The sequence below is a fragment of the Arthrobacter sp. K5 genome, from assembly GCF_040448525.1.
Classification (GTDB): Bacteria; Actinomycetota; Actinomycetes; order Actinomycetales; family Micrococcaceae; genus Arthrobacter; species Arthrobacter globiformis.
In genome coordinates this window covers 2744747-2860089 of record NZ_CP159279.1, presented here as the reverse complement: position 1 = coordinate 2860089, position 115343 = coordinate 2744747, and the positions used below count along the sequence as shown (strand labels likewise).

85 protein-coding genes and 9 rRNA genes (2 of these 94 running past the window's edge) are annotated in these 115343 nt (G+C 65.5%); 55 read left to right on the top strand and 39 right to left on the bottom strand.

Annotation, left to right across the window (positions count from 1 at the left end; genetic code table 11):
- From ABRP34_RS12900 to ABRP34_RS12880, 5 genes are all read left to right on the top strand, one after another.
- Nucleotides 1-396, top strand: partial view of a TetR/AcrR family transcriptional regulator gene (locus ABRP34_RS12900; RefSeq protein ID WP_353710478.1) — the 3' portion only. 186 nt of this gene lie to the left of the window's left edge; the window shows 396 of its 582 coding nt (coding positions 187-582); the start codon falls outside the window, past its left edge; its stop codon occupies nt 394-396.
- A gap of 291 nt (nt 397-687) precedes the next feature.
- Entirely contained in the window at nt 688-1893 is a 1206-nt protein-coding gene (locus ABRP34_RS12895; protein ID WP_353710477.1) for an NADP-dependent malic enzyme, read from the top strand.
- A 189-nt stretch (nt 1894-2082) separates the two neighbouring features.
- Nucleotides 2083-2586: a DUF456 domain-containing protein gene (locus tag ABRP34_RS12890; protein ID WP_353710476.1), complete on the top strand. Its 504-nt coding sequence runs from the start codon at nt 2083-2085 to the stop codon at nt 2584-2586.
- 26 nt (nt 2587-2612) lie between these two features.
- Nucleotides 2613-3575, top strand: a complete 963-nt coding sequence (locus ABRP34_RS12885) for a hypothetical protein (RefSeq protein ID WP_353710475.1) — start codon at nt 2613-2615, stop codon at nt 3573-3575.
- Between the two features lie 60 nt (nt 3576-3635).
- Nucleotides 3636-3995: a nuclear transport factor 2 family protein gene (locus ABRP34_RS12880; protein ID WP_003805714.1), complete on the top strand. Its 360-nt coding sequence runs from the start codon at nt 3636-3638 to the stop codon at nt 3993-3995.
- A gap of 28 nt (nt 3996-4023) precedes the next feature.
- On the opposite strand, the gene ABRP34_RS12875 is transcribed toward ABRP34_RS12880, so the two are convergent.
- The gene (locus ABRP34_RS12875; RefSeq protein WP_353710474.1) at nt 4024-4671 is read right to left on the bottom strand and encodes a LysE family translocator; all 648 of its coding nucleotides are present in this window, start codon (nt 4669-4671) and stop codon (nt 4024-4026) included.
- Nucleotides 4672-4775: 104 nt separating this feature from the next.
- Here ABRP34_RS12875 and ABRP34_RS12870 point away from each other — a divergent pair, with 104 nt between their 5' ends.
- Nucleotides 4776-5231: an Lrp/AsnC family transcriptional regulator gene (locus ABRP34_RS12870; protein WP_307098179.1), complete on the top strand. Its 456-nt coding sequence runs from the start codon at nt 4776-4778 to the stop codon at nt 5229-5231.
- Between the two features lie 112 nt (nt 5232-5343).
- Here ABRP34_RS12870 and ABRP34_RS12865 read toward each other — a convergent pair whose 3' ends face one another.
- Together ABRP34_RS12865 and ABRP34_RS12860 are read right to left on the bottom strand one after the other, a co-directional pair.
- Complete coding sequence (locus ABRP34_RS12865) at nt 5344-8058, bottom strand: FG-GAP-like repeat-containing protein (RefSeq protein ID WP_353710473.1); 2715 nt, start codon at nt 8056-8058, stop codon at nt 5344-5346.
- 185 nt (nt 8059-8243) lie between these two features.
- Nucleotides 8244-8711 (bottom strand): Lrp/AsnC family transcriptional regulator, encoded by a 468-nt coding sequence (locus ABRP34_RS12860; RefSeq protein WP_043419840.1) that lies wholly within the window; start codon nt 8709-8711, stop codon nt 8244-8246.
- A 362-nt stretch (nt 8712-9073) separates the two neighbouring features.
- On the opposite strand from ABRP34_RS12860, the gene gluQRS reads away from it, so the two are divergent.
- Nucleotides 9074-9955 carry a tRNA glutamyl-Q(34) synthetase GluQRS gene (gene gluQRS, locus ABRP34_RS12855; RefSeq protein ID WP_353710472.1) on the top strand — a complete coding sequence of 294 codons (882 nt, stop codon included), beginning with the start codon at nt 9074-9076 and terminating at the stop codon, nt 9953-9955.
- 9 nt (nt 9956-9964) lie between these two features.
- Here the strand turns inward: gluQRS and ABRP34_RS12850 are convergent, their stop codons facing one another.
- From ABRP34_RS12850 to ABRP34_RS12810, 9 genes are all read right to left on the bottom strand, one after another.
- Nucleotides 9965-11215, bottom strand: coding sequence for a low temperature requirement protein A (locus ABRP34_RS12850; RefSeq protein ID WP_353710471.1), 1251 nt, complete (start codon nt 11213-11215; stop codon nt 9965-9967).
- 309 nt (nt 11216-11524) lie between these two features.
- Entirely contained in the window at nt 11525-12841 is a 1317-nt protein-coding gene (locus ABRP34_RS12845) for a GNAT family N-acetyltransferase (protein ID WP_003805722.1), read from the bottom strand.
- Between the two features lie 109 nt (nt 12842-12950).
- Nucleotides 12951-13439 (bottom strand): universal stress protein, encoded by a 489-nt coding sequence (locus tag ABRP34_RS12840; RefSeq protein ID WP_003805725.1) that lies wholly within the window; start codon nt 13437-13439, stop codon nt 12951-12953.
- Nucleotides 13440-13504: 65 nt separating this feature from the next.
- A complete protein-coding gene (locus tag ABRP34_RS12835; RefSeq protein WP_353710470.1) occupies nt 13505-14875 on the bottom strand; it encodes an MBL fold metallo-hydrolase in 1371 nt (456 codons plus the stop codon).
- 243 nt (nt 14876-15118) lie between these two features.
- Nucleotides 15119-15367, bottom strand: coding sequence for an SCO4226 family nickel-binding protein (locus tag ABRP34_RS12830; protein ID WP_353710469.1), 249 nt, complete (start codon nt 15365-15367; stop codon nt 15119-15121).
- 193 nt (nt 15368-15560) lie between these two features.
- Complete coding sequence (locus ABRP34_RS12825; protein ID WP_353710468.1) at nt 15561-17102, bottom strand: amino acid permease; 1542 nt, start codon at nt 17100-17102, stop codon at nt 15561-15563.
- Between the two features lie 46 nt (nt 17103-17148).
- Entirely contained in the window at nt 17149-18600 is a 1452-nt protein-coding gene (locus ABRP34_RS12820) for an aspartate ammonia-lyase (RefSeq protein WP_003798650.1), read from the bottom strand.
- Between the two features lie 12 nt (nt 18601-18612).
- Nucleotides 18613-19677, bottom strand: a complete 1065-nt coding sequence (locus ABRP34_RS12815) for an asparaginase (RefSeq protein WP_353710467.1) — start codon at nt 19675-19677, stop codon at nt 18613-18615.
- 92 nt (nt 19678-19769) lie between these two features.
- Nucleotides 19770-20498, bottom strand: a complete 729-nt coding sequence (locus ABRP34_RS12810) for an FCD domain-containing protein (RefSeq protein WP_353710466.1) — start codon at nt 20496-20498, stop codon at nt 19770-19772.
- A gap of 225 nt (nt 20499-20723) precedes the next feature.
- Here ABRP34_RS12810 and ABRP34_RS12805 point away from each other — a divergent pair, with 225 nt between their 5' ends.
- The 7 genes from ABRP34_RS12805 to ABRP34_RS12775 all read left to right on the top strand — a co-directional run bounded on the left by ABRP34_RS12805 (nt 20724) and on the right by ABRP34_RS12775 (nt 29071).
- Nucleotides 20724-22583: a DNRLRE domain-containing protein gene (locus ABRP34_RS12805; protein ID WP_353710465.1), complete on the top strand. Its 1860-nt coding sequence runs from the start codon at nt 20724-20726 to the stop codon at nt 22581-22583.
- Nucleotides 22584-22697: 114 nt separating this feature from the next.
- Nucleotides 22698-23786 (top strand): hypothetical protein, encoded by a 1089-nt coding sequence (locus ABRP34_RS12800; RefSeq protein ID WP_353710464.1) that lies wholly within the window; start codon nt 22698-22700, stop codon nt 23784-23786.
- Nucleotides 23787-23798: 12 nt separating this feature from the next.
- Nucleotides 23799-24611, top strand: a complete 813-nt coding sequence (locus ABRP34_RS12795) for a glycosyltransferase (protein ID WP_353710463.1) — start codon at nt 23799-23801, stop codon at nt 24609-24611.
- An 11-nt stretch (nt 24612-24622) separates the two neighbouring features.
- A complete protein-coding gene (locus ABRP34_RS12790; protein ID WP_245531460.1) occupies nt 24623-25906 on the top strand; it encodes a polysaccharide biosynthesis protein in 1284 nt (427 codons plus the stop codon).
- Nucleotides 25903-27306 carry a hypothetical protein gene (locus tag ABRP34_RS12785; protein WP_003798634.1) on the top strand — a complete coding sequence of 468 codons (1404 nt, stop codon included), beginning with the start codon at nt 25903-25905 and terminating at the stop codon, nt 27304-27306. The genes ABRP34_RS12790 and ABRP34_RS12785 overlap by 4 nt, the downstream gene beginning before the upstream one ends.
- A gap of 119 nt (nt 27307-27425) precedes the next feature.
- The gene (locus ABRP34_RS12780) at nt 27426-27785 is read left to right on the top strand and encodes a type II toxin-antitoxin system Y4mF family antitoxin (protein WP_353710462.1); all 360 of its coding nucleotides are present in this window, start codon (nt 27426-27428) and stop codon (nt 27783-27785) included.
- On the top strand, nt 27782-29071 hold the full coding sequence (locus tag ABRP34_RS12775) for a HipA domain-containing protein (protein ID WP_353710461.1): 1290 nt from the start codon (nt 27782-27784) through the stop codon (nt 29069-29071). Before ABRP34_RS12780 ends, ABRP34_RS12775 begins: the two co-directional genes overlap by 4 nt.
- Before the next feature lie 11 nt (nt 29072-29082).
- On the opposite strand, the gene ABRP34_RS12770 is transcribed toward ABRP34_RS12775, so the two are convergent.
- The 3 genes from ABRP34_RS12770 to ABRP34_RS12760 form a co-directional block, all read right to left on the bottom strand.
- Nucleotides 29083-30051, bottom strand: coding sequence for a hypothetical protein (locus ABRP34_RS12770; protein WP_353710460.1), 969 nt, complete (start codon nt 30049-30051; stop codon nt 29083-29085).
- A gap of 27 nt (nt 30052-30078) precedes the next feature.
- On the bottom strand, nt 30079-30696 hold the full coding sequence (locus ABRP34_RS12765; RefSeq protein WP_003798625.1) for a uracil-DNA glycosylase: 618 nt from the start codon (nt 30694-30696) through the stop codon (nt 30079-30081).
- Nucleotides 30697-30803: 107 nt separating this feature from the next.
- On the bottom strand, nt 30804-32336 hold the full coding sequence (locus ABRP34_RS12760) for an amidohydrolase (RefSeq protein WP_353710459.1): 1533 nt from the start codon (nt 32334-32336) through the stop codon (nt 30804-30806).
- 216 nt (nt 32337-32552) lie between these two features.
- Here ABRP34_RS12760 and ABRP34_RS12755 point away from each other — a divergent pair, with 216 nt between their 5' ends.
- The 3 genes from ABRP34_RS12755 to ABRP34_RS12745 are packed head-to-tail and all read left to right on the top strand — an operon-like array spanning nt 32553 to nt 35370.
- On the top strand, nt 32553-32978 hold the full coding sequence (locus ABRP34_RS12755) for a hypothetical protein (protein ID WP_353710458.1): 426 nt from the start codon (nt 32553-32555) through the stop codon (nt 32976-32978).
- Nucleotides 32975-34723: a DUF4389 domain-containing protein gene (locus tag ABRP34_RS12750; RefSeq protein WP_353710457.1), complete on the top strand. Its 1749-nt coding sequence runs from the start codon at nt 32975-32977 to the stop codon at nt 34721-34723. Before ABRP34_RS12755 ends, ABRP34_RS12750 begins: the two co-directional genes overlap by 4 nt.
- Entirely contained in the window at nt 34720-35370 is a 651-nt protein-coding gene (locus ABRP34_RS12745; RefSeq protein ID WP_003798616.1) for a dihydrofolate reductase family protein, read from the top strand. The genes ABRP34_RS12750 and ABRP34_RS12745 overlap by 4 nt, the downstream gene beginning before the upstream one ends.
- Nucleotides 35371-35383: 13 nt before the next feature.
- Here ABRP34_RS12745 and ABRP34_RS12740 read toward each other — a convergent pair whose 3' ends face one another.
- From ABRP34_RS12740 to ABRP34_RS12720, 5 genes are all read right to left on the bottom strand, one after another.
- Entirely contained in the window at nt 35384-35767 is a 384-nt protein-coding gene (locus ABRP34_RS12740; RefSeq protein WP_003798614.1) for an RNA-binding S4 domain-containing protein, read from the bottom strand.
- Nucleotides 35768-35807: 40 nt separating this feature from the next.
- Nucleotides 35808-36464: a GntR family transcriptional regulator gene (locus ABRP34_RS12735; protein WP_003798612.1), complete on the bottom strand. Its 657-nt coding sequence runs from the start codon at nt 36462-36464 to the stop codon at nt 35808-35810.
- 134 nt (nt 36465-36598) lie between these two features.
- Nucleotides 36599-37618, bottom strand: coding sequence for a transketolase C-terminal domain-containing protein (locus tag ABRP34_RS12730; protein ID WP_353710456.1), 1020 nt, complete (start codon nt 37616-37618; stop codon nt 36599-36601).
- Nucleotides 37615-38481: a transketolase gene (locus ABRP34_RS12725; RefSeq protein WP_043417766.1), complete on the bottom strand. Its 867-nt coding sequence runs from the start codon at nt 38479-38481 to the stop codon at nt 37615-37617. Before ABRP34_RS12725 ends, ABRP34_RS12730 begins: the two co-directional genes overlap by 4 nt.
- A gap of 65 nt (nt 38482-38546) precedes the next feature.
- On the bottom strand, nt 38547-39884 hold the full coding sequence (locus tag ABRP34_RS12720; RefSeq protein WP_353710455.1) for an MFS transporter: 1338 nt from the start codon (nt 39882-39884) through the stop codon (nt 38547-38549).
- Between the two features lie 190 nt (nt 39885-40074).
- Between ABRP34_RS12720 and ABRP34_RS12715 the strand changes: the two genes are divergently transcribed.
- The 4 genes from ABRP34_RS12715 (at nt 40075) to ABRP34_RS12700 (ending at nt 44027) form a co-directional block, all read left to right on the top strand.
- Nucleotides 40075-40899, top strand: a complete 825-nt coding sequence (locus tag ABRP34_RS12715; protein WP_353710454.1) for a sugar phosphate isomerase/epimerase — start codon at nt 40075-40077, stop codon at nt 40897-40899.
- 30 nt (nt 40900-40929) lie between these two features.
- Complete coding sequence (locus ABRP34_RS12710; protein WP_353710453.1) at nt 40930-41703, top strand: SDR family NAD(P)-dependent oxidoreductase; 774 nt, start codon at nt 40930-40932, stop codon at nt 41701-41703.
- Between the two features lie 66 nt (nt 41704-41769).
- A complete protein-coding gene (locus ABRP34_RS12705) occupies nt 41770-43539 on the top strand; it encodes a dihydroxyacetone kinase family protein (protein WP_353710452.1) in 1770 nt (589 codons plus the stop codon).
- Nucleotides 43536-44027 (top strand): ribose-5-phosphate isomerase, encoded by a 492-nt coding sequence (locus ABRP34_RS12700; protein ID WP_353710451.1) that lies wholly within the window; start codon nt 43536-43538, stop codon nt 44025-44027. The genes ABRP34_RS12705 and ABRP34_RS12700 overlap by 4 nt, the downstream gene beginning before the upstream one ends.
- A 19-nt stretch (nt 44028-44046) precedes the next feature.
- Here the strand turns inward: ABRP34_RS12700 and ABRP34_RS12695 are convergent, their stop codons facing one another.
- From ABRP34_RS12695 to ABRP34_RS12680, 4 genes are all read right to left on the bottom strand, one after another.
- Entirely contained in the window at nt 44047-45171 is a 1125-nt protein-coding gene (locus ABRP34_RS12695; protein ID WP_353710450.1) for a sulfite oxidase, read from the bottom strand.
- Between the two features lie 127 nt (nt 45172-45298).
- Nucleotides 45299-46150, bottom strand: coding sequence for an SDR family oxidoreductase (locus ABRP34_RS12690; protein ID WP_353710449.1), 852 nt, complete (start codon nt 46148-46150; stop codon nt 45299-45301).
- 8 nt (nt 46151-46158) lie between these two features.
- Entirely contained in the window at nt 46159-47163 is a 1005-nt protein-coding gene (locus ABRP34_RS12685; protein ID WP_353710448.1) for an aldo/keto reductase family protein, read from the bottom strand.
- Nucleotides 47164-47277: 114 nt separating this feature from the next.
- Nucleotides 47278-48078 (bottom strand): hypothetical protein, encoded by an 801-nt coding sequence (locus ABRP34_RS12680; RefSeq protein WP_353710447.1) that lies wholly within the window; start codon nt 48076-48078, stop codon nt 47278-47280.
- Between the two features lie 220 nt (nt 48079-48298).
- Here ABRP34_RS12680 and ABRP34_RS12675 point away from each other — a divergent pair, with 220 nt between their 5' ends.
- On the top strand, nt 48299-48703 hold the full coding sequence (locus ABRP34_RS12675; protein ID WP_003798589.1) for a YchJ family protein: 405 nt from the start codon (nt 48299-48301) through the stop codon (nt 48701-48703).
- 33 nt (nt 48704-48736) lie between these two features.
- Here ABRP34_RS12675 and ABRP34_RS12670 read toward each other — a convergent pair whose 3' ends face one another.
- The 3 genes from ABRP34_RS12670 to ABRP34_RS12660 all read right to left on the bottom strand — a co-directional run bounded on the left by ABRP34_RS12670 (nt 48737) and on the right by ABRP34_RS12660 (nt 52262).
- Nucleotides 48737-49639, bottom strand: coding sequence for a hypothetical protein (locus tag ABRP34_RS12670; RefSeq protein WP_353710446.1), 903 nt, complete (start codon nt 49637-49639; stop codon nt 48737-48739).
- Between the two features lie 199 nt (nt 49640-49838).
- The gene (locus ABRP34_RS12665; protein ID WP_353713357.1) at nt 49839-51812 is read right to left on the bottom strand and encodes an acyl-CoA dehydrogenase family protein; all 1974 of its coding nucleotides are present in this window, start codon (nt 51810-51812) and stop codon (nt 49839-49841) included.
- 147 nt (nt 51813-51959) lie between these two features.
- Nucleotides 51960-52262, bottom strand: coding sequence for a hypothetical protein (locus tag ABRP34_RS12660; protein WP_003798583.1), 303 nt, complete (start codon nt 52260-52262; stop codon nt 51960-51962).
- A 315-nt stretch (nt 52263-52577) separates the two neighbouring features.
- Here ABRP34_RS12660 and ABRP34_RS12655 point away from each other — a divergent pair, with 315 nt between their 5' ends.
- The 4 genes from ABRP34_RS12655 (at nt 52578) to ABRP34_RS12640 (ending at nt 59220) form a co-directional block, all read left to right on the top strand.
- Entirely contained in the window at nt 52578-54026 is a 1449-nt protein-coding gene (locus ABRP34_RS12655; RefSeq protein WP_353710445.1) for a DUF3375 family protein, read from the top strand.
- 2 nt (nt 54027-54028) lie between these two features.
- Nucleotides 54029-54853, top strand: coding sequence for a DUF4194 domain-containing protein (locus ABRP34_RS12650; protein WP_003798580.1), 825 nt, complete (start codon nt 54029-54031; stop codon nt 54851-54853).
- On the top strand, nt 54850-58302 hold the full coding sequence (locus ABRP34_RS12645; RefSeq protein WP_353710444.1) for an ATP-binding protein: 3453 nt from the start codon (nt 54850-54852) through the stop codon (nt 58300-58302). Before ABRP34_RS12650 ends, ABRP34_RS12645 begins: the two co-directional genes overlap by 4 nt.
- Before the next feature lie 180 nt (nt 58303-58482).
- Nucleotides 58483-59220: a hypothetical protein gene (locus tag ABRP34_RS12640; RefSeq protein WP_353710443.1), complete on the top strand. Its 738-nt coding sequence runs from the start codon at nt 58483-58485 to the stop codon at nt 59218-59220.
- Between the two features lie 96 nt (nt 59221-59316).
- Here ABRP34_RS12640 and ABRP34_RS12635 read toward each other — a convergent pair whose 3' ends face one another.
- The gene (locus tag ABRP34_RS12635; protein WP_353710442.1) at nt 59317-59865 is read right to left on the bottom strand and encodes a TetR family transcriptional regulator; all 549 of its coding nucleotides are present in this window, start codon (nt 59863-59865) and stop codon (nt 59317-59319) included.
- A complete protein-coding gene (locus ABRP34_RS12630; RefSeq protein WP_353710441.1) occupies nt 59862-61853 on the bottom strand; it encodes an MFS transporter in 1992 nt (663 codons plus the stop codon). Before ABRP34_RS12630 ends, ABRP34_RS12635 begins: the two co-directional genes overlap by 4 nt.
- 207 nt (nt 61854-62060) lie before the next feature.
- On the opposite strand from ABRP34_RS12630, the gene ABRP34_RS12625 reads away from it, so the two are divergent.
- The 6 genes from ABRP34_RS12625 (at nt 62061) to ABRP34_RS12600 (ending at nt 68411) form a co-directional block, all read left to right on the top strand.
- Nucleotides 62061-63182: an iron-siderophore ABC transporter substrate-binding protein gene (locus tag ABRP34_RS12625; RefSeq protein ID WP_353710440.1), complete on the top strand. Its 1122-nt coding sequence runs from the start codon at nt 62061-62063 to the stop codon at nt 63180-63182.
- Between the two features lie 96 nt (nt 63183-63278).
- Entirely contained in the window at nt 63279-64316 is a 1038-nt protein-coding gene (locus ABRP34_RS12620) for an iron chelate uptake ABC transporter family permease subunit (RefSeq protein WP_353713356.1), read from the top strand.
- Entirely contained in the window at nt 64313-65461 is a 1149-nt protein-coding gene (locus ABRP34_RS12615) for an iron chelate uptake ABC transporter family permease subunit (protein WP_353710439.1), read from the top strand. Before ABRP34_RS12620 ends, ABRP34_RS12615 begins: the two co-directional genes overlap by 4 nt.
- Nucleotides 65461-66288: an ABC transporter ATP-binding protein gene (locus ABRP34_RS12610; RefSeq protein WP_353710438.1), complete on the top strand. Its 828-nt coding sequence runs from the start codon at nt 65461-65463 to the stop codon at nt 66286-66288. The genes ABRP34_RS12615 and ABRP34_RS12610 overlap by 1 nt, the downstream gene beginning before the upstream one ends.
- Nucleotides 66289-66353: 65 nt before the next feature.
- Nucleotides 66354-67358 carry a siderophore-interacting protein gene (locus ABRP34_RS12605; RefSeq protein WP_353713355.1) on the top strand — a complete coding sequence of 335 codons (1005 nt, stop codon included), beginning with the start codon at nt 66354-66356 and terminating at the stop codon, nt 67356-67358.
- A gap of 225 nt (nt 67359-67583) precedes the next feature.
- On the top strand, nt 67584-68411 hold the full coding sequence (locus tag ABRP34_RS12600; protein WP_353710437.1) for an SGNH/GDSL hydrolase family protein: 828 nt from the start codon (nt 67584-67586) through the stop codon (nt 68409-68411).
- Here ABRP34_RS12600 and ABRP34_RS12595 read toward each other — a convergent pair.
- Entirely contained in the window at nt 68408-68692 is a 285-nt protein-coding gene (locus tag ABRP34_RS12595) for a YciI family protein (RefSeq protein WP_003798565.1), read from the bottom strand. The two genes, ABRP34_RS12600 and ABRP34_RS12595, sit on opposite strands and share 4 nt — an antisense overlap.
- Before the next feature lie 98 nt (nt 68693-68790).
- Here ABRP34_RS12595 and ABRP34_RS12590 point away from each other — a divergent pair, with 98 nt between their 5' ends.
- Nucleotides 68791-69276 (top strand): MarR family transcriptional regulator, encoded by a 486-nt coding sequence (locus tag ABRP34_RS12590; RefSeq protein ID WP_003798564.1) that lies wholly within the window; start codon nt 68791-68793, stop codon nt 69274-69276.
- Between the two features lie 76 nt (nt 69277-69352).
- Entirely contained in the window at nt 69353-70129 is a 777-nt protein-coding gene (locus ABRP34_RS12585) for an SGNH/GDSL hydrolase family protein (protein ID WP_353710436.1), read from the top strand.
- A 44-nt stretch (nt 70130-70173) separates the two neighbouring features.
- Here ABRP34_RS12585 and ABRP34_RS12580 read toward each other — a convergent pair whose 3' ends face one another.
- From ABRP34_RS12580 to ABRP34_RS12570, 3 genes are read right to left on the bottom strand one after another with little or no spacing between them, the layout of a single operon-like run.
- A complete protein-coding gene (locus ABRP34_RS12580) occupies nt 70174-71007 on the bottom strand; it encodes an FAD:protein FMN transferase (protein WP_353710435.1) in 834 nt (277 codons plus the stop codon).
- Complete coding sequence (locus ABRP34_RS12575) at nt 70991-71527, bottom strand: FMN-binding protein (RefSeq protein ID WP_353710434.1); 537 nt, start codon at nt 71525-71527, stop codon at nt 70991-70993. The genes ABRP34_RS12580 and ABRP34_RS12575 overlap by 17 nt, the downstream gene beginning before the upstream one ends.
- A complete protein-coding gene (locus ABRP34_RS12570) occupies nt 71524-72990 on the bottom strand; it encodes a ferredoxin reductase family protein (RefSeq protein ID WP_353710433.1) in 1467 nt (488 codons plus the stop codon). The genes ABRP34_RS12575 and ABRP34_RS12570 overlap by 4 nt, the downstream gene beginning before the upstream one ends.
- Before the next feature lie 542 nt (nt 72991-73532).
- On the opposite strand from ABRP34_RS12570, the gene rpmB reads away from it, so the two are divergent.
- From rpmB to ABRP34_RS12490, 16 genes are all read left to right on the top strand, one after another.
- Nucleotides 73533-73769 carry a 50S ribosomal protein L28 gene (gene rpmB / locus ABRP34_RS12565; protein ID WP_003798559.1) on the top strand — a complete coding sequence of 79 codons (237 nt, stop codon included), beginning with the start codon at nt 73533-73535 and terminating at the stop codon, nt 73767-73769.
- A complete protein-coding gene (gene rpmG, locus ABRP34_RS12560) occupies nt 73769-73936 on the top strand; it encodes a 50S ribosomal protein L33 (protein WP_003798558.1) in 168 nt (55 codons plus the stop codon). The genes rpmB and rpmG overlap by 1 nt, the downstream gene beginning before the upstream one ends.
- A 4-nt stretch (nt 73937-73940) precedes the next feature.
- Nucleotides 73941-74246, top strand: coding sequence for a 30S ribosomal protein S14 (rpsN, locus tag ABRP34_RS12555; protein WP_003798555.1), 306 nt, complete (start codon nt 73941-73943; stop codon nt 74244-74246).
- Between the two features lie 636 nt (nt 74247-74882).
- Nucleotides 74883-76408 (top strand): 16S ribosomal RNA (locus tag ABRP34_RS12550).
- A gap of 541 nt (nt 76409-76949) precedes the next feature.
- Nucleotides 76950-80075 (top strand): 23S ribosomal RNA (locus ABRP34_RS12545).
- A 154-nt stretch (nt 80076-80229) separates the two neighbouring features.
- A 5S ribosomal RNA gene (gene rrf, locus ABRP34_RS12540) occupies nt 80230-80346 on the top strand.
- A 1120-nt stretch (nt 80347-81466) separates the two neighbouring features.
- A 16S ribosomal RNA gene (locus tag ABRP34_RS12535) occupies nt 81467-82994 on the top strand.
- Nucleotides 82995-83535: 541 nt separating this feature from the next.
- Nucleotides 83536-86663 (top strand): 23S ribosomal RNA (locus ABRP34_RS12530).
- 154 nt (nt 86664-86817) lie between these two features.
- Nucleotides 86818-86934, top strand: a 5S ribosomal RNA gene (rrf, locus tag ABRP34_RS12525).
- A 1122-nt stretch (nt 86935-88056) separates the two neighbouring features.
- Nucleotides 88057-89580 (top strand): 16S ribosomal RNA (locus tag ABRP34_RS12520).
- Between the two features lie 540 nt (nt 89581-90120).
- Nucleotides 90121-93248 (top strand): 23S ribosomal RNA (locus ABRP34_RS12515).
- A 154-nt stretch (nt 93249-93402) separates the two neighbouring features.
- Nucleotides 93403-93519 (top strand): 5S ribosomal RNA (gene rrf / locus ABRP34_RS12510).
- The 16S, 23S and 5S rRNA genes sit together here, the layout of an rRNA operon.
- A 515-nt stretch (nt 93520-94034) precedes the next feature.
- Complete coding sequence (locus ABRP34_RS12505; protein ID WP_003803320.1) at nt 94035-94319, top strand: HU family DNA-binding protein; 285 nt, start codon at nt 94035-94037, stop codon at nt 94317-94319.
- 115 nt (nt 94320-94434) lie between these two features.
- A complete protein-coding gene (locus ABRP34_RS12500) occupies nt 94435-96597 on the top strand; it encodes a cytochrome c oxidase assembly protein (RefSeq protein ID WP_353710432.1) in 2163 nt (720 codons plus the stop codon).
- A complete protein-coding gene (locus ABRP34_RS12495) occupies nt 96597-98594 on the top strand; it encodes an NHL domain-containing thioredoxin family protein (RefSeq protein WP_353710431.1) in 1998 nt (665 codons plus the stop codon). The genes ABRP34_RS12500 and ABRP34_RS12495 overlap by 1 nt, the downstream gene beginning before the upstream one ends.
- Before the next feature lie 210 nt (nt 98595-98804).
- A complete protein-coding gene (locus tag ABRP34_RS12490) occupies nt 98805-99641 on the top strand; it encodes a DUF559 domain-containing protein (protein WP_353710430.1) in 837 nt (278 codons plus the stop codon).
- Nucleotides 99642-99816: 175 nt separating this feature from the next.
- Here ABRP34_RS12490 and ABRP34_RS12485 read toward each other — a convergent pair whose 3' ends face one another.
- Together ABRP34_RS12485 and ABRP34_RS12480 are read right to left on the bottom strand one after the other, a co-directional pair.
- Nucleotides 99817-100809, bottom strand: a complete 993-nt coding sequence (locus ABRP34_RS12485) for a hypothetical protein (protein WP_175304992.1) — start codon at nt 100807-100809, stop codon at nt 99817-99819.
- Nucleotides 100810-100938: 129 nt separating this feature from the next.
- Nucleotides 100939-102651, bottom strand: a complete 1713-nt coding sequence (locus ABRP34_RS12480; protein ID WP_353710429.1) for a helicase HerA-like domain-containing protein — start codon at nt 102649-102651, stop codon at nt 100939-100941.
- Nucleotides 102652-102913: 262 nt separating this feature from the next.
- Here ABRP34_RS12480 and ABRP34_RS12475 point away from each other — a divergent pair, with 262 nt between their 5' ends.
- From ABRP34_RS12475 to ABRP34_RS12460, 4 genes are all read left to right on the top strand, one after another.
- Nucleotides 102914-105199, top strand: coding sequence for a PxKF domain-containing protein (locus ABRP34_RS12475; protein ID WP_353710428.1), 2286 nt, complete (start codon nt 102914-102916; stop codon nt 105197-105199).
- Nucleotides 105200-105401: 202 nt separating this feature from the next.
- Nucleotides 105402-106391 (top strand): LLM class flavin-dependent oxidoreductase, encoded by a 990-nt coding sequence (locus ABRP34_RS12470; RefSeq protein ID WP_353710427.1) that lies wholly within the window; start codon nt 105402-105404, stop codon nt 106389-106391.
- Between the two features lie 377 nt (nt 106392-106768).
- Nucleotides 106769-108091: a hypothetical protein gene (locus ABRP34_RS12465; RefSeq protein WP_353710426.1), complete on the top strand. Its 1323-nt coding sequence runs from the start codon at nt 106769-106771 to the stop codon at nt 108089-108091.
- A 128-nt stretch (nt 108092-108219) separates the two neighbouring features.
- Nucleotides 108220-110847 carry a trehalase-like domain-containing protein gene (locus tag ABRP34_RS12460; RefSeq protein WP_353710425.1) on the top strand — a complete coding sequence of 876 codons (2628 nt, stop codon included), beginning with the start codon at nt 108220-108222 and terminating at the stop codon, nt 110845-110847.
- A 21-nt stretch (nt 110848-110868) separates the two neighbouring features.
- On the opposite strand, the gene ABRP34_RS12455 is transcribed toward ABRP34_RS12460, so the two are convergent.
- The 4 genes from ABRP34_RS12455 to ABRP34_RS12440 form a co-directional block, all read right to left on the bottom strand.
- Nucleotides 110869-111990 (bottom strand): FAD-dependent oxidoreductase, encoded by a 1122-nt coding sequence (locus tag ABRP34_RS12455; protein WP_353710424.1) that lies wholly within the window; start codon nt 111988-111990, stop codon nt 110869-110871.
- Between the two features lie 53 nt (nt 111991-112043).
- Nucleotides 112044-112970 carry an AEC family transporter gene (locus ABRP34_RS12450; RefSeq protein ID WP_353710423.1) on the bottom strand — a complete coding sequence of 309 codons (927 nt, stop codon included), beginning with the start codon at nt 112968-112970 and terminating at the stop codon, nt 112044-112046.
- Between the two features lie 161 nt (nt 112971-113131).
- Complete coding sequence (gene panD, locus ABRP34_RS12445) at nt 113132-113560, bottom strand: aspartate 1-decarboxylase (RefSeq protein WP_003803297.1); 429 nt, start codon at nt 113558-113560, stop codon at nt 113132-113134.
- 58 nt (nt 113561-113618) lie between these two features.
- Nucleotides 113619-114647, bottom strand: coding sequence for a LysR substrate-binding domain-containing protein (locus ABRP34_RS12440; protein ID WP_353710422.1), 1029 nt, complete (start codon nt 114645-114647; stop codon nt 113619-113621).
- 157 nt (nt 114648-114804) lie between these two features.
- Between ABRP34_RS12440 and ABRP34_RS12435 the strand changes: the two genes are divergently transcribed.
- Nucleotides 114805-115343, top strand: the 5' end (the start) of a protein-coding gene (locus ABRP34_RS12435) for an amino acid permease (RefSeq protein ID WP_003803293.1). It continues 922 nt past the right edge of the window; 539 of the gene's 1461 nt are visible here — the first part of the coding sequence; its start codon is at nt 114805-114807; its stop codon lies beyond the right edge, outside the window.

Sequence of the window (115343 nt, the reverse complement as noted above, 5' to 3'; positions counted from 1 at the left end):
CATCTGATGCTTGCCCTTTACCGGCACCAGCTCGGCGAGCTCAAGACAGGGACCGGGCCGGGCACCGTCCGCATCCACGCACTCTCCGGCGTGGCCATGGAAATCTTCCACATGCGCGTCATGCAGCCTGCCGTGGAGCAGTGCCTCAGCCAGGGCGTGTACCTCAAGGACCGGGACACCACCGGCCTGCTGCGGGAGATCGACTCCTTGGCGGAACGGGCCGTGAGCGCCGTGTGCGGGGACGCGGCCGTCGCCCGCGTTCTCTTGCCAACGGTCAGCGGTCTAGTCCAGTCGGTGCGCTGTCGCCGGCTTTCCCTGTTTGAGGCGGAGGAAGACCTGAAGAAGGCATGTACGTTGTTGATGCCGGCACCCCGGCTGGCGCGGAATAGCGCGTAACTGGTCTAGACCGGCAGGTCATAAAAGGCCCAAAAAACTATGAAACAGGCCACAACTTGGCCCAAAATATGCTTTATTCCGTCAAACCGCCCCGATCTGGCACCGGCTGGGCTTTTGTCCTGTCTAACATGGCAGTAGCGGAGTGGCCAGCACCCAGCACCTCCACGGGCTTTCTGACGGAACCCGCCACCCTTGGGCCGTCAGCGGAAGCGCGTTTCTGACCATCTTGAGCCTCGAATGCTTGAGCCATACTGTGCCGTGCGCCCACGGCTAGCAACAGGAGACAACGACGTGTCCACTGAAACTATCGCTCCGAATGACACCAGCGCAGCCGCAGAGCTGACTGACCAGGAAATTTTCGCTGCCCACGAGGGCGGCAAGCTTTCCATCGCCAGCACCGTTCCCCTCAGCAACAAGCGCGACCTCTCCATCGCCTACACGCCGGGCGTTGCCCAGGTCAGCCGGGCCATCCACGCTGACCCGGAACTCTCCAAGAGCCACACCTGGGCCCAGCGCCTCGTGGCCGTCGTCAGCGACGGCACCGCCGTCCTAGGCCTCGGAAACATCGGCCCCAGCGCCTCGCTGCCCGTCATGGAGGGCAAGTCCGCCCTCTTCAAGGCCTTCGGCGAGCTGGACTCCATCCCGCTGGTCCTCAACACCACCGACGTCGATGAGATCGTGGAAACCCTTGTCCGGCTGCGCCCCAGCTTCGGTGCCGTCAACCTCGAGGACATCGCCGCCCCGCGCTGCTTCGAACTGGAAGAAAAGCTCATCGAAGCCCTCGACTGCCCCGTCATGCACGATGACCAGCACGGCACCGCCGTCGTGGTCCTCGCCGCGCTCACCGGCGCCGCCAAGGTCACCGGCCGGGGGCTCGAGGAACTCCGTGTGGTGATCTCCGGCGCCGGCGCCGCAGGCATTGCCATCGCGGAAATCCTCCTCACCGCGGGCATCGATGACGTGGTGCTGCTGGATTCGCGCGGCGTGATCAACTCCGAGCGGGCCGACATCGCCGCCGACCCGGCCAGCAAGAAGGCCCAGATGGCGCAGCGCAGCAACCCGCGCGGCATCTCGGGCGGCCCCGGGGAAGCCCTGCTGGGCGCGGACGTCTTCGTCGGCGTTTCCTCCTCCAAGCTGGATGAGGAGCACTTGAAGCTGATGAACCACAGCTCCATCGTGTTCGCACTGTCCAACCCGGACCCCGAAGTCCTGCCCGAGGTCGCGTCCAAGTACGCCGCGGTTGTGGCCACCGGCCGCAGCGACTTCCCCAACCAGATCAACAACGTCCTGGCGTTCCCCGGCATCTTCCGCGGTGCACTGGACGCCGGTGCGCGCCGCATCACCCCTGCCATGAAGGTTGCCGCGGCCCGCGCCATTGCCGAACTGGCCGAGGACAAGCTGTCCGCGTCCTACATTGTGCCCAGCCCGCTGGACCCGCGCGTTGCCCCGGCGGTCACGGCCGCGGTTGCCGCGGCAGTCGAAGCCGAAGCCAACTAAGGCCGACGCCGGCTTGGGCCGGCTGAAGCGTCGGCTTGAACGCTGGCCGGGAACGGCTGACTGAAGGCGCAGGGCTGACTGGAGCCCGACGGCGGTGCCTCCCCTGCTGGGGAGGCACCGCCGTCGTCGTTCCCGGCAAGGTCCGCGCTCCGCGGACCCCCCGCCCCGCCCGGACCCTAGACTGGGGGCATGAACGCCCAAACCCTCGTGACCGTCCTCTGCGGCCTGGCCATCCTGGTAGGCGTTGCCGGAACCGTCATTCCCGTCCTGCCCGGCAGCTTCCTGATCGGCCTGAGCCTGCTGGCGTGGGCAATCTGGGGCGGTGAGGGCGCCACCGGCTGGGTGGTTTTCGCCGTGGGCATGGTGTTTGTGCTGGCAGGCATGGCGGCCAGCGCCGTCCTCGCCGGCCGCAAACTGAAGGAACACCGTATTCCCAACCGGAGCGTCGCCGTAGGGGTTGTACTGGGCATTGCCGGCATGTTCGTCATTCCTGTGGTGGGCCTGTTCGTGGGTTTCGCCGCCGGGCTGCTGCTCAGCGAAGTCCAGCGCACGCGAAACTTCCGGGCGGCGCTCACTTCGAGCTGGGCGGCCCTGAAGGCCACCGGGCTGGGAATGCTCGTGGAGTTCGGCCTGGCCTGCCTGGCGGCCAGCACCTGGGTGGTGGGCGTCTGGGTGGGCGCCGCTTCGGCTTAGTTCCGGCCCGCCATTAGCATGGAGGAATGAGCGCGGGGCAGTTTCCAGGACCGATCTACCGCGACACGCGCGACCTCACCCCCTTCGGCGGCGGCAAGGTCCGCACCCCGGTGCACGAAATAGCCGAGGGCATGGGCGGGCTGATCCACGGCGTGCTCGGGGGAGGGGACTCCCGGATCAGCGTGGACGGAAGCCTTCCGCGGCTCAAGCTGCTGCCCGGCAAGGCTGCCAGGACCGTGTACGACGCCATCTTCTCCAGCACCGATCCCAACCGGCTCATCGCCGCCGGCCGCGCCTATCCCGGCTGGGCCGGGCTCTGCTGCGTGATGGCCGGGCTCCTCGCCTACAAGCAGGGCGGTTACCTGCGGGCCGCGGAGCTGCTGCAGCGCGGGCTCTCCATCAGGAACGACGACGAGGCTAACCAGTTCGCCGCCAGTTACCTGACGCGGGTGGTCACCCGGGTCGAGGTGGCCGAACGCATCGTGGTGCCGGTGCTGTTCAGCGAGGAGTCGGTCTTCCTTGCGCTCTCCCATTGCCTCCGGGAAACGGGCCAAACCGAGGCGGCTTTTGAAACTCTGGTCAGGCTGCCGCCGTCGCTGCCCACCGCACTGGCGAGGTGTGCACTGGCTGCCGCCCTGGGCAGGGACCAGGAGGTGGTGGTCTGGACGGAGGGCCTGCTGAACGCGGACGACCTCTCCGCGGCGCTGCTCCTGGTGCGGGCGCGCTCCCTCCGCCGGCTCGGCGCGTACGGGCAGGCCCAGCAGGCACTCAAGGAAGTCCTGCGGCGGCAGAAGACCAGCATGTCCCTGCGCAACGACGCCCTGACCGACCGTGCCCTGATGCTCCTGGACAACGGCCGGAAGTCCCTCAACCCGCGGGACTGGCAGCGCGGCAAGCAGGGGGAGGTCGAAACGTTCGAGGTCATCCGCAAGGACATCGAGGCCCGCCGGGCGTGGGAACAGAAATGGAAGCAGTTCGGCGGCGACTGAGGCGCTGCTTGTGGGCGGCAGGCTCTTGTGGCTGGTACAGGGCCGCGATACAACGGACCCATGACTGACGCAATCAGGCAGTGGATGGACAAGTACATCGCGGCGTGGACCACGAACGACCCCGAGGATATCGGGGCGCTCTTCACGGAGGAGGCCGTGTACGCCACGCGGCCTTACGATCCCGACCCCTGGCGCGGCCGCGAACAGATCGTGGAGCGGTGGATCGGCTCCGCGGACCAGCCCGGCGACTGGAGATTCGAATGGTCCCCGCTCGGGTCCGACGGGGACCTCGCGTTCGTGCAGGGCCGCACCACGTACCTGGATGACCGACCGAGCTACGAGAACCTGTGGGTGATCCGGCTCGATTCCGACGGGCGCGCGTCGAGCTTCACCGAGTGGTTCATGGAGCGCGAAGTCTGAGCCCGCTAGGCCGGTTCCTAGGCGGCTCCTATACGAACCGGGCCAGGGCTGGAAGCAGCTGCTCCGAGAGCAAAGCGGCGCCAAGGACCACCATGATGATGCCGCTGGTCAGCGTGACCCTGCGGGCTGCGTTCGGCCGGGACTGCAGCAGTTTCCGCGACAGCAGTGCCACGCACGTGTAGACGAGGGCCGCGAGCAGCACGAAGGTCAAGCCTAGCAGTCCCGACTGCACCGGCACGGGCAGCGGGGCGTCGGCGCTGACGAACTGCGGCACGAGGGCCAGGAAGAACAGCAGCCCCTTGGGATTGATGCCGCTGGTCCCCATGCCCTGAAGGAAGGACCGGAGCTGGTTCTGCCCCGGATGTCCGACGGCGGTCGCTGCGGAAAAGGTCGCGCCCCGCCACGACCTGATGGTGACGGTGCCGAGCCACAGCAGATAGACGGCCCCGGCCACCGTGATCCAGCCCAGCAGGCCCGGCATGCTTGCCAGGACGGCGGCGAGCCCGGCCACCATGAGGAGGGTGTGCAGGACGTATCCGCTGCACAGCCCCGCGACGGCGGGGACAAAGCTGCGGCGGCCGAGGCCGGCCGTGATGGAGTAGGCCCAGTCCACTCCCGGGGTGCAGGCGAGGGCGGCCGCGACCACGATAAAAGCGAGGAAAAGCTGGGGATTCATGGCGGGCTCCTGCGTGTTTGACTGTAAGAAAAGCCTAGGCAAAACAGCCCCAGATGTGCTCTCAAACTTCGCGCGGATCGCGGTCCTCAGAGTAAGATTCTTGCGTGATTGACCATATCGACAGAAGTATTTTGCGCCATCTCAAAGAGGACGGCAGAATGACTGCCACGGCCCTCGCCGCCAAGGTGGGGCTGACCGTGGCGCCCTGCCACCGCCGGCTCCGGGACCTCGAGCAGTCCGGCGTGATCCGCGGCTACAAAGCGGACATTGACCCGGCCGCCGTCGGGCTTGGCTTTGAGGCGATTGTGTTTGTCACCCTCCGGCAGGTGGACCGCCCGACCATGGAGATCTTCGAGAACCGGGTGGCGGAGAACCCGAACATCGTGGAGGCGCAGCGGCTGTTCGGTTCCCCGGACTACCTGCTCAAGGTGATCGCGGCGGACCTGCCGTCCTACCAGCGGTTCTACGACAGCGAGCTGACAGTGCTGCCAGGGGTGGAACGGCTGACCTCAACGCTGGTGATGAAGAACCTGAAATCCAACGCCGGTCCGCCCGTCTGACGTTCCTTCCAACCGCGCAGGCCTGCGAAAAAGCGCGAACGCACACTTGGGGCCCCCGATCCGGGTGGATCAGGGGCCCCAAGTGTTCGCTCGCGCTGGACTGTCTCCCTGCTCAGCGGGGGTTCAGCACGACGTTCTGGAAGATGCCCTTCCCGGTGCCGGTGTGGAGCCAGAGTGACCCATCGGCCGACACGGAAACGACGTTCGGATTGCCCGTGCCCGCAAAGCGGCCCACGCTGGCGAGGGTGGTGAAGGCGTTCCAGCCGGTGCCGAGCTGCGTGCGGGCCAGGAAGCCGGAGGCGCCGCTGCCGGGATAGAGCCAGAGCGTGCCGTCCGACGCGCGGGCCATCAGGTCAGCCTTTCCGTCACCGTTGAAGTCGTTGCCCGCAACAACCTGGCTGAAGCCCGCCCAGCCGGAGCCGATCTGCTTCCGGGCAAGGAAGGCGCCCGCCCCGTTGCCGGGGTAGAGCCACAGCTTGCCGTCCGGCTCCTGCGCGATGATGTCCGTCCTTCCGTCGCCGGAGAAGTCGCCGGGGGCGATGATCCTCGCGAAGGCATGCCAGCCGGTGCCGATCTTCTTCGCTGTCTGGAAGAGTCCCGTTCCGTTCGTGGGGTAGAGCCAGAGCGAGCCGTCGGGCTTCCGGGCCAGGAGATCAGGGCCGCCGGCGCCGTTGAAGTTCCCGGCGGACACCACCTGGTCGAAGGCCTGCCAGCCGGTACCGAGCTGCCGGGACGTGCGGAAGCCGCCCGAGCCGTTGCCGGAGTAGAGCCGCAGGACGCCCTGGGCCGTCCGGGCCAGGATGTCGGGCTTGCCGTCGCCGTCGTAATCGCCGGCTTCCCAGACCTGGCTGAAGCCGGCCCAGCCGGTGCCGATCTTCAGCTTGGTTGCGAAACCGCCGACGCCGTTGCCCGCGTACGCGGTGATGGCCCCGCTGGTGCTGGCCGAGAGGATGTCCGTGTGCCCGTCGGAGGTGAAGTCCTGGCCGGCGATCAGTTCCGTGCTGGCCCATCCGGTGGCCAGCGTGCGGCGGGCCAGGAAGCCTCCGGTTCCGCTGCCCGGGTACAGGTAAACGGTCCCGGTGCTGGAGCGGGCGAGCAGGCCGGGGCCCGTGGCGAGCCCTCCCGCTGCGGTGACGGCGGTGAAGCCCTGCCAGCCGGAGCCCACCTGTTTGGCCGCCAGGAAGCCTCCGGTTCCGTTGCCGGGGTACAGCCACAGGGTTCCGTCGGCGCGCATGGCCAGCAGGTCGGCCCGCTTGTCGCCGTTGAAATCGCCGGGTGCGATGATGCGTTTGAAGCCCTCCCAGCCGGAGCCGATCTGCTTGCGTGCCAGGAAGCCGCCGGTTCCGCTGCCGGGGTACAGCCACAGGGCTCCGTTGGACGTCCGGGCAATGAGGTCCGTCTTCCCGTCCCCGTTGAAGTCGCCGTTGCCGAGGACCATGTTGAATATGTTCCAGCCCGTCCCGATCTTCACGGCCGTTCCGAGCTTGTTTCCGCCCATGCCCGCGAACAGCAGGAGTGAACCGTCGGCTTCGCGGGAGACCATGTCCGGGCGTCCGTCGCCGTTGAAGTCGCCGGCCGAGAACTGGATCTTGGTGCGCAGGGCGAGGTCGGCGTCGATGGTGACAGTGGCCGAAGTGGCGGTCACGGTGTTGACCGTGACCCGGGTTCCCGCGTGGGTGATGAAGGTGCGGCCGGCCTGCCAGGTGTGGTTGGTGGCGTAGTACCCGCTGAACGGAACCGTGGACGGCATCAGCGCGAGCGAGGACCACGGGGTGGCGCCGCCCCGCTGGACCACTTTCACGCCCCGGTTGCCCGCGGCCCCGCTGGCCAGGTAGGCGTCGTAGCCGGCAGGCTGCCGGAGCTCCAGATAGTAGACCTCCCTGCTGACCGGATCGGTGAACTTCACCGCGCGGTAGGCCAGCTTCGTGTCGCCCCAGGGCCTCAGCGTGTAGCTCTTCACGCCGGATGCCACGCCGAGGTCGCGGATGTCGGTAGCCGAGCCCAGGCCCTTGGCGTCCCAGAACGGCGAGCTGATCACCGGCATGTTGTAGCTGGACAGCCCCATCAGGTCGGTGCTGTCGCCGTATTCGCGGATGTAGCAGGAGGAGTCGGTGAACTGGCCGGTGCTCGTGGTGCCCACATCGGATGCGCCGCTGCTGCACTGCAGGGCATCGGCGTGCATGGACCCCAGCACGTGGCCGAACTCGTGGGCGATCACGCTGTTGGTGAAGCCGCTGATCTGCGGCATCAGAACCCGTCCACTGTTGCCGGTGCTGCTGTAGCCGGCACCGAGGGCGCCGCCGGAGAGCGTGGCGCTGGGAACGAAGACCACCAGCGCCTTGTTGGTGCCGTAGGTCCACTTCAGCTCGGTGGTGATCTTGTTGATCATGTCGTAGTAGGAGTCCGTCGACCTGGCTGTCTTGGACGCCAACGCGGCACGTTCTGTCACGGTCATGGAAATGCGGCCGCCGGACATGGCTTTCCAGTAGTTGCTGGAGGCCGCCACGGCCGCTTCAGCCTGGGCCATCGGAACGGTGGCCTTGTTGTCCACCAGCGTGGCGACGACGACCTTGATTGTGAGGGCAGCGGCGGCCGTTCCTCCCGCCTCGGTCTGGAGGGCCAGGCCTGCAGGCGGCCCGTCCGCCGGAACGCCGGGCGCGGATTCGTAGCCGTGGTGCACCTGTTCCGAACCGGACTCGACCGGCAGTGACGTGCCGTTGCCGGCAGGACCCGTGGCTGCCATTGCGGTGGCGGGAAGCGAGACGAGGCCAGCGGCCAAAACCAGCAAACCTGTGGCCGACGCGATTGAACGGGAAAAAGAGCGCATTGAGTTCCTTATTGAGACCGACCCCCCGGCGGAGACCCTGAGTGAACAATGCACCCGCTGCGTGCCCAGCGCTGCGGCAGATGCTGAATCAGGTTACAGTTGCCACCGCAGGACAGCCGCCGGAATATCCGCAGTTTTCCCCAATGATTTGCGCAATATCGGAGCGCCGCTCCGCAGGGCCGGAATCAGTGCTCTAGCAGGCCCGTCGTCCGGTAGGGAATCACCTCGCGCAGGAACATGCTCGTGGACGTCCGCACGATTCCCGGGCACAGCCGGATCTCCTCCGAAACCCGGTACAGGTCGTCGGGGCTGGTGGCCACCACCCGGATCAGCAGGTCCGTGTCGCCGGCCGGGGCGTGGCACTCCAGCACCTCGGGGATCTCGCGCAGCGCCGCGATGGCCTCGTTGAGATGGCTCTGGTCCAGTTCGGCGCTGACAGCGGCGGCAACGCCCCGACCCAGGGCCGCGGGCAGCACGCGGCTGCTGTTGGGCCGGAGCGCACCCGACGCCGTCATCCGCTCCAGGCGCGACTGAACGGTGCCGCGCGCCAGGCCCAGCCGCTGGGCCAGGACCATGATTGGCAGCCGGGGATCCTCATCCAGGGCGGCAAGGATGCGCCGGTCCGTGGCGTCGAGCAGCTGCAATATGATCACTTCCTGTCCGGTTTCCGGGTGCAGGACCGATCAGATTGACCAGTCCATGCCATGCCCATTGCGCCTACTGTAGGTCTTCTGCTCAGATAGTGGCAACGCAGGCGACGGTTACCCCCACCGCCGGCAGGCTACAGGCTCACGGCACACCACCCGGCCCCCTGGACCACGCTTCCCGCAAGGAGGCAGCCGCTGATTGACTCTTGTTCACGCATTCGTCTTTCCGCAAGAAGTGCCTCGATTTCCGGACGGAGTTCCGTCCGGGGCAGGCACGGCAAGAGCCCCTGAGCCACCGATTCCCGGCCAACGCCCGGAGTGCGCGGTAGCTGAGGGGCTCTTGTGGTGTTCGGCATAGGCTGGAGGGCATGACTCACGCTGGCCGCTTCGCCCCCAGCCCGTCCGGTGAGCTGCACGTGGGAAACCTCCGCACGGCAATCCTGGCCTGGCTCTTTGCCCGTTCCACCGGGCGCCGGTTCCTGCTGCGGGTCGAGGACCTCGACCGGGCACGGGCCGGAGCCGAAGCCGCGCAGCTGCGGGACCTGGCCGCCGTCGGAGTGACCTGGGACGGCGGGGTGGTGCGGCAGACGGACCGCGAACCGCTGTATACGGCGGCCATCGGAGAGCTGGCCGCTGCCGGGCTGACGTACGAATGCTTCTGCACCCGCCGTGAGATCCAGGAGGCACCCTCCGCGCCGCACGCGCCCCAGGGCGCCTACCCCGGAACGTGCAGGGGGCTGTCGGCGGCGGAGCTCGAGTTCAAGCGATCCACCCGCCCGGCGGCCATCCGGTTACGTTCCTCCGTGGCCGAGTGGACTGTCGAGGACATGCTGCATGGGTCGTTCACTGGAGTAGTGGACGACTTCGTCCTGCGCCGGAACGACGGTGTGACGGCGTACAACCTGGCCGTCGTCGTCGATGATGCCGAGCAGGGCGTAGACCAGGTTGTCCGGGGGGACGACCTCCTGCCCTCGACGCCCCGGCAGGCATATCTCGCCTCGCTCCTGAATATGCCAGTTCCGGAATATGCTCACGTGCCGCTGGTGGTGAACGCCGGCGGCGCCAGGCTTGCCAAGCGCGACGGCGCGGTCACCCTGGGTGACCTGGCCGCCGTCGGACATCCAGCCGAAGCCGTGCAGAGGACGATTCTGCAGTCGCTGGGCCTGCCCGGCGACTCTCTAAATGCCGCCCTCGAAGGGTTTTCGCCCGCCCGCCTGCCGCGCGAGCCATGGGTGTGGCCCGGGGCATAGCGGCCGGCGTCACGCATTCCTGGCCCGCTGTTCCAGCTTCTCCAGCGACGCGTGGAGCAGGTCCGTGCTCCGGCGTTCATCAATAACGATCGAGGCCCCCAGTGCGGCAACAATGATGAGCAGGCAGGCGGGAACCGAAACGCCCGCCGCCGCCAGGGCCACGGTTCCGGCGAGGACGCACACCACTCCCGTGGTGACGGCGATGAGGGTGCGGTCGACGCACGTCATGACGCTGAAGAGCGCCGTGAGCGAGACCTTGAACAGCGCCACGGGAACGGCGATGCTGGCCACCGCCACGGCGGCGCTGACGTGTGCGGCATGGTCGATGTAGTACGCGGCGACGTGCAGGCCCGCCCCGGTGGCGGCGATCGCGGCGAAGACGGGGATGTGGCCGTAGCCGAAGAAGTAGGAACGGTGACGCTGCAGGTGCAGGGCCCGGCCGGCGGGCAGGATGAAGTAGATCCACCACATGCCGAAGGCCAATGCGGTGCCGCCGAAACCCACCAGAGCAGCATCAAGCGACCATCCATGGTTGGCGATGATGGCGCGGAGTGTCTCGACGGCGCCGATCAGGCATTCACCCAGGGCGATGATGGCCAGCAGTCCGTAGCGTTCGGCGATGTGGTGGGCGTGCCAGGGAGTGGTTGCATTCCGCTCGGCCGCATACGGGGTGGCGAGTTCCAGGACGTACAGCGGTGCAATCATCAGGAACGTGGTGGGCACGTCCGCCTGGATGAACAGCACCGCGATCCACCCCAGCTGGACAACCGCCAGGTATCCCGCGTAGCGCAGGCACGTCTTCCGGCGGGCAGGGTCCTGCCGGGCGGCCCGCAGCCACTGGGAGACCAGGGCCAGGCGCATGATGATGTAGCCGCCCACGATGACGGTGTTGTCCACGTGCTTTCCCTCCACGAGGGAGTGGAACATGGGCTCGATCCCCATCGCCAGGATCAGGACGCCCACCAGTTGGACCATGGTGACCACCCGGAACACCCAGTCGTCGGTGTCGTAGGCGCTGGCGAACCAGGTGAAGTTGATCCAGGCCCAGATCACGGCAAACATCGCGAAGGAAAAGCCGAGCAGCCCGGCGCCGAAGTGTCCCTCCGCGATCTCGTGCGCAAATTGGCTGCCGGCCACCCCGAACGCGATCACGAAGGTGAGGTCGAAGAAGAGCTCCAGCGGGGTGGCTGTCCGGTGCGGCTGGTGCGGATCCCGGCCGCCCATGCGGGCCACGGCGTGCCGGAGGGGATTAGAAGGCATGGGTCAAACAGTAGCGCGTCTGCGCGCCCGCCAGAGCAGGGCAATGTAGGCCAGGTCGAACACACTGCACAGGGCTCCGAGCCCAAGGATCAGGGCCGAACTTCCGTACCCGCCGTAGACAATGGTGGGGGCAAGGGTGCCGACCCACTTGGCCACCGCGATGACGGGCGACTGGCCCCGGCCGCTTCCGCGCGAACAGCAACTGCACAATGGCGCCGCCCAGTTCGCCGGAACAGTGCGGGTTCGCCGTAAACTTCCGGCGAACCCGCACCGCGGCGAGTTCGGCCAGCGAACGGCGGGACCGGCCGGCTACACCCGGCCCAGGGCGTCGATGTCCTCCAGGAACTCCTGGTGCACCTCATCGCTGACGGTGGTGCGGGTGTCCGCAATGGCGTCGAGGTAGTCCTGGGTGGCGGGCCCCTTCCGGACCGCCTCGCGGACGGACACGCCGCCACCGGACGCCAGCCCGCCGTCGTCGTACACGGCCTTTTCCAGCGCCCGCTGTGAGGCGCTCCGCGCGGCAAACTCGATGTCCGCGGGGGAGAAGCCCGCGGTGCGGTCCACCAGCTGCTCCACGTCCACATCGTCCACCACGGCGGCGGGGATGAAGCGCTGCCACATGGCCTCGCGGGCCTGCCGGTCGGGGAGGCCGATGGGGATGACGTAGTCGAACCGGCCGTGCCGCAGGAAGGCGGAGTCGAGGGCACGGATGAAGTTGGTGGCGCAGACCAGCAGGCGGCCGGGCTGTTCGCGGAAGGCCGGGATGATTTTGAGCAGCTCGTTGGTGACGCCCTGCAGCGGCGACGGCGGGTCCCCGGCACGCTGGGAGGCGATCTCCTCCACTTCGTCGATGAAGACGACGGCGTGCTCGAGTTCCGAGATCTCCAGGAAGGTCTCCCGCAGCGCGCCGGCCAGGCCCTTGGGATCGGCGGCAAGACGGGAGGGGAAGACTTCCACGAATGGCCACTCCAGCCGGGAGGCGATGGCCTTGGCGAAGGTGGTCTTGCCGGTGCCGGGCGGCCCGAACAGCACCACGGCACGCGGCGGCACGACGCCGAACTCGTCGGCGAGGTCGGCCTCGGCCAGGGGCAGGACCAGGCGGCGCTCCAGCAACTCCTTCTCCCGGCGCATGCCGGCCACGTTCTCCCACAGGTCCCGGGCCAGGATTCGGCCGCCGAGCAGGCCCAGGGGCTCGAGCTCCTGGCGCTGCACGGGGATGGTGCGCTCGAAGTAGCGCAGGTTCTTCTTGAGCACGAAGCCGCGGCTCAGGAAGGCCTCCACCCGGGTCTCCGACTCGGGCATCAGGGCGGAAAGCTTGTTCAGCCCGTGCGGCGCCATCCGGTTTTCGACGGCGGCCAGCAGGGAGGTGCCGATGCCCCGGCCGCGGAATTCGGGCAGCGTGGCCAGGAAGACGATCCAGCCCTGGTCATGCGCTGCGCGTCCGACGGCGGCTCCCACCACCTGGTCGCCGAGGACCGCCACCACGGCGTGGTCCTTTTCGCAGGAGGCCAGCACTTCGGAGAGCGCATAGACCGGCTCGACATTGGTGGCCTTCAGCGATTCCCAGAGGTGCAGGATGCCGTCAAGGTCCGCGGAGTGGAAGTCCCGGATCCGCCAGTTGGTCATGAGGTTGTCTCCCGTGGTTCGACGTTGAGCCAGTTCTGAGCTGCTCAGCCGAGCATAGGCGATGGCGCGCCGGCACGGGGTTGCAGGTGCGTTGCGTTACGCGCGGCGGTCAGCCCTTGGCCGCGTCTTTGGCCGCTGCGCCCCTGCGGAAGTGGTGGTTGCTGTGGTGGTCCTCCTTGGTGTGCACCACGAGGACCGGGCATTCGGCATGCGCGACGCAGGCGGTGCTGACCGAGCCGAGGTGCAGGCCCATGAAGCCGCCGTGGCCCCTTCGCCCCACCACCAGCATCGCCGCTCCGGCGGCGGCCTCCACCAGCGTGGCCGGGGCCGGGCCCCGCACGAGCTCACTGGTCAGGGTCTCCGGGACGTCCGGCCCGAACGCCTTCTCGACGGACTGGGCCAGGACCTTGGCAGCCGAGGTCTCGAACGCCTCGAAATCCGGGGGGATGTACCCGGCATACATTTCCGGGAAATGCCAGCACGCCACCGCATGGACACGGGCACCCAGGCCCGGTGCCAGCCGCGCCGCCAGGCGGAGGGCCTCCACCGAGGAGTCGGAACCGTCCACGCCCACAACCACTTTGCCTTCTCCATCCATCGTTGTTCTCCTTTACAACCTAGACTTTGCGACTTCGACCGGATTGTCGGTCACTGATAGGACGGTCACCGCCGCGGCAGCGGCTGTATCTGCAAGGTGACGCCGGCGGCCGCGGCGTCGCGGAAGCGCGCATCGATCTGCACCACGTCCCGCCCGGCCCGCTGCAGCAGGCTGGCCGCGACGCCGGCGCGGTAGCCGGTGGCGCAATGGACCCAGAGGCACCCCGCGGGCAGTTCGCCCAGACGGTCCAGCAGTTCGTGCAGCGGCACGTTGATGGCGCCGGCGACGTGGGAGGCGGCAAACTCGTCCGGGCGCCGAACGTCCACTACGGGGTCGCCGTCGGGCTTCTCATGAACGACGGCGGGCCAGCCCGCCCGGGGGTAGGAGGCGACGGCGGCTCCCGGCGCGAGTTCGCCGGGTTCCGTTCCCACCGCGGCATCGGGGTGGTCGATGCCGATGCGGGAAAGGTCCCGGATGGCGTTTTGCACATCCTCGCGGGCGCCGACGAGCGTCAGCTTCTCGCCCCAGGGCAGGACCCAGCCCAAGTACGAACTGAAGCTTCGCCCCGAGCCGTATTCGAAACTGACGGTGCCCTGCAGGTGGTTGCTGGCGAACAGGACGCGGTGGCGCAGGTCCACCACCCACTCGCCGCCCGCCAGCCGCTCCGTCAGTTCACCGGCGCCGAGGGACTCCGGCAGGCTCAGGTCCGCAGGCTCGGGGCCGGTCATGTTGAGGGGGGCCATGTGGGCGTAATAGGAAGGATAGGCGGACAGGTTGGCCATGAGTTCGGCCGCGAAGTGCTCGGGATCCGGATCCATGAGCGCGTGGTTGGCTTCGAGCTGCTCCGCGATGGTCGACGCCTCCGCACGCGTGGCGGGCCCGATCGAGCAGAACGAGCCGAACCCGTGGGTGGGATAGAGGGCAGCATCCGGGCCTGCTTCATCGGCGAGCCGGTGGACGGACGCGTACTGGTCCCGCGTCAGTCCGGCGGTGTCTCCGGGGCCGAGGAGGTCGGTGCGGCCCACGGAGCCGAAGAGCAGGCTGCCCCCGGAAAACACGGCCCGCACCCGTCCGTCCGTGACGATGTAGGACAGGTGCGTGCGGGTGTGCCCTGGAGTGGCCACCGCGCGGAGCGTGAGCGCGCCGATCTGCATGGTTTGGCCGTCCTTGACCGGCTCGCACTCGTAGGCCACCTGGTCCGCGGCGTTTATCAGGTATTTGGCGCTGTGCGCGCGGGCGAGGATCAGGCCGCCGGTGAGGTAGTCGTTGTGGACGTGGGTTTCTGCCACGTGGGTGATCTGCACTCCGGCTTTCCGGGCAGCTTCCTCGATGCGGTCCGTGTCCCGCTGGGCATCAACCACCAGCGCCACGCGGCCGTCATGGACCAGGTAGCTGCGGTCCCCGAGTTGCGGGGTTTCGATGACAACGACGTCCACTGGTCCGGCCCCTTCGACGCGCCGGAGAGGCGCCGCTCATCGCGGGCCTCGCCCCGGATGCCTCCATGGTAGGCCGATTGAGTTCAGATGTGGCCTGCTGAACTTGAGTTCTGCGCAGTTCTGCACCACTTTCCCGGGGCGCTCAGCTGCTGGCGACCCGATTGTCGCGGCGGCGGCGTCCGCAGGGAGGCAAAGCGGTGCAGAAATGCGCGACCAGGACTACAGATGCGCCGGGAATAACGCTCAGACCCTGAGCGGGACGGCGTGCACCTCGTCCGCCGGGTGCCCGGCCCGCTCGTGAATGCGCTGCACAGCCTCGGCCGAAGGCGCTTCCGAGAGGCAGTAGACGAGCCCTGACTCCGGGTCCGCCCAGGCGGACTTGAAGTCGACCTTCTCGTCGTCCTGGATGGCGAGGTCGGCATTGTGGGCTGCCAGCAGATCCTCCTGGGTGATCCCCTTCATGTTGTGGTGAACGTCCATGAACTCCGGCATGATAACTCTCCCTTGAGCTGCTCGTGGGTGGATGCGGCTTGAGACTAAACCCGCCCCAACCGGGCGTCAAGAGAAGCAGGGAAAGGCGCCCGGCTAAGCACGACGGACAGAAGCGCGAACGGACACTTGGGGCCCGGGGAGTGGGGCCCAAGTGTCCGTTCGCGCTGTGTTGCGGGGGTGAAGCGCTGGCTTGCTAGATCCGGTCCGCGGCACCCGGCCCGGGGCGGTTGGCGATGACGGGGGACATGCCGGTGAAGCCTTCGCGGGCTTCGGCGATTTCGTGGATGCGTTTGCGGCAGGCGTACCAGCCGGCGGTCATGAGGGCGGTGGCGATGAGGGTGACCAGGAGGGTCAGGGGTGAGTCGATGAAGACCATGACGAGGACGCCGAGGAGGAAGAGCAGGGAGAGGTAGCCGGTGTAGGGTGCGCCGAACATCCGGAATGAGGGTCGTTTGAGCCAGCCTTTGTCGGCCCAGCGTTTGAGTTGGATCTGGCACAGGACGATGGTGGCCCAGGTGACGATGATGCCGACGGAGGCGATGTTCAGGACGATTTCGAAGGCCTGGGCGGGGACGAGGTAGTTCAGGGGGACGCCGAGGAGGGAGACGCCGGCGGTGATGGCGATGCCGCCGTAGGGGACGCCGGCTTTGTTCATGCGTTGGGCGAATTTGGGGGCGGAGCCGGCGACGGACATGGAGCGCAGGATCCGGCCGGTGGAGTAGAGGCCGGCGTTGAGGGAGGACAGGGCGGCGGTGAGGACGACGAGGTTCATGATGACGTCCACGCCCTGGATGCCGATGGAGCCGAAGAACGTCACGAAGGGGCTGACGCCTTTTTGGTAGGAGGTGTAGGGCAGGAGCAGGGCGAGGAGGATGACGGAGCCGACGTAGAACACGGCGATGCGGAAGACCACGGAGTTGATGGCTTTGGGCATGATCTTTTCGGGGTTTTCGGTTTCGCCGGCGGCGGTGCCGACGAGTTCGATGGAGGCGTAGGCGAACAGGACGCCTTGCATGAGGATGATCATGGGCAGCAGGCCGTTGGGGAAGATGCCGCCGTTGTCGGTGATCAGGCTGAAGCCGGTTTCCTGGCCGGGGACGGGGGTGCCGAAGATGACGAAGTAGGTGCCGATGAGCAGGAATGCGACGAGGGCGGCGACTTTGATGATGGCGAACCAGAATTCCATTTCGCCGAAGACCTTGACTGAGACGAGGTTCAGGCCGAGGACGACGATGAGGGCGGTCAGGGCCCAGACCCATTGGGGGACGTCGGCCATCCAGGGGATGTAGTTGCCGAAGAAGTTCATGTAGAGGGCGGCGGCGGTGATGTCCACGATGGTGGTGGTGGCCCAGTTGATCCAGTAGAACCAGCCGGAGACGAAGGCTGCTTTTTCGCCGAAGAATTCGCGGGCGTAGGAGACGAATGAGCCTGAGGAGGGCCGGTGCAGGACCAGTTCGCCGAGGGCGCGCAGGATGAGGAAGGCGAAGAAGCCGCAGACGGCGTAAGCGATGACCAGGGACGGGCCGGCGGCGTTGAGCCGGCCGCCGGCGCCGAGGAACAGGCCGGTGCCGATCGCGCCGCCGATGGCGATCATCTGGATCTGCCGCGGCTTCAGGCTCTTGTGGTAGCCCTTGTCCTCGGCATGGAGAAGGTTTTCGGTGGCGTGTGCCTGGGCCGGGACCGTATGGTCAGTGACTGCCGCGTTCGAGGCGGCGCCCTGTGGGGAATTGGACATGGGGGATCCTTTGGTTTCCGGTTTGGGGAGTCGGGGCTTGCGGGTACTACTTGCTGAGGTTGGCCAGGCGTTCGGGGCTGAGGAGCTCCCGGAGCTGCGTTTCGGTGAGCAGGCCGTGTTCGAGGACGAGTTCAGCCACGCCGCGGCCGGTGGCGAGGGCTTCCTGGGCGATCGCGGTGGCGGTGGCGTAGCCGAGGTGCGGGTTGAGGGCGGTCACCAGGCCGATGGACTGTTCGACGGTGAGGCGGAGGTGCTCGGTGTTGGCGGTGATGCCGCGGACACAGCGGGCCGTGAGGGTGCGGCAGGCTGCTTCGAGGTGCGAGATGCTCTTGTGCAGGCTGTGCACGATGATCGGTTCGAACGCGTTGAGCTGGAGCTGCCCGGCTTCGGCGGCCATGGTGATGGTGACGTCGTTGCCGATGACCTCGTAGGCCACCTGGCTGACCACTTCCGGGATCACCGGGTTGATCTTGCCGGGCATGATGGAGGATCCGGACTGGACGGCGGGCAGGTTGATCTCGCCGAATCCGGCCCGCGGTCCGGAGGAGAGCAGGCGGAGGTCGTTGCAGGTCTTGGAGAGCTTGACGGCCACGCGCTTGAGCACGCCGGAGAGGTGGACGAAGGCGCCCACGTCCTGGGTGGCCTCGATGAGGTCGACGGCGGTGACCAGCGGCAGGCCGGTGATTTCGGCCAAGTGCCGGCAGGCGGCCTCGGCGTAGCCGGCGGGGGCGTTCAGGCCGGTGCCGATCGCGGTGGCGCCGAGGTTGATCTCGTGGATGAGCAGATCCGCCTCGGCCAGCCGCTGCCGGTCCTCGCCGATCGTCACCGCATAGGTGCCGAATTCCTGGCCCAGGGTCATGGGTACGGCGTCCTGGAGCTGGGTGCGGCCCATTTTCACGACCGTGCGGAACTCCATGGCCTTTTCCGCGAACGCCTCTTCGAGTTCGGCCAGCGCGGAGAGCAGCTCGCGGGCGGCGAAGATGGTGCCGAGCTTGACCGCGGTGGGGTACACATCGTTGGTGGACTGGCTGAGGTTCACGTGGTCGTTGGGGTGCAGCCGGGCGTAGTCGCCCTTGGGGTGGCCGAGGATCTCCAGGGCGCGGTTGGCGATGACCTCGTTGGCGTTCATGTTCGACGACGTTCCCGCGCCGCCCTGGATCACGTCGACCACGAACTGTTCGCTGAGTTCGCCGTTCATCACATCGGTGCACGCCTGTTCGATGGCCGCGGCACGTTCGGCGTCCAGCAGCCCGAGTTCCAGGTTGGTGCGCGCGGCCGCCAGTTTCACGGCGGCGAGGCCGCGGACCAGGTGCATGTTGGAAGAGAGCGGCTGGCCGGTGATGGGGAAGTTTTCCACGGCGCGCAGCGTGTGGACGCCCCAGTAGGCGCCGGCGGGGATATCACGGTCGCCGAGCAGGTCATGCTCGGAACGGACGCCAGGAAGAGTCTGGCCGTCGGACAGGGATTGGGCATCCGGCAGGGTTTGGGTCTCGGTCATGTGGTGCGGTCCTTAAAGAACGTCGTCGGTCGGGGACAGGGAAGAAAAGTCTGCGGCCCGGAGCAGGCCCACTTGGCGGCCGCCGCCGAGGACCGCGCCGGTGGCGATGCCCGCAAGGGCGGAGGTGTCGACGTCGAGCGCTTCCAGCGCACGGACGGTGACAGGCATTCTGGCCCGGTCACCGCCGTCGGAAATCTTGACGGCGACGGCGCGTCCGTCCGGCAGCCCAACCAGTTGGATGCCTTCGAAGCCGTCCTTCGCCAGGGCGCCGGGCAGGAGGCGCATGAGCTCCGTGACGTCGCGGCCCTCGCCCGCCACCATTTCCGGATGGCGGCGCATGGACTGCGCGACGGCGGCTTCCGGGCTTTCGGGGGCGGACTCACCATCCGCCAGTTCGGCGGAGGCGAGGCGACCGAAGGCGCGGGCCATTCCGGCCAAGGTGAGGGCGAACAGCGGGGTTCCGCAGCCGTCGGTGCTGACGCCGGCGGGTTCCTCACCGGTCAGATCGGTGACGGTTTCGGCGACCAGCTTTTGCAGTGGATGGGAGGGGTCGAGGTAACCCTGCACCGGCCAGCCGTTGATAACGCAGGTGGCGGCCATGGCGGCGTGCTTGCCGGAGCAGTTCTGGGCCAGCTGGGTGGGCCGGCCGCCGTCACGCAGCCACTCCTCGCGCTCGCGGACGCCGTAGGGGAGGTCGGAGCTGTTTTCGAGGGCCGCAGCCGTGAGGCCGTGCAGTTCCAGGATGCGGCTGGCGCCGTCGAGGTGCCGGGCTGCGCCGGAGTGGCTCGCCGCGGTGAGGGCCAGCAGATCGGCCGGCAGGTCCAGCCCGGCCCGGACCATGGCCACGGACTGCAGGGGCTTGAGGGAGGACCGGGGGTAGAACGCGGTCCGGGGTTCGCCGGCGGTGAGCAGGGTGCGGCCGCCCGGGGCGGTGGCGATCAGGGAGCCGTAGTGGACGCTCTCCACCAGCCCGTCACGGGTCTGGAACGCAAGGGGCTCGTGCCGCGGCAGGATCGCTGCTGCGGCGGCTGGCGGCGCGGAAAGGGAATGGCTTGCCGGCATGGCGGGGGAAGGCATGGCGTCCTCTGGGTTGCGTGTTGACTTGAGTTGGGTGTGGCGTGGAGGCGTCGGGGGAGCGGTTGGTTCGGAGTGCCAGGGATGCAGGGCCGCTACTGGTTGAGGATGGAGTCGAGGGCTTCGCTGACTGCACGCAGGTGTTCGGCCATGGCCGCGCTGGCGTCCGCCGCGGATCCGGCTTCGACGGCGTCCAGGATGAGCCGGTGCTCGACGTCGGAGGCGTGCTGGCGGTCGGCCACCATGTTGAGGGTTTCGGACTGGTGGACGAGGGCGTCGCGGATGTCGGCCACCACGCTTTCGAACACCTTGTTGCCGCTGGCCCGGGCGATGGCTGCATGGAAGCTGGAGTCGAGGGCAACCCAGGCTTCGGGGTCCGTTTCCGCGGCCATGGATGCCATCATGCCGCGGAGGATCTCCAGGTCCTCGGTGGTGCGGCGCTCGGCAGCCAGGCCGGCGGCGGGGACCTCGATGTGCGGGCGCGCCTCGGTGAGGTCCCGGGCGGAGAACTGGCCCAGGACAAGATCGTTGGCAACATGGTCGGCCACGACGAACGTGCCGCGGCCAGTCTTTGTCACGGTCAGGCCGAGCGCGGTGCAGGAACGCAAGGCTTCGCGGATCACCGAGCGGCTCACTCCGTACTGCGAAGCCAGGGCAGCTTCCGAGCTGAGTTTGGCGCCGACGGCCAACGCGCCGCTCTGGATGTCGGCGCGGATGGCGTTGAAGACAGCTTCGGCCGCGCTGAGGCGCGCTAGCGGAAGGGTACCCGCTCCGCCCCGCTGCTCGGCTTGCTGTCCGGCTGTCCGGCTGTCTGACAGGTTCACGATTAAGAATATGGCACGGGTCACAGGCGGCTGTCAACCAGGAGTCGGCAAAAGGGGGGGTAGCCCTCCCAAGCTTTTTACAGGTTATTCAGTCGAACATGGTCCGAGGGGGAGTGCACGCAAGTTGCCAGGACCGCAGCAGCAGGCGCTTCGATTTCTCGTATTCAACCGGAAAGGTTGCACGGGACTGGCATTGGCAAACGACTGCGATGAGTGGTGAGGCTAGTGACCATCCCGATACAGGCCGACGTTCAACTCCCGGAATTAACTTTTTTTCACTCGGGCGGGCGCAGTAGAGGTCGCAGGGCCTCCTGGCTCCCCGCGCTGCTGGCAGCGCTGTCGCTTGCGCTGACTGTTTTGGTGGTGCCGGTTACGGCGACGGCTGCTGAAGGTGACGTTGGGGTCCAGGGTCCGTCCCATACGGGGACGGGGACGCCGACGGGGACGAAGCGGCAGACGAATGCGTTGTGGTTCAACGACGGGATCTGGTGGGGGAACCTGTGGGACACGGCTAGCTCGGATTTTCATATCTTCCGCTTCAATGCCGCGACGAGCTCGTGGGTCAACACGGGTGTGACGACGGAGACGCGGTCGAACACCCATCATGACGTGTTGTGGGACGGGACCACGTTGTATGTGGCGAGCTATCGGTTCGTCAACGACGGTCTGCCGTCCGAACCAAACTTCCCGACGACGATGCGGCGTTACAGCTACAACTCGAGTACAAAGACGTACTCGCTGCTGACTTCTAGAAACATCCACAACCGCAAAGTCGAGACCATGTCCATCGACAAGGACTCCAGCGGCCGGGTGTGGGCCACCTGGCAGCAGGATAACCGGATCTATCTGAACGTCACTGCCACGGATGGCACGACGTGGGGGACGCCGTTCCCGCATCCTGCATCGTTGGGCACCGTGTCTGTGGACGACAACTCGGCTCTGATCGCGTTTGGACCCGGCAAGATGGGTGTGATGTGGAGCCGGCAGCTCGGTGACGCCAACGACGGCATGTACTGGAGCTCCCACGTCGACGGAGCGGCAAGCACCACCTGGACCACTCCTGTGGCGGCGGTGAAGGGGCTGCGCAGCGGTGATGACCATATGAACCTGAAGTGGCTGGACTCCTCGACTGATCGGGTTTTCGCCGCTATCAAGACGTCGTTCACCTCGGCGTCTCAGCCCCTGATCCAGCTGTTGGCATTCAACGGTACGACGTGGTCGGCCCACACGATCGCGACTGTGGCCGAGTGCCCCAACCGCGTGATCGTCATGCTTGATGAGAGCACGCAGAGGGTGCGTACCTTCGCTACCTATCCGAAACCGAGCGGCACGACGAACGCCGGTGTCTGCACCAGCTCGGGGGGTGCGATCTACGAAAAGTCCACGCCGCTGGACAACATCAGCTTCACCACCGCGAAGACGGCCCGCATCGTGGACGCCGACCAGTACGTGCACAACGTGACGTCGACGAAGCAGAATCTCAACAGTACGGCGCGGGGCACGGCCAACAGCGGCCTGCTGCTGCTCGCCGATGTGAACGCCACGAGCCGGTACTGGCACTTCTACGACCCGAGCGGCGGTGCGGGTGGCGGTGGTGATACGACGGAGACCATCACACTCACGGCCACCGCAGACAGCTATGTCTCGAGCGGGGCGACGGGGACGAACTTTGGCACGAGTACCACGCTGCGTTCGGACAACAGCCCGGTGGAGGCCACGTACTTGAAATTCGACCTCTCGCCGTATGCGGGTAGGACGCTGGTGAGTGCCAGGCTGCTGCTGCGCAGCGGCGGGAACGGGTCTACGGGTACGCAGAACGTCAAGCTGGTCGCCAGTGACAGCTGGACCGAGGGCGGTATCACGTACACCAACCGTCCGGCGGTCGGCACCAGCATCGGCAGCCTCGGCCAAACAACGACCAACACCAGCTACAGCGTTCCATTGGCGGCCAGCGCCCTGACCGGCGACCTCGGCCAGCAGCTCTCTCTTGGAGTGGACGCCAACGGCAGTGACGGCCTGGAGCTCAACTCCAAGGAAGCCGGAAGCACGGCCGCACCCAAGCTGGTACTCACGCTGCAGAAGTAGGAACACGCTCTCGGCCGGGTGCTTCGCAAGGCGACAACGAGGACGAAGCCCTCGGCCGGGACGGTCCACATCAGCAAAACCCTCCGACCGACACCACCCAGACAGGGGACGATCATGCGCAGGCAGACCAAGGCACTGCACTTCGACATCCACGGCCGCGTCACGATACGCGTCGACGCAAAAGCGCCGGCCGCGGCCCAGCTCCAGAGCATGCTGGCGTGTTTCGCCACCGACACTGAACGGCCGGCCAACATCATCGTCGATGACCGGCCGGAGGCCATGCCGGATGCGGGCCTGGTCGAGCACGAGCTCGCGTACACGGAGAGCAGCGTGCGTTTCCAAGACGATCGGGTCCAGGTCGTGAGAGATGCAGAGCAGTGGCGCATTCACGGGCCGGGCGAGCTGTTGACCACCGTGGTGCCTGTTCTGGATTCCGCCATGGTGGGCCGAGGAGCCGCCATGATCCACGCGGCAACGATGGCGTACCGGGGTCACGCGATCGCGCTTCCCGCCGCCGGAGGGACCGGTAAGACGAGCACCGTAGCCAAGCTGATGCGGCGCGAGGGGTGGTCGTTCATGGGCGACGACTGGGCCTTCCTCACCGAAGACGCCACCCTACTCGGCTACGCGAAGCCGATGTTCATCAAGCCGCACCACCGGGCCATCTACCCGCACCTGTTCGAAGGTGTCCGGAAACCCCTGGTCCCGTCACGGCTCTCGGATAGCGTCAGCCGGCTCACCACCGTGGTGCACCCGTACGTCATCCGTTATCCGCGCCTCGCGGACTTCTCCCGGCGATGGTCGCCGGAGCACCGCATGGTCTCGCCGGGGACCGCGTTCCCGGGGCGGGAATTGACGACCTCGGCACCCCTCGCGGCCGCCATCTACGTTGAGCGCTTCGAGGGCGCCCGGTCTCGGGTCGTTGAGCGGACGAGCGAGTGGATGGTCGACCGCATGCTCGGCAATTTCCATATCGAGATGGCGGGCTTCTCGCAGCGGGTCGTGACCGGCCTGGCGGCCACGTCCGTCGTCCCCTGGCGCGAACACTTCACAGCGAAGGGGCTCGTGCTGGACAAGGCGCTCGACGGCCGGCCCTGCCACCTGCTGCAGGTGCCATCCTCGTACACGGCGGACGAGGCGTCGGACGACATCGTCCGGCATCTCGAGCAGCTGCTGCCGTCAGTCCTCGACGAGCAGATCTGAGGGGTGGAAACCGTGAGTAGCAGCCCTGCCGAGGTCACCGCCGTCGTTCCGGCCCGAAACGCGGAGAGCCTGCTCCCGCGCTGTCTCGAGGCCCTGCGCCAGTCCGGTGTCGCCGAGATCATCGTGGTGGACGGATTGTCGACCGACCGCACCGTCGACCTCGCCCTCGCGGCCGGTGCCCGGGTCCTGAGTGACGAGGGCCGCGGCCTGCCCTGGGCTCGAACGCTTGGTGTAAAGAGCAGCAGCACCCGCTGGGTCCTGCTCGTGGATGCCGACGTCGTCTTCGGGCCTTCGGGGGTCGGCGACCTGCTCACGGAGCTGGTGGAGGGCGGCTATGACGCACTACAAGCCGGCCTGGAGAGTGTCGCTGGACCAGGCTACTGGGGACAGGCGCTGGCACATCATCACCGCACCGGCCGCAGCCGCAACTGGTTCGGCCTCGTGGCGACGATCGTTGACCGGGACCTGATGCTGGGCCTGGGATTCGACGACTCGTTTAAATCGGGGGAGGACATAGAGCTGCGTTGGCGGATGCGCCAATCAGGGCTGCGAACAGGGGTGTCACAGCGGGTCACCGTCGAACACCGTTTCGCCGCAGACGACTTCGACTTCGCGCTCGACCAGTTCCTCATGGACGGAACGGGACTGGGCCGGATGGTCCGCAAGCACGGCTGGCGTGGTGCGAGGCTGGCGCTGCTGCCTGCCGCCGCGGCAGTCCGGGGCGGTGCCTTGAGTCTCGCCGCGGGCCAGCCCCGGTGGCTGCGCTACTACGTCGCCTTTTGCTGGTACAACTACGTGGGCCTGACAAGGGGTCTCGCGTCGTGATGGCCAGGGGCGTGAGGGCCAAGCGGGCGACCGCTGTCACGGACGCCTCGATCGTCCGGCACTCCGCCCTGCGCAGCTCGCTCGGCCTCGTTGCGGCCAAGGCTGCCCAGACGGGCGCTGGTTTCGCCTTCTGGATCGTGGCCGCGCGCGCGACGTCCGACCGTGAGGTCGGACTCACCACGGCCGCGGTCTCGGCAGTAATGATCTGCACGCAGCTCGCGGTGCTGGGCGCCGGATCTGCCGTGATCGTCTCGGTGGGGCGAGGGGAGCCGCCCGCTCGGGTGCTGGACGCGGCGTTTGCCATCGTGGGGGTCGCCGGAACAGTGCTGGCCCTCGGCTACCTCGTGCTGCAGTCTGTCGTGGCGCCGGACACGGCCTCGGCATCGGTTCTCTTCTGGCTCACGTTCCTCGTGGCTGCCGTCGCCGGAACCCTTGTCATCGTGCTGGACCAGGCGCTCGTGGCGTTGGGACGCGGTTCCAGCGCGACCTTGAGGTATGCGTTGGGAGGCGGGGTCTCACTCGCAGCTGCAGGGCTCGTGGCCTGGCGGGCGCACGGCGCCTCCGCCGACGTGCTGATGGCCTGCTGGACCCTCGGGACGGCGGTGGCGTGCGTCGTAGGTGCTGTCCAGCTGCGAAGACTGGTCGGCTACAGGCCCCGGCCGTCCTTGCGCTCGGCGCGCGGCCGTCCACTGCTGGCGCTGGGCATTCCGCACCAGCTCCTCACCCTCACCGAGCGAACCCCTGGGCTGGTGCTGCCGCTCCTGCTCGCGCACATGGTTGCGCCGGAGGCAGCCGCCTACTGGTACCCCGCATGGATGATGGCCTGGGCCGCCTATACCGCTCCGGTGCTGATGGGCATCGTCCAGTTCTCAGAGGGTGTCCGCGACGCGGACCGCCTGGTGTCAACCACATGGGCGAGTCTCCGTTGGTCGCTCACCGTGGGGGGCCTGGCTGCCGCCGTCCTCGTCCTCTTCGCCCACCCGCTGCTCAATCTGCTGGGGGAGCGGTACGCCGAGTCGTCCGCCGGCGCTCTGCGGTGGTTGGCGGCCGGACTGGTGCCGTACGCGGTGCTGCAGGCCTACAACGCCGTCTGCCGGGCCAGCGGCCGCTACGCGGAGGCAATCGTGGTCGGTGTGGCGCTCGGTACCGCACTCTGCGCCTCAGCCCTGGCGGCCGCCGACAGGGGGGCCACCGCCATGGCCCTTGCATGGCTGGTGGTGCTCTCCATCGGGGCAGTGATGGTCGGCCTCCGGCTGGTCGCTGTCCTCCGGCGCGTCACGCAGGACGCGCCATGATCAGCACGCACGATGGGACCTGCCGCAGCGACGGACGCTGGAATCCCCGTTACGTGTGGCCGACAGTGATGTGGATCGTCGTGGTGGTTGTGCTCATCGCGTCCGGAGCCTTCGTGCCGGACGTGCCGCGGGATGAGCTCGCGCTCCGTGAACTGGGTATCGCTGATGCCCTCTCGCGCATCCAGGGGATCGAGCCCAGCATCGAGGGGCACTTCGGCTGGCCGGGGTTGTTCGCCCTCCGAGCCCCGATGGGCCGGGCCAGACACCGGACAGCCCTGGCAGAGGCTCCTTGGATTGAGGACGATGTAGCTGCGCCTCTTCCTTCCGCGCACTCCGGGAGTGCTCGGGTGAGCCACGCGGCGCGGTGGTGGCTCCTCAGCGATCTGCACCTGGGCGCGACGGACGACGATCCGCGGTGCCCCGGGAGGATGCTGCCCCAGTTCCTGTGCCGTGAGGTGCTCGCCGCCTCCGGTCCGCAGCAGCACATCGCCTTCGTCGGTGACACGTTCGAGCTGGTGGGGTTCGCCGAGGACGAAAGCCTGGCCCGGCTCGAGTCCATCCTCACCCGCCACCCCGACACGTTCTGGGCGCTGCAGGCCTGCGCGGCCCGCGGCGTGCAGCTGCACTTCGTGTGCGGCAACCACGACGCGGACCTGGCCCGCCCCTCAGTTGCCGCACGCCTGTCGGCGTTGTTATCACCGGCCGAGCCGGCACGGGTCCAGGTGTACCCGTGGTTCCTCCACGTGCCCCGTGTGCTGGTGGCCGAGCACGGGCACCAGCACCATGCCCTGCATCGGATGCCCGAGGTGCTCCGCGTGGCGGTCAACGGCACCGACGGGCTGGACCTGCCGCCGCTCGCCGCCTGGCACGCCGACCCATCGAAGTCTCCCCTGAGCCGTGCCGCGGCCGTTGCCCGGGCGTGTCTGGCGTCCGAGCGGGCGGAACGCCGCGTCCGGGAGCTCGCATACTTTGAGCTGTTGCAGGCCGAGTCACGGCGGCTCGCGCTTGATGAAGTGGCCATTCGGGACCTGGCGCACCTCTCCCGGTTCCGGACGGTGTCGGCGCTCCCGGTCGCCGCGACTCGCATGGTGCTAGCAGCCGCCGGGCGCAGAGCCGCCGGCAAGAGGGCTCCTGCTGCAGCGGCCCGGTTCGCACATACTCTCAGGGCGCACGGCGCCGGCGTGGCCTGGTACGTCTCGGCCCACACCCACCGGGCCTTCGAAGCGGCGCTCGAGGCGTGCCCCACCCGATACGTCAACACCGGCACATGGAGTTCGGACGTCCGCGGTCGTGGACCTGACCAGACGGACCGTCGGGCGTTCCCCTACGCCGTGGTCGACGTCGCCCGCGACGGTAGCACCAACGGCGGGCTGCGGTACTGGCGTCCGGACGGTACGTGAGCCATTGCTCAAGAAGCCGGTACGAACGTTCCGATTATGGTTCTGCCCGCATCTGTAATTAGGGAGTACGATGTGGGTGGAAACGAAAACGGCACGATCGTACCGGCGCGGGAGCGAATGTGGCTCAGGATTTTGCAGCACATCTTGCAGCAGCCGTCCGTGCCCGTCGTGGGGCCCTCCGCCTGAGCCAGCAGGACCTCGCGGACATGGCCGGAGTCTCCGAGCGCTTCGTCCGCTTCGTGGAACAGGGCAAGCCGAGTCTCCGGCTGGACACCCTGTTGGCCTTGCTGGACACCCTCGGCGTCGAGCTCCAGCTCGCAACCCGGACCAGCGCCGCCGCCCGCGCGCTGGCCGCCCAACCGCCGGCCGCCCAACCGCTGGCAGCCCAAACGTTGGTGACCCAGCCGCCGCCGGCCGTCCCGCCGTCGGCCGCACCGCTGGAAGGCAACGGACCCAGCGCACGGGAGAGCCAGCCGTGAGGCACCGCATCGCGGACATCTACAAGCGCGGCGTCCTGGCCGCCCGGCTGGAGCGGCACGACGGCGGCACCAGGTTCAGCTATCTGCCGGCGTACCTGCAAAGCGGCCGCCCCGCCGTCGCGAGTTCGCTGCCGCTCACTGAAGAACCCGTACTCTCCGGGGCGGGTGCCGCGCCGCCGTACTTCACCGGGCTGCTCCCGGAGGGCCGGCGGCTGAACGCGCTTCGCCGGTCCATCAAGACCAGCGCCGACGACGACCTATCCCTGCTCATCGCCGCCGGCGGCAACCCGGTGGGCGACGTGCAGATCGTGGGCCACGGGGAGCCGCTCGACCCGGAGGAGCACGCCGTCGAGGTGGACCCGCGCCGGCCCGTTGACTTTGACGAGCTGCTGGGCGACTCGGGCCTCATCGATCCGGTGGCACTCGCCGGCGTACAGGACAAGCTGTCCGCCGGGATGATCTCCATGCCGGTGGCAAGCGCGGGGCGCCGGTTCATCCTCAAGCTCAACGCCCCGGAATTCCCGCACGTGGTGGAGAACGAGTTCATCATGTTCCGCTACGCGGCCAAGCTGCGGATTCCGCTGAGCCGGGTGCAGCTGATGCGCGACGTCGCGGGCCGGCCGGGGCTGCTGGTGGAGCGCTTCGACCGGGTGCCGCTGCAACGCAAGGTCACCGACAGTGCGCCGGACGCGGTGCAGCGGCTCGCCGTCGAGGACGGCGCACAGGTCCTGAAGCTCTACCCGGCGGACAAGTACAACGTGGGGTTCGGAACGGTGTGCCACGCGCTCGCCGAGTACTGCTCGGCGCCGCTGCCGGCGCTGCGGAACCTCGCCATCCAGGCCGCCTTCGCGCTGCTGAGCGGCAACGGCGACCTGCATGCGAAAAACGTGTCCATGGTGCAGCAGCCGCACGGGGAGTGGTCCATCGCGCCCGTGTACGACATCCCCTCCACAGTGGTCTACGGGGACAAGACGCTCGCCCTGACGCTCGGCGGCAAGCGCAGCGGCATCTCCCGCAAACACTTCCTGGCCTGGGCCACGGGCCTCGGGCTGCCACAACGCACTGCGGTGCAGGCGGTGGATTTGGCGCTGAAGGCTGCGGGTCCGCTGCTGGCTGATCTGGAGGCCGGGACGGCTTTTGCGGCAACTGCCGCCGGTTCAAGGGCTGCCCCAGTTCCAACGGCCACCGTTTCAACGGACGACGGCGGCGCCTCGCCTTTTCCGGACATGGTCACCAGGGCTTGGGTCAAGGAGCTCAAGCATCGGCGGCGGCTGCTGGAGGGGTGAGCCCGGGAAGCCTAAAGCCCAGGACCGCCGTCGTACCAGCGGAGTACGCGCAGGGCCCGAAGCGTGTTCCAGCGGCTGGGGCGCCCGTCGCCGTCCTCCATGGTGAAGTGGATGCGGCCGGGGTGGGTGTTCTCGAGCAGCCAGGTTCCGTCGGGCTGCCGTTTTGAGTGGAGCAGACCGACGGCCTCGGCAAGCCGGGTGTCCGGCGGTCCGTCCGCGTCCTGGAAATACTTGTCCTGGAAATACGCGTCGCGGAAGTAGTCAAGGCCGCGCAGCGCGTCGTAGAACCAGCGGGTCGGGTAGGAAAACTGCAGCCACTCCGGGTCCACCAGCTCTCCGGTGCTCTTGCGCCGGAGCAGCGCCCGTTCCAGCAGGTATTCCTCGCCCCGCTTCCGCGCGGCAACCGACTCCGGAATTCCGCCCGTGGCCCGCTCATGTTCCAGCAGCCCTTCCAGCACATTGATGGTGGTCGCGAACGACGAACGCACCGACCCCCGCTCCGCCTCGCAGTTCCAGCCGCCGTCCGCGAGCTGCTCGCCGAGAAGCCGCCGGACGATGCCGTCGACGTCCTCGCCGAAGTACGCTCCGAGGGCGACGGCCTTGCCGTTGATGCAGGGCTCCACCTCGCCGTCGAAGAACGGCTGGCCGCCCTCTTCCCAGCGGCTGTTCTCCCGCACTTTTCGGACCGCGGCGCGTGCCTGCCCGCAGCCGGGGTCGAGTCGGAGGTCGCGCAGGAGCAGCAGGCTGTAGGTCGTTGCGGTCCAGGGCTGGCCCGCCTCGGAGCCGTCGTAGGGGACCGGGAAGAATGTGCCGCCGTCCCACTGGCCATCGTCGCCCTGCAGGGCAAGCATGCGCGCACCCCAGCCCTCGGCGGCCACCCGGGCACGCTCCGTTCGCACCACGTCGGCGGGCGCATCCGTCAGGTCACGCAGGACCTGCCACCGGATCGCGGGGTCGGAATCGAGTAACCAGTCGAGCACGCGTCTAACCGGGCCGGTAACCGGAAGCTAGAGGTGCTGGATGCCCGCGCGCTGCATGGCGTCCTTATAGACCTCCACGCTCTTGGTCAGGAGTTCTTCCTGCTTGGCCTCGGAAACAGCAAAGGCCCGCCCGCCGAGCGCGCTGGCCTTGTAGATTTTGATGCCGTTGTTCTTGAGTGAGTAATGGTACGTCTTCTCGAAGAGGGTCAGGAAAGTGGCGGCGTCGGTCCCGTGGGCGATGATGGCCGAGACGCGCCGGTTGATCTTCAAGAACTGCCGGAAGGGGCGCAGGCCGTCCGTTTTTTCCTGGACGCTGAGGGCCGAGGGCATGTCCGGGTCGCGTACCCAGGGGTAGGCGTTCCACGGCATGACGTAGCGCGGATCCAGCTCGGCGAGCTCGTAGATCTGGGTGGCGCGCCGGGCGGCCTCATCATCGTTGAAATGGGATACGAAACCGGACTCGGTTCCCTTGCCCGGGCTGACCTGGAGGCTCACAATCCGGCATTCGTCCTCGTCATGGACGGGGTCGATGTAAGGAACGGTCGATCCCGGCTTCTTCTCCATGAGTTCATCGCACAGTTGCGTCACTGCTGCGATGTTCGGTTCCTGTAGCAGGGCTTTCTTTTCGTCCCAGTCAATCGTCACGATTTCTCCCTTAGCTGCATGGCGTCCAAGAATCAGGCGTCTTAGGCCACTCTACGCTTTTGACGGTAAGGGTGGGTGGGGGAGTTCCCGCCGACCCAACAGGACTCCTAAACCCCTGCACCGCGGAACGTGAACCGGCCCGCCACGAGCGTTGCGGCGACGGGCATTCCAGCGAACACAGCATCCGGCGCGGCAAGGGGATCCGCATCCAGCACGGCGATATCCGCCACAGCCCCGGCCCGGATCCGGCCGCACCCCCGCGTTGATGCGAGCAGCGCCTCCTCCCGGGTCAGTGCCTGCTCCGGGTGCCAGGGGCCGCGGCCGTCGTTCCGCGCCCGCGTCGTCGCCGCGGACATCGCCAGCCACGGATCCAAGGGGGCCACCGGCGCATCGGAACCCAGCGCCAGCCGCGCCCCGCCGTCCAGCAGCGAACGCAGCGGGAAGGCCCGGCCAGTGCGGCCGGCCCAGTTGGCGTCAGCGGCGTCGCGGTCGTCGAGCGCGTGGGCGGGCTGGACGCTGGCCGTCAGGCCAAGCTCACCGAACCGCGCGAAGTCCTCCTGCCGCACAAACTGTGCATGCTCGATCCGGCCTCCGGTCCCGGCTTCGGCGAAGGCATCGAGCGCAACCTGGTTGGCGCCGTCGCCAATGGCGTGGACCGCCGGCACAAAGCCCGTTTCCCGGGCCCTGGCGAGCAGCGCAACCAGCTCGGCTTCGCTCACGGTCAGGATGCCGTGCCCGCCGTGCGGGTACGGGTCAACACAGAAGGCGGTGCGCGTGTTGAGGGAGCCGTCGATGAGCACCTTCAGCGGACCCACCCGCAGGAGTCCCGCCCCGCCGCCGACCGTTTGCCCCGTCCGCATGCCCGCGTCGGCCGCCCGCTCCAGGTCCTCCGGATACACGCCCGCGTCAACGCGCAGAGAGCCGAACCCGCCGGCGATCCGGCGCAGCCACACGTCACGGTTCCACGTCATCTCCAGATCCACCACGCCCACAACACCCCGGGCGGCGGCTTCCTGGCCGGCCGTGCGCACCCAACCGTCCACGACGTCGTCGGGCAGCTTTCCGAGCTCCCGCGTGACGGCGAACGCAGCCTCCTCGCGGAGCAGCCCGTCTGCCGGGAGCTGAAGACCGTATCTCCGGGCGGCCGCTGAGTTCAGCCAGACACAGTGCAGATCATGGCTGATCAGGGCTGTGGGCACTTCCCGGGTGGCGTCGTCGAGCATTTCGGCGCTGGGGACGTCGTCCCATACGGCGTCCCGGAAGCCTGCGCCCACCACCGTCACTTTCCGGTCCGCCCCGGTACCCGCCGCCGTCATCCGGTTACGGACAAGCTCGACGGCGGCGCGCGCCGAAGCGGCGCCGGACAGGTCGATCCGGTTGGCGGCCAGCGCCCACTGCGTCATGTGGACGTGCTCGTCCCATAGGCCGGGCACGACGAAACGCCCCTCAAGATTCAGCACCTGGGCATCCGCTGCCGTGGGACCTGCGCGGCGTTCTCCGGCTGCGGTGATCGCCGAGACGTGGCCGTCGCGGATATGGACGTCGCGGCATTCTGTCTCGCCGGGCAGTCTCACGGAGGCCAGCACCAAGTCGGTGGGCGTCGGGCGTTGCGTTGCTTCGTGGTCCTCGCTGGAAGGCATAGGGACAGGCTAGGCAGGTTTCCGGCCAGCGCCAATCAGAGGTCCGCCGGAACGCCTCTTCCCTGTGCCAGCAACAGGGTGCATTCTGGACGTTACACGGTTCCGACAAAGAAGTCGGGGAGGCGTTTGCCATATGAACCTTAGTATCCGGTCCCTTCGAGTGCTCGGACCATGCCGTCTTGGGCAGCAGCGGCCCGCCGCGGGGACGTGACGCCCATGGACCGCACTTCCAGCCATCACCGCCTCAAGGTCGTGGTCCACATCGACGCCAACATGGAGCGCGCCTGCATCGAGGTCCGCGGAACGCTGACACCGGCCAACATCCGGGCGCTTTATGTTGTGGCGCGGCGTGCCAGGACTCTGCTGCCGGGCAAGGAAATCATTCTGGACCTGTCGATGGCCCGTGCCGCCATGGACATCATCACCGCGCTCCATGATCCCGCCCAGCTCACCCAACTCAGCGGTGAAGGCACGTCCGAGAAACCCTGCCGGCTCAGCATTCTGGACCCCCGTCCGGGCATCCACGCGCACCCCTCATTCACCCACGGTCACGGCGACCACAAGCACGCCGACCATAAGCACGGTGTCCACCTGCGTGCTGACGACACCGGCCGCAGTGCCCGGGACAAGGAACTGGCATGAAACCCGGCCGCATGGTGATGCTCGTCCTCGGTACGATCGCCGCACTCCTGGGGCTGGGGCTGCTGGCGGGCGCTGCCGGGGTGGGCTGGCTCAACTTCCAGCAGCGCGACGAAGGCTACTTCACCACGCAGTCGCACCGGTTCGATGCCGCGTCCTCCGCCATCACCGCGGCAGGGCTGGACGTCATGGTCAGCGGCAGGCTGCCGGACGTCATTCCTTCGGAAACGGCCGGCAGCATCCTGCTCCGCGGAGTGGCCGCCAACCCGGGCAAGGGCATCTTTATTGGTGTCGCACCGCAGCAGGAGGCGGCGCGCTATCTCGAGGGAGTGAAGCGCTCCGAAATCCGGGAACTGAATCTGCGGCCCTTCAGGGTCGATTACACCGAAGTGCCGGGAACACGGACGCCGGCCCGCCCCGGAGCCCAGAACTTCTGGGCGGCATCCGCTGAGGGCACCGGCACGCAGGAACTCAAATGGAACGTCCTTCCCGGCAGCTGGACCGTGGTGGTCATGAACGCCGACGCCACCGCCCCGGTTTCCGTGGATCTGCAGGCCGGCGTCCGCTCCGACCTGCTCTGGCCGCTGTTCCTGTGGCTGCTCATCGCCGGGATCGTGTTGCTGGTCATCGGCGTGCCGCTGATCGTTGCCGGGGCAATGGGGCTTGGACGGCACGGTCCGCCGCCGCACCTTCCGCCGGGCCAGTACTACCCCGGCCAGGACCACCCGGGTCGCTACCCTCCTGGCCATCCGCTCGCGGGCCGTGCTCAGCCGGTGGAAAGCCCGACGGCGGGACCTCCCGCCGCTGCCGGCGCCTCCGGGCCGCTCGCCAGTTCTGCCGTGCCGGGCGGAAGTGCAGGCGTTCCGCCCGGGAACGCTGGGGTACCACCGGGGGCCACGCCTGTGCCACCAGGCATGCAGCCGGCTTCCCCATACTCGGCTCCTGGCTATCCCGCGCCCGGCTATCCCGCCCCCGGCAGCGGGGCGGGCGCACCGCCGCCGCCCGCCGTCGTCGACCTTTTGGAGAACCCGAGGTACCCGGCCCGCCTGACAGGCCATGTGGACCCGGCGCTGTCCCGGTGGATGTGGCTGGTCAAATGGTTCCTGGCCATCCCGCACCTGATCGTCCTGTTCTTCCTCTGGTTCGCACTGATCGTGACCAGCATCGTGGCGTGGTTCGCGATCCTGTTCACGGCCCGCTACCCGCACTCACTGTTCAACTTCAATGTGGGCGTGCTGCGCTGGAGCTGGAGGGTGTCCTTCTATGCCTTCACGGCGATCGGCACGGACCGCTACCCGCCCTTCACCCTGGCCCGCACCGACTACCCGGCCGACTTTGAGGTGGACTATCCGGACCACCTGTCGCGCGGCCTGGTGCTGGTGAAGTCCTGGCTGCTCGCCATCCCGCACCTCCTGGTTGTGGGCGTGCTCGCAGGTTCCTCGCGTACCTGGGTGGCGGCGTCAGATGACGACTTCGCCGGTGCCGGCCGGTACTCGGCAGGAGGCGCCGTCTCCCTGCTCTCGCTCCTGGCCTTCATCGCCGGCGTCATCCTGCTGTTCACCGGCAGGTACCTCCGGAGCCTGTTCGACCTGCTGATCGGACTCAACCGCTGGGTCTACCGCGTCCTGGCATACATCGCGCTGATGCGGGACGAGTATCCTCCGTTCCGGCTCGACATGGGGCCCGTCGATCCGGGCGGACCGCCGGCCGCCAGTCCACCAGCCACCCCACCGGGAAGGCCATCATGAAACTCACGGTCCACACCTTCGTGAGCCTCGACGGCGTCATGCAGGGCCCGGGAGGCAGGGACGAGGACACCAGCGGCGGCTTCGAATTCGGCGGCTGGGTGGTGCCGCTCTTCGACGAGGACATGGGCAGGATGGTGAACGCATGGTTCGCCGAAGCCGACGCCATCCTCCTTGGCCGCACCACCTACCAGATGTTCCAGCCCTACTGGGAGCAGGTCACCGACCCGGACGATGCCGTAGCCAAGGCGCTCAACAGTCTGCCCAAATATGTGGTGTCCTCAACTCTGACCGAGGCGACGTGGAACAACACCACCATCCTCCCGGCGAATTTCCTTGAGGCTGTTGACGACCTCAAATCAGGCCCGGGCCGGGAGCTTCAGGTCCACGGCAGCTACCGGCTGGTCCGTGCCCTGCACGACGCCGGCCTGGTGGACGAGTACCGGCTGATCATCTTCCCGCTGGTCCTGGGCCAGGGCAAGCGGCTCTTCGAACCCGGCGTCACGCCCTCGGCGTTTACCCTGGCCGGGAGCAAGGCGACGTCATCAGGTGCGGTCCACCTGACCCTGCTGCCCGCAGCCTTCGGTGCCGCCGACCTGGAGGTGGGGGAGTTCGAGGTGCGGGACGGCCGCGAGCAGGTCAAGGACTGACGCCGCACTGGATTCAGCCCAGGCCGCGCAGGCGCTCCATTTCACGGCGGTCCTTTTTGGTCGGCCGGCCCGTCCCGCGGTCCCGCTGCGGCAGCCCCAGCGCCGGAGCCGCGGGCCGGGGAGGCGTATGGTCGGTGAAACAGTGCGAGGCTGCCTCCGCGCCCACGCGCTTGGCGATGAGCCGGCGCACTTCGAGGATGCGTTCGTAGCCGGGCTGGCGGACGCGCACGGTGTCCCCGGGCACGAGGGACTGCGAGGCCTTGGCCGGGTTCCCGTTGATGCGGACATGCCCGGCGCGGCAGGCGGCGGTGGCGGCTGAGCGTGTCTTGTAGGCGCGGATGGCCCAGAGCCAGGCGTCGACGCGGACGGTGCTCGGGGCTGAGGGAAGGCTGCTCATGGTTGCAGCCGAGTATAGCCGGGCGCCGCGGGGTAGGCGGCTACGCGACGAGGACGGCGGCGGCTGAGTCCATGTGCTCGCGGATGGTGTTGCGGGCCAGGGTGGCGTCGCCGGTCTCGATGGCGGCAACGATGTCGTTGTGCCGGTCCACGCTCATGTTCCGCACGCCCTTTTCGAGCCCGGCGAACATGATGGACATCCGGATGGACCCTTCCAGGGATTCCCAGGAGTGCAGCAGGGTCTCGTTGCCGGTGAGGCGGCACATGGTGCGGTGGAACTCGAGGTCGGATTCGACCCGCTCCTCCAGGGTGCCGTGGGTGGCCGCCTCCATGGCCTGGATGGCCGCGCGGAGCGACCCGATGACGTGCTGCCGGTCCGGCAGTTCGCACAGCGTGCGGGCCGCCAGGGATTCAAGGGCCGCCCGGACGGAGTAGATGTCGCGGATTTCCTTGGCATCCAGGTGGCGGACCGAGAGCCTGCCGCGGGCCCCGGCTGACACGAGGCCCTCCTGCTCGAGCTGCCGCAGGGCCTCCCGGAGAGTGCCGCGGCTGATCTGCAGCATTTCGGACAGCTCGGTTTCCACGAGGTGCCGGCCAGGCTCGAGGGCACCGCTGGTGATGGCGGTGCGCAACGCGGCCAGCGCCTGCTCGCGAAGGCTCTTCTTTTCCAGTCCCAGCAGGGTTGCTGTCGCGGCCATCGGATTCTCCCAAGGTCAGGGGTCGACTGTTTACAGTCGCCGTGTTAACAATGATGCCACGGCAGGAGCGCGGGGCCGGCTGTTGTCCCCGCGCTCCTGCCGCGGCCGTGCGTGAGCCGGGCCGAAGCCGGATCTCAGCCGAGTTCGGCGAGCACCTTCGCGACGATGCGCTGGACGGACAGGCCGTAGCGTTCGTGCAGTGTTGGCAGGGCGCCGGCATCGAGGAATTCGTCGGGCAGGGCCACCGGCACCACGCGCTTGCCCAGGCCTGCGGTGACCACGGCGGATGCGACGGTCTCGAACAGACCGCCGATGACGCTGTGGTTTTCCAGGGTCACCGCCAGCCGGTCGGTGTTGATCTCGGCCAGGACGGTTGCGGCGTCGAACGGTTTGATGGTGGGGGTGTGCACGACGGCGACGTCCACGTTGTGTTCCGCCAAAGCCTTGGCGGCCTGGAGGGCACGCATGGTCATGAGGCCGCTGGAGACGAAGACGACGTCGTTGCCCCCGCGCAGGACCTTGGCCTTGCCGAGTTCGAAGGTGTAGTCGTACTCGTCCAGCACCGTGGGCACGTTGCCGCGGAGCAGGCGCAGGTAGGTGGGCCCGTCGCTGGCGGCCAGTTGCGGGACGGCCTGTTCGATGTCGATGGAGTCACACGGGTCCACGATGGTCAGGTTGGGCATGCCGCGGAAGATCGCCATGTCCTCGGTGGCCTGGTGGCTGGGGCCGTAGCCGGTGGTGAGTCCGGGGAGGCCGCCCACGATGTTGACGTTCAGGTTGGGCTCGGCCGCGTCCAGGCAGAGGAAGTCGTAGGCGCGGCGGGCAGCGAAAACGGAGTAGGTGGAGGCGAACGGCACCAGGCCGGTCTCGGCAAGGCCCGCGGCTGCGCCGAAGAGGAGCTGCTCGGCCATGCCCATCTGGAAGAACCGCTCCGGGAAGGCCTGCGCGAAGATGTGCATGTCCGTGTACTTGCCCAGGTCCGCGGTCAGGCCGACGATCCTGTCGTTCTCCTGCGCGGCCTTGACCAGGGCATGCCCGAACGGGGCAGAGGTGGTTTTCTGGCCCGGGTCGGCGAACGACGCGATCATGGCCGAGGTCTTGAGCTTGGGCTTGGCGGCTGTTGTGGTGTCGGGGGCCTCGGTGGTGGCGCTCATGCTGAAGCCTTTCCTTCGTATCCTGCGGTCAGCTGCTCGCGGCAGAGCTGCCATTCGTGTTCTTCGATGCGCATGAAGTGCGCCTTTTCCCGTTCCTCCAGCAGCGGCACGCCGCGGCCCACCTTGGTGTCGCAGAGGATTACGGAGGGGCGTCCGCTGGTGGCGGCCTGGGCTGCGGCGTTGTCGAACGCGGCGAGCAGCGCGGCCATGTCGTTGCCGTCCACCCGCTGGGTGTACCAGCCGGCGGCTTCCCATTTTTCGGTGATCGGTTCGGTGCGGAGCACGGTGTCGGTCTTGCCGTCGGCCTGCAGGGCGTTGATGTCCACCATGGCGGTCAGGTTGCCGAGCTGGTGGTGGTGGGCGCCCATGGCTGCTTCCCAGGTGGAGCCCTCGTCCAGTTCCCCGTCGGAGAGGAAGTTGTAGATCCTGGCGCTGGAGCCCTGGTAGCGCAGGCCCAGCGCCATGCCGACAGCGATGGTCAGTCCGTGGCCCAGGGAGCCGCCGGAGATTTCCATGCCGGGGGTGTAGGTGGACATTCCGGACATCGGAAGCCGGGAATCATCGGAGCCGTAGGTCTCCAGCTCGGAGACGGGGACGATGCCGGCCTCGGCCAGCGCGGCGTAGTGTCCGATGGCGTAGTGCCCGGTGGAGAGCAGGAACCGGTCGCGGCCCTCCCAGTGCGGATCCTCGGCGCGGTACCGGAGCTGGTCGGCGTACACGGCGGCGAGCATGTCCGCTGCGCCCAGCGCCTGGCCCACATAGCCCTGGCCCTGGACCTCGCCCATGTTCAAGGCGTGGTGCCGGATCCGGTAGGCGGCGGCACTGACCCGCTCAAGTCGGTCGGTGACAGTTTCCTGGGTCATTCGTTCCTTCTGGGGGAGTTCTTGGGTGTGCAGTTCCGGCGGGGTGGTTTCGCGGACGGTGGTCATCAGGCGTCCACTGACTGCGGGGTGCTTTTCGTGGCTTCATCAGCCAGCTGGCGTTCGCGCTTGCCCCAGGTTTCGCGGGTTACGAGTGCTGCCCAGAGGCCGATGGCTGCGTAGAAGCTGAAGAGGAGCGCGGGACCCATCCAGCCGAGGGCTACGAACAGGAGAGTGGTGATGAAGGGGGTGAATCCGGAGACCATGGCGGAGATCTGGTAGGCCAGTGAGGCACCGGAGGAGCGGGTCTTGGCCTGGAACAGCTCGGGGAACCACGGGCCCTGGGCCCCGGCGAGGGAGTTCTGGCAGACGGCGTAGGAGATGACGATGGTGGCGATGACGAAGACGAACAGTCCGGTGTTCACGAGAAGGAACATGGGAATGCCGAAGAGCAGGGCGAAGGCTGTGGACCAGATGTAAAGGGGCCGGCGGCCGATCCTGTCGGTGAGGCGGGCCCAGGCCATGGTGGCGAAGATGCCGATGGCCGAGGCGATGCAGAGAGCCACGAGAGTCTGGCTCTTGTCAGCGAGCTGCTGGGTGTGAAGGTAGGAAATCATGTAGGTGATCGACACGGCGTAGCCGGCGGTCTCGGCGATGCGCAGGCCGATGCCCCGGACGATGCTGCGCCAGTCGGTCTTGATGACCTCGACGATCGGGGACTTGACGATGGAACCGCTTTCCTTGACCTCGTCAAACACGGGGGACTCGGGGACCTTGGAGCGGATGATCAGGCCGACAACCACCAGCACGATGCTGGCGAGGAAGGGGACGCGCCAGGCGAGTTCGCCGCCAAGGTTCACGCTGACCAGGAACACCAGGTTTGCCAGGAGCAGGCCAACGGGGAAGCCGGCCTGCACGATGCCGGTGTATTTGCCCTTGGACTTCCAGGGGGCGTGCTCGTAGCTCATCAGGATGGCGCCGCCCCACTCGGCGCCGAAGGCCAGCCCCTGAACGATGCGGACGAAGACCAGCAGTGCCGGAGCCAGCAGCCCCACCTGCTCGTACGTGGGCAGGAGGCCGATGAAGAAGGTGGCGATGCCCATGAGGATGAGCGAGGTCACCAGTACCGGCTTGCGGCCCACCTTGTCGCCCAGGTGCCCGCCGATGATGCCACCGATCGGCCGGGCGGCGAAGCCGACACCCAGCGTGGCGAAGGCGGCCAACGTCCCGGTTACCGGGTCACCGGTGGGGAAGAAAGCCGTTCCGAAGTACAGTGCGGCCGCGGTTCCGAAGCCGATGAAGTCGTACGTCTCGATTACGGCGCCGACGCCCGAGCCGATGGCGACCCGCCTGGCGTCCTTGGTGCCGTGGACGTGCCCCCGCATTTTTAGAGCTTCGTTGCTCATGGTGGTTCCCTTTCGAAGAGCGGCTGAAGAAGCTTCAGCGCGGTCGACTGTTAACAAGATACGTCCCAGTGTGACGGGCGTCATGCTGACTGTCAACAGTCGCCATCAGGAGTTGACTGTTAACAGTCGCCAGAGATATTGTGGTGTCCATCACTACCGCCTGCCGGGCACGACCAGAGGATCAACGACGATGTTCCATTCCCGACTCGGGTGCTCATCCATCAGCTTCCGCCACCAGGACCTGCCGACAGCCCTGCGAACCATCGCGGGCCTCGGGTTCGCTGAGATCGACCTTGGCGCCCTCCCTGGAGTCTGCGACCACGTTCCGTATGAACTTGACGCCGATGCCGTCTCAGCCGTGGCCAGTGACGTGGCTGCATCAGGCCTGCGGGTGCGTTCCGTCAACGGGGACATCGGGGATCTGAATGCAGTGCTCGACGCCGGCTGGCAGGCTGAGCGGGACAGGCACCTTGATGCCCTGCTCACCCTCACCGCTAAAACGGGGGCCAGGGCGCTGGTCCTTCCCTGCGGTGCCCTGAGCCACGGGCCGGTGCGAAGCCTCGAGGAGGATCTGGACACCGTCGCAGCCCAGCTGATCCGGGCCGCGGAGCGCGCGGCGGAGTTCGGCGTCGAACTCTGGACCGAATCGCTGCACTTCCTGCGGTTCTGCTGGAACCTGGAACGTGCCGAGCTGCTGGCGCAGCGGCTGGCGGGGTCCGGCGTCGGGATTGTCATGGACTTCAGCCACATCGTCGCCGCCGGCGAGGACCCGCTGGAGTACCTGGCACGCCACAAGGGCCGGATAGCCCATGTGCACCTGCGCGACGCCGCGCCCGGCAACATCAACCTCAGCATCGGCAACGGCCAGGCCGATTTCGCCGCCGGGCTGCGGGGCCTTGCCGGCCAAGGCTACACCGGGCACTTCAGCCTGGAACTCGAAACCCGGGACGTCACCCACGACGAACGCCCGGCGGCCGCCGCCAAGGCAGCCAGCTTCATCACTGACCTCATCTGAACAACCCCTCAAAAACCACCAAGGAGAATCATGACCGCCATTCAGCGCACCGCCGTCCTCACCGGAGCCACCTCGGAACGGGGCATCGGCATCACCACCGCCCGCCGCTACGCCAGCCAGGGCTGGGGCGTGGTGATCCTGGACCTCGACGGCGAGAAGTCTGCAAAGGTCGCCACTGAGATCGGCAACGAATTCAACGTCCCGGCGTTCGGCTACGAGATCGACGTCGCCAACGAGGACTCCGTCAACGCCGCGTACAAGGCAGTTTCAGCCGAGGTCAAGAGCGGCGCCCTTCCCGCTGTCGGCGCGCTGGCCAATATCGCCGGCATCACCTCGCCGGTGCCTTTCCTGGAAACCACGCTTGACCTCTGGAACAAGGTCATGGCCGTGAACTCCACCGGCACCTACCTCGTCACGAAGGCTTTCCTGCCGGACATGATCGACAACGGCTGGGGCCGCATCGTCAACATGTCCTCCGTTTCCGCACAGCGCGGCGGCGGCGTCTTCGGCAAGGTCCCCTACTCCGCCGCCAAGGCCGCCATCCTCGGCTTCACCAAGGCCCTGGCGCGCGAGCTCGGCGACTCCGGTGTGACCGTCAACGCCATCACCCCGGGCGCCGTGGACACCAACATCCGCGTCGGCAGCACCGAGGAGCAGGAGGCCGCAATCAACGCCGGCATCCCGCTGGGCCGCAACGCCACCACTGAAGAAGTCGCCGCCGTCATCACGTTCCTGTCCTCCGAGGACTCCGCCTACCTGACCGGCACCACCATCGACATCAACGGCGGAAGCCACATGCACTAAGAACGCGTCAAAGCGCCGCAAACCCCGTCCAGCCCACGCCCCACACCGCCGCACAGAGAGCCAGCCATGACCAGAATCTTCAACAATCCAGCGGACTTCGCCGAGGAAGCCCTCGCCGGCTTCTGCGATCTTCACTCCGGACTGGTCCGCCAGGTTCCCGGCGGCGCGGTGCGCCGCCACCGCCCGGCCACGCCCAAGGTGGCAGTCCTGGCAGGCGGCGGTTCGGGGCACTACCCCGCTTTCGCCGGGCTCATCGGTCCCGGCTTTGCCGACGGCGCGGTGGTGGGGAACATCTTCACGTCACCGTCCGCCCAGCAGGCCTACGCCGTGGCCAAGGCAGCGGACAGCGGTGCCGGTGTGGTGTTCACCTACGGCAACTACGCCGGCGACGTGATGAACTTCGGCATGGCCAGCGAGCGGCTGGCGGCCGAGGGCATCGCCGTCGAGAACGTCCTCGTGACGGACGACGTCGCCAGCGCCCCGCCGTCGGAAGCGTCCAAGCGCCGCGGCATCGCCGGGGACTTTACGGTCTTCAAGATCATGGGGGCTGCCGCCGAGGCCGGTGCGGATCTGGCCGAGGTTGCCCGCCTGGGCCGCAAGGCCAACAGCCTCACCAGGACCATCGGCAGCGCCTTTGCCGGTTGCACCTTCCCGGGCGCCGACACGCCGCTATTCTCGCTGGGCGAGGGGCAGATGGGGCTGGGCCTGGGGATCCACGGCGAGCCCGGCCTCTTCGACACCGACCTTCCCCCGGCAGCGGACCTGGGCCGCGAACTGGTGTCCCGCGTGCTGGCAGAAACTCCGGACGGGGCGGGGCAGCGCATCGCCTTGATCCTCAACGGACTGGGCTCCACCAAACATGAGGAGCTGTTCGTGCTGTGGGGAACTGTGGCACCGCTGCTCCGCGACGCCGGTTACACCCTGGTGCTCCCGGAGGTGGGTGAGCTGGTCACCAGCCTGGACATGGCCGGGGTGTCCCTCACCGTCACGTGGCTGGATGATGAGTTGGAGCCGCTCTGGTCGGCACCGGCGGAAACCCCGGCCTACCGTCGTGGAAACACCGCGGCACAGGCCGGCAGCGTTCACGCCGCCGAGGCCTCCGACGGCGAGAGCACCGTTGTCGCCTTCGCCGCCACCGCTTCCTCCCGCGGGTATGCAACGGCGTGCGTCGCGGCCCTGGAGGCGGCACGCGACCTCCTGCATGCGGAAGAGCCGCGTCTGGGCGACATGGATGCCGTGGCGGGCGACGGCGACCACGGCCGCGGCATGGTCAGGGGCGTTAACGCAGCCGTGGCCGCCGCCGCTGACGCTTTCGCCCAGGGCGCCGGTGCGGGAGATGTGCTGGCCGCCGCCGGCGATGCCTGGGCGGACCGGGCCGGCGGCACGTCGGGGGTCCTTTGGGGTGCGGGCCTGCGTGCCCTCGGCGAGTCGCTCGGCAACAGCCAGACTCCCGGACCGGCGGAGCTTTCGGCTGCCGTGACGGCGTTCGCCGGCCGCATCACCGGCCTGGGCAAGGCCGAGCTGGGGGACAAGACCATGGTGGATGCACTCCTGCCGTTCGCCGAAACCCTGGCCCGCCGGACGGAGGAAGGCGCCGGCGCCGGGGCCGCCTGGCAGGAAGCCGCCGCTGCCGCAACGTCCGCCGCGGCTGCCACCGCCACGCTTCGCCCGCTCAAGGGCCGCGCCCGGCCGCTCGCGGAGAAGAGCCTGGGCACTGCCGATCCGGGCGCCACTTCGCTGGCGATGATTTTCACCGTTCTGGGCGAACACCTGGCCCGTCACGCCGCCTCGCCATCAGCAAGGCAGGTCCGCGAGGAAGCGGAGGCCACGGCATGACCGCCGCCGGAGCTGTTCCCGTACTCCGGGTCATCGTGGGTGCCGACGAGGCCGGCGTCGACTACAAGAACCGCGTCATGGAGGACCTCCGCGCCGACCCCCGCGTGGCCGACGTGATCGACATCGGGGTTAACCGCAGCGATGAACCGGACGAATTCAGCAAACCGTACCCGCATGTCGGCATCACCGCAGGCGAGATGATCCGGGACGGACAGGCCGACCGGGCCATCCTGTTCTGCGGGACGGGGACCGGGGTGGCGATTGCCGCCAACAAGGTGGCAGGCGTCCGTGCAGCTACAGCCCACGACTCGTTCTCGGTGGAGCGGTCCGTACTCTCCAACAACTGCCAGGTCCTCACCATGGGCCAGCGGGTGGTCGGCCTCGAACTGGCGCGCAGGCTCGCCCGGGAATGGGTGGGCTACACCTTCGACCCGGAGTCAGCGTCGGCGGGCAAGCTGAACGTACTCAGCGACTATGAAGGGTGCTGAACGGCCATAACCCTGCGGCTCATTCGACGATGACCCTCACCCGCTGCACGGTGTTGTTGCCCATGCCCTGGTAGTTCCAGTGCTGCTCCAGCGGCTGCACGGCGCCGGTGGCGTCGGTGGCCCGGCACACCAGCTCATGGTGGCCGGCGTCGGCCACCCAGGGCAGGCTCCAGCCGCGCCAAGCAAAGGCGCCGGCAGGCTTGTCCAGCTGGGCCGGAACCCACTTGCCGTCGATGCCGACCTCCACCTTCGTCACGGCGCCCTCACCGGACCACGCCCGCCCCTGGAGCATGACGGGCCCGCGGGGCAGGTACCGGCGGCGGGTGAAGAAGTCGGGAATGCCCGGCGGAACCATCAGGGACCGGACCCTGATCCGCGAAACCGGGGTGCCGGCGTCGTCCGCGTTGTGTTGGTAGCGGTAGGCGACCGCCTGCTGGAAGCCCTGGAACGGCGTGGTGACCACCTGGATCGACTGCAGCCATTTGACGCTTGCCATGCCGTACCAGCCGGGGACCACCAGCCGCAGCGGATAGCCGTGCTGCGGCGGCAGCTCACTGCCGTTCATCTTGTAGGCAAGGACGACGTCGGCCCGCGACGCTTCCGAAATGGGCAGGCTCCGGGCGTACTGCTGCCGGACGCCGCCCTGGATGCCGGCGTCCAGGCCGGTGAACACCACCTCAACGGCCTCGGGCTCGACGCCCGCCTGGGACAGCAGGTACGCGAGCGGAACACCGGTCCACACGGCCGTTCCCACGCCCTCCAGGGTCCAGGGCTGGCTTAGTGGCCGCGGCCTCAGCAGCGACCGCCCGTTGCCGGCGCATTCCATGGTTACCTGGACGCTGATGGCCGGATCCCGCTTCAGCGCCGCGAGGCTCAGTTCCATGGCCCGCTCCACGGCGCCGCCGATCCGCAGGTGCCACGCGCCGCTGACCTGCGGAATGTCGAAATGCGTCAGCACGTAATGCAGCCCGGGCGGAGTCAGGTCCTCGCGCAGCGCCTCAAGCGGCATCGAGTGGTTCCGCACAGCGAGCTGCAGCTCTTCCCGGGTGAGCGGTCCATGCGTGGGTTCACCGCTATGCGCTGCGACACCGGAATGGGCTGCGGGGCGGGCGGACGGTCGGCGGCGGTAGATCAGCTTGGACATGGCCTTGCGATTCTGCTCGGTGCTGCGGGGTGCAGCTGCTGATGGGCGTGCTCCTCTTCACAGGTTTACGCCGTGTCCGCAGGACGGTCAACACAGGCCGTCAACAGCCCGGCACCGCCAGCAGGCCCTACAACTGGGGCAGCTTCACCAATTCCTCCAGTGCCATCGGGTCCTGACCGGTGAGGCCGTGCACGTCTGAGGTCGCCCCGGACAGCTCTCCGGCGGCGATCGCCGTGTACGTGCTGACCCATGCCTCGACCTGCCAGTCCGGTGCGCCGTAGGAAGCGCGGGAGGCGAACGCTTCGTCCACTGTTTCGTGCTGGTACGTGACGGTCCTGCCCGTGGCATGCGTGAGCACCTCGGCGGCCTGCGCCAGCGAGATGTCTTCCGGCCCCGTCAGGTCGTAGGTAGCCCCGGCATGGACGGCCGGGTCACGGAGAACGGCCACCGCGGACCGGGCGATGTCCTCCCGCGCGACTGCGGCCATCACGCCGTCGCCCGCCGGGCCCCGGATGACGCCGTCCTCCCCGGCCAGCATGGGCAGAAAATCCAGGTAGAAGTTGTCCCGCAGGAAGGTAAATCCCATGCCGGACGCCCTGATCCGCTCCTCGGTGGCATAGTGGTCGCGGCCCAGTGTGAAGGTGCAGTCCGGCGCCGCCCCGAAGAAGGACGTGTACACAACGTGCTGCACGCCGGCCTCCGCTGCGGCGTCCACGAAGGCATAATGCTGCTGCAGCCGGTCCTCCGCCTCCGCCGCCGACACCATGAACAGCACCTTGACCCCCTCGAGGGCCGGGCGGGACAGTGCGGGGTCCCCGTAGCTGACCGCCAGGGCCCGGGCGTCCCTCAGGTCCGGCACCCGCCGGGGGTCGCGCACCAGCAGGCGCTGGGAGAACCCGGCGTCTGACAATTGGCGGGCCACCATGCCGCCAAGGACCCCGGTGGCGCCGGTGACCGCAAGGTCTGGAAGATCCGTCATGGGTGCTCCTAGGCCTCGCGGGTCGCGGGGGACTTTGTCTGTGCCGGGTCCCGCTCGGCGAGGGAGCCGACGGCGGCATCGATCTTCTTCAGGACGTCCGGTTCAAGGCGTACGCCGGCGGCCGCGGCGCTGTCGGCCACCTGTTCTGGCCGGGAGGCGCCCACGATGGCGGAGGCGACGTTCGGATTCTGCAGTACCCAGGCCACCGCCAGCTGCGGCATGGTCAGCCCGGACTCCTCGGCGACCGGCCGCAGCTCCTGCACGGCGGCCAGGACATCGTCCCGCAGCCAGCGCTGGATCATCTTGGCGCCGCCCTTGTCGTCGGTGGCGCGGCTGCCCTCCGGCAGCGGCTGGCCGGGCAGGTACTTGCCGCTCAGCACACCCTGCGCCATGGGGGACCAGACGATCTGGGAGACGCCCAGTTCCTCCGACGTTGGAACCACTTCCTCCTCGATGACCCGCCACAGCATGGAGTACTGCGGCTGGTTGGAGATCAGCTGGAAGCCCAGTTCCTTGGCCAGGGTGTGGCCGTTGCGGAGCTGCTCGGCGGTCCACTCGCTGACGCCGATATACAGGGCCTTTCCCTGCCGGACGATGTCCGCGAACGCCTGCATCGTTTCCTCGAGCGGTGTTTCAAAGTCGTAGCGGTGCGCCTGGTACAGGTCCACGTAGTCCGTCTGCAGCCGGCTGAGGGACCCGTCGATGGATTCCATGATGTGCTTGCGGGACAGGCCGAGGTCGTTCTTGCCCTTGGGGCCGGTGGGACCGAACACCTTGGTGAAGATCTCGATGGACTGCCGGCGTTCGCCCTTGAGCGCTTCGCCCAGAACGGTTTCCGCCGCGGTGTTGGCGTAGACGTCCGCCGTGTCGAAAGTGCTGATGCCGGCGTCCAGCGCCGCCTGCACGCACCGGGTGGCGACGTCGTTCTCCACCTGGGAGCCATGCGTGAGCCAGTTGCCGAACGTGATTTCCGAAATCTTGAAGCCGCTGTTTCCGAGGTATCTGAATTCCATGGGCTTCACGCTAGCGGAGATGGTTGCTCAGGGTAAGGGATGCCGGCGGCTTATCTCGCGGCCCGCCTCGCGGCTGACCCGCGGCGGGCGCCAATTGGTACGGAACCAGCGCGGTCAGGCGCGGGTGCGGGCGTCCGGGCGCTGCGCGAGCGATGTCATGGAACCGGTGTCCAGGACGGTGACACGTCCGGCTACGGCCGGTTTCCTCGCTGGCCGTGGCGGCTGGGCGGACAGCGCTAAGGCGGACCGGACGTTTTCGCCTTTGCTGGTAGCGCTTTTGTTGGGCGCACCGTTGCTGCCAGGGTCGTTGCTGCCAGGGTCGGCCGGCACGGCATCGTGGCGCAGGGCCGATTCCACGAGCGGAGCCACCTCGGTCACGCTGGCCGCGGCGACGTCGGGCGGCGGCAGGTCCCGCACGGTGACCTTGACTTCGGGCGCGGCGGCCCGGGCGCGCGCCACTGCGCGGGCGTCGGCGGCAGCCACGGCGTCGGCCCAGTCCTTCGCGAGGACGGGCGGCACCGGCCGGGCGGCAGTCACGAGGGGATGGTGGACGACGGCGCTGCGGAGCGCCTCCTGAAGGCCGGCGCGGGTCCGCAGTTTCTTCCAGTCGATCGGGGTACGGGGCTCGCGGACCGGTCTGGGGGCCTTGGCCTTTTTCGCCTTGGCTTTTGCCGGCACCACTTCTGCGTCCGCGGGCAGCGGGCTGCCGTCAGCGGCGAGCCGCACGATCTCGACGGTCTCGTTCCTGGGGAAGCGGCCGAACAGCGCCATCACGATCAGCGCCATAAGGCGTCCCAGCCCGGCCAGCACCAGCGTGAGCATGACGCTGATACACAGGCCGACGAACATCAGGAAGGCAACACCCAGGGTGCCAAGAAAGGTCAGGTTCAGTGCAATCGTTGTCGGATCTTCCACTTCACCCTCCTTACCATCGGCGCCCGGCCCGTCACGCAGTGATCAAGCCCGGTGATCACGCCGGAAAACAGCCCCTACCCACCATACGGACTATTTACTGCCGACATGCCCTCATGACAAGTGCCGGCAACTGTTGTTTCAAAGCTGTTATAGGACCCGGTCGCATCAAGCTGCCTATAGTCTGATTCAGCAGCGACCCACCACCTTCCCGAAAGATGCCATGACCGAGCCAGAACCCTTTTCCGGTAACTGCCCGTGCCTTTCCGGCGAGCAGTACGCGGACTGCTGTGGCCGGTTCCACAGCGGTGCGGCGGAGGCAGCCACCGCCGAGCAGCTGATGCGTTCCCGCTACTCTGCCTTCGTCCTGCTGGATGCCGGCTACCTCCTGAAAACATGGCACTCCAGCAAACGGCCCGCGGAGCTGGAGTTCGACCCGGGCCTGGAGTGGCGGCGGCTGGACATCGTGTCCGTCGAGCGGGGCGGCCCGCTCGACACCGAAGGCGTTGTGGAATTCAAGGCGCACTTCCGTCAGGACGGCGGGCGCGGCGTCCACCACGAAACCAGCCGCTTCCTCAGGGTGGACCGGCGCTGGTACTACGTGGACGCCGTCGCGCTTCACCGTTAGGGAATCCGGCAGCCGGTCAGCGGTCCTCCTTATTCAGTGCTCCTCATAATCCGCGGTGGGTGTGAAGCCGGCGCGGTCCACCTTGCGGTGGAAATGCATGCCTGCCATGCCGCCCAGGACGGCACCTACCAGCGCCACCAGTGCGACCACGACGGCGGCAATGATGCCGGTGGTGGTCACCTGGCCCTCATTGACTGGAATCCGGGGGAAGCTGTTCAGCTGCGCCAGGATATTGAACTGCTCGCCGGCGATCATGCCCAACACGGCCACCAGCACAGCAGCGATCAGGGCCCAGATCCACACCATGAACCCCTGCTTCGCACCATTGAACCGTGCCATCCTGCCGGCGACGTAACCGCCGCTGTAGTAGGAAGCGAAGAGGATGACCAGCAGGACGATGATGCCCACGATCCCCACTGTCTGGTTCGAGGCGGCCCGGCCCACGGCGGTGTTCACGTCGGTGTTCGTGGCAAGTCCCACGGCGGTTCCGGCCGCGGCGACCAGGGCGGTCAGCAGCACGGCCATGCCCGTGGCGGCCAGCCAGCCAAAGAACGCCGAGCCGATCTTAATGCCGCCAAACGCCTCCCGTTCGCGGGCCGCGGCCATCTCCCGGGTGGCAAAGGCCGGGTCCTCGGGCCGTGCCGTGTCCAGGCGGCCGTGAGGTTCATTGTCGGGTGTGTAGTCGCGCTCGGCGTACGGCGTGTCCGCGTCCGTGGTGTTAAGGGCCCGGGTGTGCGTGTCAGTCAAGGCACCGGTGCCGGTGACGGTGGCGCCGGGTCGGGCTGCTGAACGCCGGGACTGGGTGGCATCGTAGACAGGCGTGGCTTCCGTGGGGGCGTCTGCCGCGCTGTGTTCGGGCCTGCTGGTTTCGGATCTGCCTGATTCAGGGAAAGTGCCCCGGGGGCGTCTGTCCCCGGAGCCTGTTGGGGTACTCATCAGCGACTCGCTTTCATTGAACGGACCCGGGCTCAGGGGCCTAAGCCGGGCAACGCAATGCCGAGGCCAAGGCACTGGCCTCACTTTCTAGCTAACTCCGTTCAATGGGCATTAGCAAGGATGCTTAGTATCGTGGTGTGGCGTGTCTTCCTTGTCAGGGGCAGGGGAATCAGGGGCAGACGCCCGTTACCTGGCGCGGTCAGCGGTAGGCGCGGTGCAGGTTCTCCTTGGTCGACTTGCGGGCGGAGGCATCGGCGATCCAGGGGCCGGTCCCTTCGGACTGGTCCAACACACCGGCCTCCAGCCATGTGTAGTTGCCGGCCAGCACCTTGCGCGCGAGGTCGCGGTCGCCGTCGTCGGTGTTCCGCCACAGCTGGTCAAAGTACTCGTCCACGCGGACGCGTGCCTGCTCGCAGAAGGCGTCGGCCAGTTCAAATGCGGTGGCGCCGCGTTCGGGTGCCGTGCGGAGCAGCATCTCGGCGCGGGAGCAGCTGGCGGCCATGGCGAAGAGCTCGGCCCCGATGTCCACGATCCTGCCCAGGAACGCCTGTTTGTGCTCAAGGCGGGCCTGCCAGCGGCCCATGCCGTAGAAGGTCTGGCGGGCGAGCCGGCGGGAGGACCGCTCCACGAAGCGGAGGTGCTTGGCCAGCCGCCCGAAATCCCTGTAGGAGCGCGGATCCATGCCGGCGCCCGCTACCAGTTTGGGCAGCCATTTTGCGTAGAAGCCGGAGGCGCCGACGGCGGCCCGCGCCTTGTCCGAAAGGCTCGCCTCGGCGGAGGCCAGGTCCCCGGCGGCGGCGAGGTGCGCGTCCACGGCCTCGCGGGCTATCAGCAGCCGCATGATCTCCGACGAACCTTCGAAGATGCGGTTAATCCGCAGGTCCCGCAGCTGCTGCTCCGCGGGGACGGCACGCTCGCCGCGGGCTTCAAGCGAATCGGCCGTCTCATAGCCGCGTCCGCCGCGAATCTGTACGAGTTCGTCCGCGATCCGGTAGCTGATCTCGGTGGACCACAGTTTGGCCAATGCCGCCTCGATGCGGACGTCCTTTTGCCCGGCATCGGCCATCTCGGCGGACAGCTCGAACACGGCGTCAAGGGCGAAGGCCGTGGCGGCGATGAACGCGATCTTCTTGCCCACTGCTTCGTGCTTGCCCACCGGGCGCCCCCACTGAGTGCGGGCGTTGGACCATTCCCGCGCGATCTTGAGGCTCCAGCGGCCCGTCGCCACGCACAGCGCCGGCAGCGAGAGCCTGCCGGTGTTCAGGGTAGTGAGCGCAATCTTCAGTCCCTGCCCTTCACGGCCAAGCCTGTTCGCAGCGGGCACACGGACCTGGTGGAACCGGGTCACGCCGTTCTCGATGCCACGCAGTCCCATGAAGGTGTTGCGGTTCTCCACCGTGATTCCGGGGGAGTCCATTTCCACGACGAAAGCGGTAATGCCGCCCTTGTGGACGGTGCCGCCCGCGTCAGTGTGCTGCGGCACCACCGCCATCACCACCACGAGCTCGGCGATCACGCCGTTGGTGGTCCAGAGCTTGACGCCGTCCAGAACGTACGACTCGCCGTCGGCAGTGGGAACAGCGGTGCTGCCCATCCGGGCGGGGTCGCTGCCGACGTCGGGCTCGGTCAGCAGGAATGCCGTGACCGCCCCCTCCGCGCAGCGCGGCAGATACTTGCGTTTCTGCTCGGGCGTGCCGAACACCTTCACCGGTTCCGGCACGCCGATGGACTGGTGGGCGGAGAGCAGGGCGCCCAGACTCGGGTGCACGGATCCGAGCAGAGCCAGCGCGCGGCCGTAATAGACCAGGGACAGACCCAGGCCGCCGTACTCCTGCGGAATCTTCATGCCGAACACGCCCAGCTCTGCCAGCCCGCGGAGATATTCGTCGGGAATTTTCGCGTCGCGTTCGATGGTCCGTCCGGACATGGTGCGGCAGAACTCCGTCAGCCGTGCCATGAAGGCCTCGCCGCGTTCCACGTCATCGGGTCTGGCGGCGGGCCAGGGATGGATGAGGCCCAGGTCAAAGCTGCCGAGGTACAGGCCCTTGGCGAAGCTGGGCCTGACCCACTCGGTTTCGCGGGCTGCTTCGGCAATGGCACGGGCGTCCTCGGCGGACGCGCCCGCACCGATCTTCTCTGGAGCGACGGGTGTTTCGGACGCCGGACTGTCGATGGGCGGGACGGCGCCAGTGCCGTCCTCAGCTGTGGTGGTTGTGGCCGGGCGTTCAGCCGCCTGGCTGTCAATGGCGGAGCTCACGGGGCATCTCCTCTAACCGGATGACCGGCTCAAGCCCTGGGTCCGCCGCGGGTGGAGAACCCTTCAGCTGTCCCTCAATGCTACCCGCGGGTAGGTTCCGGTGCTAGGGGACGGCTGCCCCTGAAATTCCGTGGGAAACTCGACAGCAGAGGCATGGTGCACCAGGCTGTCCCAGGCGTGGTTGATCCCGTGGACGGTCCTGAGCAGCGCAGCGGCAATGACCAGCCAGGCCAGCCTCCCCACGCCTACCAGGACGAGCGCGGCGAATGCCGCCGCCGCCACGAACAAGACAAGCACCAGTGCAAACGCCAGCGTTCCAATGAACACCAAGGTGGCTGTCTCCACTGCACTCAAGTCGAACTGCATGCTTCCCCCTGCGCCGTTGCTGCGGATGGATCAGTAGCTCGAGACTAGGGCCAGGAGCGAAGCTTCCTCCAGCGTTTCGGCCATGCTGTGGCCGCCTTGATACGGGATCGAGACAATACTCCCGCGTAGGTCACAGAGTGATTGCGAAAACCTCATCTGTCACACCCGTAACGTTGCCTGACCGGCAACGGCATCCGTTTCGGGGTGGGTGTGGGATCACGGCGCGGGCCGGCCTGCGGCTCTGCGTTAACCTTGTAGTTGGCAGTTTTCGGGTTTCCGCTGCCCAGACCATCCCCCAAGTTGCTAGGAGAGTGTGTGCCCCGGTCCGCCACGTCCTCCGCTGACGCGATCAGCGCAAGGCTCAGGGACCTTGAGCTCCTCACCAAGGGGCCTGCTTGGGCCCTCACCCGTTCCGCCCCGTGGGTGATCGCGGTCCTGCAGGCATCCTTTACCCGCACCCGGCCGCAGCTTCCGCTGGAAGAATTCCACGCCGACGTCGACTCCTTCCTTGAGCAGTTGCGCCGCCAGGAGCCGGGGCTGGGCGGGCATGCCAACGGAAAATCCTTCGGCGATGAGTGGACCCGCAAGCAGTTCCTGACCCGCCGGAACCAGTCGGGGCAGATCGTTTACGAAGTCACGGAGGCGGCCGCCCGCGTGCTGGCGTTCCTGGACAGCCTCTCCAGCGAAAGGTCCACGCTCAACGGCTCCCGGCTGGGCACACTCCTGGGTGACGTGGAGAAGCTCGCGAACGAGACCAACCCGGACCAGAGTGCACGGCTGGAAGCGCTGGAGGAGGAGATCGAGGAGCGGCAGCAGCTGATCGAGGACATCAGTTCCGGTGACTTCGACGGCCTGCTCGACGACGACCAGGCTGTGGAAGCAGCCGGCAACATCCTGGATCTGGCCGCCAGCCTGCCCGCTGACTACAAGAAGATGCGTGACCGCATCGAGGAGCTCGTGGGCGAGCTCCGGAACCAGATCATCGAGGAATCCCTGACCAAGGGCGCCACGATGGCGCAGGTCCTTGAGGCGGACAAGCGGCTGCGCCAGAGCCCGGAGGGCAGGACCTTCCGTTCCTTCACCGCCTTCCTCGAGGACCCGCAGCAGCAGCTGCGCTTCCGTTCCGCGATCGGCGAGGTGCTCAGCCGCCAGTTCGCAGACGACCTGTCGCCGGAAGACCGGGAGACCCTGAAAAACCTGGTGGCCGAACTCCGGCAGCAGCACAGCCAGATCCAGCGCATCTACGGCAAGCTCAGCGAGAGCCTGAACACCTACGTCCAGAGCGACGACTTCCGCCAGTCGGTGCGCCTCCGCAAGGTGCTGCGCGAGGCGGAGCAGGCCATCCGGTCCATGCCCTACGAGCGCGAACGGCCGGGCCTGGTCCGCGGGCCGGTACTGTTTAACGCCGGTTTCGAATCCCTCGCCATGGTCAAGCTCTTCGACCCGGACGAGTTTGCCGCCCCGCCCAAGCTCGCCGACCCCATCGCGTTCAGCGACTCGGACCGGGTCCGCTCCCCGCGGACCGCCAAGGCCAGGCCGGAGGCGATCCGCGCCGCCGCAGCCGGCGCCTCCACCCTCGCCGAGGCCTGGGAGCAGCTTCCGCCAGAGGAACAGCACATCAACTCCATCCGCGCGCTCCTCTCGCACGCCCTCCACACCGGCGCCGGCTTTGACCAGCTGGCATATGAGGCCCTCGACTTCGAACAGATAGACGGCACCACCCGCAAGGCATACCTGCCGGTGGTAACGCTCAAGAAGGATTAGCGATGACTGAAGAGATGACGACGGCGGACGCCGATTCCCCGGTGGTTGAGCCCGCCGAATCCGCGGCCATGCCGGCAAGCTCCATGGGTAGCGGCGTCACCCCCCGCGACACGTTTGTGGACGGCGCCGCACTCTTTCCCGGTGATACCGGTGTGCTGCCCATGAAGGTCCGCCAGGCCCTCGTGAAGTTGCTGAAGGGCCCGTACGTCGACGGCGGCCGGGACGAGAAACTCTGGACAACGCTGCTGGACAACCAGCTGATCCTGCGCAGCCGGCTGTCCGAGCTTTTCCTCACGCTGCAGCTGGACCACGAGCGCAAGATCGCGGTGCTGCGTCCCGTTGACCCCGAGGCGATCGGCGGCAGTGCCCGCTCCAGCATCCTGCGCCAGCAGCGTGCCCTGAGCCGGGTGGAAACGATCGTGCTGCTGCGCCTCCGGCTCCTGCTGGACCGCCACGTCACGGCGCAGACGGACCCCACCATCACCCGCGAAGAAATCGCCGAACTCGTGGCGCACTACCAGCCGGCCGGCCAGCAGGACGCCCTGCGCGACTCGGACGTGGTGAACCGCGCGATCACCAAGCTCCTCGCCCGCCAGCTCCTGCTCACCACCGGCCTGGACGACGTCTACACCATCTCCAACGCCCTGCCCCTGGCCCTCCCCTTCGACAACATAGGCGACATCCCCGCCCAAATCGAAGCCCTGATAGCCGCCACGGCAGACCCGTCAGGGACAGAACCACTCATAGAACTCGACGCCGACCGCTCCGTCAGTGACGAAGAAGCGGACAGCGACGAAACACCGGCCACGGGCGGAGAAGCCAAGTGAGTATCGCAAGCATGCTCCCGCTGGGCGAGGTCGTTAACCCGGGCCAGATGCGCCTGGCCCTGGTGCAGGTGGTCAACTGGGGAACTTTCCATGGTGCCCACACGATGCACGTGGACCGCAACGGCACCCTGCTGACAGGCAACTCGGGTGTGGGCAAGTCGACGCTGTTCGACGCCATGCTGCGGGTGTTCGATGCCCGGCCGCGCTCCAACGAGGCAGCCGCGCAGCGCTCGGGAGCCGTGGAGGACAAGCGGACCACGTTCACATACATGCGCGGCAAGGTGGGGGACAAGGCCGTCGGGGAGGGCTCGGCCAGCGCGTTCCAGCGTCCCGGCGCCACCTGGTCCGCCGTCGCCCTGACATTCGACAACGCGGCGGGCACCAGGGTGACGGTGTCGGCGCTGTTCGACCTGCCCAAGAACGGTACGGAGTCGAGCGTCGGCCGGTACTACCTGATCGACACCAGGCCACTGGACCTCGCCGCGATCGAGGACATCGCCGAGAAGCGCTTCACCAAGGCTGCGCTGGAAAACATCTTCCCCGACGCCCAGGTTTTTGATGTCCATAAGGCGTTTGCGGAGCGGTTCCGCCGGCTCCTGGGCATCAACTCGGACCAGGCGCTGCCCCTGCTCCGCGTCATCCAGGCCGGAAAGGGCCTGGGCGGCAGCGTGAACACGTTCTTCCGAGACCAGGTGCTGGACGCGCCGGCCACCCTGGCCGCGGCGGACGACGTCGTCGAGGAATTCAGCAACCTCATGTCCATCCGGCAGCGGCTCGAGGATGTCCGGCAGCAGCGCGACCAGTTGGCCCCCGTCCCGGGCCTGAACAGGGAGTACGCCCAGTCGCTGCTGGACGCGAACCGGCTCCGCGAGCTCGCCGGCGAGGAGTTCGAGTCCTACCGGCAGCAGCTTGCCGTCACCGTGCACGAGAAGACGCTGGCCCGCTTCAAGGCGCTCGCCCAGACGAAGGCCAAGGAGCTCGCAGCGGAACGCGGCGTCCGGGACGGGCTGGCCAAGGAGCTCCGGCAGCTGGAGGCGGACTACAACAACCAGGGCGGCAACGCCATCTCCTCGATCGAGCAGTCCCTCGAGAACGCCCGAGTGGGCCTGAAGCTCCGCCAGCAGGTGGAAGAGGCGGCCCGGCAGGCGCTGGCGGACGCTGGCCTGGATCTGGAGTGGACGGCTGAAGGCTGGGAGCAGGCCCACGAGCAGGCGGCCACCCGCTCGGCTGAGCTGAAGGATGACTCCGCGGCCCTGCAGGAGCTCCGCTTCGAGGCCTTCGACGCCCATGCCGCGAAGAAGCGCGAGCTTGCCGCGGCCGAACAGGAGCTTGTGTCGCTGAAAACGCGCAAGTCCCTGCTGCCGCCGTCGAGCATTGAAAACCGGGCCGCGATTGCGGCGGCCACCGGCGTACCCGAGGAGCAGATGCCGTTCGGCGGCGAGCTGATCGACCTTGCCGAGGGCCAGGAGCAGTGGCGACCCGCCGCTGAGCGTGCGCTGCGGAACCTGGCCACCACGCTGCTTGTTCCGGGCGAACATTTCGCGGCGGTCACCCGCTACCTGAATGACCACACGGTCCGCGGCGCCCTGCGCGCGGTGGACGTCTCCAAGCCGCTCGCCGGGGCAGCGCTCGCGGTGGAGGACGTGGCCGACGGCGACCTGCTGACCAAGCTGGACATCCTCACCACCGGGACAAACGCAGAAGCCGGGATGTGGATCCGTGAGCGGATCGCGCTTGACTTCGCGTACCCGTGCGTGGCCAACCCCGACGAACTGGCGGCCCTGGACAAGGGCCTGAGCCTGGGCGGCGTGGTCAAGCGCAACCGGCACACCGTGGAGAAGGACGACCGCTTCACCAGCCGCCAGGACTACGTCCTCGGGTTCGACAACGCCTCCAAGCTGGAGCTCGTGGCCGGGCAGGCGGAAGACCTGCGCCAGGAACTGGCGAAGGCGGCGCAGCTGGCCCAAAGCCGCGAGGAATCACACCAGGGCCTGTCACGCCAGCTCGAGGCCCTCCGCAGGGTTGCCGAGGACGACCGCCCGTGGGAACAGGTTTCGGCGGCGGTTGCTGCAGACGAGCTAAGCAGGATTGAACAGCGGCTCAAGGACGCGCTCGCCGCCCAGGCCGACCTCGAACCGCTTCGCGCCAACATCGAAGCGGCCCGCCAAAAGCACCAGTCCAGCACCGAGGCCGCGGCCGTGCTGCAGAGCGAATACAAGGCACTGGACCAGCAGCTCACTGCCTCCGATTCGCTGCTGGAAGCCGCACGTACCCGCCTGAACCAGGCCCCGCCGTCGGACTCCACCACCGCAGCGCTGGCGCCCTACTTCGCCGAGTTCGGCGACGTCACGGAAATGCACGAACTGGACAACCTCGCCGGCCGGGTGCGGACCCAGCTGCTCGGTGATTTGCACGGTGCGGAGTCCCGCGCCCAGGCCACGTCGGAGCGGCTCACCCGGATCTTCGAAGGGTTCGTCCGCGACTGGGGCACCGCCATTTCGGCCGACCACGGCACGTCCATCGGCGCCGTCGGCGAGTTCGAGGCCCGCTACCACGCGATCATCAATGACGGGCTACCCGCGCAGGAGACCGAATTCCGGCAGTTCTTCAACCAGCGCACGCACGAGTCGTTCAGCACCCTGCTCCACCTGCTGGATGAGGAGCGCCGTTCCATCACCAGCAGGATCCTGCCGCTGAACGGAATCCTGTCCGAGGTGAATTTCCACGAGGGCAGCTACCTCGAACTCGACATCAAGCAGACCCTGCCGGCCACGGCCAAGCAGTTCAAGGACGCCATCCAGAACGCCCTGAAGACCCGGCACACCCGGCACGGCAAGACGGAAAACGCTCATGCGGGCCAGAATGACGACGCCGAACTGACCGCCCGCTACAAGTCGCTGGAGACGCTGGTGAAGCGGCTGGGGTCGCAGACTCCCGAGGACCGGCGCTGGCGGGCCGAGGTGCTGGACGTACGCGGCCACCTCTTCATCCAGTGCAAGGAGCACCGAGAGATGGACGCCCCCGGGAAGAAGGGCGGCAAACGCACGGAAGTGTTCATGCATGCCGACACGGGCTCCATGTCCGGCGGTGAGCGCCAGCGGTTCACCGCGTTCATCATGGCGGCGGCGCTGAGCTACCAGTTGGGCATCGCCGAGCAGGGCTTCACCACGTACGGCACTGTGATGATGGACGAGGCTTTTGTGCTGGCTTCCGAGGAGTTCGCCGGCGCGGGCATCAAGGCGCTGCATGAGTTTGGCTTCCAGTTGCTCCTTGCGGCACCGGAGAACGTCATCGACCTGTCCCGGCACCTGGGCTCGGTCACCGAGATCCTGCGGGACAGGCGAACCAACCGCTCCGGCGTGCTTACCGCCCCTGTTATCACCCCGAAACCGGGAACAGCAGGGCAGTGGCGGTCCGAAGCCAATCCCGTGGATATCGTGCTGCGCTAGTCCGTAACGCTTTGGTGCGGTTCATAACAAATCGATGGATTTATTGCGACGGCACTAGTGGCGGGCTGTTTTGGCGTGCCACTGTGGTGACTCCACCAGTCTTCGCCACACGCTCCACAGGGTCAGGGCATTCCCACGCGGCGGGCAAGAGCAGCCCCTTGCGAGCTTGACGGCGTCATCATGAAAGGCACCACCATGCGCCCTGCGTTCCGCGCCCCCGTCGTCACTGCCCTTGCCGCCGCCGCCCTCTCCCTGGCCGGCTGCGGCGCCATGGTTGCGGCGGCTCCGTCGTCGTCCTCCCCGGCCACGTCCGCGACCGCGTCGGCTTCACCGACCCCGTCAGCCTCCGCCGGAGGCGGCGCGGGGGCCGGCGGTGCGGCGAATCCGGGTACCTCGCCGTCGCCGGCTCCGGCTGCCGACGTCAAGACGTTCACGTTCCCGAACGGCCACGTGTCCTTCAAGTACCCGGCCGGCTGGAAGGTTGAGCTCTTCACCGGCTCCGGCTCGCCGTCGGACTCGGCCACGGCGACGGTCGTCGATGCCGGCGGTACGAAGCAGGCCACCGTGTATTCCGGGCGGATCGCCGACGGCGTATCCCACCCGGTGACCCGCACAGTCTTCGAGTCGGCACCCGTACCGGGCCTCGCGGCGCAGCCCGCGCCTGCCGCCCAGTACGCGTTCTATGTGGACCGGATGGACAGCAACGCGACCTACCGCATGCACCTGGCGGCAGGGGCCCCCAAGTCAGGACAGGGCACCGCGCTTGACGGCATCATCCGCGCCGGCGACGGCGTGATCGTGGCGGACGTGCAGTTCATCGAGAAGCCTTTCGCCAATGATGCCGCGGCCAAGTCCTGGCTGGCAGGCGCCGAAGGGCAGGCCCTCAAGGCGCTGCTGCTGAGCATCTCGTATCGCTAACCCGACTCACCGCTGATTGAGTGGTCCGCTGGTTGAGCTTGTCGAAAACCTTTGGGTTTCGACCAGCTCAACCAGCGGTTTTGCGTTTGGGGGCGTTTAGGAGTGTGCGGCTGTGCAGGCGTCGATCTGGGCCTGGACGATTCCGCCGTAGTAGGCCACCAGCTCGTCAAAGTCCCAGCCGTCGAAGAGCCCCAAAGTCCGGACCGTTTCGCCGAACCCGGTCATCAGCGCTGTGACCGTCGAGGCATAGCGGCGGTCCGGCGTCGCATCCCCGATCAGCTTGGCAATGCTGCCGAGGTAGCGTTCGCGCAGTTCGTTCCGCGACGCGTCGGGGTCCGGGGCATCGTGAACATTGATCGGAATCATGGCCCAGGGTTCCTGCATGCCGCGTTCCCGCCGCATCAGCACGCGGAACACCAGCGCGCCGCCGAGCTCGGACGCCGGGACGGTCAGTTCGGTGAGCAGCGACTCGTCCGGCTGCACAGCAGCGAACAGCTTGGCCTTGGAGATGAACAGTTTCATCACCAGGGCCGCTGAAACCCCGGCTTCCGCTGCGATGTCGCGGACGGTCACGGCCCGGTAGCCGCGTTCGCCGAACAGCCGCCCGGCCGCGGTGAGAATGGATTCCTGGCTGGGGCTGCTCATGCCCGCACCGGCTCCCCGCCGGTCCGGCCCGCGGCGGTCCGCTCTGCGCCGGCCCGCTGGGGGAGGTGTTCGGCTGTAAGGTCCACGGTCACGGACCGGTTGTCGACGGCGAGCTTCCGCGCCACGGCTTGATGAGTCACGGGATGAAGCATAGTCACTATGTAGCGTCCGGCGGCGGGCAGCGGACGTGTGTACACGCCGTCGTCGTCCGTCCTGGCGGTGCCCACGTGCTCGCCGGTGGCGCGCAGCAGCGTCACCACGGCGCCGGTCACGGGCCCGCGGCCAATGGCTGCCCGGCCGCTGATTTCCAGCCGCTCGTGCAGGAGGAAGTTTTGCTTCAGCGTGCGGCCGTCGAAATCGAAGACCTCCGCCATCGGCGCCCAGCCCGCAGCGTTGGCCACCACGAGGTACTTCCCGGCACCCGGCAGCGCCACGGAATAGTTGCCGTCGGTGTCCACCCGGCTCCAGTCCACCGGCTCGCCCTCAGTCTGGAGGACGGTAACGACGGCGGGCGTGAGCGGGCGGTGGTCGGGTGCCAGGACGCGCCCCTGCACCACCAGCTCTGCTGCCGCCGGCGCAGCGGGGCGGTGGGTGGTGATGCGGGGAATGAAGATGGCTGCCAGGACGGACGCGGCGGACGCCAGCGCGGCCATCCAGAACACATCCCTGAAGGCATCGAACGAGGGCAGCCGGGCGGCGCCGAGCGGAATGGTGACCGAGGTGAGCACGGCGGCGACGGCGGCGCTGGAAGTCGACGTGCCAATGGAGCGGACCAGGCTGTTCAGGCCGTTGGCGGAGGCGGTCTCCGTGATCGGGACGGCTCCCATGATCAGCGTTGGCATGGCGGCATAGGCAATGGCCGTGCCGACGCTCACCACCGTGGAGCCGATGATCACCCACGTGATGGAGTCGTAGAAGAACACCCGCCCCACGTACCCGACGATCATCACGCCGGCACCGGTCATCAGGGCGGACCGGCCGCCGAAGCGCCGGATGATGCCGCCGGACACCGGGGCGAACACCACCATCGCCAGTCCGGAGGGCACCATGCAGAGGCCGGCGGTGATGACATTCAGTTCAAAGCCGTAGCCGGTGGCGAGGGGAAGCTGAAGCTGCTGGGTGGTCAGGAGCATGTTGGCGAACATCGCGAAACCGATCAGCAACGACGCAAGGTTGGTCATCAGGACCGGCCGCCGCGCCGTGGTACGAAGATCCACCATGGGCTGGCCCACCCTGAGCTCGTAGGGAATCCAGACGGCCAGCAGCAGCGCGGCCGCGAGGAATAACAGGAGCACAGGTTCCGAGCCCCAGCCCCAGGTGCCGCCCTTGGAAATGGCCAGCAGCAGCGATCCGAGTGCACCGGAGAGCACCAGCGCGCCCGCGTAGTCGAAGCGGCCGGGGGTGCGCACCTTGGATTCCGGCACCACGAGCACCACTGCCAGCAGCAGCAGCGTCCCGGCGGCCGCGGAAACCCAGAAAATTGAGGTCCAGCCGAGGCTTTCATAGAGGAGGCCGGCGAGCGGCAGGCCCAGGGCGCTGCCGATGCCCAGGGTGGCGCTCATGAGCGCCACCGCGGAGCCCATCTTTTCCTTGGGCAGTTCATCGCGCATGATGCTGATGCCCACCGGGATCAGCGACGCGGAGAACCCCTGAAGGGCCCGCCCGATGATCAGCCACAGGAAGGTCCCGCCGAGGGCGGCCATCACCGAGCCGGCCACCATGATGGCCAGGCAAATGACCATCATCTTCCGCTTGCCGTACATATCGGCGCTGCGGGACACGATCGGGGTGGCGACGGCGCTGGCGAGGAGCGTGGCGGTCACCAGCCAGGACGCGTCGTCAGGAGTGACGGACAGGATCCGCGGAAAATCGGGCAGCAGCGGCACCACGAGGGTCTGCATGAGTGCCACGAGTGTCCCGCTGAGCGCCAGGACTGTGGTGATCGCGGACGGGCTGCGGGTTGGCTTCGGGGCAGAGGGTGCTGTCATGTGTGGCGGGCCTTTGTGGGGACGGGCGCCCGGAATAAGGGTGAACGGGCGTTTACCCTTCGAGTGAACCATTGTTCACCCCTGGCTGGCAAGGCGCCGGGGCGTTAGTCCTGCCACTTCGGGCAATTACGTGACGCAAACCTTTCGTAATCTTCGGAAGGATAGGCTAGCCTTACTTGGGTTCGCTTCATTCACCTAAGGAGTTCCGTGACTTCCCCCCTCTTCCCCGGCCGTTCGGCCGTTCCCGGCGGTTCCGCTGCCGCTGGCACCACGCGCCGCTCCCTCCTCAAGACCGCCGGCAAGGCCACCGCCGTCCTCGCCGCCGCGGCTCTTTCCCTGACTGCATGCTCCACCGGTCCGGCCTCCACCGCTTCGGAAACCAGCGCCGCATCGTCCGCCAGCGCCCAGTTCCCGGTGACCATCAAGCACGTCTTTGGTGAAACCACGATCAAGGAGCAGCCCAAGCGCGTCGTCACCGTCTCCTGGGTCAACGACGACGTTGCAATCGCGCTGGGCGTGGTCCCGGTGGGCGTGCCCAAGAACGAATGGGGCGGCAACGCCAAGGGCTCCACGCCGTGGAAGGACGCCGCGCTGGAGAAGCTCGGCGCGGGCTTCGGTTCGGACAAGGCGCCGGTCCAGTTCTCCGAGGCCGACGGCATCAACTTCACTGAAATCGCCAAGCTCAACCCGGACGTCATCCTGGGTGCCTACTCCGGCCTGACGGAGGAGGACTACAAGAAGCTCAGCGAAATCGCTCCCGTGGTTGCGCATCCCGAGCTGGCCTACGGCACGTCCTGGCAGGACTCCACGAGCATCATCGGCAAGGCGCTGGGCAAGGAAGCCGAGGCCACGAAGCTGATCGCCGACACCGAAGCCACCATCAAGGACAAGGTCTCCGCCTACCCGCAGCTCGAGGGCAAGAGCTACATCTACGGCAACCTCGAGCCGGCCAAGAGCGACGGCGTGAACGTATACACCGCCAACGACAACCGCCCGCGCTTCCTCAGCGAGATCGGCATGAAGCTCGCCCCGGTGGTGGAGGAGAACTCGAAGGGGTCCAAGGAATTCTTCATCCCGTGGTCCGCCGAAAAGGCCAACGAGCTCGAGTCCGACATTTTCGTGACCTGGGTTCCGGACGCCAAGACCACCGAATCCATCAAGGCCGACCCGCTGCTGGGCCAGATCCCGGCCATCAAGAACGGCGCCATGGTCGCGGACTCGGACAACACGCTCACCCTGTCCATCTCGGCCTCCTCGCCGCTGAGCCTGCCGTGGTCGCTGGACACGTTCCTGCCGCAGCTGGCTAAGGCCGCAGACGCGGTCAAGTAAGCCCGGTCACGTAAGCAACCTCTGATGACACCGAGCACGACGCCGGCCCCCGCCACCCGGCCCGAACGTACACTTGGGGCCCCTGCGGCTGCAGCCATGGGGCCCCAGCTGTCCGTTCGCGCCCAGCCTGCGCGCAAGGTCCGCGGGCCGCGCGCAGCCTGGCTGCTGGCCGCCGTCGTCGTGCTCGTTGTTGTCTGTTGCGCCTCACTTGCCGTCGGCGCGCGGGGCCTGTCCCTGGAAACCGTGTGGCAGGCCCTGTCCCAGTTCAATCCGGCGGACGGCGACCATGCCGTGGTGCACGCCCGGATCCCGCGGACCGTGCTGGGCCTGCTCGCCGGTGCGGCGCTGGGCCTGGCCGGTGCCGCCATGCAGGGCGTGGCACGCAACCCGCTGGCGGACCCGGGCATCATCGGCGTCAACGCCGGCGCCGCCCTGGCCGTGGTCACCGGAATCCACGTCTTCGGCGTCTCCTCCCTGACCGGCTACATCTGGTTCGCCTTCATCGGCGCGGCCGCTGCCGCCGTCGTCGTTTACCTCATCGCGTCCATGGGCCGGGACGGCGCGACGCCGGTCAAGCTCGCCCTGGCGGGTGCCGCCCTGAGCGCGGGGCTGTTCTCCCTGATGAACGTCATCCTGGTTTCCAGCCAGGACACCCTGGACCGCTTCCGGTTCTGGCAGGTGGGCGGCATTGCGGGGCGCGACTGGTCCGTGGTGCTGCCCGGCCTGCCGTTCCTCATCGTGGGGGCACTGATCGTGCTCCTGGCCGGACGGGTCCTCAACAGCCTGGCGCTCGGCGACGACGTCGCCCGCGGGCTGGGCCAGAACGTCGGGCTGGCGCGGGCGGTCACCGCGCTGGGCATCGTCCTGCTGTGCGGGTCGGCGACCGCCCTGGCCGGCCCCATCGGATTCGTGGGCCTCGTTGTCCCGCACGCCGTCCGCTCCCTGACCGGCCCCGACTACCGCTGGATCCTGCCGTTCTCCGCCGTGCTTGCGCCGGCGCTGCTGCTCGTGTCCGACGTCGTGGGACGCGTGATCCTGCTTCCCGGCGAGGTTCCGGCTGGGATCATGACGGCCCTGATCGGCGCTCCTGTCTTCGTGTGGCTGGTCCGCCGCGGCAAGGGGGCAGGCCTGTGACTCCGAAGGCCCCCATCCCCATGCGCGAACGGGCAGATAATGCCCGCAAAACCCCGGAAACCGGGCATTATCTGCCCGTTCGCGCTTCGAACCAGAGGCGGACTGTGCTGAACCGGCGGCTGGTGAACCGGACGGCGGTACTGGCCGTCGGCGTCGTGCTGTTGCTGGCTGCCAGCATCCTGCTGGGCAGCTACACCGTGACCATCCCCGACTTCTTCAAGATCCTCGCCGCCCACTTCACCGGCGGCGAGAAGATCCCCGGTGCCAGCTTCATCGTGATGGAGGCCAAGCTGCCGCGGGCGGTCATCGGCACGCTGATCGGCCTGGCCTTCGGGCTCTCGGGCGCGCTGTTCCAGACCATGCTCCGCAACCCGCTGGCCAGCCCGGACGTGATCGGCATCAGCTACGGGGCCAGCGCCGCAGCCGTCCTGGCCATCGTCGTATTTGGTGCCTCGGGTGCTGTGGTGTCCGGTGCCGCCCTCGGCGGTGCGATGGCTGTGGCGGCGCTGATATACGGCATTTCCCGCAGCGGATTCCTGGGCCTCGGAGGCGGCAGCCGCGGGAACGCCGCCGGCAGCCGCCTCATCCTCGCCGGCGTCGGCATCGCCGCCGCGCTGCACGCCATGGTCAGCTTCCTCATGACCCGGGCCGACATCCGCACCGCCGCGGAGGCGCTGATCTGGATCAATGGCTCGCTCAACTCCGCCAGCTGGGACCGTGCGGGCGTGCTGGCCCTGACGCTGATGGTCCTGGTCCCGGCCGCCGCCGTGCTGGCCGGGGCGCTGCGCATCCTCGAACTGGGGGACGACGCCGCCGCGGGTCTCGGCGTGCGGGTGGGTGCCTCCAGGCTGGGTCTGGTGCTCACCGCCGTCGCGCTGGCGGCAGTGGCGACGGCGGCTGCCGGGCCGGTGGCATTCGTCGCCTTCCTTGCCGGCCCCATCGCGCGCCGCTTCACCGGCCGCTCCAGCCTCCCGGCGTCGGCCCTGGTGGGCGCCCTGATCGTCCTGGCGGCGGACTACTTCGCCGCCAACATCGCCCCGCTGCTGCTGGACGGCACCGTCCTGCCGGTCGGCGTCGTCACCGGCGCCCTCGGCGCCCCGTTCCTGCTGTGGCTCCTGGTCACGTCCAACCGAAAGGATGCCTGATGGCTGTTCTGCAAGCCCGGGACCTCACGCTGCAGTACGATCAGCGCCGGGTCGTGGAAAACCTCACGGCGGAGATCCCCGAGGGCAGGGTGACCATGATCGTGGGCGCCAACGCCTGCGGAAAATCCACGCTCCTGCGCGGCCTGTCCCGGCTCCTGAAGCCCGCCGGCGGCACCGTCACCCTCGACGGCAAGGACATTCACTCGCGCCCGGCGCGGGAGCTGGCCCGCACCCTTGGCCTGCTCCCGCAGCACCCGACGGCGCCGGACGGCATTACCGTCCGGGACCTGGTGGGCCGCGGGCGGTACCCGCACCAGGGCTTCTTCCGCAGCTGGTCGGAGAAGGACGACGCCGCCGTGCAGCGGGCGCTGGAAGCCACCGAAACGTTGGAGCTCGCCGGGCGGAACGTCGACGAGCTCTCCGGCGGGCAGCGCCAGCGGGTGTGGATCGCCTTGGCGCTCGCCCAGGAAACGGACGTGCTGCTGCTCGACGAGCCCACCACCTACCTGGATCTGGCGCACCAGGTTGAGGTTCTGGACCTGGTCACCGACCTCAACCGCCAGCGCGGCACCACCGTGGCGATCGTGCTGCACGACCTGAACCTTGCCGCGCGTTACGCCGACCATGTCATCGCCCTGAAGGCCGGGCAGATCGTGGCCGAGGGCGCATCGTCCAGCGTGATCACCGAGGAGTTGGTCCGGAACGTTTTCGGGCTGGAATCCCGGGTGGTCCCGGACCCGGTGTCCGGCACCCCGCTAATCATCCCCCTCGGCAGGCACCACGCTGACCCAAAAGTTTCGACCACGACCCTGGAGATGGCCTCATGAGCGCAGCACAGAACAGTTCCGCCCGCACCTCCGTCACGGACCGTCCCGGCCTCGCCACCGAGCCGATGACCCTGGCGTTCGATGTCACTGTCTCGGCCGTGCAGGAGCTGAGCCCGAACTTCCGGCGCGTGACGTTCGGCGGCTACTCGCTGCGCGACTTCGGTGTCCACGGGGACAGCCTGGACCTGCGCATCAAACTCATGATCCCATCGCTGTCGCCGGACGGGGGCCGGATTCCGCTGCCGAAGTTCCGGATGGAGGAGAGCGGCTGGTACCAGGAGTGGCTGGCCATGGATCCGGCCACTCGGGGCTCCATGCGCACCTACACCGTCCGCCAGTCCCGGCTGGACGCCGTCTACCCGGAGATCGACGTCGACTTCGTGATGCATTTCGACGCCGACGGCAACGGTGGTCCCGCGGCGAACTGGGCGCTGACGGCCAAGCCGGGTGACGCCCTCACCCTGATCGGGCCGAACAACCGGGCGGCGCACTGCATCACCGCGGAAACGTATTCGGGCATCGAATGGCGGCCGGGCCTGGCCGGGCGTGTGCTCCTGGCCGGCGATGAGACGGCTGTCCCCGCGATCAGCGCCATTCTCGAAAGCCTGCCCGACTACATGACCGGGCACGCCTTCCTGGAAGTGCCGGAGGCCGGCGACTTCATGGACCTGGAAACGGCGGCCGACGTCGAAATCACCTGGCTGGCGCGCGGCGCCTCGATCGGCAGGTCCCGGCCGCACGGCGAACTCCTTCAGGAAGCGGTCAGGGCGGCCGTCCCCGTGCCGGGCTGGGTGGGCATCAAGTCCGCCGAAGCCGCCGGTCCGGAACCCGACGACGTGAACGTTGACCAGGAGATCCTCTGGGAAACCCCTGCCCGCCTCGACGCCGCCGCTGTCAGCGCCACAAAGAACCCCGACAAGCCCGCGGGTGCCTTGCCGTTCTACGCGTGGATCGCCGGCGAGGCGGGTGTCATCAAGGAGATGCGGCGCTACCTGGTCCGCGACGTCGGGATCGACCGGAAGCAGGTGGCCTTCATGGGCTACTGGCGCCAGGGCAAGGCCGAGCTCTGACCCCGGACGCTCCCTCACCTTTTGCCGCCTAACCCCGGACGCTTCCTCACCTTTTGCCGCTTCAACCCGGACGCTCTCTCACTTTTGGCTGGTTTCCCCCCAACGCTCTCTCATCAGAAAACCAACGGTGAGAGAGCGTTTAGAGGATTTTTGCAGGAACTGAGAGAGCATCGGTGTTCATCTGGGGTTTCCTTGGATGTTGCCCCGTGTGTGTAGTTTGCCGGGGTGGGTGTCTCTCCATTGCTTCCCGACCGGGGCCGGCGGGTGTTTGTCGCCGTCGGGGATTCCTTTACCGAAGGCGTGGGCGACCGGAGTTCCCGGATGCCGAACGGCGTGCGCGGCTGGGCGGACCGCGTGGCGGAGAAGCTGGCGAAGGCAGAACCCGGCTGGCATTACGCCAACCTGGCGATCAGGAGCAAGCGGCTACGCCATATCGTGGATGAGCAGTTGGAGCAGGCGATCGCCATGGAGCCCACACTCATCACCCTCTATGCCGGCGGCAACGACATCCTGGACTTCGGCACTGACATGGATCAGCTCCTGGCCCAATACGAGGAAGTGGTGGCCCGGCTGGCGGCCACCGGCGCCACCCTGGTCCTGTTCACGGGGTTCGACGTCAAGGTGTCCGCTGTGCTTGAACCGCTGAAGAAGCGGAACACTCTATACAACCGGCGGGTCCGTGAGCTCGCCGCCAAGTACGGGGCTGTGCTCGTGGACTACTGGTGTTTCGAGGCCTTCCATGACCGCAGGATGTGGGACACCGACCGGCTGCATATGTCCAAGGCCGGGCACAAATACCTCGCGGCGCAAGTTCTGGACCACCTGGGTGTGCCGCACAAGATCAGCCTCAAGGAGTGGGAGCCGCCGGCCAGGACGACGCTCCGCGACTGGGAGCGGCGGCAGCGGCGCTGGGTCAATGACTGGGTGCTGCCGCTGTTTGGCCGCAAGCTCCGAGGCGTCACTCTGGGCGATAGCCTTAGCCCCCGCTGGCCGGAGCCGGTGAAGGTTCCGCGCAAAGGCGGCCTGAAAAAGCTGATGGAGCCGCGCGACTAGTCCAGCAGGTTCTCGAACCCCGGTGCAGTGCGGTTTGCGGCGAATTCAATGACGTCGAAGTCGGCTACGCCGTGCACGTTGAACGGGTCCTTGGCCAGTGACTCGTCGAGGGTCGGACGGTCGGCCCTGGAGAGCAGCACGCCGCCCGTGCGCGGAACCTTGCGGCCGGCGGCGATGAAGACGCCTTCGTCGAAGGCATCCTTCAGCCAGTCCACGTGGGCATCCAGGTGCTGGTCCACGATCTCTTGGGCAACTTTGTAGGTGAGGGAAACTACGTACATGACCGCCAGCCTACCGCCAGAGCCCTGGCCGCCCGGCGACTCGCCGCCGCGGGAACCTGCCTTGAACCGTCAAGCGTTAGTTCTCCTAGGATGGAGTAATGACCGAACCGCGCTGGCTTAACGCCAATGAACGCCGGGCCTGGCTTGCCCTGCTGAGCATCAACACCATGCTGCCCGCGTCGCTCGATACCCAGCTGCATGCCGCCGGCAAGGTGTCGCTGTTCGACTACAACGTCCTGGCGATGCTCTCCGAGGCCGAAGGCCGCTTCCTGCCGATGAGCGAACTGGCGGCACGGACCAGCGCCTCCCTTTCCCGGCTGTCCCATGTGGTCACCAAGCTCCAGAACCGCGGCTGGGTGGAACGCCGGCCGCATCCCGGAGACGCCCGGGTCACCACCGCGCACCTCACCGAAGAGGGCATGTCCACCATCGTGGAGCTGGCGCCGGGCCACGTTGAATCCGTGCGCTCGCTGTTTCTCGATGCCCTGACTGAGCGTGATGTTGCGGACCTCGCCCGCATCGGCGAAAAAATTGTGGCCCGCCTGGACAGCAACCACTGGATCCTCCGCGAGCGGCAGCAGTAGCATCGCCCAGACGGTAGCGGGACCGCGATCGGACCTGTCTTGGTTGCTCCCGGCAACGGGTGGCAGACTTGCTCCCATGGATTTCACGGCCCGCTACGTTGCCCTCGGAGATTCTTTCACGGAAGGAGTGGGCGACGACGACCCGACGCGGCCCAACGGGGTCCGCGGCTGGGCTGACCGGGTGGCCGAGCAGCTGGCCTCGGCCGACCCCGGCTTCGGTTACGCCAACCTCGCCATCCGCGGCCGCAAGCTGCGGCAGATCCTGGCCGAGCAGGTGGACGCCGCCATTGCGCTCAGGCCCACCCTGGTAACCCTCTACGCCGGTGCCAACGACATTCTCCGCCCCAAGATCGACATCGACGACCTGCTCGCGGACTACGAAAAAGCCGTCGGGAAGCTCGCGGCCACGGGCGCCACCGTGGTGCTGTTCACGGGCTTCGACGCGCGGGGCTCGAAGGTCTTCGGCACCATGCGGGGGCGTACGGCCATCTACAACGAACTCGTGCGCGGCATCGCCGGGGACCACGGAGCCCTGCTGGTGGACTACTGGCGCTTCAACGAATACTACGACTGGGGCATGTGGGCCAGAGACCGGATGCACATGTCCGCCGCCGGCCACGCCAACATGGCCAAGCGCGTCCTGACGGTCCTCGAACACGAGCACTCCATCGAGGTTCCACCCATGACCCCTGTCCCGGAGCTGAGCAAGGCGGATGCGCTAAGGGCCAACGCCCGCTGGGTCCGGGAATTCGCCGCGCCGTGGGTGGTCCGGCGGGTCACGGGCAAGTCCTCCGGCGACAACCTCCAGCCCAGGTACGCCCAGCTCACCCGGCTCCAGCTCACCCGGCTCTAGCTCACCCGGCTCCAGCTCACCCGGCTCCAGGCGGGCAAGCCAAACTACCGCCGGAATCCGCCCGTCGCCAGCAGCTCGCCATTTGCACGCACGGCCAGCGCCTCGATGTCCCACATGGCGGTGGCCCGGTTGAGCATCGGAACCCCGCCGGCTACGATCGCGGTTGCCAGAACATCGGCGGTGACCACGTCCGCTGCAGCGACGGAGACCTGCCGGAATTCCGCGGTTCCGGCCGTGACGCTCCAGATATGGTCCCCGCGTTCAGCAGAGCCGGAGGTGGCCAGCGCAACGCGGGTCCCGCCGTCGGCCGTCTTTCCAACCGGCGGACAGGGCGCCGCCCCGCCCAGCGGGAAACCGGCCAGCAGGGTCCTCCGGTCCGCCGGATCAACAATCCCCGCCCGCCACGGCACATCGGTGCCGGGATTGGGGGAGCCGCCGACCAGCACGTCCCCGCCGGCGTTCAGGCACCAGTTGGCCATGCCGAGCGCCAGCAGCGACATGCCGGCTTCCCTGATGGCGTGCCCCTTGACGATTCCGGAGAGATCCAGCGCCCCGTCCGGACGTTCCGGCGTGAACGCACCCTCCGTGAGGAGCCTCCACTCGGCCGCCTCCTCATATCGCGCCCGCATTTCCCCGGAAGCCTCCGGCAGGGCGAGCTCGCCGCGCACCAGCCTGCTCGCCTCTGAATCGGGGCGGTAGAGGCTGAAGATGCTGTCCAGTTCAGTGAAAAGGCGTTCGACGACGGCGGTTGCCGCTTCCAGCTCATCCGCCGCTGCCTGGGGTGCTTTGTGCGCGTCCGCAGCGACGGTCAGGCTGATGACGGTACCCATACAGGTGAAGGTCCGGGCCCGGAGCCTTGGTTCAGAGGTTTGCTGCATCGAGGGCTGCCTGGAGAGAGGTGAGGTAGGCGTCGCTGGTCACGGTGGCTCCACCCACGGTCTGCACGTCAGCGGACTGTGCTTGGAGCACCTCGCTGCGGAGAATGGGGGCGGCGTAATTGCTGATCTGCACGGACCGGCCCTCGGCGTCGGTGAGTTTCAGAGCCGTGACGTCGGTAATCTGCCCAGCCTTCACGGTGATCTGGACCTGCACGGTGCCGAAGCGGGTCTGGACCATATCGCCGTCGTACGTGCCGCCGGCCTTTGCCGCGGCACCCGCGGCTCCCGCCCCGCCGGATGCGCCCGCCGTTCCGGAACTGTCCGTCGTCCCGGACGACGCCGCAGATCCCGACGACGCGGTGCCGCTGCTGTCCGTGGTGCCCGCCCCGGAAGCCTGGTTTCCCGTTGTTGCAGCCGCAACCGCGCTGCGGGTATCGGCCACATGGACACCTGATTGCCAGCCGACCAGGAGGATGCCGGCCGAAGCCAAGGCGGCTGAAACTGCTGCTCTGATTCTCACCAGTCAAACCTTTCGTGATGGAGCTGATCCTCATTGACGCCAGCGGCGCGGGCTGCGTTCAGGACGTTGCCCGCCCAGCGCGAGGGACCGCAGACATAGACATCGGCATGGGCGATTTCCGGAACGTAGTCCGCCAGCGCATACCCGGCGAGGTGCTCTGCGGCCGGAAGCCAGCTGTCAGGTGAGCCGGGGTCCCGTCCGCCGGTCAGGTGGAACAGGGTGGCGCCGCGCTGCCGGCACAGTTCGAGGATCTCCTCGCCCAGATAGAGCTCCTGGCTGCTGTGCCCGCGGAGCAGAACCGTCGCCCGGCCGGGGTCGAAAGGGGTGGTCTCCAGGAGGGCCCGCAACGGCGTAATGCCGATGCCGGCGCCGATCATGACCACGCGGTCCTTGCTGCGCGCCGCGGAGCTGAAGAGTCCGTACGGCCCTTCTATGGCGACCTTCGTTCCGCGCCGGAGCCTGAGCAGTTGCGCCGAGCCCCGGCCGAGACCGCGAACCGTGACCCGCAGCCGCCCCTGCCCGTCAGGTCCGGTCCGCACGGGCTCCGCAGACAGGCTGAACGGATGCGGATGCCACCACAGCCCCGGGGCGAGGAAGCGCCAGATGAAGAACCGCCCGCCGTTGCCGGCCAGCGAACCGAGCTGCAGGCCGCTCATTTCGATATTGACCACCCCGGGAGCGACGGAGGTGACGCGCTCAACCGTGAGCTGATGCCTGAAGGTTGCCCGCACCGGCAGGATGATCCGGTAGTACAGCAGGGCGGCCCCGGTGGCGATGCAGATAACCAGCCAGTACCAGCGCTGCCACGTGCCTGCGGCGAACAGCCCGCCCACGCTGAACTGGTGCGGCAGCGACGTGAGCACAGCTGCATAGGTGAGCAGGTGCACGGCGTACCAGAATTCGTACGGGAAGCGCCGGCGGACCGCCACCAGGGACGTGACAACAACTGCGATGAAGAGTGCCAGGGAGATGAACGCGAGCCACATGTCGGGTACCAGCACCCAGAGCGCCACAGCCTCGCTGACCGGATCAAGCCCTTCTGCCATGCCGTAGCCCACCGCGATGAGGAGCCCGTGGGCCAGTAGCAGGTACAGCGAGGGTTTCCCGAGTTTCCGGTGGAACTCCAGCGCCCGGTCATGCCCAACCGCGCCGTCAATGAACGGAATCCTGGCGGCCAGCAGCAGCATGAGCAGCACCAGGTCCATGCCGGCAAGGCCGGCAACAATGCCCAGCGCCGTGACCAGTCCGGCAGGCGAGGACGCCGCCGTCAGGCCGCCGTCGGCAAGCCAGAGAGCAACCGAGGCGGCCAACGAGGACCATGCCGTCACCGGCAGGGCATCGGCGCGGACGAGTCTGCCCCGGTGCTGTCTGGCGAAGCGGCCGGTCTCCCGAACCGGAGCAGGCCGGCGGTCCGGACGCATCGGGGTGCCGGTCCCGGGGGAGGGCAAGAGCTGTGTGTTCATGGCTCAACATTCCGCTGCGAGCCTTTGACTTTGCTGTGAAGAGCCTTCTTTCCGGATATGTCTTGCCAAGAGGCCCGCTCGACGGCGGGGCCGCGGCATCTGAAGAGGGGCGGGCCGCTCTGCGGCGACCATGACGGTGCCGCGCGGGGGCACCGGGTCATCAAGATCCGGGGCTGCTCTATAACACCGTTCCCCGCTGGATTGGTCTTTAATTCGCGTGTCTCGTAGACTTGGTTGGCGCTAGGTGGCGCGGAGCGTGTGCAATTGCTCCGGTTTGCGGTGGCTGTTGGCAGTTTTCACAGTCCCGGAGGCCGGTAGTTAGGGGCTCAAGTTGCGTGCATTCCTGTATTCGCCCAGTATCCCGGCACGTCGCAGTGGCTTCCACTGCCAGGTGTTCGTGGCTCACCGTATTCCGCCGCAGTAAACCCGGTTCGCCGGTGTCGAAACGAGCGGATGCGTGAAACTGGATGCGGACGCCGCCTGCCGCACGGTGAAGCAGAACTCTGCCCGCCGTTTCATTCATTTTTCAGAGGAGAGTCGTCATGGCAGCACACTGCCAGGTGACCGGAGCCGAGCCGGGCTTTGGACACAGCATTTCGCACTCGCACCGCCGCAACAAGCGCCGGTTCGACCCGAACATCCAGAAGAAGCGCTACTGGGTTCCGTCCCTGCGCCGTAATGTCACTCTGCAGGTCTCTGCAAAGGGCATCAAGACCATCGACGTACGCGGCATCGACGTTGTCGTCGCCGACATCCTGGCGCGAGGAGTGAAGCTCTAGTGGCAAAGGACAAGGACGTACGTCCGATCATCAAGCTCAAGTCGACCGCGGGCACGGGTTACACCTACGTAACCCGTAAGAACCGTCGTAACGACCCGGACCGCCTGGTCCTGAAGAAGTACGACCCCAAGATCCGCCAGCACGTCGAATTCCGAGAGGAGCGCTAAACACATGGCTAAGAAGTCCAAGATTGCTCGCAACGAGCAGCGCAAGGTCATCGTTGAGCGTTACGCTGCAAAGCGCCTCGAGCTGAAGAAGACCCTGGTTGACCCGAACGCGACTGACGAAGCACGCGAAGCTGCACGCCTCGGCCTGCAGAAGCTGCCCCGCAACGCCTCCCCGATCCGTCTGCGTAACCGCGACATCATCGATGGCCGTCCGCGCGGTACCTTCCAGAAGTTCGGTATCTCCCGTGTTCGCTTCCGCGACATGGCTCACCGCGGTGAGCTCCCGGGCATCACCAAGTCTTCCTGGTAATCCAGCACCGCTGATTCCAGCTGCCTGAGGAGGGCCGGCGACCACATGGTTGCCGGCCCTCCTTTGTGTTAACCCGCCCTCGTTCGTGGCGACCGTCGCCGGGTGACGCACCACACATCATTGAATTACGGCGTCGATCCCCGCCTTTTCGGCGCTTGGTACCTGCTTTCCCCCGGAATGACGGGGTTTTCGCTGCAATCGGAGCTGGTTTGCACCCGCACCCCGGGCCGTGTAAAGTCATTCGAGTCGCCGCCGCTGAAGCGGAAAGATAGCGACCGACCCCCTTTCTGACAGCCTGAAAAACGGTGCACTTAGCGGTGTGCCGGACACGGGCCGGGGACCTTCCTGCAAGCGGAAATCGCGGAAACGCTGATTTGCAAAGCTTCGCCGGGTCGGGTAAGTTTGAAAAGTTGCTCCGGAGCGATCCTGAACGTTGGTTTGGGTGGTGCCGGGTGTGTCTGTTGTTTGAGAACTCAATAGTGTGCCAAGTTTGTTGATACCGATTTTTTTATGAATTGGTTGATTGTGCCGGGCTGCCCACCCCCGTGGTGTGGCCTGGTGTTTTTAGCTGGTTTCAAATTTTGTGCAGCCTTCGTTCCTGTTATTTCCGGGGGTGTTGGTTGTGTCTGTTTTACTTCAACGGAGAGTTTGATCCTGGCTCAGGATGAACGCTGGCGGCGTGCTTAACACATGCAAGTCGAACGATGATCCGGTGCTTGCACCGGGGATTAGTGGCGAACGGGTGAGTAACACGTGAGTAACCTGCCCTTGACTCTGGGATAAGCCTGGGAAACTGGGTCTAATACCGGATATGACTCCTCATCGCATGGTGGGGGTGGAAAGCTTTTTGTGGTTTTGGATGGACTCGCGGCCTATCAGCTTGTTGGTGAGGTAATGGCTCACCAAGGCGACGACGGGTAGCCGGCCTGAGAGGGTGACCGGCCACACTGGGACTGAGACACGGCCCAGACTCCTACGGGAGGCAGCAGTGGGGAATATTGCACAATGGGCGAAAGCCTGATGCAGCGACGCCGCGTGAGGGATGACGGCCTTCGGGTTGTAAACCTCTTTCAGTAGGGAAGAAGCGAAAGTGACGGTACCTGCAGAAGAAGCGCCGGCTAACTACGTGCCAGCAGCCGCGGTAATACGTAGGGCGCAAGCGTTATCCGGAATTATTGGGCGTAAAGAGCTCGTAGGCGGTTTGTCGCGTCTGCCGTGAAAGTCCGGGGCTCAACTCCGGATCTGCGGTGGGTACGGGCAGACTAGAGTGATGTAGGGGAGACTGGAATTCCTGGTGTAGCGGTGAAATGCGCAGATATCAGGAGGAACACCGATGGCGAAGGCAGGTCTCTGGGCATTAACTGACGCTGAGGAGCGAAAGCATGGGGAGCGAACAGGATTAGATACCCTGGTAGTCCATGCCGTAAACGTTGGGCACTAGGTGTGGGGGACATTCCACGTTTTCCGCGCCGTAGCTAACGCATTAAGTGCCCCGCCTGGGGAGTACGGCCGCAAGGCTAAAACTCAAAGGAATTGACGGGGGCCCGCACAAGCGGCGGAGCATGCGGATTAATTCGATGCAACGCGAAGAACCTTACCAAGGCTTGACATGGACCGGACCGCCGCAGAAATGTGGTTTCTCCTTTTGGGGCCGGTTCACAGGTGGTGCATGGTTGTCGTCAGCTCGTGTCGTGAGATGTTGGGTTAAGTCCCGCAACGAGCGCAACCCTCGTTCCATGTTGCCAGCGCGTAATGGCGGGGACTCATGGGAGACTGCCGGGGTCAACTCGGAGGAAGGTGGGGACGACGTCAAATCATCATGCCCCTTATGTCTTGGGCTTCACGCATGCTACAATGGCCGGTACAAAGGGTTGCGATACTGTGAGGTGGAGCTAATCCCAAAAAGCCGGTCTCAGTTCGGATTGGGGTCTGCAACTCGACCCCATGAAGTCGGAGTCGCTAGTAATCGCAGATCAGCAACGCTGCGGTGAATACGTTCCCGGGCCTTGTACACACCGCCCGTCAAGTCACGAAAGTTGGTAACACCCGAAGCCGGTGGCCTAACCCCTTGTGGGAGGGAGCCGTCGAAGGTGGGACTGGCGATTGGGACTAAGTCGTAACAAGGTAGCCGTACCGGAAGGTGCGGCTGGATCACCTCCTTTCTAAGGAGCACCTACAGTCTCTGCGGCCCGTGTAGGCGGGTGTGGAGGGGTTGTCAGGAGTAAAGGCCCGTTGCGCAGACGTTTGTTCTGCGGCGGGTGCTCATGGGTGGAATATCAACGGATAGCGGCCGCGTGTTTTTTCCTGTGTTTAGTACGGATGGGTTCCCTGTGGGGGTTTGTCCTGGAACGGTGCGGGTGGGGGATGCGTGGTTTAGTGTTTGGCACACTGTTGGGTCCTGAGGCAACAGGGCCGGGGAGGCTGCGGTTTTTGGCCGTGTTTTCCCGGGGCTTGTTTGTTTCTGGTTTCCTGGCTGCACCGGTCATGCGCGTTGGCCCCTTTGGGGGTTGTGTGTGGGGTGTGTGGTACGGGGTTGTTGTTTGAGAACTACATAGTGGACGCGAGCATCTTTTATAAGAAGCAATTTCCAAGAATATGAACCTGGATCTGGCTGCGCGTGATGATGGCTTCCTTTTTTGGGGGTGGTTGTTGGGTGTGGTTGGTTTTCATGGTTCTCTCGAAAATTACTGATTGATCTTTTGTGGTCAAGTTTTTAAGAGCACACGGTGGATGCCTTGGCATTAGGAGCCGAAGAAGGACGTAGGAATCTGCGATAAGCCTGGGGGAGTCGATAACCGGACTGTGATCCCAGGGTGTCCGAATGGGGAAACCCCGCCAGACGCGCGAGTGATCTGGTGACCCGCATCTGAACACATAGGGTGCGTGGAGGGAACGCGGGGAAGTGAAACATCTCAGTACCCGCAGGAAGAGAAAACAACAGTGATTCCGTTAGTAGTGGCGAGCGAACGCGGATCAGGCTAAACCGACCCATGTGTGATAGCCGGCGGGCGTTGCATGGGCGGGGTTGTGGGACTTGTTGTCCTGGTTCTGCCGGACCGGGGAGGTGTGAGTGCTGGTATAGGTGAACGGTCTTGAAAGGCCGGCCGTAGAGGGTGTGAGCCCCGTAACCGTAATGCTGTGTACCGCCTTTGATGAGTATCCCAAGTAGCACGGGGCCCGAGAAATCCCGTGTGAATCTGTCAGGACCACCTGATAAGCCTAAATACTCCCTAATGACCGATAGCGGACCAGTACCGTGAGGGAAAGGTGAAAAGTACCCCGGGAGGGGAGTGAAACAGTACCTGAAACCGTGTGCTTACAATCCGTCGGAGCAGCCATAGTAGTTGTGACGGCGTGCCTTTTGAAGAATGAGCCTGCGAGTTAGTGTTACGTCGCGAGGTTAACCCGTGTGGGGAAGCCGTAGCGAAAGCGAGTCTGAACAGGGCGTTGCAGTGGCGTGATCTAGACCCGAAGCGAAGTGATCTACCCATGGCCAGGTTGAAGCGACGGTAAGACGTCGTGGAGGACCGAACCCACTTCAGTTGAAAATGGAGGGGATGAGCTGTGGGTAGGGGTGAAAGGCCAATCAAACTTCGTGATAGCTGGTTCTCCCCGAAATGCATTTAGGTGCAGCGTTGCGTGTTTCTTACCGGAGGTAGAGCTACTGGATGGCTAATGGGCCCTACAAGGTTACTGACGTCAGCCAAACTCCGAATGCCGGTAAGTGAGAGCGCAGCAGTGAGACTGTGGGGGATAAGCTTCATAGTCGAGAGGGAAACAGCCCAGACCACCAACTAAGGCCCCTAAGCGTGTGCTAAGTGGGAAAGGATGTGGAGTTGCGAAGACAACCAGGAGGTTGGCTTAGAAGCAGCCATCCTTAAAAGAGTGCGTAATAGCTCACTGGTCAAGTGATTCCGCGCCGACAATGTAGCGGGGCTCAAGTACACCGCCGAAGTTGTGGCATTCACATATTTTCCAAGCCTTTGTGGTTCAGGAGTGTGGATGGGTAGGGGAGCGTCGTGTGGGCGGTGAAGTCGCGGTGTAAACCAGCGGTGGAGCCTACACGAGTGAGAATGCAGGCATGAGTAGCGAAAGACGGGTGAGAAACCCGTCCGCCGGATGATCAAGGGTTCCAGGGTCAAGCTAATCTGCCCTGGGTAAGTCGGGACCTAAGGCGAGGCCGACAGGCGTAGTCGATGGACAACGGGTTGATATTCCCGTACCGGCGAAAAACCGCCCATGTTGAACAGGGGATACTAACCGCCCGAGACCTGCCTGACACCCCTTGTGGGTGAAGGGTTTTGGTGGAGCGCGGGACCTGATCCTGGGAGGCAAGCGTATTAACAGGTGTGACGCAGGAAGGTAGCCGAGCCGGGCGATGGTTGTCCCGGTCCAAGGATGTAGGGCGAACGGTAGGCAAATCCGCTGTTCATGTGCCTGAGATCTGACGGGACTCCCGTAAAGGGGGGATTCGGTGATCCTATGCTGCCTAGAAAAGCATCGGCGCGAGGTTTTAGCCGCCCGTACCCCAAACCGACACAGGTGATCAGGTAGAGAATACTAAGGCGATCGAGAGAATTATGGTTAAGGAACTCGGCAAAATGCCCCCGTAACTTCGGGAGAAGGGGGGCCCCAACCTTGAACGGACCGTGCGTCCGGGAGGGGATCGGGGCCGCAGAGACCAGGGAAGCGACTGTTTACTAAAAACACAGGTCCGTGCGAAGTCGCAAGACGATGTATACGGACTGACTCCTGCCCGGTGCTGGAAGGTTAAGAGGACCGGTTAGCCTCACGGCGAAGCTGAGAATTTAAGCCCCAGTAAACGGCGGTGGTAACTATAACCATCCTAAGGTAGCGAAATTCCTTGTCGGGTAAGTTCCGACCTGCACGAATGGAGTAACGACTTCCCCGCTGTCTCAACCATAAACTCGGCGAAATTGCAGTACGAGTAAAGATGCTCGTTACGCGCAGCAGGACGGAAAGACCCCGAGACCTTTACTATAGTTTGGTATTGGTGTTCGGAGTGGCTTGTGTAGGATAGGTGGGAGACGTTGAAGCCCGGACGCCAGTTCGGGTGGAGTCATCGTTGAAATACCACTCTGGTCACTTTGGACATCTAACTTCGGCCCGTAATCCGGGTCAGGGACAGTGCCTGATGGGTAGTTTAACTGGGGCGGTTGCCTCCTAAAAAGTAACGGAGGCGCCCAAAGGTTCCCTCAGCCTGGTTGGCAATCAGGTGTCGAGTGTAAGTGCACAAGGGAGCTTGACTGTGAGAGAGACATCTCGAGCAGGGACGAAAGTCGGGACTAGTGATCCGGCGGTACATTGTGGAATGGCCGTCGCTCAACGGATAAAAGGTACCTCGGGGATAACAGGCTGATCTTGCCCAAGAGTCCATATCGACGGCATGGTTTGGCACCTCGATGTCGGCTCGTCGCATCCTGGGGCTGGAGTAGGTCCCAAGGGTTGGGCTGTTCGCCCATTAAAGCGGTACGCGAGCTGGGTTTAGAACGTCGTGAGACAGTTCGGTCCCTATCCGCTGCGCGCGCAGGAAATTTGAGAAGGGCTGTCCTTAGTACGAGAGGACCGGGACGGACGAACCTCTGGTGTGTCAGTTGTACTGCCAAGTGCACCGCTGATTAGCTACGTTCGGATGGGATAACCGCTGAAAGCATCTAAGCGGGAAGCTCGCTTCGAGATGAGATTTCCATACACCCTCGGGTGTGAGAGGCCCCCAGCCAGACCACTGGGTTGATAGGCCGGATGTGGAAGCGAGGACTAACGACTCGTGAAGCTGACCGGTACTAATAGGCCGATAACTTACACCACACAAGAACAAAGCATGCTTGCGTCCACTATGTGGTTCCCAACCAACAAACCCGTTGGAACAGGAACCAAAATAAACTGAATAACAACACCACAGTTGTTGTAACCACAAGATTTCCCCCGCACACCCGCACGGGTGTGTGACGGGACACAGGGTTACGGCGGTCATAGCGTGGGGGAAACGCCCGGTCCCATTCCGAACCCGGAAGCTAAGACCCACAGCGCCGATGGTACTGCACCCGGGAGGGTGTGGGAGAGTAGGTCACCGCCGGACAACCATTAGGTCGAGAGCCCCGAACCAGTCATGGTCGGGGCTCTCCCGCATTAAAGCACCCTCCCCAGGGCCCCGGCGCATACGCCGGGGCCGCGCTGGTTAACAGCCCGCGCTGTTTAGAAACCCGCGCTGTTTAAAAACCTGAGCCGTCCAGAAGTCGCCGCCCGGCGGACGTGCCGGCCACGGTGTCAACAGCCGGCCACGGCGCCCGGGGCGGGCCGCGGTGCCAATTGATGCGCCGGCACCGGCTGCGAACCCCATTCTGAAGGCCCTTCGTCCCTCACGTCCCAAGGACCTGCCGGGGCGGGTCCTTGGGTTGCCGGTGCCGGGGCAATGCGGGCAACGCGGCCCGCGGCGCTTCGGTGAGGAACTTCACCCTGGCAGCCTTCCGGACGTTTTGCGGGGGTTGTGGTTTGTGGAGGCTGTTGTTTGCGGAGCCTGTGGTCCATAGCGGCGGGTGCCGGCTGGCGGCGGGCTGGCAGTCTGAGGTGCGGTTGAGCGGGGGAGGACACCTGGTGCGCGGGGCCGTCGGCCCGCCGGCCCCGGGGAACATGCCGGACTGTGACGCGGTCCATAAAACCAATCCGGATCCTGGTTGTCTCCGTTGACCGTCCTGGAGGGGCCAAAAACCGCGGCAGTCCAAGGGTTTCGGTGCGCGTTTCACGTGTTTTCGGCTGGGTTGCTTTGGCGGTGGCGTGGGTGTAATGTTTTCCAAGTCGCCGCGAGGGAGACAGCGAAGAGCTGGTAACCGCGGGCGGCCAAACCCCCGAAATCAAGACCAAAATCTGGTGACTCTTTTAGATCGCTCGAACTTGGTGGGGCTGGTTTGTTTGCCGGTGCGGGTCCTGAAACACGGATTTGCGTCGGGGAGTGAAACCGGGTAAGTTTGAAAAGTTGCTCCGGAGCGATCCTGAACGTTGGTTTGGGTGGTGCCGGGTGTGTCTGTTGTTTGAGAACTCAATAGTGTGCCAAGTTTGTTGATACCGATTTTTTTATGAATTGGTTGATTGTGCCGGGCTGCCCACCCCCGTGGTGTGGCCTGGTGTTTTTAGCTGGTTTCAAATTTTGTGCAGCCTTCGTTCCTGTTATTTCCGGGGGTGTTGGTTGTGTCTGTTTTACTTCAACGGAGAGTTTGATCCTGGCTCAGGATGAACGCTGGCGGCGTGCTTAACACATGCAAGTCGAACGATGATCCGGTGCTTGCACCGGGGATTAGTGGCGAACGGGTGAGTAACACGTGAGTAACCTGCCCTTGACTCTGGGATAAGCCTGGGAAACTGGGTCTAATACCGGATATGACTCCTCATCGCATGGTGGGGGGTGGAAAGCTTTTTGTGGTTTTGGATGGACTCGCGGCCTATCAGCTTGTTGGTGAGGTAATGGCTCACCAAGGCGACGACGGGTAGCCGGCCTGAGAGGGTGACCGGCCACACTGGGACTGAGACACGGCCCAGACTCCTACGGGAGGCAGCAGTGGGGAATATTGCACAATGGGCGAAAGCCTGATGCAGCGACGCCGCGTGAGGGATGACGGCCTTCGGGTTGTAAACCTCTTTCAGTAGGGAAGAAGCGAAAGTGACGGTACCTGCAGAAGAAGCGCCGGCTAACTACGTGCCAGCAGCCGCGGTAATACGTAGGGCGCAAGCGTTATCCGGAATTATTGGGCGTAAAGAGCTCGTAGGCGGTTTGTCGCGTCTGCCGTGAAAGTCCGGGGCTCAACTCCGGATCTGCGGTGGGTACGGGCAGACTAGAGTGATGTAGGGGAGACTGGAATTCCTGGTGTAGCGGTGAAATGCGCAGATATCAGGAGGAACACCGATGGCGAAGGCAGGTCTCTGGGCATTAACTGACGCTGAGGAGCGAAAGCATGGGGAGCGAACAGGATTAGATACCCTGGTAGTCCATGCCGTAAACGTTGGGCACTAGGTGTGGGGGACATTCCACGTTTTCCGCGCCGTAGCTAACGCATTAAGTGCCCCGCACTGGGGAGTACGGCCGCAAGGCTAAAACTCAAAGGAATTGACGGGGGCCCGCACAAGCGGCGGAGCATGCGGATTAATTCGATGCAACGCGAAGAACCTTACCAAGGCTTGACATGGACCGGACCGCCGCAGAAATGTGGTTTCTCCTTTTGGGGCCGGTTCACAGGTGGTGCATGGTTGTCGTCAGCTCGTGTCGTGAGATGTTGGGTTAAGTCCCGCAACGAGCGCAACCCTCGTTCCATGTTGCCAGCGCGTAATGGCGGGGACTCATGGGAGACTGCCGGGGTCAACTCGGAGGAAGGTGGGGACGACGTCAAATCATCATGCCCCTTATGTCTTGGGCTTCACGCATGCTACAATGGCCGGTACAAAGGGTTGCGATACTGTGAGGTGGAGCTAATCCCAAAAAGCCGGTCTCAGTTCGGATTGGGGTCTGCAACTCGACCCCATGAAGTCGGAGTCGCTAGTAATCGCAGATCAGCAACGCTGCGGTGAATACGTTCCCGGGCCTTGTACACACCGCCCGTCAAGTCACGAAAGTTGGTAACACCCGAAGCCGGTGGCCTAACCCCTTGTGGGAGGGAGCCGTCGAAGGTGGGACTGGCGATTGGGACTAAGTCGTAACAAGGTAGCCGTACCGGAAGGTGCGGCTGGATCACCTCCTTTCTAAGGAGCACCTACAGTCTCTGCGGCCCGTGTAGGCGGGTGTGGAGGGGTTGTCAGGAGTAAAGGCCCGTTGCGCAGACGTTTGTTCTGCGGCGGGTGCTCATGGGTGGAATATCAACGGATAGCGGCCGCGTGTTTTTCCTGTGTTTAGTACGGATGGGTTCCCTGTGGGGGTTTGTCCTGGAACGGTGCGGGTGGGGGATGCGTGGTTTAGTGTTTGGCACACTGTTGGGTCCTGAGGCAACAGGGCCGGGGAGGCTGCGGTTTTTGGCCGTGTTTTCCCGGGGCTTGTTTGTTTCTGGTTTCCTGGCTGCACCGGTCATGCGCGTTGGCCCCTTTGGGGGGTTGTGTGTGGGGTGTGTGGTACGGGGTTGTTGTTTGAGAACTACATAGTGGACGCGAGCATCTTTTATAAGAAGCAATTTCCAAGAATATGAACCTGGATCTGGCTGCGCGTGATGATGGCTTCCTTTTTTGGGGGTGGTTGTTGGGTGTGGTTGGTTTTCATGGTTCTCTCGAAAATTACTGATTGATCTTTTGTGGTCAAGTTTTTAAGAGCACACGGTGGATGCCTTGGCATTAGGAGCCGAAGAAGGACGTAGGAATCTGCGATAAGCCTGGGGGAGTCGATAACCGGACTGTGATCCCAGGGTGTCCGAATGGGGAAACCCCGCCAGACGCGCGAGTGATCTGGTGACCCGCATCTGAACACATAGGGTGCGTGGAGGGAACGCGGGGAAGTGAAACATCTCAGTACCCGCAGGAAGAGAAAACAACAGTGATTCCGTTAGTAGTGGCGAGCGAACGCGGATCAGGCTAAACCGACCCATGTGTGATAGCCGGCGGGCGTTGCATGGGCGGGGTTGTGGGACTTGTTGTCCTGGTTCTGCCGGACCGGGGAGGTGTGAGTGCTGGTATAGGTGAACGGTCTTGAAAGGCCGGCCGTAGAGGGTGTGAGCCCCGTAACCGTAATGCTGTGTACCGCCTTTGATGAGTATCCCAAGTAGCACGGGGCCCGAGAAATCCCGTGTGAATCTGTCAGGACCACCTGATAAGCCTAAATACTCCCTAATGACCGATAGCGGACCAGTACCGTGAGGGAAAGGTGAAAAGTACCCCGGGAGGGGAGTGAAACAGTACCTGAAACCGTGTGCTTACAATCCGTCGGAGCAGCCATAGTAGTTGTGACGGCGTGCCTTTTGAAGAATGAGCCTGCGAGTTAGTGTTACGTCGCGAGGTTAACCCGTGTGGGGAAGCCGTAGCGAAAGCGAGTCTGAACAGGGCGTTGCAGTGGCGTGATCTAGACCCGAAGCGAAGTGATCTACCCATGGCCAGGTTGAAGCGACGGTAAGACGTCGTGGAGGACCGAACCCACTTCAGTTGAAAATGGAGGGGATGAGCTGTGGGTAGGGGTGAAAGGCCAATCAAACTTCGTGATAGCTGGTTCTCCCCGAAATGCATTTAGGTGCAGCGTTGCGTGTTTCTTACCGGAGGTAGAGCTACTGGATGGCTAATGGGCCCTACAAGGTTACTGACGTCAGCCAAACTCCGAATGCCGGTAAGTGAGAGCGCAGCAGTGAGACTGTGGGGGATAAGCTTCATAGTCGAGAGGGAAACAGCCCAGACCACCAACTAAGGCCCCTAAGCGTGTGCTAAGTGGGAAAGGATGTGGAGTTGCGAAGACAACCAGGAGGTTGGCTTAGAAGCAGCCATCCTTAAAAGAGTGCGTAATAGCTCACTGGTCAAGTGATTCCGCGCCGACAATGTAGCGGGGCTCAAGTACACCGCCGAAGTTGTGGCATTCACATATTTTCCAAGCCTTTGTGGTTCAGGAGTGTGGATGGGTAGGGGAGCGTCGTGTGGGCGGTGAAGTCGCGGTGTAAACCAGCGGTGGAGCCTACACGAGTGAGAATGCAGGCATGAGTAGCGAAAGACGGGTGAGAAACCCGTCCGCCGGATGATCAAGGGTTCCAGGGTCAAGCTAATCTGCCCTGGGTAAGTCGGGACCTAAGGCGAGGCCGACAGGCGTAGTCGATGGACAACGGGTTGATATTCCCGTACCGGCGAAAAACCGCCCATGTTGAACAGGGGATACTAACCGCCCGAGACCTGCCTGACACCCCTTGTGGGTGAAGGGTTTTGGTGGAGCGCGGGACCTGATCCTGGGAGGCAAGCGTATTAACAGGTGTGACGCAGGAAGGTAGCCGAGCCGGGCGATGGTTGTCCCGGTCCAAGGATGTAGGGCGAACGGTAGGCAAATCCGCTGTTCATGTGCCTGAGATCTGACGGGACTCCCGTAAAGGGGGGATTCGGTGATCCTATGCTGCCTAGAAAAGCATCGGCGCGAGGTTTTAGCCGCCCGTACCCCAAACCGACACAGGTGATCAGGTAGAGAATACTAAGGCGATCGAGAGAATTATGGTTAAGGAACTCGGCAAAATGCCCCCGTAACTTCGGGAGAAGGGGGGCCCCAACCTTGAACGGACCGTGCGTCCGGGAGGGGATCGGGGCCGCAGAGACCAGGGGGAAGCGACTGTTTACTAAAAACACAGGTCCGTGCGAAGTCGCAAGACGATGTATACGGACTGACTCCTGCCCGGTGCTGGAAGGTTAAGAGGACCGGTTAGCCTCACGGCGAAGCTGAGAATTTAAGCCCCAGTAAACGGCGGTGGTAACTATAACCATCCTAAGGTAGCGAAATTCCTTGTCGGGTAAGTTCCGACCTGCACGAATGGAGTAACGACTTCCCCGCTGTCTCAACCATAAACTCGGCGAAATTGCAGTACGAGTAAAGATGCTCGTTACGCGCAGCAGGACGGAAAGACCCCGAGACCTTTACTATAGTTTGGTATTGGTGTTCGGAGTGGCTTGTGTAGGATAGGTGGGAGACGTTGAAGCCCGGACGCCAGTTCGGGTGGAGTCATCGTTGAAATACCACTCTGGTCACTTTGGACATCTAACTTCGGCCCGTAATCCGGGTCAGGGACAGTGCCTGATGGGTAGTTTAACTGGGGCGGTTGCCTCCTAAAAAGTAACGGAGGCGCCCAAAGGTTCCCTCAGCCTGGTTGGCAATCAGGTGTCGAGTGTAAGTGCACAAGGGAGCTTGACTGTGAGAGAGACATCTCGAGCAGGGACGAAAGTCGGGACTAGTGATCCGGCGGTACATTGTGGAATGGCCGTCGCTCAACGGATAAAAGGTACCTCGGGGATAACAGGCTGATCTTGCCCAAGAGTCCATATCGACGGCATGGTTTGGCACCTCGATGTCGGCTCGTCGCATCCTGGGGCTGGAGTAGGTCCCAAGGGTTGGGCTGTTCGCCCATTAAAGCGGTACGCGAGCTGGGTTTAGAACGTCGTGAGACAGTTCGGTCCCTATCCGCTGCGCGCGCAGGAAATTTGAGAAGGGCTGTCCTTAGTACGAGAGGACCGGGACGGACGAACCTCTGGTGTGTCAGTTGTACTGCCAAGTGCACCGCTGATTAGCTACGTTCGGATGGGATAACCGCTGAAAGCATCTAAGCGGGAAGCTCGCTTCGAGATGAGATTTCCATACACCCTCGGGTGTGAGAGGCCCCCAGCCAGACCACTGGGTTGATAGGCCGGATGTGGAAGCGAGGACTAACGACTCGTGAAGCTGACCGGTACTAATAGGCCGATAACTTACACCACACAAGAACAAAGCATGCTTGCGTCCACTATGTGGTTCCCAACCAACAAACCCGTTGGAACAGGAACCAAAATAAACTGAATAACAACACCACAGTTGTTGTAACCACAAGATTTCCCCCGCACACCCGCACGGGTGTGTGACGGGACACAGGGTTACGGCGGTCATAGCGTGGGGGAAACGCCCGGTCCCATTCCGAACCCGGAAGCTAAGACCCACAGCGCCGATGGTACTGCACCCGGGAGGGTGTGGGAGAGTAGGTCACCGCCGGACAACCATTAGGTCGAGAGCCCCGAACCAGTCATGGTCGGGGCTCTCCCGCATTTAAAGCACCCTCCCCCAGGGCCCCGGCGCATACGCCGGGGCCCTGGCTGGTTAACAGCCCGCGCTGTTTAGAAACCCGCGCTGTTTAAAAACCTGAGCCGTCCAGAAGTCGCCGCCCGGCGGACGTGCCGGCCACGGTGTCAACAGCCGGCCACGGCGCCCGGGGCGGGCCGCGGTGCCAATTGATGCGCCGGCACCGGCTGCGAACCCCATTCTGAAGGCCCTTCGTCCCTCACGTCCCAAGGACCTGCCGGGGCGGGTCCTTGGGTTGCCGGTGCCGGGGCAATGCGGGCAACGCGGCCCGCGGCGCTTCGGTGAGGAACTTCACCCTGGCAGCCTTCCGGACGTTTTGCGGGGGTTGTGGTTTGTGGAGGCTGTTGTTTGCGGAGCCTGTGGTCCATAGCGGCGGGTGCCGGCTGGCGGCGGGCTGGCAGTCTGAGGTGCGGTTGAGCGGGGGAGGACACCTGGTGCGCGGGGCCGTCGGCCCGCCGGCCCCGGGGAACATGCCGGACTGTGACGCGGTCCATAAAACCAATCCGGATCCTGGTTGTCTCCGTTGACCGTCCTGGAGGGGCCAAAAACCGCGGCAGTCCAAGGGTTTCGGTGCGCGTTTCACGTGTTTTCGGCTGGGTTGCTTTGGCGGTGGCGTGGGTGTAATGTTTTCCAAGTCGCCGCGAGGGAGACAGCGAAGAGCTGGTAACCGCGGGCGGCCAAACCCCCGAAATCAAGACCAAAATCTGGTGACTCTTTTAGATCGCTCGAACTTGGTGGGGCTGGTTTGTTTGCCGGTGCGGGTCCTGAAACACGGATTTGCGTCGGGGAGTGAAACCGGGTAAGTTTGAAAAGTTGCTCCGGAGCGATCCTGAACGTTGGTTTGGGTGGTGCCGGGTGTGTCTGTTGTTTGAGAACTCAATAGTGTGCCAAGTTTGTTGATACCGATTTTTTTATGAATTGGTTGATTGTGCCGGGCTGCCCACCCCCGTGGTGTGGCCTGGTGTTTTTAGCTGGTTTCAAATTTTGTGCAGCCTTCGTTCCTGTTATTTCCGGGGTGTTGGTTGTGTCTGTTTTACTTCAACGGAGAGTTTGATCCTGGCTCAGGATGAACGCTGGCGGCGTGCTTAACACATGCAAGTCGAACGATGATCCGGTGCTTGCACCGGGGATTAGTGGCGAACGGGTGAGTAACACGTGAGTAACCTGCCCTTGACTCTGGGATAAGCCTGGGAAACTGGGTCTAATACCGGATATGACTCCTCATCGCATGGTGGGGGTGGAAAGCTTTGTGGTTTTGGATGGACTCGCGGCCTATCAGCTTGTTGGTGAGGTAATGGCTCACCAAGGCGACGACGGGTAGCCGGCCTGAGAGGGTGACCGGCCACACTGGGACTGAGACACGGCCCAGACTCCTACGGGAGGCAGCAGTGGGGAATATTGCACAATGGGCGAAAGCCTGATGCAGCGACGCCGCGTGAGGGATGACGGCCTTCGGGTTGTAAACCTCTTTCAGTAGGGAAGAAGCGAAAGTGACGGTACCTGCAGAAGAAGCGCCGGCTAACTACGTGCCAGCAGCCGCGGTAATACGTAGGGCGCAAGCGTTATCCGGAATTATTGGGCGTAAAGAGCTCGTAGGCGGTTTGTCGCGTCTGCCGTGAAAGTCCGGGGCTCAACTCCGGATCTGCGGTGGGTACGGGCAGACTAGAGTGATGTAGGGGAGACTGGAATTCCTGGTGTAGCGGTGAAATGCGCAGATATCAGGAGGAACACCGATGGCGAAGGCAGGTCTCTGGGCATTAACTGACGCTGAGGAGCGAAAGCATGGGGAGCGAACAGGATTAGATACCCTGGTAGTCCATGCCGTAAACGTTGGGCACTAGGTGTGGGGGACATTCCACGTTTTCCGCGCCGTAGCTAACGCATTAAGTGCCCCGCCTGGGGAGTACGGCCGCAAGGCTAAAACTCAAAGGAATTGACGGGGGCCCGCACAAGCGGCGGAGCATGCGGATTAATTCGATGCAACGCGAAGAACCTTACCAAGGCTTGACATGGACCGGACCGCCGCAGAAATGTGGTTTCTCCTTTTGGGGCCGGTTCACAGGTGGTGCATGGTTGTCGTCAGCTCGTGTCGTGAGATGTTGGGTTAAGTCCCGCAACGAGCGCAACCCTCGTTCCATGTTGCCAGCGCGTAATGGCGGGGACTCATGGGAGACTGCCGGGGTCAACTCGGAGGAAGGTGGGGACGACGTCAAATCATCATGCCCCTTATGTCTTGGGCTTCACGCATGCTACAATGGCCGGTACAAAGGGTTGCGATACTGTGAGGTGGAGCTAATCCCAAAAAGCCGGTCTCAGTTCGGATTGGGGTCTGCAACTCGACCCCATGAAGTCGGAGTCGCTAGTAATCGCAGATCAGCAACGCTGCGGTGAATACGTTCCCGGGCCTTGTACACACCGCCCGTCAAGTCACGAAAGTTGGTAACACCCGAAGCCGGTGGCCTAACCCCTTGTGGGAGGGAGCCGTCGAAGGTGGGACTGGCGATTGGGACTAAGTCGTAACAAGGTAGCCGTACCGGAAGGTGCGGCTGGATCACCTCCTTTCTAAGGAGCACCTACAGTCTCTGCGGCCCGTGTAGGCGGGTGTGGAGGGGTTGTCAGGAGTAAAGGCCCGTTGCGCAGACGTTTGTTCTGCGGCGGGTGCTCATGGGTGGAATATCAACGGATAGCGGCCGCGTGTTTTTCCTGTGTTTAGTACGGATGGGTTCCCTGTGGGGGTTTGTCCTGGAACGGTGCGGGTGGGGGATGCGTGGTTTAGTGTTTGGCACACTGTTGGGTCCTGAGGCAACAGGGCCGGGGAGGCTGCGGTTTTTGGCCGTGTTTTCCCGGGGCTTGTTTGTTTCTGGTTTCCTGGCTGCACCGGTCATGCGCGTTGGCCCCTTTGGGGGGTTGTGTGTGGGGTGTGTGGTACGGGGTTGTTGTTTGAGAACTACATAGTGGACGCGAGCATCTTTTATAAGAAGCAATTTCCAAGAATATGAACCTGGATCTGGCTGCGCGTGATGATGGCTTCCTTTTTGGGGGTGGTTGTTGGGTGTGGTTGGTTTTCATGGTTCTCTCGAAAATTACTGATTGATCTTTTGTGGTCAAGTTTTTAAGAGCACACGGTGGATGCCTTGGCATTAGGAGCCGAAGAAGGACGTAGGAATCTGCGATAAGCCTGGGGGAGTCGATAACCGGACTGTGATCCCAGGGTGTCCGAATGGGGAAACCCCGCCAGACGCGCGAGTGATCTGGTGACCCGCATCTGAACACATAGGGTGCGTGGAGGGAACGCGGGGAAGTGAAACATCTCAGTACCCGCAGGAAGAGAAAACAACAGTGATTCCGTTAGTAGTGGCGAGCGAACGCGGATCAGGCTAAACCGACCCATGTGTGATAGCCGGCGGGCGTTGCATGGGCGGGGTTGTGGGACTTGTTGTCCTGGTTCTGCCGGACCGGGGAGGTGTGAGTGCTGGTATAGGTGAACGGTCTTGAAAGGCCGGCCGTAGAGGGTGTGAGCCCCGTAACCGTAATGCTGTGTACCGCCTTTGATGAGTATCCCAAGTAGCACGGGGCCCGAGAAATCCCGTGTGAATCTGTCAGGACCACCTGATAAGCCTAAATACTCCCTAATGACCGATAGCGGACCAGTACCGTGAGGGAAAGGTGAAAAGTACCCCGGGAGGGGAGTGAAACAGTACCTGAAACCGTGTGCTTACAATCCGTCGGAGCAGCCATAGTAGTTGTGACGGCGTGCCTTTTGAAGAATGAGCCTGCGAGTTAGTGTTACGTCGCGAGGTTAACCCGTGTGGGGAAGCCGTAGCGAAAGCGAGTCTGAACAGGGCGTTGCAGTGGCGTGATCTAGACCCGAAGCGAAGTGATCTACCCATGGCCAGGTTGAAGCGACGGTAAGACGTCGTGGAGGACCGAACCCACTTCAGTTGAAAATGGAGGGGATGAGCTGTGGGTAGGGGTGAAAGGCCAATCAAACTTCGTGATAGCTGGTTCTCCCCGAAATGCATTTAGGTGCAGCGTTGCGTGTTTCTTACCGGAGGTAGAGCTACTGGATGGCTAATGGGCCCTACAAGGTTACTGACGTCAGCCAAACTCCGAATGCCGGTAAGTGAGAGCGCAGCAGTGAGACTGTGGGGGATAAGCTTCATAGTCGAGAGGGAAACAGCCCAGACCACCAACTAAGGCCCCTAAGCGTGTGCTAAGTGGGAAAGGATGTGGAGTTGCGAAGACAACCAGGAGGTTGGCTTAGAAGCAGCCATCCTTAAAAGAGTGCGTAATAGCTCACTGGTCAAGTGATTCCGCGCCGACAATGTAGCGGGGCTCAAGTACACCGCCGAAGTTGTGGCATTCACATATTTTCCAAGCCTTTGTGGTTCAGGAGTGTGGATGGGTAGGGGAGCGTCGTGTGGGCGGTGAAGTCGCGGTGTAAACCAGCGGTGGAGCCTACACGAGTGAGAATGCAGGCATGAGTAGCGAAAGACGGGTGAGAAACCCGTCCGCCGGATGATCAAGGGTTCCAGGGTCAAGCTAATCTGCCCTGGGTAAGTCGGGACCTAAGGCGAGGCCGACAGGCGTAGTCGATGGACAACGGGTTGATATTCCCGTACCGGCGAAAAACCGCCCATGTTGAACAGGGGATACTAACCGCCCGAGACCTGCCTGACACCCCTTGTGGGTGAAGGGTTTTGGTGGAGCGCGGGACCTGATCCTGGGAGGCAAGCGTATTAACAGGTGTGACGCAGGAAGGTAGCCGAGCCGGGCGATGGTTGTCCCGGTCCAAGGATGTAGGGCGAACGGTAGGCAAATCCGCTGTTCATGTGCCTGAGATCTGACGGGACTCCCGTAAAGGGGGGATTCGGTGATCCTATGCTGCCTAGAAAAGCATCGGCGCGAGGTTTTAGCCGCCCGTACCCCAAACCGACACAGGTGATCAGGTAGAGAATACTAAGGCGATCGAGAGAATTATGGTTAAGGAACTCGGCAAAATGCCCCCGTAACTTCGGGAGAAGGGGGGCCCCAACCTTGAACGGACCGTGCGTCCGGGAGGGGATCGGGGCCGCAGAGACCAGGGGGAAGCGACTGTTTACTAAAAACACAGGTCCGTGCGAAGTCGCAAGACGATGTATACGGACTGACTCCTGCCCGGTGCTGGAAGGTTAAGAGGACCGGTTAGCCTCACGGCGAAGCTGAGAATTTAAGCCCCAGTAAACGGCGGTGGTAACTATAACCATCCTAAGGTAGCGAAATTCCTTGTCGGGTAAGTTCCGACCTGCACGAATGGAGTAACGACTTCCCCGCTGTCTCAACCATAAACTCGGCGAAATTGCAGTACGAGTAAAGATGCTCGTTACGCGCAGCAGGACGGAAAGACCCCGAGACCTTTACTATAGTTTGGTATTGGTGTTCGGAGTGGCTTGTGTAGGATAGGTGGGAGACGTTGAAGCCCGGACGCCAGTTCGGGTGGAGTCATCGTTGAAATACCACTCTGGTCACTTTGGACATCTAACTTCGGCCCGTAATCCGGGTCAGGGACAGTGCCTGATGGGTAGTTTAACTGGGGCGGTTGCCTCCTAAAAAGTAACGGAGGCGCCCAAAGGTTCCCTCAGCCTGGTTGGCAATCAGGTGTCGAGTGTAAGTGCACAAGGGAGCTTGACTGTGAGAGAGACATCTCGAGCAGGGACGAAAGTCGGGACTAGTGATCCGGCGGTACATTGTGGAATGGCCGTCGCTCAACGGATAAAAGGTACCTCGGGGATAACAGGCTGATCTTGCCCAAGAGTCCATATCGACGGCATGGTTTGGCACCTCGATGTCGGCTCGTCGCATCCTGGGGCTGGAGTAGGTCCCAAGGGTTGGGCTGTTCGCCCATTAAAGCGGTACGCGAGCTGGGTTTAGAACGTCGTGAGACAGTTCGGTCCCTATCCGCTGCGCGCGCAGGAAATTTGAGAAGGGCTGTCCTTAGTACGAGAGGACCGGGACGGACGAACCTCTGGTGTGTCAGTTGTACTGCCAAGTGCACCGCTGATTAGCTACGTTCGGATGGGATAACCGCTGAAAGCATCTAAGCGGGAAGCTCGCTTCGAGATGAGATTTCCATACACCCTCGGGTGTGAGAGGCCCCCAGCCAGACCACTGGGTTGATAGGCCGGATGTGGAAGCGAGGACTAACGACTCGTGAAGCTGACCGGTACTAATAGGCCGATAACTTACACCACACAAGAACAAAGCATGCTTGCGTCCACTATGTGGTTCCCAACCAACAAACCCGTTGGAACAGGAACCAAAATAAACTGAATAACAACACCACAGTTGTTGTAACCACAAGATTTCCCCCGCACACCCGCACGGGTGTGTGACGGGACACAGGGTTACGGCGGTCATAGCGTGGGGGAAACGCCCGGTCCCATTCCGAACCCGGAAGCTAAGACCCACAGCGCCGATGGTACTGCACCCGGGAGGGTGTGGGAGAGTAGGTCACCGCCGGACAACCATTAGGTCGAGAGCCCCGAACCAGTCATGGTCGGGGCTCTCCCGCATTTAAACCCGGCTTTCACAGCACCGGGCGCGCCTGGTCTCGACAGGGCCAACTAACGGACCACTCACACAGGCTCCCGCACATCCCCGCCAATGAGTGAGGAGGCGACGGGATGTGAGGAAGCGTCGGGAGTGAGGCGACTGGACGTGAGGAAGCGTCGGGAGTGAGGCGGCGGGATGTGAGGAAGCGTCGGGAATGAGGCGACGGGATGTGAGGAAGCGTCGGGAGTGAGGCGGCGGGATGTGAGGAAGCGTCCGGCGGGGCGGCGCCTGAAAGCCAAGACGGACCAGGGCATAGGGCCGCTTTTGGCTGGAAATCCTTGAAATACCGGTGATTTAGGTCAAAAAGTCGCGGAAACACGCGGAATTTATCCCCCTCCCGGGTGCAAGCTGGTAAGTTTTCGAACAGTGGCTTGCACGCACGCCGCATGCAGGCTCCAGTATCAAGAGCGTCCAGGAGGACATACATGGCTAAGAACCGTAGTGAACTTGTTTCAGAGGTAGCAGGCAAGGCCGGCACCAGCCAGGCAGCCGTCAACTCCGTGCTCGATGCACTGTTCGAGGTTTTCGAATCTTCTGTCGCCGCCGGCGAGAAGATCACCATCCCGGGCTGGCTCGCAGTTGAGCGCACCGACCGTGCAGCCCGCACTGGCCGCAACCCGCAGACCGGCGAGACCATCCAGATTGCAGCCGGCCACAGCGTCAAGCTGACCGCAGGCTCCAAGCTGAAGGCCGCTGTCTCCAAGAAGTAGTCTTTCGCAGCTCAGAGGAGCGGCAACCCGCGGGTTGCCGCTCCTCTCGCTTTTAACCCCCGATCCGCCAAATCCTCGATTCGCCGCGTTGGCGACGGTAGCGGACAATGGATAGGTGCCCTCAGCAGCAAAGCCCCTCACTCCGCAACCCGCGCCCGATTCGGGCACGCGGGCCACTGACAGTGCCTTTGGCATCCAGCGGGCCTGGCAGGCGGCCGCACTGGGTGCCCTCTTCGTGGGGCTGGTGGCCGCCTTGCTGTTCTCCGGCGCCGCGGCCGCCCGTGAAGTTTCCGACCCCGGTGCGCTGGTGCGTTGGGGCCTGCCGGTGAGCAAGGCCATCCACAATGTCTCCCTTGCCGCTGTAGTGGGCGGGCTCATCTTCGCTGCAGGTATCCTGCCGCACAAGCTCGGCGGTGCGCGGTCGAAGGACAGCGACACGCCCGAGCACCCCGCCTTCGCCCGCGCCCTGGCCATCGCGGCAGCCGCAGGCGTGGCCTGGACGCTGTCCGCCATCGCCGTCCTGGTGCTGACTTACTCTGATGTGGCGGGGCAGGGCATCTCCGGGGATGCCGAGTTCACCCGTGCCCTGGTCTTCTTCATGACAGACATTGAAACCGGTCGCGCCTGGCTGGCTGTCACGATCATCGCCGCCGTCGTGACGACCGCCCTCTTCGGGGTGCGTTCCCTGACCGGCCTGGTGTTTACGCTGCTGCTGGCACTGATCGGCCTGGTCCCCACCGCGCTGATCGGCCACTCCGCGAGCTCCAGCGACCACGAGGGGGCCATCAACTCGCTGGGCCTGCACCTTGTGGGCGTCAGCGTCTGGGTGGGCGGCATCATCCTGCTCGCCCTCCTCTCCGGCATCCTCGCCCCACGCAGCCAGCCCCGCAGCAGCCTGGCGTCCCAGCCGGGCGTCCACGACATCACCGAACCGGTTCTCCGCCGGTTCTCGTCACTGGCGGGGTTCGCCTTTGCGCTGGTGTTCGCATCGGGCGTGATCAACGCCAGCATCCGCGTGACCAGCTGGGCTGACCTCTTCGGCTCGGCCTACGGGCAGCTGATCCTCGCGAAGTCCGCCGCCACACTGGTACTGGGCGGAATCGGCTTCATGCACCGGCAGTGGGTCATCCCGCAGCTGGCCCGCGCGGGGGCTTCCATGTCCGCGCGTCGCGTGCTCTGGCAGCTGATTCTCATCGAACTCCTCATTATGGGCGCCACGTCCGGCATCGCAGTCGCGCTGGGCCGGTCAGCGCCGCCGGAACCAACAACCTATGCGGCGGACGCCTCGCCGGCGTTCATCCTCTCCGGCTACGAGCTGCCCCCGGAATTGACGCCCGAACGCTGGTTGACTGAATGGCGCCTGGACTGGCTCTGGATCGCCGTCGCCGTCTTCGGCCTGGTGTCCTACCTCCTGGGCGTCGCGAAGGTCCGCGCGCGCGGGGACAAGTGGGCCTGGTTCCGCACCACAAACTGGATCATTGGCCTGCTGGTGCTGACCTACATCACGTCCGGACCGCCGTCGGTATACGGCCGCGTACTGTTCTCCGCGCACATGGTGGACCATATGGCCCTCACCATGGTTGCACCGATCTTCCTGGTGCTCGGCGCCCCCGTGACGCTTGCGCTCCGGGCCCTGCCGGCACGGAAGGACGGGTCCCGCGGCCTCCGCGAATGGCTCCTGCTGTTCGTCCACTCGAAGTTCTCCCAGGTGGTCACCCACCCGCTGTTCGCCGCCGCCAACTTCGCCGGCTCCATCGTGCTGTTCTACTACTCGGATGCCTTCAGCCTCGCGATGCGCGAACACGTGGGCCACGAACTGATGAACCTGCACTTTGCGCTGACAGGCTACATCTTCGTGCTCAGCATGATCGGCACCGACCCGCTTCCCCGCCGCGCGCCATACCCCCTGCGGCTCCTGCTCCTGCTGGCCACCATGGGCTTCCACGCCTTCTTCGGCGTGGCCATCATGGGCGGCACCAACCTGCTGGCCGCCGACTACTTCGGCAACCTCGGCCGCAGCTGGGGAGGCTCGGCCCTGCTGGACCAGCAAATGGGCGGTGCCGTGGCCTGGGGCATCGGCGAGGTGCCCACCCTGCTGGTGGCGATCGGCGTCGCCATCATGTGGTCAAGGTCCGATGAACGCGAAACCCGGCGCACCGACCGGGCCGCGGACAGGAATAACGACGCCGATCTCACCGCTTACAACGATATGTTTGCCAAATTGGCTGAACGCGACGCCAAGCTGGCTGAACGCAACTCAAAGCTGGAAGGACGCTGATGAGCGAAACCGTACGCACCCACCTCCGGGTCCGCGCCTCCGAACTGGTGGGCCGCAACTGGCTGAACACCGGCGGCAAGTCTTTGGACCTGGAGGCCCTGCGCGGCAAGATCGTGCTCCTGGACTTCTGGACCTTCTGCTGCATCAACTGCCTTCACGTGCTGGACGAGCTCCGCCCGCTGGAGGAAAAGTACTCCGACGTCCTGGTCACCGTGGGCGTGCATTCCCCGAAGTTCGAGCACGAGGCCGATCCCGTCGCGCTGGCCGCCGCCGTGGAGCGCTACGAAATCCACCATCCCGTCCTGGACGACCCCGAACTGGAAACGTGGAAGGCCTATACGGCCCGCGCCTGGCCCACGCTGGTTGTCATTGACCCCGAGGGCTACATCGTGGCGCACCTGTCGGGCGAAGGCCATGCTGACGGCCTGGGCGTGCTCATTCCCGAGCTGATCGCCGAGCACGAGGCCCGCGGCACCCTGCACCGCGGCAACGGCCCGTACGTGGCCCCGGAGCCGACGTCGGGAACCCTGCGCTTCCCGGGCAAGGCGCTCTACCTTCCGTCCGGCCGTGGTTCAGCTTCCGCCAGGTCAGCCTCCGACGCCGGTGCTGCCGCCGGCGCCGCTGACGCCGGCACCTGGCTTGTCACGGATACCGGCCACCACCGCGTTCTGGAGCTCGGCACCGACTTCCACACCGTGCTGAGCACATACGGTTCCGGGGAGAAGGGCCACGCCGACGGTGCCGCCGGCACCGCGCGGTTCAACGAACCGCAGGGTCTTGTCCTGCTGCCGGAAGACGTGGCAGCGAAGACGGGCTACGACGTCGTAATTGCCGACTCCGTCAACCATCGCCTGCGGGGGCTGTCGCTCGCGGACGGATCCGTCACTACCCTCGCCGGCAGCGGCGTGCAGCGGCTCCTCGAAACCGGGCCCGCCCGCGTGGACGAGGACGCGGCCGGGTTCACCGGACGTTTGGGCGACCACCCCCTGGACGTGGCGCTCAGCTCGCCGTGGGATGTCGTCTGGTCCAGCAAGCTGAACGCCGTGGTGATCGCCATGGCCGGTGTGCACCAGATCTTCAGCTACGAACCGCTCACCGGGGATGTCTCGATCCTCGCCGGCAACGGGCTGGAAGGGCTGCTCGACGGGCCCGCACACGAAGCCTGGTTCGCGCAGCCCTCCGGCCTGGCAGAGGACGCCGACGGAAACGTCTGGGTGGCGGACTCGGAGACTTCTGCCCTGCGCAAGCTGGTGATCAGCGACGACGGCGCAGTCACCGTTGAATCAGCGGTGGGCAAGGGCCTCTTCGACTTCGGCTTCCGGGACGGCGAGGCGTCCGAGGCGCGCCTGCAGCATCCGCTGGGCGTCACCGTGCTGCCGGACGGGTCCGTGGCCATTGCGGACACCTACAACGGTGCTGTCCGCCGCTACGATCCGGCAGCCGGCACCGTGTCCACGCTGGCGCGGGGCCTGGCCGAGCCGTCCGACGTGATCGTCGACCACACCCAGGTGGCCGGCTCTGAGCCGCTTCTGGTGGTGGTCGAAGCGAACAAGCACCAGCTTGTCTACGTGCCCATCCCCAAGGAAGCCCAGCAGGTGGACGAGGGCGCCGTCCAGACGCACCGGCCCAAGAGCCCTGTGGCGCCCGGTCTGATGGAGCTCACTGTCCGCTTCACGGCCCCCACAGGCCAAAAACTCGATGACCGCTGGGGCGACCCCACCCAGATGAAGATCTCCTCCACCCCGCCGGAGCTGCTCGTGTCCGGTGCCGGGACCTCCGTGGGCCTTCTCCGTACGCTCGAGCTGTCCTCCGACGTTCCGGAGGGCATCCTGCACATTACGGCCCGCGCAGCTGCCTGCGACGGCCCGGAAACCGAAGACGGCGAGATCCCCGACCACGCCGCCTGCCACCTGTACCAGCAGGACTGGGGCATTCCCGTGGTGCTGCAGGCCGACGGCGACACCGACCTGGTGCTGGACCTGCGCGGCATGGACTAATCCCGGCACGGTGCATCGGCTGCCGTTCGTGAACGCTGTTTCGGCGTCACGGGCGGCAGCCTTTCGCGTCAACAGGGGGAGGCGTGCGCCGGAAACTCGCGGCCAGTGAACAGCCCAAGACTCAAAATCGTGCCCGGCGTGACGGCCCGGAAGTCCACATAGGGGAAATGGCGGGTGCCTGGGCGTCCGCTGCGCGTGCACGATGGCGGCATGGACGTAATTCAGGCGCTCAGCCTATGTGGCGGCGTGGCCAGGCGGCCGGTGCTGGCCGGCCTTGGTGTCAGCGATGCTGCCCTGCGCAGGGCAGTGCGTGGAGGCCTCCTGCAGCCTGCCCGCGGACTCTATGCACTCCCGTCTGCGGCCCCGTCCGCCGTGGCGCTGCTCAGCCGCCGTCAACTCCTTACCTGCATCAGCGCGGCGCCGTTCTACGGGCTGTGGACGGTGGCGCCAGCTGGGCTGCTGCATGTCCACCACCGCCGGGAGGTGGCTGCTGAGGGCGAGGTTGCCCACCGGGAGCTGAGCCTGCCGCCACACCCTCACCGCCCCGTCGCAGCCCTGGGCGACGTCCTGATCCACGCACTGCGCTGCCTGCCTCCACGCGAGTCGCTCGTGATGGTGGAGTGCGCGGTGGGGCGGGGTGACATTTCCCTGCAGTTCCTGCGGGAGCGGTTGCCGGGCAGGCGCAACGGCAAGGCCCGTCAGATGCTGGAGTGGGTGGACCGTGGCGCCGAATCGCTCCTCGAAACGTTAGCCCGGACCACGTTCCGCAGGGCCGGCATCCACGTCGAGGCACAGGTGTACATCGAGGGGGTCGGCTATGTTGACCTGCTGCTCGAGGGCTGGCTCGTGGTGGAACTCGACGGCAGGCACCACAGCGACTGGGCACAGGTGAAGAAGGACCACCACCGGAATAACAAATCGGTGGTCCAAGGGTACACGGTGCTCCGTTACTACTACGCAGACGTGGTCCACCGGCCCGAACACATGCTGGCCGAGGTCCTGGCAGTCCTCGCGGGGCAAGGGGGAGCGCGGCCAGCAACCCGGTGAGCGGGGCAGCCGTCACGCCATGCGGGTTTTTGGCCCGGGACGGTGCATTGTGCCCTGGATTGGCGGGGCTGGACGGGATGAGGTGCGCGAAAAAGCCGCTCTGCGTGACGCGGGACGACGCGGGAGGACGCGGGACGACGGGAGGACGCGGGGTGACGCCGGCCGGACGCAGCCCCTAGAAGGTGAGCAGGGGCGTGACCTTGATGGTGTCCCCGTCGATGTCCAGCCGGGTGGTGAAGCTGAAATCGTGCTCCACGTCCAGGGGCGAGACGGCTCCGGTGAACAGATCGACCTGCTCGGCCGTGATCTTAGCCTTGCCGTCCAGCGGCGCCACCACCCACCTGCCGTCGAAAGGCTCGATGGTGATTTTCGGGTACTCGGTGATGCTCCACTTGATGGTGCCGTCCACCACGCGGTTGTTGGTCACGTGGTAGAACGGGCAGTCGGGCTGGAGCTTTTGCTGCTGGCCGGCTTCCGCCGCGCACTTGTCGAGGAACTCCTTGACCCGGGCGGACACCGCCTGGTTGAGTTCGTCCGTGGCATGCGTCAGCAGGTTCAGCGGGGCAGCAGGAGCTTCCCGTCCCGAGACTGTGGCCCGCGTGGGGGGAGCTGCGAAGTACTGGCCGTTGAGGGACGCCTCATACTCGCCCGGGTAGAACACCGCGAAGCTGTTGTGCCCGCCCGGCATGTTCACCGGCACGCCGTTCATGGTTGCCTCGCTGGAGTTCACCACCGTCACGTCGACGGTGGGGAGGGTGCTCGGCACGAAGGACCACTTATGGAAGAACAGCCATTCGGTGCCGGTGCTCTCCAGCAGGAACTCGGTGTGCAGCTGGCTGCCGTCGATGGTGTAGTCCATCGGCACCATCACCCGGTTGCCGCCGCGGCCCACTGCTGCGCCGAGCTTGACGTTCGTGATCCGCGACGCCGACGTCTGCAGGGCAGTTCCGTCGAGCATGGCTGCGTCGGCGTCCGGCACCGACGCGCGGAGCAGGCCAAGCGCCCGCTCCCCTTCGCCGTGCTGCAGAGCCTCCAGATATTCGCGCACGGGCTGCTGCGGACTGGCCACGGAGGAGTTGACCAGATTGACCGAAACGATGGACCCAACGATGGCAAGCATGAGGCCCAGCAGCCACCCGGCCGCCGTCTTCACCAACGCTTGACTCATTTGCACGCACCCCACGTTACCTGCAACGCCACGCAACTCTGGAGTGCGGCCGGTCCCCATGACGCCCGCCCAACGCGCAGGAACGCACGACGGCGGGGCCCCACCCGCCGCTTTCGGCGCTGCCTGCGGCTAGCGGCGGCGCCGGGACGAGGTGCCGAAAACGCTCCGCAGGAGCTCCCGGCCGAGCTGCGTTCCCATGGACCGCGCCATGCTTTTCAGGCCGCTGCCAAGGACCCCGCCGAGGGCGCCGGTGATGTCGTCCATCATGCTGCCGGACTGGGGAGCCTGGCGCCTGGCCGGGGCCGGAGGTACGGACCCGCCATCGGGCTGGCCGGTACTGGGCTGCCTGCTGCTGGGACGGCCGAGGATCTCCTCCTCAATGCGGCGCGCTTCGTCGTCGATGGCTGTGGGATCAGGATTGCCCGGGACGAACACTTCGGGCGATGGCGACGGCGGCTGCCCGGGTGCCGCGGCCCCTGTGGACGCCGCGGCCTTGCCAGTCAGCTTCTCGTACGCCGAGACGTTGTCCACCGCAGTGCCATACTTCGCGAGCAGCGCAGACCCTGCCACGGTGCTCCTGACCAGTTCGACGGCGCTGGGACCCATGACGGATTCCGGCGCCCGGAGACGGGTCAGGGCAACCGGCGTCGGGGCTCCGCGCTCGTTCATCACCGTGATGACGGCTTCGCCGATGCCCGCGGACGTCAGGGTTTCCTCGAGGTCATAGTCGCTGACCGGGAACGTGGAGACCGTGGCCTTGAGGGCCTTCGCGTCCTCCGGGGTGAAAGCCCTGAGGGCGTGCTGGACGCGGTTGGCCAGCTGTCCGAGGACGTCCGCCGGAACATCCTTCGGGGTCTGCGTGACGAAGAAGATGCCCACACCCTTGGAGCGGATCAGGCGGACGGTGGTGGTGATGGCTTCCAGGAAAGCCCTGGAGGCGTCGTTGAAGAGCAGATGCGCCTCGTCGAGGAAGAACACCAGCTTGGGCCGGTCGAGATCGCCGGCCTCGGGCAGGTCCTCGAACAGGTCCGCGAGCAGCCACATGAGGAACGTGGAGAAAACCATCGGCTTGGTCTGCAGGGTGGGCAGCTCCAGGCAGCTGATGACGCCACGCCCGTCCGGCGCCGTGCGGAGCAGCTCGGCGGTGTCGAACTCGGGCTCGCCGAAGAAACGCTCCATGCCCTGCGCCTCGAGTGTCACCAGCTCGCGCAGGATGACGCCGGCGGTGGCCTTGGACAGGCCGCCCAGCTCCTTGAGCGTTTCCTTGCCCTCATCGGAGATGAGGAACTGGATGACGGCTCGCAGGTCCTTCAGGTCCACCAGCTCGAGGTTGTTCTTGTCCGCAAAGTGGAACACGAGCTGGAGGCTGGATTCCTGCGTGTCGTTGAGCTCCAGCACCCGGGAGAGCAGGATGGGCCCGAACGATGTAATGGTGGCGCGGACCGGGATGCCGTCGCCATCCCCGCCAAGGGCCAGGAACTCCACCGGAAACGTCTTTCCTGACCAGGCCTGCCCGATGCTCTCGGTACGCTTGGCCAGCTTGTCGCTTCCGGCCGCCGCCGTGGCAAGCCCGGAGAGGTCGCCCTTGATGTCTGCCAGGAATACGGGCACCCCGGCGGCCGAGAGCTGTTCGGCCATCATGTGCAAGGTGACTGTCTTGCCAGTGCCGGTGGCACCGGCCACGAGCCCGTGCCGGTTCATCATGGACAGCGGCAGCCGGACGGGAGCTTCCTTGTGCAGTTCGCCGTCGACGATGGCGGCGCCCAGTTCGATGGTGGCACCCTCCAGGGCATAGCCCTTTTGGATGGTGGCTACTTTATCTGCAGTGGACTTGTTGGCCATGCCGACAGCTTAGCCGCGGGAATCCAGATCTCTGGTGAAAGCCAGGAAATTGATGGTTTCGGGATGGGGAGCCTCAGCTAGATATTGAGTAGAGCGTCCATAAAACAGGTACGGAAACACGCAAAGTCGAGTGGAAACTACTGGTGTCTTTCCGGGCGTGCGCCCATAGCCTCTGATCTACATTTGCGGCTAATGGTGGCCGCATTCTCGCGAGGGAGGCGCTGCAGTGAACTATTCAGACCGAAAAAGCCCCGGGCACAGAATGAGGGCCCGGCCCCGAGCTGGGTGGTGGTCCGCCACGCCTGTTGGCGCCGGACGGAAGGTCCTGGCCGCGGTCACGGTGAGCGGCCTGCTGCTGTCCGCGGCGGGTGTGGCACAGGCGGACGTGGTCTACAACAACGTTGATGCGAGCCTGGATGCCGCGGCCGAAAGCATGCCATTGAATGTGGGCGGCGGCACTGGCACCACAACGCTTGCCGTTTCCCCGGCCAACGATGATGGCAAGAACGGCTGCAATCTGACCGGCAGCACCGTCTTGACCCTGGGCCTGGCATCAAGCAATCCGGCGGCAGCAACCGTCAGCCCCTCGTCCGTGACGTTCACAGCCTGCGGCAGCACGAAGCTGGTGACGGTCACCCCTGTGGCAGCTGGCTTGACCACCATCTCCGCCATTCAGACCTTCAATAACACTGGCGGAACCTTTGACCTTGCCCCGGCGACGTTTACAGTCAATGTGGCGGCCCCGGCTCCTGCGAACACGGCGCCGACCCTGTCAGTCGCCGGTGTGACTACGGGCGCTTCGTACTCCAAGGGCGCCGTCCCCGCAGCGTCCTGCAGCATCGTCGACGCCGAAGACGGGAACAGCACGGTCGCTGCAACACTCAGCGGCATCACCGGTCCTTACGCAGCGGACGGCATCGGCCAGCAGACAGCGAGCTGCAGCTACACGGACGGCGGCGGGCTCACCGCCAGCGGCTCAGCCACCTACAGCATCGGGGACCCCAGCGGTCCGCAGATCAGCTACACCCTGAACCCGGGGACGCCCAACGGCCTCAGTGAGTGGTTCACCGCTCCGCTGATCCTCAGCTGGACGGTCACCGATCCCGAGTCGCCAGGCTCGTTGGTCACTACCGGCTGCGAGGACCAGGCCATTTCGGCGGACCAAGTGAAAATCGCGTACACCTGCTCCGCAACCAGCGCCGGAGGCTCCACCTCCAAGGACACTGTGCCCGTGGGCCTTGACGCCACCGCTCCCCAAGTGAGCTACACAGGGGCAGAAGGACCCGTCGGCAACGACGGCTGGTTTAGGGGGCCCGTTACGGCCACGTTCACCGCCACCGACGAAACATCCGGCCCCGCCGCCCAGTCCGCGAGCGAAACAACAGCTGCGGGCACCGAAGGAGCGGCCATAGAGGTCAGGAGCCCGGTGTTCAGTGACACCGCGGGCAACGCCTCGGCCCTTGGAGCGGTTACCCCAAGCTTTAAGATCGACGGCACGGCGCCAGTGGTGGCGTACACGGAAGCCGACAGGGAGCCGAATGCCAAGGGCTGGTACAACGCCCCCGTCACGGCAACGTTCACCGGAACTGACGCAGTGTCGGGGCCGGCCGTCGCAACCCAGACCGCAACATCCGCTGGCGAGGGAGCCGCCGTCGTTGTTGGCAGCCCGGTCTTCGCGGACCTTGCCGGCAATGCCTCAGAGGCCGGCACGCCGTCCGCAAGCTACAAGATCGACCTCACGGCGCCGTCCGTTTCGTTCACGAACCTCAGCGGCACGGAGGGCGCGAACGGCTGGTACACCGGCCCGGTCACGGCGACGTTTACCGGGACGGATGCACTCTCGGGTCCGGAGTCCGCCGTCAAGACGGCGGTGTCCAGTGGAGAAGGCACCGGCATGGTCCTGGCCAGCCCGGCGTTCACGGATGTCGCGGACAACACAACGCCCGCCGGTGAAGTGTCCAGCGCGGCCTTCAAGGTGGATCTGACGGATCCGGTTGCCACATTCGACTCAGTTCTGGCGGACGCGTACTTCAGGTCCCTCGGCGCCCAGCCCACGTGCACCGCCACGGACGCAGGTTCAGGTCCGGCGGGTTGCGCGGTGACCGGCTATTCCGCGGAGGTGGGCACCCACACGTTGACGGCCACGGCCACCGACAATGCGGGGCGCAGGTCTGTCACTACACAGACCTACACGGTGAAAGCCTGGGAGCCCAAGGGCTTCTACCAGCCCATCGACATGGGCGGCGTCCTCAACACGGTGAAGGCAGGAAGCACCGTACCTGCCAAATTCGAAGTGTTCTCCGGCGCCACAGAGCTGACGGACACCAGCATCGTGAAGATGGGAGTCCGGCAGATCGCGTGCAGTCCGCTGGCTCTCCAGGACGGAATCGAGATCACGGCCACCGGAAATACCTCCCTGAGGTACGACTCGACGGGTGGCCAGTACATCTACAACTGGAAGACGCCGAACATGCCAGGGGTCTGCTTCCAGCTCAGCATGACGTCAGCCGACGGTTCCCACATCGATGCCAACTTCAAGCTGAAGTAGCGCTGCTGCGGACTTGAGCCGGCAAGTAGCACGTATGGGTTAAACCGCGGGAAGGGGGTCGCCGGAAACGGTGGCCCCCTTCCTCCGTGTCCGACGCCACGGCGACATCCAGAAATATCCCGGCCGCCGCCGTCGTTGTTCCCAACGTGCCGGACCCCGCGGGGCCGGCGGCTGCGCAACCCCTACGAAAGGCCATCCTGCCGTGACTGTTCCCCTCTCCATCCTCGACCTGGCAACCATCGGCAAGGGCCAGACGGCGGCGGAGAGCTTTGCCGGGAGCGTCGCCATGGCGCAGCTGGCGGAGAAGCTCGGATACCGGCGGGTCTGGTACGCCGAGCACCACAACATGTCTTCCATCGCGTCGTCTGCCACGTCCGTGCTGATCGCCCATGTCGCCGCCCACACCGACACCATCCGTCTGGGCGCCGGCGGAGTGATGCTGCCCAACCATTCCCCGCTCACCATCGCCGAGCAGTTCGGCACCCTGGAGACCCTGCATCCGGGCCGGATTGACCTGGGCCTCGGACGTGCGCCGGGCAGCGACCAGAACACCATGCGGGCGCTGCGCCGTGATCCGCATTCGGCCGACACGTTCCCGCAGGACGTCCTGGAGCTGCAGGGCTACCTCACCGGGCCCACCCGCGTGCAGGGCGTGGAGGCGACGCCGGGAAGGGGAACCAACGTTCCCCTCTACATTCTGGGCTCCTCCCTTTTCGGGGCGCGGCTGGCTGCGCAGCTGGGGCTGCCTTACGCCTTCGCCTCCCACTTCGCCCCGAACGCGCTGCAGGACGCCGTCGCCGTGTACCGCCGGGAGTTCAAACCGTCAGAGCAGCTGGCCGCGCCGCACGTCATCGCAGGCGTCAACGTGGTGGCCGCCGATGCTGCCTCAGACGCCCAGGAGATCCTGCGCGCCACGATGCGTGCCCGCGTCTCACTGTTCTTCGGCGGCGGGCGGCAATTCACCGACGACGAGGCGGACATGATCCTGGACTCGCCGCAGGGACAGCACGTCTCGCAGATGATGAAGTACTCCGCCGTGGGCACCCCGGACGTCGTGCTGGACTATCTGGACGGCTTTGCCCGGCACGCCGACGCCGACGAGCTCATCGTGGCGCACCAGAGCACCGGAACCGAAGAACGGCTGCGCTCGGTTGAGCTCCTGGCAGAGGCAGCCGGACTGGTCAGCGTCTAACTCCCTCAGGAAAAAGAAATATTGGTCCCGCTCTGGCAGATGCGTGTTGACTAAACCTGCAGGTCAACGCGTGGAGCGGGAAATGACCGCCGCATAATGGGGCATTCAGTGCCTCACTATTCAACTGATATCTTTTGACTTCGGGCGGGGCGGAACCTAGCTTTAAGTGCGCAAGGTCTCAATCTGAACACTCATTGCCGGCTGGGTTGAATGTAGCGGTCTCAAATCACTACACGCCGTTGTCCCGCTCCCGAATGCCAAGGGTGGGGTAATTCGGCGTGCCTGATCTGGATCGACCGTGCACGGGGTGCTTTACGAATAAGGCATTGCTCTGCCATAAAGCACGTCCCGCCATTGATCAGATGCAGGTAAAAAACATGAAGATCAAATCTCCGGCCGCCGCAGTTCTCGCCACTTTCCTCATGGTCGGCGGATTGATTGCCGGAGCTGCTGCTCCGGCGTCCGCCGCAGGCACCACGTACTATGTCAGCGCAGCCGGCAGCGACAGCAACTCCGGCACGGCCAGCACATCGGCGTGGAAGACCCTCTCCAAGGTCAACCAGGCGGTCCTCAAGCCAGGCGACACCGTCAGGTTCCGCCGGGGCGACACCTTCACTGGTGGCGTCGTCACCGCACAAAGCGGAACCTCCACCGCTCCCATCACGCTCAACAGTTACGGCACGGGCAACGCCCCCATAGTCACCGGCGGAAAATCAGGAAACTGCATCCGGATCAACGGCAGCTACACCACCGTTGAGGGTCTCCGCGCCGTGGCCTGCGGCTACGCCGGAATCAGCATCACCGGCGACCGCAATACCGTGAGGAACACCAGCGCGTCCAACAATGCCGTCGGGCTAAAAGTCGGCAGCGGGTCCGACTACGGCAACTACACGGGAAATTCGCTCACCAACAACAACGTGATGAATGTGAATACGCCGGGCACCAATTGCGGCACGTCTGTTGCCGTGAACTGCAGCGACGACTCGGGAGCTTTTGGCGTCCTGATAAACGGCAGTGACAATGAATTCTCCGGCAACACCGTCAGCGGGTCCACCGGCAAGTCCTATGACTACAACCAGGACGGCGGTGCGTTCGAAATTTACAACGGCAACCGCAACAACATCCACCACAACGTGTCGCTGGACAACAACAACTTCTCCGAACTTGGAAAGTCCTCCGGAACGGCGGACGGCAACACGTTCCGCTACAACCTCATCCGCTCGACCTGCGGCGCCAACTGCTCCGAGGCCAAGGGCCTCATTGCCCGTGGAAACGGGACATCGTTCGGCCCCACCAACGGCACTGTTTTTGAGTTCAACACGGTCTACCTGACCGGCACCCAGTCGCAGGCGATCGTGTGCCACGCGACATGCCCGTCCTCAACGGTGGTCCGGGCCAACATCCTGGTGGGCGTCAAGAACTCCCTGTGGATCAACGGTTCGGGCTGGACCGAGAAGCAGAACGTCCTCAACGGCCCCACGAACATCATGCCGAACAGCACCACCAGCATGGCGCCTGCAGGTTTTGTCAGTGCACCCGCGGACCTCCGCCTGACCAGCACCAGTCCCGCCATCGACAGGGCCGGCACCACGCCCTACACGGTGGACCTCATGCAAGCCCCCTCCGTTCAGAACGGGGACTGCAGCGGAACGGCCGCTGCTGACGCCGGAGCCTACGAATATGATTCGCCCAACTGCTGACCCGGCTGGCAGGAAGAGAGCCCACAAAGTTACACGACCGCAATAACGGGGATATTCAGGGGAAACGGCCGCGGCGGACACTTGAGGTGTCCAATACCGATTGGGGATAATCCGAAGGATTGCCGCGCATGCCAACTCCGCTCAACCAGACGGTGGCCGATTCCGCACTGCTGACAAAATCCCTGCCGCTGGGCCTGCTTCGGGCCTTCGTCCAAGCGGAGGCGGCCGACGACGGGCTCACACCCCAGTTGCTCGGCGAACTGAAGATTCTGGCCCGGACGCCGGGGCTGCTCGTCGCCTGCAATTACGGCGGGACCCTGTGTGCCGCCGAAGGCATCTCCACGGAAACGTTGCCGCTTGGTGGCGCGGCCATCGCCCTCAGGGCCCTGGCCGCCCTGCCCAACACGCACGCCGCCGTCATCTCCGGGCGGTCGCTGCGTGACCTGGCCGCGGTCTCCAGGCTTCCTGCCGAGGTCCACCTGGTGGGTTCGCACGGGGCGGAGTTCGACATGGGATTCGCGCACGGACTGTCCCTGTCCACCGAGTCAGTGCTGCAGCAGGCCAACCAGTCGCTGCTCGAAGCCGTGGGCGCCTACAAGGGAATCACCATCGAACGGAAGCCTGTCGCGGTCTCTGTCCATACCAGGTCCGCCGCCCCGGACGTCGCGGCCGAATGTGCCAGGAAGGCCGAGGAGGTTGCCCGGGCCCTCGGGCTGTTCTTCATCGTGGACGGTTCCGTCCTGGACCTGTCCGTGGTGCAGCCCTCCAAGGCCGATGCGCTGGACCATCTGCGGGCACGCCTGGGGGTGAGCGCCGCGCTGTACGCGGGGGACGCCGTCAGCGACGAACTGGCCATGGCCACGCTGCGCGGCCCGGACATGGGGCTGTGGGTGGGGGACCTGCCGTCGCAGGTCAAACACCGGCTGAAGGATCCCGAATCGTTCGCCCGGGTGCTCGGAATCCTCTTTGAGCTGCGCCGCGCCTGGCTTTTCGGTGAGGACGCCGTCGGCCTGGAGCGGCACTCGATGATCGGGAACGGTTCCTCCACGGCGCTCGTGACGCCCGAGGCTAAGATCTGCTGGATGAGCCACCCGCTGCCGGACTCGGGCTCCCTCTTTGCCCACATCCTGGGCGGCGACGCCGCCGGGCACTTCTCCGTGGAACCGGTCAAGGCGTCACGGGTTTTGGGCCAGCGGTACGTCGACAGCACGATGATCGTGGAAACACGGTGGGCGGACGTCTCCGTGACCGACTACCTTGAGCCCGCCCCGGAAGGGATCACCAGCCTGGTCCGGGTGCTGTCTGGCACCGGTGCGGCCCGGATCGTCTTCGCACCCCGGCCGGATTATGCCAATGCCCCCTTCAGCATGGAGGCACGCGGCGGCGAGCTTCACGTGGTCGGTACGTCCGACCCCATCATCCTGCTGGCACCGGATGTCAGTTTCACCATCACCTCGGACGGGCGGCACGCCACGGCCACCGCCGAGGTTAACCTGCAGCACGGACCGGTTGTCCTCAACCTCCGGTGCGGTGACACGGAGCCGCAGCGCCCGGCCGGTGCGGACGAAGCGGACCGCAGGGCCGCCGTCGCCCATCATTCCCGCCGCTGGGTCCAGGGCCTGACGCTGCCGTCCGTCAAACCGTCCCTGGTGCGGCGCTCGGCGCTGGTGCTGCGCGCGCTGGTCCACGAGCCCACCGGCGCGGTGCTCGCGGCCCCCACCACATCCCTGCCGGAGGGCATTGGGGGGACCCGCAACTGGGATTACCGCTACTGCTGGCTGCGCGACGGCTCCATGACCGTCAGCGCCCTGGTGGATCTGGGGTCGACGGTGGAGGCGGACGGTTTCCTCAGGTGGCTGACCGGCATCCTGGCCAATGCCCCGGGGCCGGAATGGCTGCATCCGCTGTATTCCGTCACCGGCGCACCGCTGTCCACGGAGGCCATCATCGAGAGCCTGCCCGGATATGCCGGCTCGCGTCCCGTGCGGATCGGCAACGCCGCGGACCACCAGGTCCAGCTGGATGTCTTTGGCCCGATTGCCGAGCTGATCCACGGGCTAAGTGAGTCCCGGGGTTCGCTGGCGGACGAGCACTGGGAGTTGCTGGTCCAGATGGCCAGTGCCGTGCTGACGCGGTGGCATGAGGCGGACCACGGCATCTGGGAGGCGCGCCGCGCACCGAGGCACCACGTCTACACCAAGGTGATGTGCTGGGTCACGCTGGACCGGACCCTGCGCACCGCCGCACGCCACGGCCGCAGCCCCGAGCCTGCCTGGGCGGACACGGCCGCGACCATCCGGGACGAGGTGCTCCGCGAGGGATGGGACCACACCGCCGCGTCCTACACAGTCGCCTACGACAGCCCCGACCTTGACGCCGCGGTCCTGCACATCGGACTGTCCGGCCTGCTCGACGCCAACGACCAGCGGTTCCTGGACACCGTCACTGCCGTGGAGCGGGAACTCCGCGTGGGACCCACGGTCTTCCGGTACAAGTACGACGACGGCCTGCCGGGCCTCGAGGGCGGCTTCCACATCTGCACCACCTGGCTGATCGAGGCGTATGTGGCCGTAGGCCGGATCGCCGAGGCCTGGGACCTGTTCGACCAGCTGGTCAATCTGTTCGGACCCACGGGGCTGCTGCCGGAGGAGTACGACCCGGGCACCGAGACGCACCTGGGGAACCACCCGCAGGCGTACTCACACCTTGGGTTCATCCGCTGCGCCCGGCTCCTGGACCAGCACCAGCGGAACTGACGTGGAGGCAGCGAAGCCGCTCTAGGCCCGGGAGGCTGCGAAGATCGCCGGCGCCGGGCCCTCTCCGGTGGCAAGGTCCGCGAGGATCCGGCCCACCACAGGCGTGAACTTGAAGCCGTGCCCGGCGAAGCCTGCCCCGATGACCACGGGGCCGATCCGGTCCAGGACAAAGTTGTGGTCCGGGGCGGTCGTGTAGGTGCAGCTGATGTCGGTCATGGCGTCGGCGTCCACGCCGGGCAGCCAGTCCCGCGCGTACTGCTGCAGGGCCGCACGCTGGCGCGGTTCTGGCAGGTAGGACCTCCGGTCCGGGTCCACCACGGGCCCCACGCCGTGCCAGCCCGCCTTGACGCCCTCGCCGGGGGTCAGCATGCCATACACGGGGGAGTAGAAGCCGGCGTAGTCCGAGCCCTCACCGGGGAAGTGGTTGAATCCGGGCCACGTGGCGCCGTCATCGGTGATGCCGAAGTGGGCAGGCTGCTCCTGCGTGACCGTCAGGCGCGGGGTGGAGACCGACCCTGCGAGCAGCTTTGACGTCCAGCCGCCCGCGGTGACCACCGCCTGCCGGGCGGTGAGCACCTCCGTCCTGCCGCCGTCGTCCACGGTGAGCCGGACGCCGTCGTCGAGTATTTCCAGCCCCACAACCCTCACGCCATGCCGAATAGCCGCACCGTTCCCCGCCGCGAGCCGCTGGAACGCCGGGAGCGCGGCCTCGGGGTTGAGCTGGCCGCCGTCGGGCATGTGGAGAACCTGCTGGTCGAAGCGGATGCCGCGCCAGCGCTCACCGGCTTCGGCGAGCGGCACGAAGTCCGCCCGCAGGCCGGCGCTGTTCAGCGCTGCGTGAATGTCGCCGAGGCGGGGGTCGGGCCCGTGGTTGACGAGGCCGGTGCGCGCCAGCAGCCGTTCGCCGCTCTCGTCTTCGAGCTCGGCCCAGAGCTTCAGCGTTTCGGCCAGCATGGCGACGTACTCTGGCTCGGCGTAGGAGAGGCTCAGGTTCCGGGTTGCGCCGTGCGAGGCACCCTTATGGTGGCCCGGAGTGAACTGCTCGAGCAGGGTCACGTCGCGCCCCCGGCCGGCAAGCGCCCAGGCGGCAGCGGAGCCCATGGCTCCGCCTCCGATGATCACGGTGTCCAGGGTAGTGTTCAAGATTTCCTCCAATTCGGGCGGCAGCCGCGGAGCGGTTAGGGATGGTGCGGCAGTTATGCCAGAAGCAGGGCCACACCGATCATCGCAGGCACGGCCACGATTGTGGTGATCAGGACTGTGTCCTTCGCGACCGTGAGCCCGGCCTTGTACCGGCTGGCGGCGACGAACACATTCTGCGCGGTGGGCAGGGCGGACGTGACCACCACGGCGAACAGGGCCGGGCCGTCCAGCCCGAGGGCGAAGCGTGCAAAGAGATACGCGATCGCCGGGTGGACGAAGAGCTTGAAGCCGCTGGCCAACAGGGCATCGGTTCTCCGGCCGGCGGCCGCCTGCAGCGGCTTTGACCCGTTCAGGCTCATGCCGAAGGCCATCAGCATGGCCGGAATCGCGGCGCCGCCGATCAGGTGGATGGGCTCCAGGACCAGCGGCGGAACCTGCCAGCCCGTTGCGGCGACCAGCAGCCCAAGGGCCGAACCGACGATCATCGGATTCTTCAGGATCAGCATCACGAACCGGAGCGGGGTGGTCCGGTGCGAGCTGGTGGTGGCATCGAGGGCCATGAGGAACATCGGCGTGAAAAATGCCAGCTGGAAGATCAGCAGGGGAGCGACATGGCTGGCGTCGCCGAGGACGTACACGGCGATCGGGATGCCCAGGTTGGCGGAGTTGGCCAGTGATGCGCTCATGGACGACATCAGTGATTCCGGAATGGTGCGCTTGAGCAGGAACCTGACGATGACAAAGAACAGTGCGGCGGTGGAGGCGGCGCCTACTGCTGCCACGAGCAGTGGTGCCGCGAATACGTCGCGCAGGCTCGCCCTGCTCAGCGTCTCGAAGAGCAGCGCGGGACTGGCCACGAAGAAGGTCAGCCCGCTCAGGACCTGGCGGGCATTCTCGCCCAGGATCTTGCGCCGGCCCACGAACATGCCCACCAGGATGATGGACCAGACCACAAAAAAGCCTGCGAGGACGCCTAGCATCCGGGTGTCTCTGAAGGCTCGGGTCTACAGGCGGGGGCGTCCACCATCCCAGCCTAATCAGATTTATTCAGCGGCGGTTCACCTTGTGGCAGGGATCTCGCCATTCTGGCGGCCCAGTGTCCCGGATCAGCCCGTTGTCCCGGATCAGCCGAGGGGCGCCGTCAACTGCACGTGGCGTTGTTCAACGCGAACGGCGGGCGCATGAGACCTGTGGTGTGGCCCTCCGCGGGGTCGTTGCCGATCTGGACGATCCTGTTGTCCTTGTCCACGTGGACCACCCTGGGGGTGTAGGCCTTGGCCTCATCCGTGGTCATTTGGGCATAGGTGATCAGAATGACGATGTCGTTTTCGTGCATCAGGTGCGCGGCCGCGCCGTTGATCCCGATGACACCGGAACCGCGCTCGCCGGCGATGGTGTAGGTCTCGAGGCGGGCGCCGTTGGTGACGTCCACAATGGCCACGAGCTCGCCGGGCATGATGTCGGCAGCATCCAGCAGGTCCAGGTCTACGGTGACCGACCCCACGTAGTGCAGGTCCGCGTGCGTGACGGTGGCGCGGTGGATCTTGGACTTAAACATTGTGCGATTCATAACGTGAACAGTCTAACGCCGGGGTCAACGCTTGGCTGTGAGCCAGGGAACACCCCCGCTACACCGATTCTCCGCCTCCTGCTGCTTCTGCTGCCGCGGCGGCTGTTGCCGTTGCCGGCGTAGTCGGCGTGGTCGGCGTTGCCGTGGGGGCGCCGGAGGCGTCCGCGCCGGTGTCGATTTCCTGGGCAGCCGCGATGGAGGCGGCGGTGGAGGCAAGGATTTCGCGGGCCGCGAGGATGGCGGGGCGCTGCGCCCCGGAGCGCCGCACGGACGTGAAGACCGTCCGCCTCGGCTTGCCGGGAAGATCCAGCAGCTGGGCCGTGGTGCCCCGGCCGGTCCACACCAGGTCCGGCATCAGGGCGACGGCGTTTCCGGACTCGATCAGGCGGATCTGGGCCTGGAGGTCTGCTGTTTCAAAGCGGACGTCGGGCTCGAAGCCTGCACTTCGGCAGGCCTGCTCGGCCCAGTGGCGTGACGCTGCGCCGCGAGGTTCCATCACCCAGGGCATCTCTGCCGTGTCTGCGAGTGAGCCGACTTCCGCCCTGCCCTCGGCGGGCGGCGGCACTGCGAGGCGGATGGCGTCACTCGTCAGGCGCACACGGTCGAGCTCCGGGTAGCGGGGCGCCGCATGGCCGGGATACTGCTCGGCGATGACCAGGTCGAAGTCCCGGGCCCACGTCTCATGCAGCGCCGTCTCCGGTTCGCGCTGTGTCATCTCGATCCGGACCTCGGGGTAGGTCGCGGCGAGGCGGGTCAGCGCGTCCGGCATGAGTGCCAGTGCGGCGGACTGGAAGACGGCGATCCGCACGGTGCCCGAGACTGTGGTCAGCGATGCGGCCAGGTCTGCCTCCGCCTGTTCCAGCGTTTCCAGCAGGTGGGCGGTGTGCGCCACCAGAACCTCGGCCTGCGGTGTGAGTTGCACGCGGCGCCCAGTTTTCCTGAGCAGTTCCACCCCAACTTCCTTCTCAAGCAGGGCCAGTTGTTGGGAGACTGAGGAAGGACTGTACTGCAGAGCTGCGGCCACCTCGGCGAGCGTGCCCCGGATCTTCAGCTCGCGGAGCAGCCTCAACCGTCGAACATCAAGCATGGGCTGTTCCTTGGGTTGCACAAATGAATAGCTGGACTAATGAATACTGGTTAGAAGTATGCACTTTATCTAATGCAACACTGCTTGCATACTAAACAGATTGAGTTACCCCCATCACAGGGCGAAATGATGGGGCCGCACCTACGCAGGAGTCCCGATGAGTACACCAGATCACTCGCAGTCAATTTTGAGGCGCAAGCCCATTGACGACATCGAAGTAGAGAACAAGCACAGCGGCCTATTCAAGTCCCTCGGACTGTGGCAGCTGACCGCCATCGGAGTCGGCGGCATCATCGGCGTCGGCATCTTTTCGCTGGCCGGACTCGTGGCGCACGGCAGTGCAGACACGCCCGGCGTCGGGCCTGCGGTGCTGATTTCCTTCCTGATCGCCGGGCTGGCTTCGGCCGCAGCGGCACTGTCCTACGCAGAATTCGCCGGCATGATCCCGCGCGCCGGCTCTGCATACACCTACGGCTATGTGGCCCTGGGCGAAATCGTCGGCTGGTTCATCGGCTGGGACCTGCTGTTGGAGTACATCGCCATCGTGGCTGTGGTGGCCATCGGCATCTCCGGCTACTTCGACGCGTTCCTGTCCGGCATCGGGATCCACATGCCCGTATGGATGACATCCACCGCGGACGAAGGCAAGGGCGGTATCATCAACATCCCCGCCATCCTGGTCTGTCTGCTGGTGAC

Bases quoted from the DNA above. Each gene is read 5' to 3' on its own strand.
- ABRP34_RS12590 (WP_003798564.1), top strand. From the start codon at position 68,791: ATGACCGAACCGCGCTGGCTTAACGCCAATGAACGCCGGGCCTGGCTT.
- ABRP34_RS12885 (WP_353710475.1), top strand. From the start codon at position 2,613: ATGAGCGCGGGGCAGTTTCCAGGACCGATCTACCGCGACACGCGCGAC.
- ABRP34_RS12460 (WP_353710425.1), top strand. From the start codon at position 108,220: ATGCCAACTCCGCTCAACCAGACGGTGGCCGATTCCGCACTGCTGACA.
- ABRP34_RS12480 (WP_353710429.1), bottom strand. From the start codon at position 102,651: ATGGCCAACAAGTCCACTGCAGATAAAGTAGCCACCATCCAAAAGGGC.
- ABRP34_RS12675 (WP_003798589.1), top strand. From the start codon at position 48,299: ATGACCGAGCCAGAACCCTTTTCCGGTAACTGCCCGTGCCTTTCCGGC.
- ABRP34_RS12620 (WP_353713356.1), top strand. From the start codon at position 63,279: ATGGGGCCCCAGCTGTCCGTTCGCGCCCAGCCTGCGCGCAAGGTCCGC.
- ABRP34_RS12490 (WP_353710430.1), top strand. From the start codon at position 98,805: ATGGACGTAATTCAGGCGCTCAGCCTATGTGGCGGCGTGGCCAGGCGG.
- ABRP34_RS12840 (WP_003805725.1), bottom strand. From the start codon at position 13,439: ATGGATGGAGAAGGCAAAGTGGTTGTGGGCGTGGACGGTTCCGACTCC.
- rpsN (WP_003798555.1), top strand. From the start codon at position 73,941: ATGGCTAAGAAGTCCAAGATTGCTCGCAACGAGCAGCGCAAGGTCATC.
- ABRP34_RS12630 (WP_353710441.1), bottom strand. From the start codon at position 61,853: ATGACAGCACCCTCTGCCCCGAAGCCAACCCGCAGCCCGTCCGCGATC.
- ABRP34_RS12585 (WP_353710436.1), top strand. From the start codon at position 69,353: ATGGATTTCACGGCCCGCTACGTTGCCCTCGGAGATTCTTTCACGGAA.
- rpmB (WP_003798559.1), top strand. From the start codon at position 73,533: ATGGCAGCACACTGCCAGGTGACCGGAGCCGAGCCGGGCTTTGGACAC.
- ABRP34_RS12440 (WP_353710422.1), bottom strand. From the start codon at position 114,647: ATGCTTGATGTTCGACGGTTGAGGCTGCTCCGCGAGCTGAAGATCCGG.
- ABRP34_RS12610 (WP_353710438.1), top strand. From the start codon at position 65,461: ATGGCTGTTCTGCAAGCCCGGGACCTCACGCTGCAGTACGATCAGCGC.
- ABRP34_RS12635 (WP_353710442.1), bottom strand. From the start codon at position 59,865: ATGAGCAGCCCCAGCCAGGAATCCATTCTCACCGCGGCCGGGCGGCTG.
- ABRP34_RS12570 (WP_353710433.1), bottom strand. From the start codon at position 72,990: ATGAACACACAGCTCTTGCCCTCCCCCGGGACCGGCACCCCGATGCGT.
- ABRP34_RS12730 (WP_353710456.1), bottom strand. From the start codon at position 37,618: ATGAGCGCCACCACCGAGGCCCCCGACACCACAACAGCCGCCAAGCCC.
- ABRP34_RS12825 (WP_353710468.1), bottom strand. From the start codon at position 17,102: ATGTCCAATTCCCCACAGGGCGCCGCCTCGAACGCGGCAGTCACTGAC.
- ABRP34_RS12815 (WP_353710467.1), bottom strand. From the start codon at position 19,677: ATGCCTTCCCCCGCCATGCCGGCAAGCCATTCCCTTTCCGCGCCGCCA.
- ABRP34_RS12650 (WP_003798580.1), top strand. From the start codon at position 54,029: ATGACTGAAGAGATGACGACGGCGGACGCCGATTCCCCGGTGGTTGAG.
- ABRP34_RS12745 (WP_003798616.1), top strand. From the start codon at position 34,720: ATGAAACTCACGGTCCACACCTTCGTGAGCCTCGACGGCGTCATGCAG.
- ABRP34_RS12720 (WP_353710455.1), bottom strand. From the start codon at position 39,884: ATGAGCAACGAAGCTCTAAAAATGCGGGGGCACGTCCACGGCACCAAG.
- ABRP34_RS12605 (WP_353713355.1), top strand. From the start codon at position 66,354: ATGACCCTGGCGTTCGATGTCACTGTCTCGGCCGTGCAGGAGCTGAGC.
- ABRP34_RS12710 (WP_353710453.1), top strand. From the start codon at position 40,930: ATGACCGCCATTCAGCGCACCGCCGTCCTCACCGGAGCCACCTCGGAA.
- ABRP34_RS12700 (WP_353710451.1), top strand. From the start codon at position 43,536: ATGACCGCCGCCGGAGCTGTTCCCGTACTCCGGGTCATCGTGGGTGCC.
- ABRP34_RS12450 (WP_353710423.1), bottom strand. From the start codon at position 112,970: ATGCTAGGCGTCCTCGCAGGCTTTTTTGTGGTCTGGTCCATCATCCTG.
- ABRP34_RS12705 (WP_353710452.1), top strand. From the start codon at position 41,770: ATGACCAGAATCTTCAACAATCCAGCGGACTTCGCCGAGGAAGCCCTC.
- ABRP34_RS12755 (WP_353710458.1), top strand. From the start codon at position 32,553: ATGGACCGCACTTCCAGCCATCACCGCCTCAAGGTCGTGGTCCACATC.
- ABRP34_RS12695 (WP_353710450.1), bottom strand. From the start codon at position 45,171: ATGTCCAAGCTGATCTACCGCCGCCGACCGTCCGCCCGCCCCGCAGCC.
- ABRP34_RS12740 (WP_003798614.1), bottom strand. From the start codon at position 35,767: ATGAGCAGCCTTCCCTCAGCCCCGAGCACCGTCCGCGTCGACGCCTGG.
- ABRP34_RS12495 (WP_353710431.1), top strand. From the start codon at position 96,597: ATGAGCGAAACCGTACGCACCCACCTCCGGGTCCGCGCCTCCGAACTG.
- ABRP34_RS12640 (WP_353710443.1), top strand. From the start codon at position 58,483: ATGAAAGGCACCACCATGCGCCCTGCGTTCCGCGCCCCCGTCGTCACT.
- ABRP34_RS12880 (WP_003805714.1), top strand. From the start codon at position 3,636: ATGACTGACGCAATCAGGCAGTGGATGGACAAGTACATCGCGGCGTGG.
- ABRP34_RS12830 (WP_353710469.1), bottom strand. From the start codon at position 15,367: ATGCCGGAGTTCATGGACGTTCACCACAACATGAAGGGGATCACCCAG.
- ABRP34_RS12595 (WP_003798565.1), bottom strand. From the start codon at position 68,692: ATGTACGTAGTTTCCCTCACCTACAAAGTTGCCCAAGAGATCGTGGAC.
- ABRP34_RS12875 (WP_353710474.1), bottom strand. From the start codon at position 4,671: ATGAATCCCCAGCTTTTCCTCGCTTTTATCGTGGTCGCGGCCGCCCTC.
- ABRP34_RS12725 (WP_043417766.1), bottom strand. From the start codon at position 38,481: ATGACCCAGGAAACTGTCACCGACCGACTTGAGCGGGTCAGTGCCGCC.
- ABRP34_RS12845 (WP_003805722.1), bottom strand. From the start codon at position 12,841: ATGACCAACTGGCGGATCCGGGACTTCCACTCCGCGGACCTTGACGGC.
- ABRP34_RS12850 (WP_353710471.1), bottom strand. From the start codon at position 11,215: ATGCCTTCTAATCCCCTCCGGCACGCCGTGGCCCGCATGGGCGGCCGG.
- ABRP34_RS12580 (WP_353710435.1), bottom strand. From the start codon at position 71,007: ATGCAGCAAACCTCTGAACCAAGGCTCCGGGCCCGGACCTTCACCTGT.
- ABRP34_RS12800 (WP_353710464.1), top strand. From the start codon at position 22,698: ATGCGCAGGCAGACCAAGGCACTGCACTTCGACATCCACGGCCGCGTC.
- ABRP34_RS12760 (WP_353710459.1), bottom strand. From the start codon at position 32,336: ATGCCTTCCAGCGAGGACCACGAAGCAACGCAACGCCCGACGCCCACC.
- ABRP34_RS12890 (WP_353710476.1), top strand. From the start codon at position 2,083: ATGAACGCCCAAACCCTCGTGACCGTCCTCTGCGGCCTGGCCATCCTG.
- ABRP34_RS12685 (WP_353710448.1), bottom strand. From the start codon at position 47,163: ATGGAATTCAGATACCTCGGAAACAGCGGCTTCAAGATTTCGGAAATC.
- gluQRS (WP_353710472.1), top strand. From the start codon at position 9,074: ATGACTCACGCTGGCCGCTTCGCCCCCAGCCCGTCCGGTGAGCTGCAC.
- ABRP34_RS12485 (WP_175304992.1), bottom strand. From the start codon at position 100,809: ATGAGTCAAGCGTTGGTGAAGACGGCGGCCGGGTGGCTGCTGGGCCTC.
- ABRP34_RS12690 (WP_353710449.1), bottom strand. From the start codon at position 46,150: ATGACGGATCTTCCAGACCTTGCGGTCACCGGCGCCACCGGGGTCCTT.
- ABRP34_RS12785 (WP_003798634.1), top strand. From the start codon at position 25,903: ATGATCAGCACGCACGATGGGACCTGCCGCAGCGACGGACGCTGGAAT.
- ABRP34_RS12670 (WP_353710446.1), bottom strand. From the start codon at position 49,639: ATGAGTACCCCAACAGGCTCCGGGGACAGACGCCCCCGGGGCACTTTC.
- ABRP34_RS12660 (WP_003798583.1), bottom strand. From the start codon at position 52,262: ATGCAGTTCGACTTGAGTGCAGTGGAGACAGCCACCTTGGTGTTCATT.
- ABRP34_RS12820 (WP_003798650.1), bottom strand. From the start codon at position 18,600: ATGACCGAGACCCAAACCCTGCCGGATGCCCAATCCCTGTCCGACGGC.
- ABRP34_RS12505 (WP_003803320.1), top strand. From the start codon at position 94,035: ATGGCTAAGAACCGTAGTGAACTTGTTTCAGAGGTAGCAGGCAAGGCC.
- ABRP34_RS12735 (WP_003798612.1), bottom strand. From the start codon at position 36,464: ATGGCCGCGACAGCAACCCTGCTGGGACTGGAAAAGAAGAGCCTTCGC.
- ABRP34_RS12715 (WP_353710454.1), top strand. From the start codon at position 40,075: ATGTTCCATTCCCGACTCGGGTGCTCATCCATCAGCTTCCGCCACCAG.
- ABRP34_RS12475 (WP_353710428.1), top strand. From the start codon at position 102,914: ATGAGGGCCCGGCCCCGAGCTGGGTGGTGGTCCGCCACGCCTGTTGGC.
- ABRP34_RS12750 (WP_353710457.1), top strand. From the start codon at position 32,975: ATGAAACCCGGCCGCATGGTGATGCTCGTCCTCGGTACGATCGCCGCA.
- ABRP34_RS12465 (WP_353710426.1), top strand. From the start codon at position 106,769: ATGAAGATCAAATCTCCGGCCGCCGCAGTTCTCGCCACTTTCCTCATG.
- ABRP34_RS12865 (WP_353710473.1), bottom strand. From the start codon at position 8,058: ATGCGCTCTTTTTCCCGTTCAATCGCGTCGGCCACAGGTTTGCTGGTT.
- panD (WP_003803297.1), bottom strand. From the start codon at position 113,560: ATGAATCGCACAATGTTTAAGTCCAAGATCCACCGCGCCACCGTCACG.